Genomic DNA, 108,159 nt, shown 5'->3' with positions numbered 1-108,159 from the left:
AAAAATATTGATCATGGATGAACCCACTGCCGCGCTTGGGCCCCAAGAAACTGAACAGGTTGGTCAATTGATCCATCAATTGAAAAAAGATGGCATCGGCATATTTTTGATCAGCCACGACATTCATGACGTATTCGATCTGGCAGATCGTGTTGCGGTGATGAAAAACGGCAAAATGGTTGGTTATGCGAAAACAACGGATGTCACAAAAGATGAGGTTTTGGGCATGATCATTCTTGGCAAATGCCCAGATGGCGCGATCCCAGGGCCAGGTGCCATGCAAGAAGCATAAAAAAGATGGGCGGGAATTTCCCGCCCTAACCTGTTTTTCCCAATGCGTTGGCCGCACCAATCAATCCAAACCGCGTGTTTTGATACAGATAAACAGGTGTGTTTTTGCGCGCAGCACTGAATCGCCCGCCTGCATTGAACGCATCGATAAATGATTGATTCAACAACCACGGGTTTGCTGCAACAACGCCACCGGCGATGAAAACTCCCCCTGATGCTGACATAGCAAGTGATAAATCCCCTGCAACAAATCCCAAATGTTTTTGAAATATTTCCGCGGTTTTTATCGCGGCCTGTTCGGTATTTTGCTCTGCGGCAACCAAAATGTCTTTGGGTGTATTTAATGTGGGTTTGCAGTTTAATGCGAAACAAACCGCGCGATACAGCTGGGGTAAACCGGTTCCGCTTAAAAATGCCTCTGCTTCAAAATGTAGCCCATCTTTGGCCATTAGTGTTTCTGGCCAAATTGATTTGAATGCGTCAAAGACCTTGGTTTCAAACGCATCGGTGGGTGCGATACGGACATGCCCACCTTCGCCCGGAACTGCAAAATAACCCTGACCAGTTAAGATTAACATTCCAACACCAAGCCCCGTTCCAGGACCGATAATCAGCCGATTGCCCGTTGGAATTTCATCCATGCCTTGTATCGTTGAAACGTCGCTTTGCGTCACTGTTGCCAAAGACCAAGCAGCAGCAGCAAAATCATTGATGAATGCGACGTCTTTGGTTTTACAAAGCTCTTGAACCGACGTGATGTCGATCTGTTGATCTGCATTGGTTAGTTTTACATGCCCTTGCGAAACTGTGCCAGCAGCGGCAAGAATGACACGATCAGGTGTTGAATTGACGCCATCCAAATACATGCTGATCGCGTCTAATAACCCATGATCGCCTTTGGTAGGAAAGGTTTTTTCGCGGGTGATTTCACCATCCCTCACCATCGCAAAACGCGCGTTCGTTCCACCAATATCCGCGATTAAATCCCAGCTCATGTTCTTTACCTGTTATTTTGGCTGTGAAAAAGCCAGCGTTGTTTTCTGACTATAAGGCAAATCTGGTGAGTGGATACAAGTTTGAAAATTCGGCTGGTTCAGACAATCGGGAAAATATTGTGGCTCCAAGCATATCCCATCGTTTGGTGAAAAAGGTTCGCTTAGTCCATGGCCTGTATAAACCTGCAAGCCAGGTTGATCGGTATGCAGTTCCATCGTTGCATGTTTTCCATACAATATCGCACTGGGTTGATCGTTTTGTTTTAGAACAAAATTATGATCAATGTTGGTCTGCCCCAAATTCGTAAACATGTTTTTTGATATTGGTGAAATTTCACCGGTTGGGATCAATGTATCTGTAACCTCACACAAACCAGTGGCTTGTAGTTGTAAGTGATGATCAGACAAGTTTCCGCCAAGATTATAATAATTGTGTTGCGCCAAATTTATCGGCGTTTCACCGCTTGGCTTTGCAAAAAAATCATACGTGAGAGTTGAATTGTTTAGCGAAAGTTTCAGCGTCACATTAACGCTTTCTGGGTATCCAGCATCCATATTTGGTGAATGATGATGTAACAATATTGCGTTGTTTTCGCTATCTTTTTCCAAGTTCCATACGCTTCGACCAAAGCCGTTTGAACCACCATGCAAATGATTTTCTCCGTCATTGCATTCCAATTGATAGGTTTCACCGTTTAACGAAAACTTGCCATTTGCCGTGCGATTTGCAACGCGTCCGGCAATCACTCCTAAATGATTTTTGTCCGCGATATATCCTTGCAAATCATCGTAGCTTAAAATGAAGTTTTGTTGTCCAAACCGAATTGATTTCGTTATCGCGCCAAAGTTAATAACCTCGACCGTCATTTCATTAGAACACAAGGCGGCGCACCAAATTGGCGCGCCGTCAAATTCTCCAAATTTTTTTATTTCAATTGTCATACAAAGCGATTGACGATGTTTTCCAAATATTCTTGGCGTCCTGAACGTGGGGTTGGGTTGATATCTTTGTCACGAACCAATGTTTCGATTTGTTCCAGTGAAAGCGCGCCAGATTTTAGATCTTTGCCCTGTTTCGTTTCCCAACCAGCATATCGATTTTGAAGTTCGGCGTCCAATGTGCCATCCTCGATCATTGCGACAGCAGCCTTTAATCCACGCGCACAAACATCCATGCCACCGATGTGGGAAACCAAAAGATCATCTGCATCAATGGATTGGCGGCGTAGTTTTGCATCAAAATTTGTACCACCTGATGTGAAGCCACCACCCTTGAGGATATGGTAATAGGCGAGCGCGACCTCTGGCACATTATTTGGGAACTGATCCGTATCCCAACCAGATTGGTAATCATTGCGGTTCATGTCAATTGATCCAAAGATTCCCAGTGATTGCGCCAATGCGATTTCATGTTCAAAACTATGCCCCGCCAAAATCGCATGGCCCTGTTCAAGATTCATTTGAACCTCGCCTTCCAGCCCATGTTTTTTGAGGAAACCGTAAACCGTGCCAACGTCATAATCATATTGGTGTTTGGTTGGCTCTTGTGGTTTTGGTTCCACCAGAATGGCACCTTTAAACCCGATTTTGTGTTTATATTCGACAACCAAATTTAACATGCGTCCCAATTGATCCAATTCGCGTGTTAAATCGGTATTGAGCAAGGTTTCATACCCCTCGCGCCCACCCCACAAAACGTAGTTTTCACCGTTTAGGCGTTGGGTTGCATCCATACATGTTTTGATCGTTGCAGCAGAAAATGCAAACACATCGGGATCAGGGTTTGTTGCCGCCCCACCCATGAAACGACGGTCTGAAAACAGGTTTGCGGTTCCCCACAATAATTTCATACCTGTTTCGTCCATCTTTTGTTCAAACACATCTACGATGGCGTTCAAATTATCCGTGTTCTCTGCAAAATTTCGACCCTCTGGGCGTACATCCGCATCGTGAAAACAAAAATATGGGGCACCAAGCGCGGTAAACATTTCAAATGCAATATCGGCCTTTATCTTGGCCGCATCCATCGCATTTGAAATGCGGTCTGGAAACCAAGGGCGATCAAAGGTTTGCCCGCCAAAAGGATCGCCACCTGGCCAGGCAAAGCTGTGCCAATAGGCAATCGCAAAGCGAAGATGGTCTTCCATGCGTTTGCCCATAACGATTTCGTTTGGGTCGTAATGGCTAAACGCGAGCGGATCTGTATTGTCTTTGCCCTTAAATGGGATTTTGTCGATGCTAAAAAATTTCGTCATGATGCTTCCTTTATCAGGGGGTATAATTTGCGGAACCGCTGATAGGCGGCTTCGTATTTTGATTGCAATTGTGTGTTTGGGGAAATGCGTTTGGCGATTGTTGGGGCAACAAGTGTTGTTTCAATATCTGCCCCATCCCCGATCATGGCCAAACGCGCGGCGCCGAGAGCTGCACCAAAATCACCTTTGTCTGGCAATGCCAAACGCAGACCCAATATTGTCGATAGCGTATCAAGCCAAAATTCAGATTTTGTACCACCGCCAATGGCCAAAACTTCGTTCAGTTCAGTACCAGTGGATTTCAGCGCTTCCAAACAATCACGCAGCGCAAATGAAACCCCTTCCATGACCGCTTGGCATAAATCGCTGGATGTTGTGTCGGATTTTAGACCAATAAACGCGCCACCGATATCGGCGTCATTATGGGGTGTTCGTTCGCCGCTGAGATAAGGTAAAAACATGACCTTGCTGGGGCCGGTTATCGGGCCTGCGCAAAGCTTGGATAATTCTTCTGGCGTTGTGTTCAAACTGTTCGCCAGCCAGTTCAAACTGTTGGTGGCAGATAACATAACCCCCATTTGATACCAGCGTTCGGGAATGGCGTGACAAAACGTATGAACAGCCGTTTCTGGCGCTGGATGGTATCCGTTTTTCGCCGCGAGCAATACGCCTGAGGTTCCCAAGGATACGAAACCTTGCCCCTCTTGTGCCGCGCCAACACCGCATGCGGCCACAGCATTATCAGCGCCCCCTGCGATTATTTTAATATCGTTTTGCAGGCCGAATTTTTGCGCGATTTTTGAATTTAGAATACCTGCGATTTGCGATCCTTCGATCAGATCGGGCATTTGATCAATGCGCATTCCACTGGCAGTAAGTAACGTTTCAGACCACGCCCGTTTCCCCACGTCTAACCAGCTTGACCCCGCAGCATCGGACATATCTGTAACATACCGATTTGTGAGCCAGTACAATAAATAATCTTTTGGTAACAATACTTTATGAACGTGATCAAATAAATCTGGTTCATGCTTTTTCATCCACATTAATTTTGGAGCGGTAAATCCTGGGAATACAATATTCCCAGATATTGCGCGAAAATCTGGGTCTTTGTCCAATTGCGCTGCTTCTGTTTCGCTACGCATGTCGTTCCACAAAATACAGGGACGAATTGGTTTGCCGTAGATATCAACCACAACTGCGCCATGCATATGGCCTGATAAGCTGATCGCACGGATATTGGTAAATTCTGTAGGATGGTTTTTACGTAATTGGTCAAAGACTGCCCCACACGCTTTTACCCATTCGTCTGGGTCTTGTTCTGACCAATTGGGATGTGGTTGGCTAACATCATATTGAGCATGCGCTGTTGCAACAGGTGCGCCATTTTGATCAACAATAAGCGCCTTAAGCCCCGACGTGCCTAAATCCAATCCAAGATACATTTTTATTCCTCCCCCACTTCAATCACAGAAAAAAACCATCGTTTCAAGATTTTTCTTTTGTCTCGAAATAAAAAACGTTAGATTTGCTGGGAGACTGTTGGGAGGATCATAAAATGTTTCGTTGGGGCGTGTTATCAACCGCAAAAATTGCACGGGAACATTTGATTCCAGCAATGCAAGAATCGACAAATGGAATCGTCGCGGGCATTGCCAGCAGATCAACAGAACGTGCAAAAGAATTGGCATCGCGCTTTGCCGTTCCTACGGTTTTTGAAACTTATGACGATCTGATTACCAGTGCAGATATTGATGGTGTGTATATTCCATTGCCTACATCACAACACAGCGAATGGGCAATCAAAGCTGCGCGTGCAGGTAAACATGTTTTATGTGAAAAACCGATCGCGCTAAATGCCAAAGAAATTGATGATATTATCCAAGCCCGTGATCAATCTGGTGTATTAGTATCCGAAGCATTCATGGTGACATATCACCCACAATGGTTGAAAGTGCGCGCATTGTTGAAAGATGGCGCTATCGGCAAGCTGCGCCATGTTCAAGGCGCATTTTCATATTTTAATATGGATCCGAATAATATGCGCAATGTCGCAAACTTGGGCGGCGGTGCCTTGCCGGATATTGGGGTTTATCCAACTGTGACCACGCGATTTGTAACGGAACAAGAACCTGTGCGATTGCGCGCAGAAATTGATTTTTCAAAAGAATTCGGTACGGATACTTTTGCAAATGTAACGGCGGAGTTCCCTGATTTTTCCATGTCATTTTATGTGTCAACGCAACTGGCCATGCGCCAAGAAATGACATTTCACGGTGACAAGGGGCGCATACATTTACAGGCACCGTTTAATGCGGGGCTATATGATTTGGCGCGGGTGAATGTGTTTGATAACGAAACAGATTCCGAAACCAGTTTCAAATTTTCTGCCGTTCGCCAATACGTCACCGAAGTAGAAGCATTTGTAAATGCCGTGCATGATCGCACACTGCCGCATTTCACATTGGAAAACAGCCGCAAAAACCAAGCCTTCATTGACGCAATTTATCGCGCAGCTAAATCAGGGGATTGGGAAACAGTTTAGGCGTGCAATTGAGTTGCCGCGGCTGATGCAATTTCTTGTACCTTGGCCCAATCTCTGGCTTTGATCGCATCGCCTGGTGCCACCCAAGAACCGCCAACACAACGCACATTTGGCAAATCCAAATAGGTTTGCGCATTCTTCAATGACACACCACCGGTTGGGCAAAATGAAATTTGGGGCAAAGGTGATGCCAGTGATTTCAACAATGGTGTGCCACCTGCGGCCTCTGCTGGGAAAAACTTTTGCATGGTGTATCCACGTTCCAACAAACGCATGGCTTCGCTTGCAGATGCGGCACCTGCCAACAGCGGAAGCCCTTCGGCCTCGCAGGCATCAATCAACGCATCTGTTGCACCGGGAGACACGCCAAATTTTGCACCCGCAGCAACGGCGTTTTTCACATCTTGGGGGGTGATCAACGTCCCTGCCCCGACAACGCCACCATCCAATTCAGACATTGCTTTGATTGCATCAAGCGCGCAGTCGCTACGCAATGTGACCTCTAACACAGGTAAACCACCCGCAATCAATGCTGTTCCCAAATCGGCCGCAGTGTTGATGTCCTCAACGATAAGAACGGGAACCACAGGGGCAAGTTCACAAATTTCGATTGTGCGTTTGCTTGCATCGGTTGCGGAAATACGTGCCATTTGTGGTGTCCTTTAGAAATTGAATATGGTTGCGCCTGATTGCGCAGGGCCAACATTATTACGGAATATATCAAATAATTCCCGGCCAAGCCCGAATTTATTATCTGTCATATCAGGATGGGTAATTTCGCGGCTAAAGATAGCGGAATCCTGCGCATCCAACGTGCCGTTGATCGCGTCAACCGTTACGATATCTCCATCTTTGAGATAGGCCAGCGGACCGTTATCCAATGCCTCTGGGCTGACATGAATAGCGGCGGGTACTTTGCCCGATGCGCCAGACATGCGCCCATCGGATACCAACGCAACCTTAATCCCACGATCCTGCAATACGGTTAAACATGGTGTCAGCCCGTGCAGTTCCGGCATGCCGTTGGCCTTTGGCCCTTGATAGCGCACAACAACAATGAGGTCATCGGTGAATTCGTTATTTCGAAAAGCGTTCAGAACGGAATGCTGATCATGAAACACGCGCACAGGTGCGGTGATCTGGCGGCGATCTTCGGAAACGGCGGATACTTTCATCACACCACTGCCAAGGTTGCCCTTGAGATCGGATAAACCACCCGTTGCTTGAAATGGTTTCGCAGCCGAGGCGATAATTTTATCATTGAGCGAGGTTTTGATTCCATCGGTCCAAATCAATTCATCATCAATCAATTTTGGGTCTTTGGTGTATTCTTCTAAACCTTTGCCCATAATGGTTGTTGTATCATCATGCAACAACCCATCGTTTAGCAATTCAGACATGACCAAGCCCAAACCACCCGCAGCGTGGAAATGGTTCACATCCGCCAACCCGTTTGGATAAACACGGGTCAATAATGGAATTGTGTGCGAAATTTCTGCGAAATCTGACCAGTCAAGAATGATGCCAGACGCACGCGCCATCGCCAGCAAATGGATCAACAGATTGGTTGAACCACCCGTGGCCATCAATCCTATAATCCCGTTTACATATGCGCGTTCGTCCAAAACCTGCGAAACCGGGGTATATTGATTACCAAGTGCGCTGATGGACATGGCTTGGCGGGTGCCTGCCTTGGTCAATGCATCGCGAAGCGGCGTATTTGGGTTCACAAAGCTGGAACCTGGCAAATGTAGCCCCATGAATTCCATCAACATTTGGTTTGTGTTGGCGGTGCCATAAAACGTACATGTTCCCGGCCCGTGATAGCTGGCCATTTCGGCCTTCATCAATGCGGCGCGGTCAACTTTGCCCTCGGCGAAATCTTTGCGCACTTTGGTTTTATCGTCATTCGACATGCCCGTGGTCATTGGACCTGCGGGCAAAAACACCGCTGGCAAATGTCCAAACGTGGCCGCCGCAATGACCAATCCGGGTACGATTTTATCGCAAACACCCAGATAAACCGTTGAATCGAATACATTATGGGATAGACCAATGCCCGTGGACATGGCAATTGCATCGCGCGAAAACAGCGACAATTCCATGCCTGTTTGACCCTGTGTAATTCCATCACACATCGCAGGAACACCCGCCGCCACCTGAGCAGTACCTCCCGCCGCTCGTGCGGTTTCTTTGATAATATCGGGGTAAAATTGGAATGGCTGGTGCGCCGAAAGCATATCATTATATGCCGTGATAATCCCAAGGTTTCCATTTGTTCCTTCGGCCAATGCGGCTTTATCATCGCCCATTGGTGCGTATGCATGGGCTTGGTTGCCACAAGATAAATGCGCACGCTGTGGGCCGTCTGAACGCATGTTGTCCATACGTTCAAGATATGCGGTGCGGGTTTTTTCAGATCGCTTGGTAATGCGATCGGTAACGTTTGCGAGTACAGAATTCAGTGCCATGTTTGGGTCCTTATTCCTTTGGTTCTCGGGTTAAACTGCGTCCAGCCGCTGCCAACGACGATTATCACGCGCCATCAATGCGATTGCATCTTCTGGGCCGGTGCTGCCTTGGTCATATGTGACGGGCTTGCTGGAACTTGCATTCCATTGTTCAATGATATGGTCGGTCCAACCCCAAGCGGCCTCGACTTCGTCACCGCGCATAAACAGGGTTTGGTTGCCGCGAATGGCATCCATGATCAGGCGCTCATATGCATCAATTGCCACATTATCAGGGATAATTTCGGCAAAGCTCATATCAAGAGGTACTTCTGTTAAGCGCATCCCACCAGGGCCTGGTTCCTTGACCGTCATATGCAGGGTAATTCCCTCTTCTGGTTGCAGGCGGATAACCAATTTGTTTTGGTAATCATCTGCCAGATCAGGGAAAATTGAATGGGGAACCTGTTTGAAAATCAGCGTAATTTCCGACACGCGTTTTTTCAACGCCTTGCCAGTTCGCAAATAAAACGGCACACCCGCCCAACGCCAGTTTGACACTTCGGTTTTGATCGCGACATAGCTTTCTGTGCGCGAATGCGGATCGTTGACATGATCAAGATATGACCCTGTTTTATCTGATGCGCGATATTGCGCACGCACGGTGTCGCGAATATCGACAGGTGAAAGTGCGTGAATAACCTTTAGCTTTTCATTGCGAACAGAATCCGCTTCGAAATGTGCGGGGGGTTCCATCGCCACAAGGCACAGCAATTGCATCAAATGGTTTTGGATCATATCGCGCATTGCACCTGATGTATCGTAATATTCGCCGCGGCCTTCAACCGTTACCGATTCAGCAACTGTGATTTGCACGTGGTCCACATATTTTGCGTTCCAGAGCGGCTCTAAGAATATATTGGCAAAGCGCAGCGCCATCAGGTTTTGCACGGTTTCTTTGCCCAGATAATGGTCGATACGATAAATTTGGCTTTCGTCAAACGCGTCGCGAAGCGTTTCATTCAATGCCTTCGCACTTGCCAGATCAGTACCCAACGGTTTTTCAACAACCACACGTGTTTCAGGCGTGATCAGATCAAACGCTTTCATATGTTGGGTGGTTGATGTGATCAAAGACGGGCTTACCGACAGGTAAAACGCGCGTACCGGATTGGCACCCTTTTGTAATGCGCTTGCCAATTCACCCCAACCAGCATCGGAAAACGCATCAATCGTTTGATAGGATAGCATTGCCAAAAACCCATCAAGATCAGCGGATTTATAATCCGATTTTGGCACAAATTCGTGAATGGCTTCTTTGGTGAGTTTTTGAAACGCAGCATTATCCAGATCGCTACGCGATGCGCCGATGATCCGCGAACCATTCGGCGCCTGTCCCGCCATAACGCGGCGGAACAGAGCGGGGAGGATTTTGCGGCGCGCCAGATCACCTGTCGCACCAAAAATCACCAGATCAAAAGGATCAACAGGGATGATGGAGGAAACCATTCCCGTTGTCCCCTACAGCAGTTTCGACATCGCGCGAGCAGTGTCGATCATGCGGTTGGAAAATCCCCATTCGTTGTCATACCAAGACACCACACGCACCAAACCATCAGCAGTCACAGATGTTTGCGGCGCGGCATAATTGGATGAAGTCGTTGTTGTGTTGTAGTCGATCGAAACTTTGGGCTGCGTTTCGTATGAAAGAATGCCTTTCATCGAACCCTCTGACGCTGCTTTCATTGCCGCATCGATTTGTTCGACGGTGACGTCATTATTTGGAACGAAGGCCAAATCAACCAGCGATACATTTGGTGTTGGCACGCGAATAGCGCTTCCTTCTAATTTACCTGCAAGTTCTGGCAACACCAATGAAATTGCCTTGGCGGCACCCGTTGATGTTGGGATCATGGAAACGCTGGCGGCACGCGCACGATAAAGATCCTTGTGATCTGTGTCATGGGTTGGCTGATCGCCAGTGAATGCGTGAACTGTTGTCATATAACCAGTTTTGATGCCGCAAAGATCGTTCAATACTTTCGCGATGGGCGCCAAGCAGTTGGTTGTACAAGACGCGTTAGAAACAATCACATCATCCGCTGTAAGGGTATCTTCGTTCACACCAAAAACGATGGTTTTATCGGCGTCTTTACCTGGGGCTGAAATCAATACACGTTTAGCGCCTGTTTTTAAAATCTCAGCGGCTTTGTCACGTGCGGTGAAAATGCCCGTACATTCCATGGCGATATCAATATCACCCCACGGCAATTCAGCAGGGTTGCGAATTTCGGTTACGCGAATGAACTGGCCATCAACCTTGATGCCACCATCAACAACTTCGACATCAAAACCAAAACGGCCATGTACAGAATCAAAGCGTAACAAATGTGCCATAGTTTCATTTGGAGACAGATCGTTAATTGCAACGATTTGCATGTCTTTCATACCAGATTCAAAGGCTGAACGTAGAACTGATCGTCCAATACGACCAAAACCATTAATTGCAATTTTCACTGTCATTTTTCCATCCACCGTGTTTTAAAAGGCTTATAGCCGTTAGCGCTAACGGCTTTGGAAATAAAACGAAACCAATTCAAAATCAACCTTTATCTTCGCGGGTGACAAAGATGACAAAACTGATAGTGTTTGCGCGATGACACAGAAACTAACACTAAAAGACATTGCCGCCGCTGCGGGTGTCAGCGAAATGACCGCATCACGCGCGTTGAGAAATGCCGCGGATGTGTCCCAGAAAACACGTGAGCGCGTGGAAGCAGCCGCCGCAGAACTGGGTTATGTGCGCAATAAAATTGCCGGTGCATTGGCATCAAACAAAGTGGATTTGGTGGGCGTGGTCATTCCATCTGTCAAAAGCTACGTTTTTTCCGAAGTGCTGGATGGTATTTCATCCGCCCTCGCCCCGACAAAATTACGTCCTGTGTTTGGATTATCCAATTATGATTTGAAATCCGAACAAGAAGTGATCAGCGAAATGTTATCGTGGCGCCCCAGTGGTTTGATCGTGGCAGGATTGGAACATAACGAAACTGCACGCAAAATTTTGCAAAACACAGATACACCCGTTGTTGAAATCATGGATGTGGATGGTGATGCCATCGATATGTGCGTTGGTATTTCGCATTATAAAGCGGGATATCAAATGGCACAAACCATCGTTGAGCGTGGCCATAAAAACATTGGGTTCATCGGCACCAAAATGGAATCAGATTTTCGCGCCGAAAAACGATTGAACGGGTTTGTCACCTGTTTGGCTGAAAACAATATCACGTTGATGGATCAAGAACTGTACCGTTCGGGATCATCCGTTCAAAAAGGCAAAGAATTCACCAAGGCATTGCTGGAACGCAGCCCGGCATTGGATTGCATCTATTGTTCCACCGATGTCACCGCCGTGGGGGCATTTATGCATTGTTGGGAGAATAACATTTCAATCCCTGATCAATTGTCTCTGGCTGGTTTCAATGATCTGACCCTTGCGCATGGCCTACCCCAACGACTTGCCACGACCAATTCAATGCGTTTTGAAATTGGACAAAAAGCTGCGGAAATGATTTTGGAATGTAACGCGCCGGATGGTTACGATGGCCCCAAAGTGGTTGAATTATCGCCGCAAGTTCAATTGGGTGACAGTCTTTAGTCAGCAAACTGTAGTATTTTTTGGATGACGTATTCGGGTTTTTCGATCATGGCATCATGTAAGCAATCGAATACGTCAGTTTCCCAACCCATTTGATCGCGATAAGTTTCGTAAAACCCGTGAAATGCAGATGGTGCGTTTTGTTTGAACAACAGATACATTTTGCGCGCGTTAATCGGTTTTTCTGACAACGAAATCCCATCGGCGAAACAGCGGATCGGATGTGGTGTTGTCATTTTCTTCAACCATGCAATATCACTTGCATCATTCGACCATTTCGCAAATGCGGTTGGTGGAATGGTGAAATTTTCGCGCGTTGTTGCGGCAACATCCTCTGGGCGGACCTTTGATCCCAATTCAATCGGGGATTGCCCGTTTTTAGTTGGAACAAAAGCATCCAGATAGATCATAGCGCTTACGTTTTCACCCAATTGGTCTGCAACCCCAGTGATTACAAATCCACCATAGGAATGACCAACAAGCATGATGTTGTCCATTTCTGCAAAGCGTATTTCTTGAACAATATCAGCGACATGTGAATCAACGTTGATGTCAGGATGGGTCAAATGCTGTCGCGCACCCAATCCAGTGAGGGTGGGCGCAATAACACGATGCCCTGCCGCACGTAGTTGAGGCTCCACACGTTGCCAGCACCAGCCACCATGCCAAGCGCCATGAACCAAAACGATATCCATGTTGAAATCCTTAGGTTGCGTTTCGCGCAACAATCGCAATCCGCACCACGGTAATCAATGCAAAAGAACTGGCAAGGCTGATTTCTTCGCCAAGATATGGAACGCTGAACAGGTAAAGTGCAGCCCCGATAAGCGATAAAGTCGCATAAAAATCTGATTTCAAAATCGTTGGCGTGACACCGCATAATACGTCGCGGAGCATTCCGCCACCAACACCTGTAATCCCACCCAAAATAGCGGCCATAACGGGGCTGATCCCGGCGTTAATCGCAACTTTGACACCGACAAGTGTGAACAGCGCCAAACCAACTGCATCGAAATAGGATAGTAATCGAAATCGTTGCCCCTGCCCGCCTTGCATGCGTGCCACAATAAAATAGGTGATGATACCTACGGGCACAGCCGTGATTAAAAACGTAATATCACGGAGCCAAAAAACAGGGGTCGCCCCGATCAAAATGTCACGAATTGTGCCCCCGCCAACCGCGGTGATCACGGCCAAAAACGTGGCGCCAAACAGATCGAAATCAAAACGCACCGCTTGGATCGCGGCGGATGCGGCCATGACGGCCGTGGCGGGAATTGTCAAAATGACAATGATTGAATTGAGATCAAACATAGTTTCGCGCCACGGCCTGTCAGTTAGTTATTGATCACCTCGGGCCCCATAACGGCGTTTGGCAATACAGTTGATATCCACGGGATATATGTGATCATGATCAAGAACAAGAACATGATGGCCAAGAAAGGCAAAGCGGCACGAACCACACCCATCATTGACATCCCCGCAACACCTGCGGTCACAAACAGGTTCAAACCAACGGGGGGTGTAATCATCCCGATTTCCATATTTACCACCATAATGATGCCCAGATGGATCGGATCAATGCCCAGTTCAATTGCAATTGGAAACACCAAGGGTGCAACAATCACCAACAAACCAGATGGCTCCATAAACTGACCACCGATCAACAAAATCACATTAACGACGATCAGGAACATCACTGGTCCAAATCCATAATCCAACATGGTGCTGGTGATTTGTTGTGGGATTTGTTCATCCGTAATTACGTGTTTAAGGATCAACGCATTTGCAATCACGAACATCAATGTCACCACAAGACGACCCGCATCAAACAGTGTTCTGCGTGTGTCTTCGTGCCAGAACGCGGTGATCAAACTTTGTGGTTTTTGCAAAATGTTACGGCGGTCTTGTCCATCACGCGCGGCCAACGGCCCCATATCGCGATAGATAAAACAAGCAACAATAAACGCATAAACGGATGCAACGGCTGCGGCCTCTGTTGGGGTGAAAATCGCAGATGTCACACCAGGGATACCGTAAATCCCGATCATAATAATCGCGATCAACATCAGGCCCCAGAATGCTTCGCGCAAGGATTGAAAAACCTCGCCCCAGCCAGCCCAATTACCCGCGGGCATGTTTTTTACACGCGCCATGACATAAATGCCGACCATTAACATCACACCCGCTAATAACCCCGGGATCACACCGGCCAAGAACATGCGGCCAACTGAAACCTCTACGGCGGCGGCGTAAACCACCATCACGATGGACGGTGGGATCAAAATGCCAAGTGTGCCCGCATTACAAATAACGCCAGCGGCAAATTCTTTGGTGTAACCCACTTGGCGCATGGCCGCGATCACGATCGAGCCAATGGCAACCACGGTTGCAGGGGAAGAACCCGAAAGAGCAGCAAAGATCATACAAGCAAGTACAGATGCAATCGCCAGCCCGCCGCGAAAATGGCCAACCAGAGCGATTGAAAAACGAATGATCCGCTTTGCCACCCCACCTGTGGACATAAAGGACGATGCCAGAATGAAAAACGGAATGGCGAGCAAGGTCGAATGGCCTTCGAATGCCTCGAACAACGTTTGCGCTATGGATGCGGTGGAACTATCTGAAAAGCTTAGCAAAAATAGGATAGATGACAGGCCAAGAGACACCGCAATCGGCACCCCGATCAGCATCAAGCCAATCACCATCACAAAAAGAATTAGAATTTCCATGATTACATTGCCTCTTCTTGTTCTTTAAGACGTTTCGCCGCCTCTTCTACGTCGTCTTCTGCCTCGTGGCTTACAATCAGCATGTCAATTTTGCCTGTCCACACGGCCCATCCCGCTTGCAAAAAGCGAAACAATAACAATGCCATGGACACTGGCAGTACCAAATACGGCACGACCTTTGGTAACTTTTCATAGGCGTCACCGTCATTGAAAGCGGCGGACAACCAATTTAGGAAAAATGGTACGGGGATATCTTGGGTTTCATACCAACCGCGACCACGCGTTGATTCATCAAACCCAGTTGGGAACCAGCGTCCTTCTGTTGGGTAAAGATTTGCAAAAGGTGCCCAATAATCCCATGCGCCTTTCAAAAGGAAAAAGGCATATGCGATACATGCGAGCGCAGAAATCATCGCCAAAATACGTCTTGTGCGCGAGCCAGCCATATTGATGATGGCATCCACACCCAGATGTGCTGATTTTTTAACTGCGTAAGATGCGCCCAGCAAAACCAACCATGCGAACATGAATACCGTTAATTCGAGCGCGTAAAAAATATTGGAATTGAAAACATAACGTGCAACGACATTTGCAAATGTCATCAACGTCATCATGCCCAGCAAAAACGCAATCAGGTTTTCTTCCAGACGATCAGTCCAGCGATTGGCAAATGTCATTGCCGCCTCCCCAATTTTGGATAAAGAAATGCCGCCGTCCCAATTGGAACGGCGGCGAGTTGATGTTTAGTTAGACATCATATTGATTTTTTGTGCGGCTTCGATGTTTGCTGTGCCAACATCTGCCTCGAATTTCGCCCAAACAGGTTTCATCGCATCAACCCATGCTTGGCGTTGTTCAGGTGTCAATTCACGCACAACACCACCCGCAGCAATCACAGATTCCTTTGCCGCTTGGTTTACAGCGGTGGATTCTTTGTTACGCGCTTCGGTCACTTCGTGCACGATTGTCAGGAATTGATCACGCACATCAGCGTCCAAACCATTCAACCAATCAATGTTTGTCACCAGCAGGTAATCCAAAATTCCGTGATCCGTTTCGGTTGTACCGTCCTGAACCTCGAAGAATTTTTTACCATAGATGTTTGACCATGTATTTTCTTGGCCATCTACAACACCCTGTTGCAAACCGCCGTATACCTCAGAAAATGCCATTTTCTGTGGGCTTGCACCCATGGCTTCCATTTGGGCAACCAAAACATCAGATGATTGAACGCGGAATTTCAAACCGTTTGCATCTGTTGGAACCAACAAAGGTTTGTTTGCTGACATTTGCTTCATGCCATTGTGCCAGTAACCCAATCCTTGCAAACCACGTTTTTGCATGCTGTCGAGCATCGCTTGACCCGCATCAGATGCTTGGAATGCTTCAACCGCGTGGATGTCTTTGAACATGAACGGCAGGTCGAAAATTCGGAACTGTTTGGTGAATTTTTCAAATTTTGACAATGAAGGCGCGGCCAGTTGCACATCACCTTGCAGCATTGCTTCCAAAACTTTGTCATCGTTATACAATGTTGAATTTGGGAAAACCTCCATACAGGCTTTGCCGTTCATTTCATCATTCACGCGCTGTTCCAACAAAGACGCAGCAATCCCTTTTGGGTGTTTGTCAGTGTTTGTAACGTGGCTGAATTTAATTACCACTTCGCCTTCGTCACATGCGGCAAATGCCACACCTGGAACCAAAGCAACCGCTGCAACGCATGCAGCTTTCAAAAAAGTTTTCATTGTAGCCTCCCAAAGCTTTTACGGATGATCCGTGTAGGGTTAAAACTAAATGCTTGTTTAAATCTATAGGCAAACAAAAAAATGATATTTAATATTATTGTTTTATTTCAATGTATTACTGTTGCCATGTTCGCCGAAGATTAAAAATGTGCGAACAACCGCACATTTTAATATCCGATTGATAGAGATTACCATATGGTCGAAATGTACCAATATAGCGAGATTCGCACCCGTAATGTTCCATATTTTTCGCCGTAAATATTTGATAATCTACGCGGCGCTTGCCGTGGCGATTGTGTTGGGAACATATTGGTTTGAAACACGCAATGGGCTGAACCAACTGGCGAAAACGGGTGCGGTCCGGTTGGAACAATCACGTGATCGCTTGCTGGGGCAATTGTCCAGCTTTCGCCAACTTCCCAATGTTTTGGCAAAACATCCACAATTGATCGCAGCGGTGAAAACCCGTGAAAACCTAACAGAGGCGCGCTCGTTTTTGTTAAACACCAGCCTGTCAACAGGGGTGGAGGATATCTATCTGTTGGATGACCAAGGTCAGATCATTATCACATCCAACATAACCGAGGCGGATCATTATGATACTGCGATGTTTCATAATCGCGCCGATGTGCGTGCGGCATTCAATGGGCGTCTTGGGTTTTTCCATGCGATTGATCCTGTTGATCAATCGCGCGATTTCTTTTTTGCGCGGCGGATAGATTTTGATGGTGCTTATGGGCGTGGGGTTATTGTGGTTCAGGTCGATATTGCGAGCTTGGAATTTGACTGGCAAATCGATGAAGACGTGATTGCATTCTTTGATGAAAACGAGGTCGCATTTGTAACCAATCGGCAAAATGTGGCGATGCGACGATTGTCACCTGTGACATCTCCGTTGTTACGTGGGGAATACTATCCGCAATCGGCAGTCCGACCGTTTTTTGAATATTCGGTACGGCAAAAATTTGGCCATGACTTGTGGTGGTTTGATGATGACAGCGGATCTGCATCTGAAAAATTAACGGTTTCGCGCTTTGTACCTCAAATTGATCTTACGCTTCGTGTTTTTATGAAAACACAAAATGCCAAAGCTGCGGCGCTGTTGCAAACGCAATTGGTAGCGGCAATGTTGGCGATGATTGGTTTGGGGTTTTGGGCATTATCCCAACGCCGCAAACGATTGGCCGATCGTTTGGCGATCGAAGAAGCCGCAAATGCAAGATTAGAAGCGCGCGTTGAGGATCGCACAAAACAGCTTCGTGAAACGCAAGCACAGTTGATACAGGCGGGCAAGCTCACCGCATTGGGTCAGATGTCGGCAAGTATTAGCCACGAGTTGAACCAACCAATGGCGGCCATTCAAAATTTTGCGCAAAACGGAACCAAGCTTTTGAAAATGGATCGCGCCACGGATGCTGCACAAAACTTTGATCATATCAAAGGACAGGTTGATCGGATGAGCCGCATCATCAAAAGCCTGCGCGCATTTGCGCGAAAAGAAAAAGAAACGATTGCACCTGTTGATGTTCAATTGGTGATCCAAGAAACCATTGAATTGTTATCGCAACGCTGTGACGATGAAAACATCACGTTGCATTTCACCCCCTCTTCAACGCCTGTCATGGTGATGGGGGGGCATGTGCGTTTGCAACAGGTTTTTATCAACCTATTGAATAACGCATATGACGCGGTGATTGATCAGCCAAACAAACAGGTGTGGATCAAGATAAATATGACGCCAGAAAATGTTCAAATAATTGTCGCGGATTCTGGCAAAGGTTTCGTGGATGAAACCCGTGTGTTTGAACCGTTTTATTCCACCAAAGACATTGGCGCGAGCAAGGGTATGGGGCTGGGCCTGTCCATATCATATGGCATTATCGGGAGCTTTGGCGGTGAACTCACCTGCAAAAATGGCGCGGATGGTGGCGCGGAATTTTGCGTGAAATTGAACCGCTCTTTGCAAGGGTCAACAACATGAAACCACAGGTGATATTGATCGAAGACGATGATGCGTTGCGCCTGTCACTTGCACAGACACTGGATATCGAAGGGATAAGCGTGATCCAAGCAGACGGTCTCGTCCAAGCGAAACGTGCCATTCGTGCAAATTTTGCAGGTGTCATTTTGTCTGATATTCGCATGCCACATCACGATGGGTTTGACGTATTGGCGCATGTGAAAGACACCGATCCAGATTTGCCAGTGGTGTTATTAACGGGCGAGGCAGACGTACCCATGGCATTGCGCGCAATGAAAGAAGGTGCATATGATTTTTTGGAAAAACCATGTGCAACTGAAACCTTATTAAAGGTTTTGCATCGTGCGCTTTCACATCGCAGCTTGATCACGCAAACGCGCCAGCTTGAACAAAAAATTCGTCATAGCGACGCGGCATCTGTAAATTTTCCAGGTAAAACACCTGCGTCCAAAAATTTGCGATCAAACCTGCGCCGCGTTGCCCCCCTGCCCGTTCATGTGCATTTGTTTGGGCCGCGTGGGGTTGGAAAAAAACTGGCGGCCTACACCATTCATAATCTGTCCCAAGACAGGGATGTAAATCTGGCGATCAATTTGCAAGATGCAGGATCAGATGAAATTGCCACATTGAAAGTACCCGATGTACCTTGTGATTTGTCACTGAAAAATGTCGAATTGGCGGGTGCAGCGCAACAGGCGGATTTGCTCGCGTTGATCAAAGCACATCCAAATTTACGCGTGATTTTATCCAGCATTCATTCAATGGATTATTTATTGAAACGCGGATTTAGCGAAGAATTGTTTTCCATCCTTAATCTGGTGGAAATAAACGTGCCAACCTTGAAACGTCGTCGCGATGATTTGCCGGTGTTGTTTGAAGGGTTTGCCCGCCACACCGCCCGTGCATTAAACACAGACATGCCCCAAGTGCCCCAAAGTGTTTATGCAAACGTAATGGCAAAGGATTGGAACGGGAATTTGCCAGAATTGCGCAACTATGCCCGCACGATTGTTTTGGGTTTAAGTGTACGCAAACACACACCACAGGAATTGACGCTTGCACAACAAATGGATGCGTTTGAAAAAATGGTTTTGTCCGAGACGCTAAAGCGTAACAAAGGCAAGGCGGTTGATACGGCCAAATCATTGGGTTTGCCGCGCAAAACATTTTATGATCGTCTGGCACGATACGATCTTCGACCCAAAGATTTCAAACCAAAGGATCCACAATAGGCTTGCGTCAATGGTGGCGGATTCTTAAACTGTTTTAAACCGTCCAAGCAAAGCAGAGTCCATGTATCAATACGTTTTTTCTGGCTTACGGGTGTCGTCCGAATTCAAATTTACCATCGCGGATTGCGAAGCATTTGACGGGTTGCCAGATGTCACAATTCGATTTGTTCAGGATTTGGAAAAACCATCAAATCCCATTTATAGTGATGACATTGTAACCGCCGCCGCAGGTGATGTTTGGTTTTGTGCATCAGATGAATTGGCATATCGGGTCATCGGCGGTTCCGAAATTCTAATCGCGCGGGGGAAACATGTATCCAACGCGGATGTGAATCTTTATCTGGTTGGGACAGGTTTTGGCGTATTGTGTTTACAACGTGATTTGATCCCGTTTCATTGTTCCGCTGTTGAACATAATGGCCACGCGGTTGCCTTTAGCGGTGAATCTGGAGTTGGAAAATCAACACTTGCAGCGGCGCTGTCACAGCTTGGCTATGGGCATGTGTGCGATGATGTGTGTATTGCAAACCCCACGCTCACTCCCATGCAGGTTCAACCGATGCCAAAGGGGCTAAAGCTTTGGGATGATGCGGCTGCACAGCTTAATATTGCACAAGGAACGCGAGTGTCGGCCGACCCAGATTTTCATAAATCCTATGTCAGTGTGGATCGCGCCGATCATGCAGGAGGATTATTGTTCAATCGCATCTATATTTTGGACAATGATATTGCATCAGAATTTTCAGTTCACGAATTGAAAGGGGCGGAAAAACACGCCGAATTGCGCCGCGCAATTTATCGCGAAGAATGGCTTCATTTTTTGCAAGAACCGCGCAAAACATTTGATCTGGTTTCAACCCTTGCCAGCAAGTTACAGGTATTCGCGTTTAAGCGCCCAGATGATTTGGCGCGCATCAAAGAAAGCGCAGGGATTTTGGCGCGCCATTTTGATGATGGGGCGCCTGAATGAACCGATTACAGGTTCAAAAACGCTGGCGACAATTGCGCAAAAAACTGCTGCAAAACCACCCCGATGGATTAATTGATTTTTCAAGAATTTTGCACTGTTCAGCGCAGAAAAATTTCCATCTCCATGTTGAAATCGCACGGATGTTTCGCGCAAGATTTTCACCAACAGTTAGTTGTGCATTGTGGGTGCTTCAGATTTGGTATGGTTTGCGGTGGGTATTGTGCGATGCGTGGTTCAGTATTTATCGCGCGTTGAATGATTATGCCAATCATTGTGAAATGACACGCTCGGCACAGTTTTGGCGTTTATTCAAATATACATTGGGCCATGCGATCCCTGCATCGGAATTGTATGAAAACGGGCTGATGAAACCAAATGCACCCGTGTTGGCTTATGTGTTTAGTACAGAAACCCAAGGATACCATTGGTTGCAAAATCGCGATTACCGTGACGCAAAATCTGCCCGAGACTTGCTTGCAGATAAGGCGCGTTTTGGCGATGAAATGCGCAAGATGAATATCCCTGTGCCCAAAACAATCGCCGTTGAACAAGGGGTGCAAAAAAACTTGCTGGATGTGTTTCCTGAACAAACAGATCGCATTTTTGTAAAGCTGCGCCGTGCAAATGCTGGATTTGCTGCGTTCAGCGCTACAAAAACAAAAAACCAGTTAACGGGGCAGGATTATCAAGGTTCTTATTTACAAAGTGATGAGGATGTAAAACGCGCTTGGAAACATATTTTATCGATTGGCGATGTCATTGTTCAGCCGTTCATCACAAATCACTCGGCACTTGCAGCGTTGAGTAATACCAAAACGACGATCACGTTGCGACTTGTGACGAAATTTGGTGAACACGGTCCCGTGCCCAATGCTGCGCGATTAGAAATCCCCGTTTGGGATTTGGAAATGGATGGCCAGATTAGCTATGTTTTATTCCCGATAAATTTAGATACCGGTGCATTGGAACAATCACCAAAACGCGGAATATATGGCGAAGCATTTGACACATTGATCGACGATATCTTTGCGAAATGCCCGCCTGTTGTGCCCTTTTGGGATGAAATTACGTCCCATTCCATGCGCGGCCATCAGCAAAAATTCGATCTCTATGCAGTTGCTTGGGATTGGGTGATAACCGACAGCGGCCCGTTGTTGTTAGAGGGCAACTCTGGGTTTGGCTTGGATACACAACAAATGCAAAATGGTGGGTTATTGGCCGATTAATCCTGATGGCACCAAAGATTAAGACTATAGAGGTTATGCACCCGTTCCCAATAAAACGTATCCTCTTCGTCAACTTCACCATTCATGCGTTTGCTTGCGGAATCCATTTGATGGCACAGGCGTTTAACATTTACCAGCGCCACCAGATCTGGGTGTAAATCATCCATTAATGCGCGCGCCATTTCATTGTAATACTGTGTTTTTGCATTGCGAATATCACGGGTCATGATGGGTTGCCCCATATGCTTGGAATTTTGCCAAACAATACTGGCGGGCACAATATCATCGACTGCGCGGCGATGTAAGTATCGCCAAACCCGTTTGGGCCCCACTTTTTCAATGCTCGGTGTGCGCAAATAGTTTTCAACGATCCTTACATCCCAAAGCGGCCAGCGATATTCAATCCCATAGGCATTTCCAAAAAGTGTATGGTCATGCATCCGTGCATCAATAAAAGGTTGGGTTAATGTGCCATTCACAATCTCGCCGTTGATTGAATGATGGTTCAACACATCAAACCATTCGGCTCGTTGCGTGGTTTTCAGATCGTATTGATCAACGATATCTTGATCGAGCAGATGGGTATCATTTTCATATTGCGCATCCGCCTCGATATTTGTTTGCTGATTTTTGTCGCGCCCATGTCGCAATATCAGCGCGACAAATCGAAACGGCTTTTTTAGAAAATGCCCCGGAATGAACTGCCATAACCCGCGATAATCGCGGCGACGAATGTATTCAACGCTGATTAATTCGCCATAGTTGGTGGCAACCTCGTCCCCGCCAAACCCCGTGAACATGGTTTTAACATCGAATTTTTGCGTGGCGGTTGCGAGCAAGGACAATGAAATTTCGCAGCCATAACATGCGGGAAACCCAAGCACGGCCAAATCCTGTGTGATGATATCAATCGGATCATCGTTTGTGGGCGATTTCATATGGGCGTTTTGAATGCCCACCAATGCGTTCATGTCTTGAATGCATTGTTCTTCGCGACTGGCGGATATTCTGCTGAAACTGACTATCCCATCGCCAACGGGTTTGGTCATCTGTTTTGCCAACAGCGCGATAATACTTGTTGAATCCAACCCGCCGCTGTTTTCAACGCCCATCGGATGGGTGTTGTCGATGCGGCTGGCGATTGCGGCCTCTAATGCATTGCGATGTGCCGTGACATATTTTGGATCGCGTTTTGTGGCCACCGTGGTCGCATCATCCCAATCACGCAGGTCGATTTTTTCGATTGTTTGATCGGCGTTGACGACAACCACATGCCCAGGTGCAACTTTGACAACTTTTTCATAGGCGGTTTTTTCGTGATGCATTGCGGCGAACGGGCTTAGGATAAATTTGGCCATCCATTCGTGGCTGCGTTGCAATCGATATGGCACCAGTTTGCGCAGGGTTGGAATACTGTTGGCAAAAAATATGTTATCATCATAGCGCGCGTAATAAATTGGTTTTGTACCAAATATATCCCTTGCAAAGATCAGATGATTTTCGCGCGGATCATAAATGGCGATGGCAAAATCGCCTTGAATATTTTGCGCAAATTTAGCACCCCATTTATGATAGGCCTCTAAAACAATCGCACCATCATGCGGGTTCGTGTTGATGGCAAGTTTTTGTAACAACGCATCGCGATTATCAATGCGTCCCCAAAAACAAACAACGATGCCGGTGGTGGAACACACAAATGGCAAGGTTTCGCGCCCATCGGGCAGATGGGTTTGTTCAACCACGAAACCATTTGTAAATTGGGCCACCCCAGAATTGGCAGGGTCCGCGAATGGCGACAAGGTTGCGATGATCGCATCATGGTTTGATGAATCTTGCGTCACTGGCGTGTGAAATGAAATGTGACCAGCGAACATTGTTATTCCTTTGATGGATGCCGCAATCCGACCCTACAAACAAAAACAGAGCCATGATGGCTCTGTCAATTCAATCACAGTGGAATGTGATATTAGCTGGCAATCCCTACGTTGCGCATGCCTTTCATTTCCTTTGCTGCCATGCCTTTGTCTTGCGCTGTTTTTTGTGCTGACAGGTTGGTCAAAACTGGTTTTGTATATGGTGTTTTCATAAATATTCTCCAAGGCATGCGAATTGTTATCGCGCAATAATTTATTAAAATTTGATTAAACATATATGTGTTGCCAGGCTGTATTGTCAACACGACAGGCAACCACACCGGTGATAACCCGCCGTTTCAACCAGAGGCGGAGTTCTTGTTTTATTGGGCTTTGATAATTGACTGATTGATCACAGTTTAATAGTCCGAGCCAATAGTATAGCGTATGATCAAGATATTTAATGTGAATAACGGATTACCGATAATGACGATTGAAAATAAACGATTTTTTCGCAACCAAGACATTCTGGCAACCACTATGGATGGTGAAGTTGTCATGATGAGCGTTGATGATGGCACCTATTTTAGCCTTTCAAGCGGCGTTGGCGCATTGGTTTGGGAATTGTTGGAAACCCCCAAATCAATTGGCGAATTGGTTGCAGCAATACAACAGGATTTTGAAGTCACCACAAAAGAATGCGAATCGGATGTGCGCGACCTGTTGAAATCGCTGCAAAAACAAAAACTCGTGGAACAAGAGGCATAGCCGTGAAACCCCTTCGAAATGCAGCGCGAAAATTGCGGTCTGTGTTTCGGCTGACACCATTCGTGCTGGTGTGGTTTCCATTTGCATGGGTTTTGATGGGGCTGTCTCGCGTGGCAATTATAACGGTGACATTTCGCAGCCTATCGCGGTTTTTTGGCACATTGCATGGCGTTGATCCTGTGGTTCCTATGTTAAGCAAAAATCAAGAACGTCGCGCATTTCAAATTGCCAAACTTGTATCAACAACAGCGCGCAATACCCCATGGGAATCTAATTGCTTTCCACAAGCATTGGTCGCGCGAATGATGCTTGGAATTTATCGCATTCCATACGCGCTCTATTTTGGGGTGAAACGGGAAGGAACATCGCGTGAATTGCTGGCGCATGCTTGGGTTTGTTCGGGGATTTGCGCGGTATCTGGGGGCGATGATTCATTTGATGAATACACGGTTGTTGGATGCTACGGCGCTCAATCGTGGCGGGCGGTAACGCCATGAAACAGATGCTCGGCTTTATCCAACTTATCTGGCGCCATTCACGCGCAAAAACAATAACCCTCTTTGCACTTAATTTGATTTCAAGTGTGACCGAAGGTATCGGGTTATTCTTGTTGGTTCCTCTTTTGGCGCATCTCCAAAAGGATCAGCCAACATCGGGTGGCATTTCAGGCTGGCTTGAAACCCTTGGTTTGCCACAATCTCTTTCTGGATTATTGGCATTGTTTTTTGCATTGGTCGTGGTGCGCAGCATGATCAGTTATGTGCGCACATTGGTTTGGCAGGATTTTCAGCTGAACCTGATTGATACCATTCGTGTGAACAGTTTTAATGCCCTGCTCCACGCCAATTGGAATTGGATTTCCAATTTAAAAAAATCAGATCATTCCAACTTTTTAATAAACGAGGTCGATCGGATTGACGAAGGCGTTACCTATACAATGGATTTTTGCACGGGGTTGGCGGCGGTGTTGGCCTATGTTGTTGTGGCGGCAAGCCTGTCATTTCAAATGGCGGTGATTGCCCTGCTGGTTGGGGCGGCTGTGATGTTTTCCATGCGTGCACAACATCGCCATGCGCGTGATTTGGGCGAAAATTTGGGTGATGCTTACGAAGACATGCAACAGGTGGTCGAAGAAGGATTATCCAGCATCAAATTAACCAAAATATTGGGGAACGAAGATCGGCATCGCAATTTGATGGCCAAGATTTTGGCGCGGCTACGTTCACAACAGTTCGCATTTGCAAAAACCAATGCTGCCGCAGGCGCAATTTTTCAAATTGTTATTGCATTGGTTTTGGTTGGCTTTTTGTGGGTGGGGGTGAAAATTTTGGAACTACCATTGCCCAGTTTGATGATCTTGGTGTTGATCCTGGCGCGGCTTGCGCCAATGTTGCGCAACATGCAAAATCAATTGAACCAGATTTTACATGCATGGCCAGCGTTACGCAATTTGGACGAAATTACAAAGCTTGCAAAGGATCATAATGATATCGCACCAAATATTTTGCAAAAATTCGATCTCAAAGATGGCATTACCCTTGATAATATCGGGTTCAAATATCAGTCGCGAAAATCAGCGGCGCTTCGCGATATATCGCTGCGCTTTCCTGCACGTAAAACCACCGCGATTATTGGGGCCTCGGGGGCAGGAAAATCAACGCTTGCAGATATTGTTATGGGGTTATTGGCCCCTGATCAGGGTGAAATGCTTGTCGATGGCCAATTGATCGGCGATGAACAGCGGGTGAATTGGCGCCATTCACTCGCCTATGTTCCACAAGATGTATTTTTGTTCCATGATACCATTCGCAACAATTTGCTTTGGGCCAATAGGGGCGCGGATGATGCCGCCTTGGAACAGGCATTGCAACGTTCTGCGGCACAATTCGTGTTCGACCTTGATGATGGATTGGATACGGTGGTGGGTGATGCTGGGTTGCGCCTTTCTGGTGGAGAACGCCAGCGTATCGCGCTTGCTCGTGCAATGTTGCAAAACCCATCGGTGTTAATTTTGGACGAAGCGACCAGCGCCTTGGACACCAAAAACGAAATGCTTATTCGTCAATCGCTGGATCAAATTCATGGCGACATGACAATTATCGTGATCGGGCATCGTTTGCCCACCTTGGAAAACGCAGACCAAGTGGTTGTTTTGCACGATGGGCGCGTGAATGCGGTTGGAACATGGGCAGAGTTGTCAAAAAATCCAGATGCCGCAATCCCACAAGAATTCAAAATAGACGAGACGCAAGAATGACCGAAAATTCCCATGGCTATTTTACCAGTGATATCTACGTACCCACGTTTAGTGCCAGCGTTGATCCACGGCTGATTTCATCCAAAGCGCGGTTTTTTGGATATGACTCTGCGTCAACATTGGCACCATTTACCTATGGTGATTTTGGATGTGGTTTGGGTACGGATATAATCATGTTGGCCTATGCTCTGCCGCATGGGCAATTTTTCGGGTTTGATATGAATGACGAACACATTGATGTCGCCCGCCAATTGGCTACTGAGTTGGGTTTAACCAATGTTACCTTTGTCAATAAACCATTCGATCAAATAAGTAGTGATGATGTTCCACCGCTTGATTTTGCCATTTCGCGTGGCGTGATCAGCTGGGTGTCCGATGTTGTGCGCAATCAATTGATCGCAGCGATTTCGCGGTGCCTGTGTGACACAGGCATCGTTTCAATTGAATATCAAACCAAGCCAGGCGCATTAAGCGAAACCGGATTTCGCAAAATTTTAGGTGAAATGTTGGCGCGCGGCGATAGCCCAAAAACCGCGTTTCATCTAATATCTGAAAACTTTAAAGATGCGCCAAAATACGACCCCAAGGAAGATAACAAAAACCAAGACCGCTTACGCTATCTTTGCCATGAATTTGTATCGGCACACTGGACCCCAGTTTATCCTTCAGAAATGACAAATGATTTTGGCAAGGTGGGGATGGGGCTTTGTGGTCCGTTTGAAGGGCAGCAAGTTTTAATCAATAAACTGCAGTCCTCAAATGCTCATACTGATCATTTATTTATCGAAGATTTTGTCACGTGTCGTGATGGATCAGGTGGGCGCACGGATCTGTTTGCTAAAATGGCGGCCAATGTGAATGCTCCGCGACCTTCTGTTGACCAAGAAACAGGAGTATTCCGCCTCCCCTTTCCGATATCAATTGGTGAAAAAGATAAATCGCGCATTGTGCAAAATGCGTTTTCGCCAAGCTTGGCGACAAAACCGCTCAACAGACTTTTACCTGCGGGACTGGATGGTGATGCAAAGGGGCTGTTCTTTATGGCCTTTAACAAGTCTGGAAACTTGTTAACCAATACGGATGTTGCACCGATCCCTTGTGCCACAGAATTTCGCGTGATCCATCCAAGCGTAAAGCGCCAATTTACGCTTGATGAAAATATCGCTTGGCACAAATGTGCAATTGTGGTTCCTGAAACCGCATTATTGTTGATTGCGCCCCGCTCTATTTACGCAATTTTGTCAAATTTCGAAGGCGTGCCGCAAACCGAATGGCCAGATCGTTTAAAAAAACTGATCCCGAATTTAAAGAAAAAGAAGGCAAAGCGTATCGTCAAAATATGGACTGAGCATTGGGCGCCAGTGCTGGCCGCGCATGGGGTTATCGCACCGCTTGATTAATACTTGGCACTGAAAAACTGTGCCTGATCGTTGCGGATGGAAACGGCGGTTAAATGTCCTGTGGCATAGGCCCCAGTATCAATTCCAATCCGTCCATTTTCAATTTTTGGCTCATTCAGGATTGTATGGCCATAAACGAACCATTGCCCATCACGGCGGGTTTTCTGATGAAATTTATCCATGCCCCACAACAAAACCCGTGAGCTTTGATCATCCGGATCGCGATTAGGATCAGCCGCGGCATGAACAACATGAACATTGCCAGAATGATGAATGTTGGGCAGATCACGTATCCAGCTTTCTTGTCCCGCTGGCATAGCTGAAATCAATTTGTCGCGCACGGTCAACAGCACGTGTTCAGTGGCACGTTCGCTAATGCCACGAATGCCATAACTTTCCAGAGTTTGCAGCCCGCCAAACGTCAACCAACGCGGCCCGCGTTCTGTTGGGCGATCCAAAAAATCGAGCATCATTTTTTCATGATTGCCCATCAAACAAATGGCCCCGTTTTGACATTCGCTTTGCACCATGTCCAAAACCGTGGCGCTATTGGGGCCGCGATCAACCAGATCGCCAACAAATATTATCCGTGCATCATCGGGGCGCTTGTCCAATAGTTGAGACAGCAAAACATCACACCCGTGCACATCGCCGATTACGAACAAGGGTTCATCAGGATCCAATATAGCATCAAACGGCGGCTGTACGTTGGGTGCCGATTTTTGCCCGAAACGTTTTTTTAGGAATGACATCGTATTCGCAGGTTCTGGTTAGTTAGAATGATATGAATCACCATATCCATATGCGTAACCATATCCGCCAGCATAGCCATATTGACGGATCTTTTTCAAATCCAGCATGGTCATCACCAATCCGTCGACTTCCAAACCAACGCTGCTAAACATCGACAGGCCGGTTTTTACCTCGGTCTTGGATGTTTTATCCCAACGAACAGAATACAGAATGGAATCTGCGTGCTGGCCAATCACACGGGCATCAGGCACGGCTAAAACAGGTGGTGTATCGATGATGATATAGTCATATTCGTTGCGCAGCTGTGCCAACAGATCAATGAATTTTTGTGATGAAAAAATATCGGCGGCATTGGCGGTGGAACGTTCACCCAACAAAATATCAACGCCCATGCCCTCGGGGTGAATGACGGCGTCTTGCAACGTTGCCTCGCCCATCATCACAGCGATAAATCCAACGGATTTTTCGATGTCAAAATACTCTGCGAAAACGCGTTTGCGAATATCGCCTTCCAACACCAACACCCGTTTGCCAAGCCCGGCCATATTTTGCGCAAGGGTCAATGAAACGGTCGTCTTTCCCTCTGCGGGGGTTGAGGACGTGGCCATAATCACCTGTGGCGGGTTATCGACATCAGACAGCAAAATTGACGTTCGCAAATTTCGCACCGCTTCAGCAAAATTTGATGTCGGATTTGTGGCGGCATAGTTCAACACCTTGCGCCGTGTTTTTGCTTTGATCTGTGGCAGGGTTCCCAAAACGTTGTGCGCGGTAAAGTTTTCCAAAACCTCTGGCGAGCGAAAGGTGTTGTTCAACAATTCGCGCAGCAACATCGCGCCGATTCCTGCCAATCCGCCAAGGATCAGCGCCATCATCATGATTGATGCCTTGCGCGGAGCAGAAGCACGCTGTGGCGTGGCAGGTGACAATAACCGTGCCGTGGGCGACAACAAGCCTTGCTGAACAGTAATCTCTTTGAGGCGGGATAAAAAGCTTTCGTAAAGAAGGCTGTTTGCCTCTGCTTCGCGGCGCAATTGTTGTAATTGCACCAAATCATCGGATTGTTCTTCGACTTGCAGTTTGAACGTATTTTCAGATTCCGACAGCGCATTCATTTGTTGCGTCAGACGAGCCATATCAGTTTTTGCCTGTGCGACAACCTGATCAAGGCGAATTTGAAACGCATCGGGTGCTACTTGGTTGCTGGCAATCATATCTGCCAATCGGGTCAGGCGTGAATCGCCCGCCACATTTGCGATTGTGGTAAAATCATCCGATCCAGACAGCAACTCGATGCTTTGCACTCTGGCACGTGTTGCATCATGGGTTTCTTGTAAATCGGAAATACGCTGGCGCATGTCCTTTAACTGGCGGGTTAAAACGGCAAGGTTTTCAGGGCTTACCAATTGTGTACCATCGTTGAATTCCTTGATGCGCACCTCTGATGATTCAAGCTCTACTTTTAATTCAGCGGCTTTTTGGCTTAGCCATTTGCTGGCTTTTTCGGTGACTTCGAATTTTTCATCAACCGCATCTTGGATATAAATATCTGCCAAAGCATTGGCCATGCGCACAGATTCAGCAGGATCACTTGTGTCCGCGCCGATTTCAAAAATATAAGTTTCTGAAATGTTTGATACGCGAAATACATCCAGTGCATTGTCGATCACTTTGTTCATGATTTCAACATCACTCACGGGTTCTTCATCCCCTTCGTCATCTTCATTCGAAACAAAGATGGATCGGATCATGGATCGGATGTTTATTTGTGGCAACCAAGATTCATCTGGTTCCATTTCCGCCAATTCTTCTGCCAGATAGGAATTGTAATTTGGGTCTTCTAACAGGTTTAGTTTATCAACCAATTTGGCAATCATATTGCGCGATTGAATGACTTCCATCTCTGTGTTGATCTGGCTTTCATCGCCCCAACCACCAGACAGAATACTGTCTGCAACCACGCTTTGAATATCAACGATGTTTTCTTGGGATGTTTCCATCTTGAGCGTAGCGGTTGCAGGGTAAATCGGTTCAGCCACGCGAAACGCATACCAACCACCCAAGAAAAATCCGATTGTCGCCGCCAAACCGATCCAGAATTTCCCGCGCCATAACACGGAAAAAATGGCAAAAAGATCTATTTCATCGTCTTGCGATGCATTCGAAATATTAACTGCTTTTTGCATATTTGATCGTCACTCTTCAATTTGCCGCTTGCTTGGCGAATAATACTTGGGGTCGTTAATAAATAGCTATAGAACCTATCCAACGGCTTACTATACATATTCAAACGATTTTAAAAGGTTTATGACACGCGCAGGCATTGAATTGGCGCAGCTCGGTTGGAAAAATTAGACGGCGCAAAATGAATAAATTTAATTTACTTCTCCAGCTGGCTCAGGTGCTAATCGAAGGGTATCGCACCGAACCAAACCACGCCAAACAACGCGCGGCTCTTGATGTGATTGTTGAACATTGGGAAAATCTATCTGATCTTGCCATTCAAAATCGCGTTTGGACCAATTTAATTTCGGTTTTGGTCGAAAATCCAACCTTGTTTGCCACGCTTCCTGATGCTCAAAAACAAGAAATCAAACTGGCCTATTTTGATAACTGGGCACAGAATAAACGCATTGTCTCTCAAATAAATCAGATCGCGGATCAATTTGATGCGCCCGCCAAACCGACCTTGTACATGATCAAGGGTGGTGTGCGGCTATTTGATAACCTGTATCCGACATTGGCACATCGCTTTATGGCGGATATTGATTTGTATTTTGAGGATAACGCCGCATTACCAGAATTTGCAGCACTTGATTACAAGTCCCCACTGGAACCACGGTTTGAACTTTCGGCAAATGATCACGAATATTTGGCGGCGCAAAAAACCCGCAATCACCATTTACCCCCGGTCATGTCACCGTCACAGCCGGTGCATGTCGAATTGCATCAATCATGGTTGCATCTGCGTGCGGTACAATATTGCCGTAAAGAAACGGCATTGGACGCAGAAAATATCGAAGGACTAAAGGCCATCCGAACCCCTGCCCCGATTGATCAGGTGATCCTAAATATTTTGCATAGCCAATACGGTGATCTTTACACCGATTACAGCAGCTTTCGTTTGCGCAATGTCTTAGAAGGCTATTTGTTGTTTCAACGTCTTTGCAACGAAGATCGCCGTGCATTGGTTGCGCATTTTGAAAATATCGGCCGCAAACGCGATTGGATTTTTTGGACTTATTTGTGCCAAGTGTATTTTCAAGCACCTGAATTCCAAGAAAAACCACCCAGAGCACAGCGCGTTAAATACTGGTTTCATCGGCATTTTAACCAAAGCTCAAGCTATAACGCATTGGTTTATTGCGGGCATTTTATCTGGCGTTTCTTTCGCTATGGTATTTGGCGCAAAGACGAACGCGCGCGTTTGGCGCGCAACTTGCTTGATGGTGAAAAACGCACACGCCTTTTTACAAAATTCAAACGCTCAATTGGTTGGAAATGACTAATTATTACTCGCGATTGGCGCTTGATAACCATCAACCCAGCGCGTCACCAATTCGCGCGCTGCGATGCTATCTTCGGTCTCAAACGCGCTGTTAAGGTCTTTGATCATATTGGCAACTTCGATTTCAGAAAGTTGACCCTCTTGTGCCCGCAAAATTTTGGGATGCGGTGTGGTCAACATATCATTGCCGATCAACAACTCTTCGTACAGTTTTTCACCAGGGCGCAATCCAACCACGGCGATTTCGATATCGCCATTGGGCGTGTCTTCGTCACGCACGCTACGGCCAGATAATTCAATCATCATGCGGGCCATATCGATGATTTTCATAGGCTTGCCCATGTCCAAGACAAATACATCGCCCCCGCGCGCAAAACACCCACAAAGCAACACCAAACGCGCCGCTTCGCTAATGGTCATGAAAAATCTGGTCACATCGCTATGTGTTACTGTGACGGGTCCGCCGGCCTCGATTTGTTTGCGAAACAGCGGGATCACAGAACCAGACGATCCCAGAACATTGCCAAACCGCACCATCGAAAACAGCGTTGTTTTGGAACGTTCTGCAATGTCTTGCACAACCAATTCAGCCATGCGTTTTGATGCACCCATAATATTGGTTGGGCGCACGGCCTTGTCTGTGGAAATCAAAACAAACCGATCAATTTTGGCACGCAGCGCGGCGGTCGCCATGACGCGCGTACCCATGACATTGTTCATCAAACCAGAGATTTCATTCGCCTCGACCATAGGCACATGTTTGTAAGCTGCTGCATGCATCACGATATCCACGTTATGCTTTTGCAATGTGCTGATGGCTTGGTTTTCATCCAGCACCGAACCCAAGACTGGGATCAAAGGAATACCTTTTTCATGTGCAATTGCATGAAGCTCTGCCTCGATCGCATATAGATTAAATTCTGCATGATCCATCAAGATCAAGGATTTGATATCACAGGCGATCAACTGGCGGCATAGCTCGGATCCAATAGAACCCCCTGCCCCTGTGATCAGAACGTTTTTGCCAGCATATGTGTCGGCCACAACTGGCAGATTCAAATCAACCTTTTCGCGACCCAATAAATCATTAGGTGACACAGGGCGCAGTTTTTCCAACAACCCGTCACCATCAATCATTTCATCAAATGAAGGTAAAACACGCACCTCACAATCCAACGTATTGAGCGATTTTAAAAGCTCACTACGTGGTTTGCCCTGTACCGATGGCAGGGCGACAACAATGCGATCGACACTCATTTTCTTGATCAATCCAGGCATATCATTTGCTGGATAGACATATTGCCCTGCAATAATGATGCCATGGATTGCAACATTGTCATCTGCAAAACCAACAATGCGATGTTTGTTTTGTTGGCGCATCGCAAATGCAAGTTGCGTCCCCGCGCTGCCAGCACCATAAATCAACACGCGTTTGGTGTCAGAGTCGCGATCATTGGCAAAAGAAAGATAGTTTTGCGCAAAGATGCGGGTGCCAATACTGCCAACAAAAAACAAAATTCCAAACAAAATTGGGATCGTGCGCGGCATCGTATAATCGGTCATCATATTTAGCGCAGTACACACAGCGGCCAAATATAATGTGCATTTAGCGGTGCGGATAATCGCACTACTTTCAAAAGTGCCCAGTTTAAATCGATGCAATCGGTTGGCAATAATCACCATCGGTGCAACGCAAATAAATGCAAGCAACGTTGGGCCTGCCTCCATCAGTTTTTCAAACGGGGTAAAATCGCTCAGCCGTAGCGCATAGGCCATGTAAAGCGCGATTGGAACAATTGCGGTATCAACCAACAGCAAGATCAGCGTTTTTTGAAATCGCGGTAAACTGGTCAGTGTTTTATACATACGGTTCCAAACCTACTTCACAATATTAAACCTTCGTCACCAAAAGGGTCTAAGGATATAGAGTAACAAATTTATTCAATATTTAGTTAAAATTGAGCCATTAAGAAAATTTGGGCGATTCAGCGCTAATTGCTGTTTGCGCCCAATGTTGCGGTGATAAGCGATGGCGTGATCTGTGTAATCACACGGTTCCACACGGTAACTGGTTGTTCAGATACGAAAATCATATCGTTCGGGCGCAGTTCAAAAACCGTGGCTGTTAACATGTCAGCGGCGTTTTTCGCATTTAAATGATAGGCGGTACGCGCACCAAATTCGCGCGGATCATTCGAACGACGCAAAACGTAAATCTGGCTCAGATCGGCTTCTTTCGTTACCAAGCCGTCTTTGTGATACAATGCATCGGCAAGGGTGGCGGTTTGTTCAAACGGCAGGGCAAAACGCACCTGTGTTTTTACTTCGCCGATCAAATAGGCGTATTGACGTTTCACCGCACCCAGTTCCAAACGATCCTTGAAATTGTCTTGTTGCGCGTCAATTTGGCGTTGGCGGATGTTAAACTGTGTGTTCAATTCATCCAATGCCTGTGCTCGATCCGCGCGTCGTTGGCTAGTCAATTGGATTTGTTCTTCGAAATATGTGCGCGCTTGTGTCAGCTCATATTCTGTATCAACAAAAACGGAATCTTTGTCATCCAGACGTACCCGCCCTGCGTTGGTGTAAACATCACGTGCGGGGATTTGGTATAACCGTCCATTGCGATAAATGCGGATGGTGGTGTAATCCAAATCTGGTGCGCTGATCCCACCGGCCATTTGCAAGGCTTCTTCCAAATACAATGGTTTTGGTGTGATCGGTGCGATGGTTGGGTTACGAACGGCGCCACCGATTGATGCGCGTTGGGAATTGAATTCTGCCACTTCCAGCGAAAATGCAGGTTCGATATTTTTGGTAACAAGAATATCAAAAACGGCGGCTTCTGCTTCTTCTAAGGTGAGACCCGCCAATTGAATGCGCCCAACATCGGGGATGGCGATCGAACCATCACCTTGAACGGTGTAACCTTGGCGACGGTTTGTGGCCGCCAATAGGCCGGACAATTCTTCCACGGTGGAACCACCTGCGCGTGTTGCCAATAAAATAACATCGGCAACACCGATGCGATATGGGCCGCTATCTTGGTTTGGTGGCAGGAATGTTTGTGATTGTGCAGGGCGTACATTGCTATCTGCGCTTGGAATTGGCAGGCGGCTATTCACATTCGGGCGCGATGCACCGGCAACACTGTTGAATGCGGCTGGTAAACGTGACGGGGTGTATGGGCTTAAATTCGCTTCATAAGCTGTTTGTTCAGTCATGCGAATAACGCGAACATTGTCGTCATTTGCAACCTGAGGTGAAGTGTAAATTGAACCACATGCCGTTAGAACCAATGTTCCAACCAAAGCGAGATATTTCATAACTGCAGTTCCCAATAAATTACGTATCACTTAATTTGGCTTCTTCTACTGATTATCAAATATTTTACAAGAAAATAACCTAACCGAGCAAGTTTGCGCAATGAATGCGTTGTCAGTTTTCCATTGGAGTGATGTTTTTAAATCGACGTTGTTTTGAAAGTGACAAGTGCCAGCTAAATTTTGCGCATTGTTGCTGTAAGATTGACTCTGAAACGTCTTTGCGCCTAAACAGTGGTAAATTGATTATAACGACTAATTTAATTCGGAGTTTCGATATGTTTACTCGCATGGTTTCATTGACATGTGCCGCTGCTCTTGTCAGCGCAACTTCTGCATTCGCGCAAGGTAAACCACTTTGTGATGACGTGGCCAATGCCGATCCAGGTGAAAATTGTGTGCTTATCAACAATGCAAGTAGCGGCGATCTCACAACGGCTGGCGGACCAATTCTGGGCATTCTGCTTCTGTTGGGTTTGACTGGCGGCGGTGGTGGCGGCACCACGGGAACGACGGGTACAACAGGAACAACCGGTACATCTGGCACGGGTGGCACCTAATCCAGACCATGTGATTTTCACAAAGCTGGCAAAAATTTTTACATACTAATTAGCCTCTTCCTCACGGTGGGGGCCTTTTTGTTTTAAGGACACAGCTTGATAAACGCTGCCCAATTGGCTGTGGGCAGCGTATGATCTATTTCGAACTCTCAACTGGATTGATTGAATTAAGCAGCTGCCGTCGCTTCGATTTCAAATAGCAATCCGGGAATGGCAAGACGTGTTACACCCAAAAGAGTCATCGGCGGAGCAACCTGATGAGGTCCAAAACGCATTCCCATCAGATCGAAATTTTTCAAGGCTTCGTCCACATCGGTGGCAAAGATTCCGAGCTTTACGACATTACTCAAGTTCATGTCCGCACTGCTTAAAACAGCTTCCAAATTATCAAGGGCAAGACTGATCTGAGCGCGCATATCGCTGAGATGCTGTGGATTGCCTTGGTCATCTACGGCAGTCTGCCCTGCACAGATCACCTGTCGTGTTGCACCATCTATTACTTCGGCCTGATTGTATCCCAGTTTGATTGACCAATCCCAGGGGTTCACTGCTGTGCGTTTCATGTCGCAATCTCCTTTTTCTGTTGCTGTAAATGGTGTAAATCAAAATAGTGCCAAATTATGTCACCATTTGTGTTAGTGTGGTACTTATGAACGTGAGACTTAGACATGACGCCATTGTGCGGACATTGCGCCGCAATGGAACTTCTACCGTTGACGCCCTTGCAGATGAAGTTGGTGCATCGCGGCGAACCGTGCTACGCGATATCAGTGCGCTGCGCGATGAAGGATATGTGATCCATTCCGATGTCGGTCGCGGTGGCGGTCTTCAGCTTGACCCTCGGTCGATCCAAACGAATGCGAGATTATCGGTACCCGAAGTCTTTGCCCTTTTAATCAGCGTTGCTGCTATGCGGGCCACTGGAAGCTTGCCTTTCTCCGAACTTGCCGATGCAGGGCTTGCAAAAATTGAAAAAGCTCTACCTTCAGACAAGGTGAAAGACCTCCGAAGATTTTTGGAATGTCTACACATCGGTCAGCTTTCCCCAGAACAGGATCTGTCTGATATGCGTAAAATGGATCATGGTCTGCTGTCCGCCTTTGAAACGGCTTTTCTGGGTCTCCACCTCATTAGCTTTGACTATTGCGACGCAAAAGGGCACGAGACCCAGCGTCGGGTGGAGCCACAGGCAATGCTGATCTTACCACCCCTTTGGTACCTTGTCGGCTGGGACCCTGACCGAAACGATTTTCGCCATTTTCGAATGGACAGGATAAGCAACCCCCAAGCGGTTCCAGATACAAATTTTCGCCGTCGACATGTACCGTTTGAAGATGATGTTTGTCCCTACAGCCAATTGTAATTGTTGCGCAAAGCCAGCATTCGAATATTTTGCGGTATCAAGTTTTTGCACGCCGACATTTCGCCACGAAATAAGCTAACGCATGCTTCACCAAATCTCATTATCCGATCCCCCGATGCATCAACACGCACCTTCGGGCCAGATATCGATTAAATCGTCATAATCGAAATGTGCTGTTGTCACCCAGTTGTAATAATGAAAGCTGGATCGAAATTTATCCTGTAATGGTTTTGGTAATTGACGGGTTAACCATTCGGTTGCGCCGTATTGGGGTACAATCCCCAATGTGCTGGCCGCGTGGGGTGAAAACACCGCGTTTTCAGTGTAACACGCATTTGGCATGCTGAACGCGGCAAAGGCATCCGCTGATATCATATGCCCATCAATGATGATGCGCTTTCCTTCGGCGCGCCATTGGTTATAGCGCAGGAATGTTTGGTTCACCGAACCCCCATCGCCACCTTTTAACAACACCACATCGCGCCCGACATCGGCGCGGGTTGTGGCGCATCCTGAAATCAAAGCTGTCAAATAGACAGCCGCCATTATACGAAGACCTGTGCGCAGGCCCCGAAATTCATAGGTTTGCATAAATTTACCCTCACTTTTCACCCGTGCTCAGGATCGCAACGGGTGGTTAGCGAGCGGTAAACAAGACGCAAAAAGCCAACCGAAATGGCTGGCTTAATGATTAAGATTTAGTTTTCTTTTGTGTGAAATCGCGTGGGATTACGTGGTGGGTGCCACCTGCCCCGCACGGCGATGAGACAGGTAAACCGCCGCAACAACCAATGTTGCGCCCAGTATGTTAAACAACAGATGCAGCGGCCAAAACGCCCCAATCGCCCCAATCACAAACATCGCAATCAACAATATGTTCAACGGCCCCTCGGCATAGTTTTGCACCAATGCGTTAAACGCATAAATCCCAAATAATGCGAAAATCCCGATCTGCATCACCTGCATGAAATCACCCGATATCAAAGGTGTATAGGCGAACATCAAGGGGACGATATACAAACCCTTGGCGATTTTCCAAGATTGGAAACCTGTCGCCATTGGTTTTGATCCTGCAATGCCCGCGGCAGTGAATGCCGCCAAACACACAGGCGGGGTGACGTTGCTGTCTTGGCTGAGCCAAAAAATGATCAGATGCGCGGTTAACAGGAATACTGTCTGTACCTCTGGTGCGATCATCAAGGGGCGCAATGTGATGGCGACCTCAAACGGGATGGCATCCATTAACTCATTTGCGGCCTCTGGCGTTAACCCTGTTGCCAGATCGGCGACATGGGGGCTATCGACCAGCGCGAACATCGCCAATTTCATCGGATCGCTCACGCCTGCAACCAACTGTTCGGTGATTAAACTGTCGGCCATGATCCCCGCCAATGCGGGCGCGGTCAGGATGGCCAAGATGATATAGGCCGCCGTCACAGGCAAACCCATGCCCAACACCAATGACGCCAATGCGATCAACAGAATGGCAATCACCAATGATCCTTGCGACCACTGTGCGATCATCAACGAAAATCCGTTGCCCACACCGCTGGTGACAATCGCATTATTCATGATGCCAATGGCAACCAGCAAAATACCGGTCATGATTGATGACTTAATGCCGATCAAAAAAGCATCGGTAATGCGGCGGTGATCCATCAGGATGGGTTGAAAATTTGCGCGGTTCAAAACCTTTGCAACAATCCATGTCCCCCATGAAACAATCACCAATGCGGCAATCGCCCATGATGCGGCGTAACTGGGTGTGACGCCCGACATCAACAACCAAATCATAACTGTCAGAGGCAGGATAAAGGTCAACCCGCCAGATACCAATTTGCCGTAATCAATCGCCAAATCTTGGCCATCACCCACGTTGTATTTCACCGCTTCGATACGCACAATAAATGCAACCGACAGGAAATATAAAACCGCAGGCATGATCGAAACGGTGACAATGGTGGAATAGGGAATGGATGTATAACTGGCCATCACAAACGCCCCTGCCCCCATGATCGGTGGCATCAATTGCCCACCGGTGGATGATGCGGCCTCAACCCCGGCAGCGAAACGTGCACGAAACCCGTTTGATTTCATCAAGGGAATGGTGATCACACCTGTCGATGCTGTATTGGCAATGGCCGATCCGCTGATCGTACCTGTGAGCGCGGAAGATAAAACGGCGACAAATGCGGCCCCGCCACGAATGCGCCCTGCCACCATTTTGGACAGTTCGATCACAAAATCAGACGCACCTGATGCGACCAAAAAACCACCAAAAATCATGAACAATGTAATGTTGGTGGATGAAATGCTGGCCAAAATACCAAACATGCCTTCGTCGTTAAACATGGTGCGAAACATCACATCGTTTAACGGCAGGCTGGCGGCGCGAAACACACCGGGTAAATACCCCCCAAGGAACAGGATATAAGACAGTGATAAAATCACCAAAATTGGAATGACCCAGCCCGATACGCGGCGCGATAAATCAAGGGCTGCAAAAATCAGGATAAACCCTGCGATCCAGTCTATTGCTTGGAATTGCCATGCTTGGCCTGTCACCGCCAAGGTGCGTTCATAAAGCGCATCCTCGATCCCCGCAATCCAAAGTGCCGCGGCCGCAACAATCAGGCCATATATAATATCAATCACCAATGTGGTGGTGGTGTTTTTATACCCGGCAAAAGGGCTGTGAATAACAGACGCTAAAAACGCGAACCCGGCAAAATGGATGGCGTTTTGCCAAAGGCCTGGTTCGATCAACCAGATATTTGTCAGGATATGCCAGACACCAAACAGAACAGCGAAACCAGCAATGATAATGCTTGTTTTGCTCTCGGATGCGCCATCAAGCGATAACCAGTGACCCCGCCCGATAATTTCGTGTTCGTTTTCTTCCATCATGTCCACCTGCAGGATTGCCAAAAAAGGGCAGCAAAGCTGTGCCTTGCTACCCTTATCATTTGATTAATTTAGATTAGTTTGCTGGCATCAAATGCGCAGGGATTTCCAAACCGATTTCTTGGTAATATTTTGCAGCACCAGCATGTAATGGCACGGGCAAACCAGCCATTGCTTTTTCCACGGCCATTGCCTTGGTTGCAGGGTGGATCGCTTGCAAAAAGCCAAGGTTTTCATACATGGTTTTTGTCAAAAGATAGACATGGTTTTCATCCACAGATGCGTTTACCGCCAAAAAGTTTGGCTGTGCAATTGTGTTTACGTCCTCTGCTTGGCCCGGATATGTGCCCGCAGGGATGTTATAGGAAACCCACAATTTGCGATCACCATCCATGGCGGCGGCTTGTTCTTCTGTGACGTTCAGGATTTTGAATTTACCCTCATTTGATGCCATCAATTTTGTGATTGCACCTGTTGGTACACCTGATGGAATGCCTGCGGCAACTGCTTGGCCATTGGACATTGCATCCGCGGTTGGGCCGTAACCTTGATAAATCAGCTCGTAATCATTTTCGATATCAATGCCCAAACCCGCCATCAAAACGCCGTTTGAACCGATTGTGCCAGAGTTTTTGCTGCCCATACCAACGGTCATGCCTTTGATCGACATCATATCGTCCATTGTACCTGTTGCGGCCTTGTCGGCAGCAATCACAAACTGTTCCACGTTTTGCCACAGCATTGTGACCGAACGCACATTGGCCTGTGGCTCTGTGATGGGGCCTGTGCCCGTTGCCGCGTATGATCCATACAGCCCTTGCAAAATTGCAAAATCAGCAGTGCCAGAACCCATCGCCTGTACGTTGGCCGCAGAACCGGCAGAGTTCACGGCTGTGAGGCTAAACCCTTCGCCGGGCAATAGTTTGATTTTTGACAGTGTTGAAATCGCAGTCCCAACAGGGTGATATGTGCCACCAGTTGATGCAGTGTTAAGCACATAGTCTTTGCTCTGTGCAAAAACGCTTGTGGCGCTGATTGCCAGTGTCACCACTGCGCCCGCAGCAAGTTTTGAAAACTTCGCCATAATTTCCTCCAGAAATTTTATTCTCCCAATACCTGCGCGTGCAGGTTCGGATACATTGGAACAATTGAGCACAGATTCCAAACTATTATTTAAAATCAATTGGCATTGCCTATAATTTAACCACTATCGCCGCGCGGTATAGCCAAACATCCAGCCGATAAACCCACCCAAGATCGCGCTAATGGCGACAATGCCAGAGCGACGAAATTCAAATGCATTGGACAGGAATTTTAATTCCACCACAGCGGCATTTTGCACGCCAAATGTGATCGCCCCAAGGATCACAATTGCCAAAGATATCCATCTGATTTGTCTGATCAAACTACGCATTTTTATCCCCCATTTCGGTTGGCATTTTCACACCACGCCCTGCAATCATGCCAAGCTTGGTACACAGGCGCAGCACATTCCAATAACTATCCTGAACGGCCGATTGCATCGGTTCATAGGCATGAATATGGGGCAAAAACAAAATTTCGTCCAACGGTTGTTGGGGCGCATAATTCATCATGCCCACCCCGTTGTTTTCATCCAAACGGTCAAGCAAGATTAAATATAACGTTCCCCACATCCACGGTAGCGTGTTTAACTGCATCAACTGATCATACACAGGTGTGCCAAGCGGACTGTGTGCAGCAACCAAAACACTTGGCCCCACCTTGGCCCCGCCAAGTTTATAACCACAGATCTGGCCTGTGGTTGGCGATATTATATCCTGAACAAAACGCGGTGCAGCTTTGATTGGGCGCTGTATCATGTTTTTCTCCTTTGCAATTTGATGCTTTTGCATTGGAAAAATACCGCAGATACATCTATATCTATAACTTTAAATAATTATGTTTGATGTGAGTATTGCTTATGTAATCGGACAGGCGCATGAAACGGGTTTACCAAAGATTTGGTTGCGCTAAGCTATCCAAAACCTTGGGGGCATATGGCACCGTTTCAGATTAATAACCGCGATGCGCGTTGGCTGTGGCTGACGGCCCAAGGGTTGGCCACGCCACCCACGGGTGCGCTTGATGTGATGGCGATTATTCGCCAGCTTGGGTTTGTTCAGCTTGATACAATTCGCGTGGTTGCGCGTGCGCATGATCATATCATCTGGTCGCGCAATCATAATTATCGCGAAGTGATGCTCAATAATTACCTTCAAAAACACCGCACGATTTTTGAACATTTCACCCATGATGCATCCGTTATTCCGATGGAATACCTGCCCTATTGGCAACGCCAGTTTCGCCGGCACAAAGAACGCATTGAATCGCGCAACTACTTTGTAAATATGCTGGATGCCGATGACCGTAATGCGATCAAAACACGGATTAAAAACGAAGGCCCCCTATCCACCCACGCCTTTGACACTAAGGTCAAAGATCGATCGGTGATGTGGTCGCGCCCACCTCATAAACAGGCGTTGGATTACATGTGGTATTGCGGCGAATTGGCCACGTCGCATCGCGAAAACTTCTCCAAATTTTATGACTTGGCAGAAAATATTTTCCCAACTGAACTACATGAGACAAACCACCCTGATGACCATCAACTTGATTGGTTGCTGCGCAATGCGTTGGATCGCTTGGGTTTTGCTTCCTTGGGGGAAATTCAACGGTTTTGGGATGCCAGTAGCGCGGTTGAAACCCGCGCTTGGGCGGCGGGGTCCGATTGTCATACTTCGGTGAAAATTCAAACATCGGATGGGCAATGGGTTGATGCCATTGCACCCGTCGATATTGAACAGCGGGTGAATGCCCTGTCCAAGCCCACATCGCGGTTGCGTATCCTCAATCCATTTGATCCCGTCGTGCGTGATCGTGATCGCCTGAAACGATTGTTCGGGTTGGATTATCGCATTGAAATTTTTGTACCCGCGGCGAAACGCAAATGGGGCTATTACGTTTATCCCATCCTTGAATCCGATCGTTTCATTGGTCGCATCGAAATGAAAGCCGACCGCAAGGAGGGGTGCATAAATGTGATTAATTTCTGGCCTGATTCAGCGGTGAAATGGACCGATGCGCGTTGGCAAAAGCTCCACAGCGAATTGGCACGCATGGCGCGGTTTATCGGGGTGGATCACGTGCATTGGCACGTGGATCACAAATAACGCCAATTTCACCCACATTTCCACTTATGCCTATCATTTTTATCTTTTGATAGGTATAAGCGTGCCAAGCAAAACATGAAAGTGATAGGCATGACACCGCTCAGCAGCATCGCAATCAGCGCATATACCGATCTTGTACGCCTGTTAAAAGACGATGCAATGTCGGGTATCAAAGGCAAGCCAACCTTGAAAAAACGCGGGGACAAGGCATATTGGTATGCCGCGCGCCGCGTTGGCGTGGACATGCGGTTTTTCTATATCGGCGAAGATAATGACGAAACCCGCGCCCGTATTGATACCATCGAATTACTGCGCAAAACCGCAAAGGAACGACAGGGCGAACGATCACGTCTGGTGCGCCTGTTACGTGCCGAAGGCATGACGCCAACAGATCGCGCAACGGGGTCTATCCTGTCTGCGATGGCCGATGCGGGAACGTTTCGTCTTGGGGGAACCATCGTTGGCACAAATGCATTTCGCCTGTACGAGGGCGAACTTGGTATTCGTCTGCCCTTGGGGGGGATGGCGAACACGGGCGATATCGACATCGCTCAATTTGAAAAGCTTAGCGTTGCATTGCAAGACAAGGTTGATCCAGGTCTTGCCACCACATTTAGGGAACTAAAATTTGCGCCTGCACCTGGGATTGATCCCGCTCACACTTGGCGCTGGGTTCAAGGCGGAAGCGGTCAGTTGGTTGAATTCCTGACCCCCGCATTTGGCGATGAAACTTTGCGTGAATTGCCCGCATTGGGTGTTAGCGCACAATCGCTCAATTACCTGAATTTCTTGATCGCGGAACCCATCCATGCAGCGGCGATTTATCGGTCTGGCATTTTGGTCCAAGTGCCCCGCCCTGAACGCTATGCCATTCACAAATTGATCATCGCGGATCGCCGCCGCGATGGGGTTGATCGTTTGAAATCGTCCAAGGATCGCGAACAGGCGGCATTCCTGATTGATGTCATGGCACAGGATCGCCCCGATGATTTGGCCGATGCATTTACGCAGGCCAAAAACGTTGGCCCACGCTGGCGCGACCATATCGCAAATTCGCTGAACCGTATGCCAAAAACAAAAGAAACCTTGGACAATCTATAATCAGACGGATCAGCGCCCAATCCGCAGATATTCAATTTCTGGCGATACCCATTGTTTGGATCGCGCCACGGTATTGGTGCCGGGGATTATGAAATACAGGTTGTCATAGCTGTAATTTTCATTGCGGCAATTTTCATCAATTGCCAACAATCGTTGTTTTTGCGCCCCTGCCCCATATTCGTCAATGCCGCGTTGCGTACGTGTGCAGCGAAATACCAAACTTGTAATTTCGTTATTCCCGTTCAGAAATTTATGCACGCGGGTATGGGCGGCAAGATTGCTTTGTAAATGAAACGCGCTTTGCGTGAGCGCTGCCAAATCTTGGCCAAAACCTTGGGTTTGAACAATCACCCCAGCGCGCAACGTGACGGTTTGGCGTGTGGTGGTGGTATAGCTGCGATAACCATCGTTATCGGCAATCGCGACCATATTCGTTTGCCCGTTGGTATTGGGGCGATGCACGCGGATTACATCGCGGTATGATCCTGCCAACTGATCAATGGATTGCATGGTTTCAGGTGTTAAAATAACCGGCGGTGGTCGCAGCGCACCATAACCGGAAATCTCTGCGATTTTTTCGCCCGTTGGGCCTGAACATGCGGTGATGAAGATAATACCCAATATGGCCAACAATGGTTTCATCGCATCAACCTCCCCCAGCTATTGCGAAGCTCTGTGCGATCAACGCCGCTGACAACTGGATACAATCGATTTGGCACGTTCACCCGCGCCCCACCATCGCGCACGATGGGCTGAATCAACAGGTTATATTTGTTGCGATGGGGTTGTCCTGTGAACCAAGACAACGGAATGGTTGCCCGCAACCCTTTGTCAAAACTGCCTTCGCCAAAGTCATCAAAGCTCACATCTGTCAGGGTCATATACCCCCCGACACGCCAGCCGTTTTTGAACACCCGATCAACCGAAAGCGTACCGCCCCAATCACGCGCCAAATATCGCCCGACATCCACCTGCCCTAAAAACCCATTGCCCATGTTCCAATAAACAGAGGCATGCCCCGTAACGGTTTCATAATCGCGAAACGAAAGCAGTTGATCGAAATCGCGCTGTTTCACCCAGTTCAGCTCGGCACCGATGGCGAAATCACTGGCCACGGGTTTATACAAAATCTCCGCTGACAGGCCGCCATACATCGGTTCTAAAATACCTGCGGTGACGCGCCCGTAAATATCAGGCGACAGTTTAAACATGTAATCTGCGGTCAAACGATCAATGGTGGGATCACCCTGTGCTTGGTATTTATTCAAATCGGTACGCACACGCGGCAATACGGAATCTGAATCACGTGTTGCATGATGAATATTGCCATAGATACGTTTGGACACCGACCCATTCAGGCTTAGCCCGGGCGCAATATCCAAATGCGCAAACCCACGCAGACGCAGATCGACCCGCACAGGATTGTCAGGGTCAAACAGGCTGGTTGCGATATATGGTGCGATCCCAGCGGATAGTTTTGGATAATACCCATCGGCAAAGGTCAGATCCCCCTGCCCCAGATCACTGGGTTCAATCTGTGCCCGCACATATGTTTTCCATGCGCCATCGGAATCAAATTGCAACTGTTCCAAATCGCGCCGTTGCAATCGCGTTGTGGAAACAGGCAACCCTTGTTCCAAAACAGTAATATCAAACGCATACACGCTATCGGGCATAACATGGGTCATCGCACGTGCCGCGCGCCCAATGGCCTGTGCGGGTGCGTCGAAACGATCGTTGCGAATGCGCAAATGCGCACGCCCTGCGGTGACATCCAAAGCTTCCACCACAATCCCGTCGGTTTTCATCAACGCGTTCAGCCGCGCAATCGCCGCTTGGTTCGCATCGTCACCATAATTTGCCCCATCCGCATTGGCAGGTTTGCTCAGCGCTTGCACATATGTGGCACCCGCGTCACGTAACACTACACTGCACCGCGCAGCGCCGGCGTTATTTTCAAAAATGACCAGATCAACAACACCAGCCTGTGCATCCAATTCACGCGCCATTGCTGGGCTGCATTGATCCTGAATACGTGCAATGCGGACACCGCTGGGGGATTGGGTGATATCGGCGGCGGGGATGGAACCGACATATCCCGAAGGCACAGAATGCCCGTCAATCACATCACCAAATATGGCGCGGCGTTGATCGCTCTGTCCTTGGCGCACGCGTATGGGCAGTGGTGCTTCTTCGCGTCCTATGACGCGGGGCTTGCGTGGGTCGATGCTGGTGGAAAATCGCAATCCAACTTCTGTGCCGCCAATCACATTCATTGCCAATGTACTACCAGATTTGAAATGATATTCTGCGGCGAAATTCAACGGGGTTTTGTGATCAAAATACCCAACATTCGCCGCATTTTCATTTGCGTAATCATCGGAACTATATTCCGCTTTTAACACCAAACCGCGTACCGATTGTGGCGCCCATTCAACCCCTGCAAATGGGGCGGCGGGGCCACGAAACCAAACATCGGCCTGTGGGCGCCCGTTAATTTCTGCGGTGCCAAGCGTGCTTGGGCGGGTATCCGCGCCAAAAGGATTTGAAAAACTGTTGTAACTGCCAAGCCGCCCCCAGCCCAATCCAGCGGTTACACGCAAATTGGGGCGCAACGTTTTTGTCGCTGCAATATATTCACCAGAATAAATCCCCGTCCCTGCGAAATCTTGCAATCCAATCGCAACTGCCGGGCGGTATCGCCCTTCGAACATCAGTTGATAACGCACATCAAAACTACGATCATAATATTCGGGGCGTACATAACTTCCTGCACCTGGAATAAAATCGGGCACGAATGAATATCGAAACGATCCCGCCAATCGCGGTGTGATTTGAAAGGTTGCGGTATTGCGCAGTGATTTATTGAATAATGAACTGGTCGCAGAAAGCGTACCCTCTGGCATGGATTGCCCCGATGGCATGTCGATCAAACCAGCATTGCCGTAATTATTTAATGTCACCGGTGCCGTGGATTGCGCCTGTGCAATTGTGGCGATTGTCAGCGCAGAAATCAAAATCGCAACATGTGACATCACGGCAAAAGGTTTTGAAATAAAACAACGCAAAAGACGATCCTGTATCTAACAATCTGAATTCATAAAACATTAACTCACTTCCCCATGCCTTAGATTTTGCGAAAATGCCAGTGTCTTGCGTCGATTCGCACAGATTTGGTGCGGCAGGGCTGCAAATGGGTGCAGTTTTTGCGCTAAATCCCGCAAATTTTGGGAAAATAGTGCCAGATTCAGGCCAAACCACATGATATGGTGAAAAAACCCTTGCTCGAATCCCTTTTCCGCTGCATTTAATTACGCTAATAAAAGAATAAAACGATTGTTACCGTAACAACGGCAATGACAAAACGGCAGTAATTCATTCCCATAAGGCGCAAAGCTACGGAATAACAGGCAGGGACAGTGCAATGGCAAAAGGCCAAACGCGCATCGATGTATTGGTCGGTGAACACGCAGAAAAACTATCTGAACGCTTACAGGCGCATCGCGAACAATTGTTCCCACCAAATGCCACCAAAGAATTGCGTAAATTCACCAGCGGCGAGGCCGCCGAATTAATCGGTGTCAAAGATGCCTATCTGCGCAAACTTGATCTGGACGGCAAAGGGCCAAGCCCAGAGGTCCGCACAGGCGGGCGGCGATACTATTCCCCCCAAGACATCCAAGAATTGCGCGAATTTCTGGAAAAGGGTGCAAAGGTGCCTGGCACATATCTGCCAGGGCGGCGCGATGGCGATCATCTTCAGGTGATCACCGTCATCAATTTCAAGGGCGGTTCGGGTAAAACAACCACTTCCGCGCATCTGGCACAAAAGGCCGCGCTTGATGGTTATCGCGTGTTGGCTGTTGATCTTGATCCACAGGCCAGTTTTTCCGCACTTCACGGGTTTCAGCCCGAATTTGATCTGTTGGATGGGGGCACGTTATACGATGCCATTCGCTACGATGATCCGGTGCCGCTGAAATCAATCATTCGCAAAACCTATTTCCCGAATTTGGATATCATTCCGGGCAATTTAGATTTGATGGAATTTGAACATGAAACCCCCGCGGCACTTGCCCGCAAGGATGGCACGCTATTTTTCACCCGCGTGGACGAGGTTTTGGCATCCGTCCAAGACGATTACGATCTGGTGGTGATTGATTGCCCACCACAGCTTGGCTTTTTGACGATGTCTGCGCTGTCGGCAGCCACCGCCGTGTTGGTCACGGTGCATCCACAAATGTTGGATGTGATGTCCATGTGCCAGTTCTTGTTGATGACATCAAACTTGCTTGGCGTTGTGGCCGATGCAGGGGGCGATATGTCCTATGATTGGTTGCGCTATGTGGTGACACGCTATGAACCGGGTGATGGGCCGCAAAATCAGATGGTATCATTCATGCGTTCGATGTTTGGCGATCATGTTTTGAACCATACTGTGTTGAAATCAACGGCAATTTCCGATGCGGGGATTACCAAACAAACGCTTTATGAGGTTGAAAAAAACCAATTCACTCGCGCCACATATGAACGCGCAATGGAAAGTTTGAACGCCGTAAATGGCGAAATCGAGGATTTGATCCAGCAAGCATGGGGACGATAAAATGGCACGTAAAAATCTGTTACAAGGATTGATGGACGACCAGCCCGCAAAAGCGGCGCCAAAGGACACCGCGCCAGATGAAACCATCGCGGTTGATGCGCCAGAGCCTGAAAAGTCGGCATCACCCTCCCCTGCCCGTTCGCGATACACCAAAGGTGCGATTGGCGCGGTCAGCCAATCAATTGCTGATCTCAAGTCCAGATCGGTCAGCGATATTGACCCATTTTTGATTGATGCGGGCGGCGTTCAGGATCGCCTTGATTATGTCGAAGATGAACATCATGCCTTGATGGAATCTATTCGCGATTATGGCCAACAGGTCCCCGTGCTTGTGCGCCCTCACCCAGATGATCCTGACCGCTATCAAATCGTTTATGGTCGCCGCCGTGTGCTCGCCCTTCGTGATCTTGGCTTGAATGTTAAGGCGATGATACGCGATCTGGATGATGATGCGTTGATCATGGCCCAGGGTCAGGAAAACACGGCGCGCAAGGATCTCAGCTTTATCGAAAAAGCAAACTTTGCCCGCCAAATGCAAGACGGTGGTTATGCGCGCAAAACCATGTGCGATGCGCTCCATATTGATAAAACCGTGATTTCACGGATGTTATCCATCGTTGAACGCTTGCCGGTCGAGGTGATCGAACGCATTGGTGCCGCGCCAAATGTTGGCCGCGATCGCTGGCTTTCGCTCGCCAATGCTTTTGAGGCACGCGAATATGATGCAAACGAGGCGATTTCTGTAATTAATTTTTCAGGTGCGGAAACGTCAGACAAACGATTTGATGCGTTGTTTCAAATGCTTACCCGCGATCAGGGCGCAAAACAGCCGCGCAAACAGCCAAGCACCCGCACCCCCTTGAAAACCACCGAAGGTTTGCAAATTGGCGAGGCATCTTGGGGCAATGGCAAAATGACCATGACGATGAACAACAAATTAACCGACGGTTTTGATGAATGGTTGGTTGAACATATTTCCGAAATTCACGCACGCTGGAAAGCGGACGCTGAATAAACCGAGCATTAACAATAACAAAAAACAGGAGCACGAATTCGACGAAACCAAAGAAAAAGCCCATCAGAATGTAACATCCTAACAGGCCTATTCGGTGTTGTAGCATCTCCGACTTAGCGCAAATTGTTGACAGCTGTCAACTACTGTCGATTCCGACGGGCGAAAAAGTTTTGTCTCGTGAAAAAATATGCAGATTATTTCAACGACGCCCTTTGGGCAGCGGCCGGTATCGGCTGATCTGATCGAAAATCAAATGCTGGCAACGCGCGAATCCGATGTCGCCCATTTTGACAAATGGGAATTGTTTCGTGAACTTTGCGTGGCACGGTTATCTTATGGCCTGTCTGATCGGGATATGGCGGTTCTGAACGCCCTGCTCAGCTTTCATCAGGGGCGCAATTTATCCGATAATGACAATCTGGTGGTGTTTCCATCCAACAAAGCGCTGTCCGAACGCGCCCACGGTATGGCAGAAAGCACGCTACGGCGCCATTTAGCGGCGCTGACAGGCGCTGGGGTCATACTGCGCCATGACAGCCCCAACGGCAAGCGATACGCCGCCAAGGACGCCTCTGGCGAGGTTATCCGTGCTTTTGGCTTTAATCTGCGCCCCCTGCTCGTACGTGCGTCTGAAATTACAGATCGCGCCCGCGAAACCCGCGCGGCCGCCGAAACATACCGTCGTTTGCGCGATGAATGTAGCGTGATGTTGCGCGATGCGATTAAGTTAGCCGAATATGGCGCGTCTGAACGCCCAAAACACGACTGGGAAAGCATCCAAGCCACGGCGCAGGAATATGCCAAAGCTTTGCGACGCAAGCTGCCGTTTGAATTACTGAGCGATCTGCGCAAAAAACTGAGGTTGTTGTGCGATACCGTGGGTCAGCTTTTGGGTATGGATGCACAGATAAAAACAAAAGAAATGAGCGGCAGCGACGCTGACAATGAGCGTCACTATCAGAATTCAAATAAAGACTCTTATGATTTTGAACCTTCCTTAGAAAAGGAAAAGGGCGCTGGTGTTGATGATGGGATTGAAACCCTTGAAGAATACCGAGAGCTGGGCGCAGAACAAATTGATCAATCACCTAAAATGCCGCTACCGTTGGTTTTAAAAACATGTGGGGAAATTCAGAACTACGCCAAAGATGGGGTAAACAATTGGTATGACTTTGTCGCCACGGCGCATTTTGTTCGATCAATGATGGGGATCAGTTCTGATGCTTGGGGCAAAGCACAAATTGCAATGGGTGTGGAAAATGCGGCGATTGTTTTGGCCTGTATGTTAGAAAAAATCACCGAAATTCACAGCCCAGGTGGATATCTGCGTGCTCTTACCCAAAAAGCCGAAGATGGCGCATTTTCACCGGGACCCATGGTTATGGCCTTGTTGAATGGTGGTGATAAAAATGTTGCCTGATGAACAAGTTGACAGCTGTCAACTTTGCAATCCGTGCCAATTCTCACTGTTTAGAAGTTCTGTGATTTTTGGTTTAGGAAAATGTCGGGTTTTGAACTAACAATGGGATATGGGATTCTTATGCGCAATTTTTCTGCGCGCGAACGAGCGATGAATTTAAATATTTTAAGGAATTGAATAATGAAAATAGCAATGATTGGCACGGGATATGTGGGGTTGGTATCCGGTGTTTGCTTTTCCGATTTTGGTCATGATGTCGTTTGTGTGGACAAGGATCCAAATAAAATTGAACGTTTGAATGCGGGTGATATCGTAATTTATGAACCTGGGCTGCGCGATATTATGGAACGCTCGGTTAAATCTGGGCGATTGAAATTCACCACAGAACTGAAAGATGCGGTTTTGGATGCTGATGCGGTTTTCATCGCTGTGGGTACACCAACGCGTCGTGGTGATGGGCATGCGGATGTAAGTTACGTGATGGCGGCGGCAAAAGAGATTGCTGAAATTGCCAAGGATTATCTGGTGGTAGTCACCAAATCCACAGTTCCCGTTGGCACCAATCGCAAGGTGAAAGAGGTGATAAAGGAAACGCGGCCAGATTTGGAATTTGATGTGGTGTCAAACCCCGAATTTATGCGCGAGGGTGCCGCGATCGAGGATTTCATGAAACCTGATCGTGTGGTTGTTGGCGTTGAATCTGATCGTGCGGCAGGTGTGATGTCTGATATTTATCGCCCGCTATATTTGCGCGATTTTCCGATTTTACGCACAGATTTAGAAAGTGCGGAAATGATCAAATATGCCGCAAACGCGTTTTTGGCCACGAAAATCACATTTATCAACGAAATCGCGGCATTATGCGAAAAAACCGGCGCTGATGTGAAAAAAGTGGCGCATGGCATGGGGCTTGATGGGCGTATCGGGAACAAGTTTTTACATGCGGGTCCAGGTTACGGTGGGTCGTGTTTTCCCAAAGATACCAAGGCCTTAGCCAGAATCGGCCAAGAATATGCGGTGCCAATGCAGATCACTGAAACGGTGATCAAAGTGAACGAAGAAATCAAACGCCGCATGATCGAAAAAATTCGTGATTTGTGTGATGGGAGCTTTCGTAACAAGAAAATCGCGGTGATGGGCGTGACCTTTAAACCAAATACCGATGATATGCGCGATGCGCCGTCACTCACAATTGTTCCCGCCTTGGTTGGCGGTGGTGCGAATGTGCATGTGGTTGATCCCCAAGGGCGCAATGAAGGCGAAGAGCTTTTGCCCCATGTGGAATGGCACTTGGATGCCTATGAATGCGTCAAAGATTCAGATTTGATCGTGATCCTGACCCAATGGAACGAATTTCGCGCACTTGACCTGAGCCGATTAGCCACAAGCATGAAAACCGCCAAGATGGCCGATCTGCGCAACATTTATAATCGCGATGACGTATTTTCTGCGGGATTTGTTGAATATGAATCAATAGGTCGCTAAAGGTACGCCCAATAGCGGGTTATTTCCGCAAATTTGAATTTATTTGGGTGTTTTTTTATGGCGAATAACGCAATCGAGTCGGTTCTGATTACGGGGGGCACTGGCTCTTTCGGGAAGACCATGTTGAAACAGCTGTTGGCGGCTGATGTTCCTGAAATTCGCATTTTAAGCCGAGATGAAGAAAAACAAGACGCGCTGCGCAACGAATTGCGCGACGCTCGGGTGAAATATTACATCGGTGATGTGCGTGATCGTGAATCTGTGGAACGTGCCAGTAAGGGTGTGCAGAATATTTTCCACGCAGCGGCATTAAAACAGGTGCCATCATGTGAATTTTTCCCGATGCAGGCGGTGCAAACCAATATTATCGGTTCTGAAAACGTGGTACGCGCGGCGATCAATGAGCGTGTGAAATCATTGGTGTGCCTGTCCACAGACAAAGCCGTGTTTCCCGTCAATGCCATGGGCATGTCCAAGGCGATGATGGAAAAGGTGGCACAGGCGGGTGCACGTGAAATCGGGCAGGGCGCGGAGACCACCATTTCATGTGTGCGATATGGCAATGTGATGTATTCACGTGGTTCCGCGATTCCGCTGTTTATTAAACAGATCAAATCAGGCAACCCGATCACGGTGACAGAACCCACCATGACACGGTTTTTGATGCCACTGCGTGACAGTGTGGCATTGGTGAAATACGCGTTTGAGCATGCCAATCAGGGTGATTTGTTTATCAAGAAAGCGCCCGCATCCACCATCATTGATTTGGTACAAGCGATCAAAGAATTGTTTGATGCCCCCGATCACCCGGTTGAAATCATCGGTTGGCGTCATGCGGAAAAGCTGTATGAAACATTGGCAAGTGCGCAGGAACTGGCGACATCTGATGATATGGGCGATTATTATCGTATCCACATGGATAACCGCGATTTGAATTACAAACCCTATTTCGAAGAGGGTGATAAAACGACAGTTTCATTAGAAGATTATCATTCACACAACACACAACAATTAAGCGTGGCAGAGGTGAAGGATTTGTTGATGACACTGCCAGAGGTGCAAGCCGAAGTCGCCGCCCATAAAGAGGGTGTAAAATGAAGATTGTTGTCACCGGTGCTGGCGGATTAATAGGCTGGCATGCGGGTGCGCGATTGCATGCACAAAATTGTGCAGCGGCGTTTGGGGGTAACGATCAACCCTTTGATCTGGTGTTGTTGAAACATGCGGATTTTGACGATGATGTTACGTTGCATGCGGCCCTGACAGGTGCCGATGCGGTGTTGCATTTCGCAGGTGTGAACCGCGCCGATAGCGATGATATTGTGCGCACAGCAAACCCAGCGATTGCCACGCGTTTGATTGCCGGTTGTCAATCGGTTGGTGCCGATCCCCATATCGTTTATGCCAATTCAACCCATGCCACCGGCGATACGTCATATGGCAATTCCAAACGCGAGGCGGGTGAAATTATCGGGGCAGGGGTGTCGCGGTATTCCAACCTGATCCTGCCCCATATTTTTGGCGAATGTGCGCGCCCATTTTATAACAATGTCACCGCAACCTTGATCCATCAAATATTGGCTGGTGAAACCCCAAGCGTGAACCCAGATGGGCGCGTGCAATTGTTATATGCAGGTGTGGCCGCACAGGTGGCGATTGATGCGATCATGGATGGTGTTACGGGTGATATCACACCAGAACCCCGCCCGATCAGTGTGCCCGATTTGTTGGAAAAGCTGCAAGGGTTTCATGATCTTTATCGTGCCAATATCTATCCCGATGTGTCAGATGATTTTGATCTGGCATTGTTTAATAGTTACCGCGCAGCGAGCTATCCCGATCAATGGCCGCGCCCGTTAACATTGCATTCTGATGCGCGTGGCACATTGTTTGAGGCCGTCAAAGGTGGCGGTGGTGGACAAACATTCTTGTCCACAACTGAACCCGGTGTAACCCGTGGTGATCATTTTCATTTGCACAAGGTGGAACGGTTTTTGGTGGTGCAGGGCGAGGCCATCATTCGCATACGCAAGGTGATGTCGGATGATGTTTGGGAATATCGTGTGAGCGGCGATAACCCAGCACCCGTGGACATGCCAACGCTTCATACGCATTCGATTGAAAACGTCGGGCAGGGGCCGTTGCTTACGCTATTTTGGACCCACGATTTGTTCGATCCTGCCAACCCTGATACATTTGCCGATAAGGTGCTGACATGACCAAATTAAAAGTAATGACCGTATTGGGCACGCGCCCTGAAATTATCCGTCTTGCGCGGGTGATGGCGCGCCTTGATGACTATGTGGACCATATCATTGTGCACACCGGTCAGAATTATGATTACGAGCTGAACGAAGTGTTCTTTGAGGATCTGGGCGTGCGCAAGCCTGATTATTTTCTGGGCGTTGGGGGCGGGAGCCTTGGTGAAACGCTGGGTGGGATTTTGACCCAAACGGAAAAAGTTTTGGCGGATGAAAAACCCGATGCGGTTTTGATCCTTGGCGATACAAATTCCGCGATAAGCGCGATCATGGCGCGGCGTATGAAGGTGCCAGTTTATCATATGGAGGCAGGCAACCGTTCGTTTGATATGAACGTGCCAGAGGAAACCAACCGCCGTTTGGTGGATCACATTGCCGATTTCAACTTGGTTTACACCGAACATGCGCGGCGTCATTTGCTGGCCGAAGGATTGCCCCATCGTCGGATCAACCTGACAGGCAGCCCGATGCGCGAAGTGTTGGAACATTACCGCGATCGGATCGAAGCATCCGATGTGCTGCAACGCATTGGGTTGACAGCGGGTAAATATTTTATCGTCTCGCTTCACCGCGAGGAAAACGTGGATAATCGTGCGCGTCTTGGTTCCTTGATCGAGGCGTTGAATACCATCGCGCAGAAATACAAATTCCCCGTGATCGTGTCGACGCATCCGCGCACGCGCAAACGGTTAGAAACGATGAAAATCAAGATCGATCCATTGGTGGAATATATGAAACCATTTGGATTTCACGATTACAACAATCTGCAAATGAACGCGTTTTGCGCGATTTCAGATAGCGGTACAATCGCCGAAGAAAGCTCAATGCTCGGCTTTCCCGCCATCACGCCGCGCGATGCGATCGAGCGCCCAGAAGGTGTTGATGTGGGGTGCATCATGATGACGGGTTTGGATGTGGACACAATGGTCAATGGCATTGCTGCCGTGACACAAATGTTTGCAGAGCGCGTGGCGAGCGGTACGGCGCATCCCGTGCCCGCAGATTATTGCATTACCAACACATCAGAGCGTGTGGTGAACCTGATCATGGGGACGGCGAAATTATCCAATTCATGGGATGGAATTCGCAAGAATGACTGATGCGGACAGCCCCATTATTTTAATAGGCGCGGCGCGTTCTGGTACCAAGTTTCTGCGCGATGTTCTGCGTGTGGCGGATGGGCATGGGGCGGTGCCCTATGATGTGAATTACGTTTGGCGTTATGGGTTTGAACAGCATCCAAATGATTTGCTTCCTGTTGATGGGCTTACCAACAAACAAATCGCGTTTATTCGAAAAACACTGCGCAGTTTGGCGTCGTTAGGCATAGATGAAGTGTTAATAGAAAAAACGGTTTCAAACACGTTGCGCGTGCCATTTGTTGACGCGGTTTATCCAAATGCGCGTTATGTGCATCTGATCCGTGATGGGCGTGATGTAACAGAAAGTGCGATGCGCCAATGGTTGGCCCCGCCCAATTGGGCTGCGTTGTTTACGAAACTACGCGGGATGCCGTTTTCCAATTTGGGCTATGTGTTTTGGTTCGCCAAAAATTTTATTTCTGGCATGTTAAAGGGCCAAAAGGGTGGCAATGTCTGGGGGCCGCGATTTGATGGTATTGATGCGCTTGTCGGGCAAAAATCGCTGGCGCATATCTGTGCGATGCAATGGCGCAAATCGGTTGAACAAGCGACCCAAGATTTGGCCAATATTCCAGCGGAACGTGTATTTGAAATTCGCTACGAAGATTTGGTGAAAGATGACACAGCCATTACCAATTTATTGACGCAATTAGAAATTAAAGACATTGACAAAGTCGTGAATTATTGGCGCGACAAAGTACATATTGAAAATACCGCACGTTGGAAAAATCTGCCAACAAAAGATCAGGCAGACATGATGAACGTGATTGGTGATACATTGAAATTGAAAGATTACGATTATGTCTAATTTACATGTGCCATTTTTCCGACCGTCCATTACGGATGACGAAATTACCGAAGTCGTAAAGTGTATGAAATCAGGCTGGCTCACCACTGGCCCGAATGCGATTGAATTCGAGAAAGAATTTGAAGCACTGTATGACGACGGTATCCATGCGATTGCGGTGAATTCTGCGACGGCTGCGCTCCACCTTGGGTTGGAGGCCATGGGGATCAGTGAGGGCGACGAAGTTATCGTTCCAACACTAACATTTACCGCCACGGCAGAGGTGGTGCGATATCTGGGTGCGAACCCCATTTTTGTTGATATTGATCGCAAGACATTTGGCATTGATCTGGAATCAATCCGCGCTGCGATCACGCCAAAGACCAAGGCGATTATGCCCGTGCACTTCGCGGGCCGTGCCTGTGATATGACAGCGCTGCGTGTATTGGCGGATGAATATGGATTGAAAATTCTTGATGATGCAGCCCATGCGTTACCAACGCGCCATGCTGGCAAGTTAATCGGGGATATTGGCGCGGATGCAACGGCGTTTAGTTTTTATGCCAATAAGACCATGACAACGGGCGAGGGGGGTATGTTGGTGACACGTAACGCCGATATCGCAGCGCGCGCACGAGTGATGCGCATGCATGGGATTGATCGCGATGTGTTTAACCGATTTACCGATACGAAAGCGTCGTGGATGTATGATGTTGTCGCGCCTGGTTTCAAATATAATCTAACTGATATTGCTGCCGCGATGGGGCGGGTTCAGTTGCGCAAAATTGATGTGTTTCAAAATGCGCGTGAACGTTTGGTGAAACGATATAAATCGGCCTTTGCTGATTTGCCTGTCACATTGCCCGCTGATGCGGCGGATGGGGATACGCATTCGTGGCATTTGTTTATCATTCAAGTGAACGAAGATGCCGCAATGGACCGCAATGAATTGGTGGCACATCTAAAGAAAAACAATATCGGTTGTTCTGTGCATTATCGCCCGTTGCACCAAATGACGTTTTGGTCGACTGGCAATGGTGGAAATAAATTCCCCAATGCCGATGCCTATTTCGAAGGTTGCATCAGTTTGCCATTGTTTATGGATATGTCTGATGCAGAACAAGATCGTGTGATTGATGTTGTCTCAAAGGCGTTGTTGGGATGAAACGTGCGTTTGATATCATCATCTCGATCTTTGTGTTGATTGGGACATCCCCACTTTTCCTGTTGGCAATTGTTGGAATTAAATTGTCGTCAAAAGGTGCGGTATTTTATCGTGCCATGCGTGTTGGGCAGGGTGGCACACCATTTGCCATGTATAAATTTCGTTCCATGCATGTGAGTACTGGCGGTTCTGTAATTACGGCGGCCAATGATACGCGGGTATTTGGATTTGGCGCGTTCCTGCGCAAAAGCAAGATTGACGAGCTGCCGCAATTTTTAAACGTGTTGCGCGGTGACATGTCAATCATTGGCCCACGCCCAGAGGACCCAAAAATCGTCACCGATCATTATACCGATTGGATGATCAAAACGCTGGATGTGCGCCCTGGAATTTCCAGCCCCGGTGCCATTTATTATTATGGATACGGCGAACATCTGATTGATGATGCCGATCCCGAAGGTAGCTATGTGCAAAACCTATTGCCTCCAAAATTGGCGGTCGAACTTGCGTATTTACAGCGCGCGAATTTTTGGTCGGATTTGGGCGTAGCCATTCAAACCGCATTGGCAATATTCAAGGTTATCGCTGGACGCCCGATACGGTTGCCACAACGTGATTTGGATGGTGCGTTGAATTGGGTGAGTGCGGCGCAGTTACAGGCGTCGCGATGAAACTATTATTCACACATCGGTATTTTTGGCCCGACACGGCACCCTATGGCGTGATCTTGAAGTCCATTGTTGGGCATTTTGCACAAACTGATAATGCAGTGCATGTGTTTGCATCCAAGCTGTCATATCGCGAACTGGGCGCGGATGCACCCGCCGAAATGGATGGCGTTGATATCCGCCGTTGTTGGGTGTTTCAGGAAAACAAGAAAAACCCGATAACACGTGCAATCAATGTATTGCTGTATTGCATCGGTTTGTTCTTCCACGTTTTACGATTGCGCCCCGATGTTGTGACGGCATCGACTTTCCCACCTGTATTGGCGGCTTGGTCAGGGAGCTTGGCTGCGCGGATTGTAGGGGCGAAATTTGTTTATCACATGATGGATATTCATCCCGATGTGTCACAGATCAGCGGCGGTTTGTTGGGACGTGCGCCCATCGCCAATGTGTTGCGTTGGTTGGATAATCATACCCTGCGCCGTGCATCTGCGATTGTGGTTTTATCGCAGGATATGGCGAACACGCTGGCGGGCAGGGGGCTCGGTGCATTGCCAATCCATGTGATTAACAATTTCATGTTAGATAGCGACGAGGCCCAAGACCCACCGCGTGAATGGGTGAAAGATGCGAACAAAAAACGTGTGATCTTTGCGGGTAATCTGGGGCGGTTTCAGAACCTTCCATTATTGGCCGAGGGGGTTGCGACGTGTTTTGACACGCATTCCGATCTGGAGCTGATGTTTCTGGGTGATGGCGCGGCGCTGTCCGAATTGCGCACGCGTTGGGGTGATCATCCACAGGTCACGTTTGCGCCGTTTTTGCCATTCGCACAGGCCAAGGCGTTGATTGCGGATGCGGATGTTGGGCTGGTGTCGTTAAACCGCGATATTTACCGCGTGGCGTACCCGTCCAAGATGCTGACATACCTTGGCCTTGGCGTGCCTGTGCTCGCACTGGTGGAGCCTGAAAGCGCGCTGGCAGAGGAAGTGAGCGCAAATGGGTTAGGCGCCGTGCCAGAGGCCGCAACGGCCGAGGCGATTGGGGTGGCGTTACGCAAGGTGTTGGGGGCAGGGGGTTCCCCCGCATTGGTGAAAAGCTGGTACACTAGCAAAGCAACCAAAGACGTAGCGATGAACCACTGGGAGGCAGTGTTGGATGCGTTGCGCGAGGATAGAGGTTAGCCAATGCGCCTGAAGGTGGCGGTTAACGCTGACTTCGGAAAAATCTTCGCAGTTTTTTGTGACGTTCTTCGCCATCACTTTCGTATCCCAAAACGCTATAAAAGACGTAATTTTGGTAAGGGACGTACATGTAACTTAGGCTTTTTGTCATTGATACTGCGAGATAAACGCCGCCAAAGGAGAATAGCACTAAGCGCATGTATCTTGCGTATTTGAGGTTTGGAATAAAGGTGATCAAACTTACTAAAATAATAAGTTCATACAACATGCGGTTTCTAACCGTGTTTACGAAAAACATAGCCAACGAAACAAGCGTCAAGAATAAAACAATTTTAAGGGCGATATCGGTTGAAGAAAACTTTTGTTGGATAGCTTCTGTTTTGGTTAATTTTGTTTGCGCGAGATTTGCAAACAGCACCACGATTATGAAAAACACAGCAAAGAATACTTGCTCCAAAGTATTGTAACTGTAGTCCCGATCATTGAAATAATATTCTAGTTTAACTGATGCAAAACTAGGTAGAAAGTTTAAGATATATGGAAGAAAGCTGACTGAATTCAAGGCAAGTGCACCTGCGCCAGCCACGATTGTTGTTAGCCAGATTTTTTTAGGCGCACCGATAGCAAACAAAAAAGCGATGACATAAACGGCAGCAGATACTTGAACGAGCACGCTGGCGGTAAAAAGGATGAGTGGAATTCTTTGTTTGTTGAAATATGAAGCTAATGCAAAGTTGAATAAAGAGGTTGCCAGCAATTGTCGTACTGTAGAAAATTCTAGCGTGAATAGTACAAATAAGTGAACCACAATCATTGCCGCAACGATATTTCTGGTTCCCAAGGCACGTCCTAGTGAAATAAAGCTCGCTATGAAAACTGCAAATAAAAACGCTTGCATAAGTTCATAGCTGAAGAACACTTTACTGGATAAAAATGCGAATATTAGGAAACCGAATTCATGGGGATACTTTACTTGGATTGCCGGCATCGACGAAAAAAACTCTATGAAGCCAAGTGTTTTTAAGAATTCAAATTCCTGTTTATAAAGGGGCCAGTCAAATCCAAGTTCGTATCGAAAACCCACGAAGTACATGTTTAAGATTACAAAGCAAAAAATGGTTGCTTGGCTTTGTCGTTTCATCAACGCGACAAGTCCGTGCAGGCTAAAGAATGTAATGTATGGTAGCATGAATCAATTGCCTATCGTTGTACCTGTGACCGCCATTTCAACGCCATTGCCAAAATAACAGCCATCAATAGCTCTGTTATCGCAAGGCTTATTGCGATGCCGCCAAGGCCATAGCCGCTTTTGATCAACACATATAATACACCCGCTTTGATCGCGAGTTTGATCCCAGAGATAACGAAGGTTAAACGCTGACCGCCCGAAATCAACAACACTTGGGTTAAGATCAGCGCCAAAACGATGGGGCCAAGTGACAGCGCGTGCAGGCGAAAAACGCTTGCGGTGCGAAGGGCATCCGATGCTTGGAAGGTTCCGTTTTCATAAACGATGCTTACAATCGGTGTGGCCAGCAAAGACAGGGAAATCCCCGCCAGCGTGGCAAAGCCCGTGACCAAAATAATCGTGCGTTTATGTTGTGCTGTGACCCGCCCCGTATCACGCAAGCTGCGCGCCAGTCGCGGGGCAAGTATCAGATTGGTTGATGTTCCCAATACCGCCGCCGCCGCCATCACCAACGCGTAGCTATATTCAATCACTGCAAGTGTGCCGATTTCCATATTACTGGCCACTGCGCGATCCATAAGGCGCCCGCCTGATAATAAAATCTGTGTCAAAAACACCAAGCCAAGTGGCAATAACAGCGGGCGCAGATGATCCCAATTTGGCCCTGCGGATAAGGCCAGCATCACCCGCCGCCGTCCCGTTTTGCCAATGGCAAAAATATGCACCAGCAATACGGATAACCCCGCCGCCAACGCCGACATCGCCGTGGCCGTGACATCGCGTTGCCCGATCGCAAACACGAATAGCGCCAATACGATCACAAACCCGCCTGATCGCATCAATTGTGCGCTTGCCCCTGGCCAGATTTTTCCACGCACGCTCATTGCGGCGCGCAACGGCAAGGACAAGATCACCATCAAAAACATACCCCAACACAGATAACCTGCATTGATTAATGCCGTGCGTTGCCCGCCCGTAATCCCAGGTGCCAACAATCGCGCCTGTAATGGCATGGTGATCAAACCGATGAAAAAGACACCGACCGCAATCGCCCCAGTTGCCCATAAAATTTGACGCAACGCATGGGCAGGGTGGGATTTTTCACCCATGACCAGCACGGGGATTAGGATTGAAACAAAGGATACGGCCAAGCTATCGCTTAGTATACTGGGCAGGCCAAATGCGACGCGGAATATTTCCAATTCACGCGATGTGCCGAAAATATACGCCAATAATATTTCGCGTAGCAGCCCAGAAAACAAACCCAAGGCAACAAGGGCAGGGATGACGTAAACGGAAAAACGGCGTAACATTGAAATTCCAATAGGTGCAATTTCACTGGGTCATACTGTGATGTTGACCATGCTTGCAAGGAATAAGCGATTTCGCCGAAGTAAGAAAAACAAATGTTATTTTTGACAATAATATAACATAATGTAACATTGGCGCGAGTCGGTGTTTTACCGGCGTAGTTTATTGGGAGAATTCTATGAAATTTCTAAGCTCTTTCGCAGGGACACTTGCGGCGGCTACGATGGTGGCTGGTGTGGCTTCTGCTGCTGACGATACGTTTATCACAATTGGTACAGGTGGTGTGACAGGTGTTTATTATCCAACAGGCGGTGCGATCTGTCGTTTGGTGAATAAAGGCCGCAAAGATCACGGTGTACGTTGTTCCGTGGAATCCACGGGTGGTTCTGTTTACAACATCAACACAATCAAAGCGGGCGAATTGGAATTTGGCGTGGCCCAATCTGATTGGCAGCATCACGCATATCATGGCACATCCAAATTCGAAGAAGCGGGTGCGTTCGAAGGTTTGCGCGCGGTATTTTCCGTACACCCAGAGCCGTTCACAGTTGTGGCACGCGCAGACGCGGGCATCACAAACTTTGACGATCTTAAAGGTAAGCGCGTAAATATCGGCAACCCTGGTTCAGGTCAGCGCGGCACAATGGAAGTGTTGATGAATGCCAAAGGTTGGACAAATGATGATTTGGGTCTGGCATCAGAGCTTAAGGCATCTGAACAGTCTGCAGCGCTTTGTGACAACCAGATTGACGCGATGGTTTACACCGTTGGCCACCCATCTGGTTCGATCCAAGAGGCAACAACCGCATGTGATTCCGTATTGGTAAACGTTGCGGGTGCCGAAGTGGACAAGTTGATCGCAGACAACCCATATTACCGTTCTGCAACCATCCCAGGTGGCATGTATCGCGGCAATGACGGCGACACAGCAACATTTGGTGTGGGTGCAACATTCGTATCATCATCTGCGGTTCCTGCCGATGTTGTATATGTTTTGGTGAAATCAGTTTTTGAAAACTTTGACGATTTTAAAAAGCTGCACCCTGCATTTGCCAATTTGACACAAAAAGAAATGGCAACGGCTGGTTTGTCGGCACCGCTTCATGATGGCGCTGCGAAATATTACAAAGAACAAGGTTGGATTGAATAATCCGACATGATTACCGGGGAGGGGCGATTGCTCCTCCCTTTTTTCGCTGTGGGGACACATGGCGATAAAGGAGAAAATTAAGTTCAGAAAACTGAACAAATTTGGGAGATGAAACATAATGGCCGAGAAGAAACAAAACGCGCCCCTATCTGATGCAGAGCTTCAGGATATGGTGGCATCTGCGGATGCCGGTGCGCGAAGCCCTGCGGGGTCTGTTGGAACATTCCTTGCGGTTTTGGCAATTATTTGGTCTGTGTTTCAGATCGTATTGGCATCGCCAATTTCAAATATGATTTTACCGGGATCGGTGATTAACAGTTCACGTCAAATCCATTTGGGATTTGCGATATTCTTGGCCTATATGGCCTATCCTGCATTTAAAACCAGCCCAAGGCATTACATTCCCTATCTGGATTGGGGGCTTGGGATATTGGGCACGTTTTGTGCGCTTTATGGTTGGATATATTATGCCGAATTGGTGAACCGTCCGGGTTTGCCGACATCGCTTGATATTTTTGCAGCCGCCGCTGGTTTGGTGTTGTTGTTTGAGGCCGCGCGTCGCGCGCTTGGCCCTGCAATGGCGATCGTGGCGATTGTGTTTTTATGTTACGTATTCTTTGGCGCGGCATCTTGGGTGCCAGAGGTCATCCGCTGGAAAGGCGCATCACTGAACAAAGCGATGAGCCATATGTGGATCACATCAGAGGGCGTGTTTGGTATCGCGCTTGGCGTATCAACGAAATTCGTGTTCTTGTTCGTCCTGTTTGGCGCATTGCTGGATAAGGCGGGCGCGGGCAATTATTTCATTAAAATGGCATTTGCCGCCCTTGGTCACCTGCGTGGTGGCCCCGCCAAGGCGGCGGTGGTTGGTTCGGCCGCCACGGGTTTGATTTCAGGTTCATCCATTGCCAATGTTGTGACAACAGGTACATTTACAATCCCGTTGATGAAACGCGTTGGGTTTAGTTCCGAACAGGCTGGCGCGGTTGAGGTTGCATCATCCGTGAACGGGCAAATCATGCCCCCTGTGATGGGTGCGGCGGCGTTTTTGATGGTGGAATATGTCGGCATTTCATATGTCGAGGTGATCACCCACGCATTCCTGCCTGCAACGATTTCATATATCGCATTGGTATATATCGTGCATTTGGAAGCGGTGAAACGCAATATGCCAACCTTGCAAAAGGCAAGCGGTAAGGCCGCTGGCGTTTTGGCAACCGCATTATCAATGCTTGGGTTTTTCCTTGGCTTTGCGGCATTGTGTTATGCCACACAATATCCGGTACGTTGGATTACATCGGCACTTCCTGCCGGATCTGGTATGATCTTGGCTATTCTTTTGGCGGCGATTTATATTGGCCTGTTGTACATGGCCGCACAGGTTCCCGATTTGGAACCCGATGATCCAAACGATCCAAATATCGTTTTGCCAGAGGTATCCGAAATTTATAAATCGGGTCTCTATTATCTGTTGCCGATTATCGTCTTGGTTTATTTCCTGATGATCGAGCAAAAATCACCCGGTCTGTCCGCGTTTTGGGCGACATCGCTGTTGATTTTCATCCTGATTACACAGCGACCACTCAAGGCGATATTCCGCGGTGAAAGCGAAATGGCCGAACGGTTTAAAGACGGCGTTGTTGATTTGTTGCAAGGGCTGATTGACGGTGCGCGCAATATGATCGGTATCGGTCTGGCCACGGCGGCGGCAGGTGTGATCGTGGGTACGGTGACATTGACAGGTATCGGTCAGGTGATGGCCGATCTGGTTGAATTCGTATCTGGTGGCAATCTGATTTTGATGCTGGTCTTTGTTGGTATCTTGTCATTGATCCTTGGGATGGGGTTGCCCACGACTGCGAACTATATCGTGGTGTCATCTTTGATGGCCGGTGTTGTTGTGGAATTGGGTGCGGCCAATGGTTTGATCGTTCCCTTGATCGCGGTGCACTTGTTTGTGTTTTACTTTGGGATCATGGCCGATGTAACGCCCCCTGTGGGGCTGGCCAGTTTTGCCGCCGCTGCCGTATCTGGCGGTGATGCGATCAAGACAGGGTTCATCGGATTTTTCTATAGCTTGCGCACGGTGGCCTTGCCGTTTGTGTTCATCTTTAACACCGATCTGTTGTTGATTGATGTGACCATGATGCAGGGCATTGTTGTGTTCCTTGTATCCACGGCTGCGATTTTGGTGTTCACGGCGGGAACCATGGGGTTCTGGATGACGAAATCAAAAATCTACGAAAGTATTGCGTTGATTTTGATTGCGTTCATGCTGTTCCGTCCTGATTTCTTTCTCAATTATCTGGCGCCTGAATTTGAAACAAAACCAGCGAGCGAAGTGTTCACAATGGCGGAAAATTCCGATGCAGGTGACAGTTTGCGCGTGCGTTTGATCGGCGAAAGCATTGATGGCAATGCGGTTGATTCACAGTTCTTGTTGCCTCTTGGTGATAAATCTGGTGATGGGGCTGCGCGGTTGTTTGACAGCGCGGGAATTGAATTTCGCGAAGAGGACGGCAAAATTTTGGTGGATAACCTGAACTTTGGCGGCCCTGCGGAACAGCTTGGAATTGATTTCGATTGGGAACTGGCCGAATTGCAAGTGAAGGCAGATCGAATGGCAAAAGAAGTCTTCTTTATCCCTGCGTTCATTTTGCTGGGGTTGATTTATATGCTGCAAATGGCGCGCAAACGTCGCGAAGATGGCTTGGTAGGAGAGCAAGCATGAAGAAGATTTTATGTGCCGTTGATCTGGGCCAATCAGACAAAAGCGCGGATGTGTTGAAACAGGCAAATGCGCTCGCGCAATTGCAAGGATCCAAGTTGAGCGTGATCACCGTTGTGCCCGATTTTGGCATGAGCATCGTTGGATCATTCTTTGACAAAGGGTCGTTGGACAAAGCATTGGCAAAGGCGAACGCGGATTTGCACAGCTTTGTTTCAGAAACACTCCCAGAGGCCAAGGTGCAACATATTGTTGCCCTTGGTACGGTTTACGAAGAAGTGTTAGAAGCCGCCAAAAAGCTAAAGGTCGACCTTGTTGTGATCGGGGCGAATAAACCCGATCTGAAAGACAAGATGTTAGGCCCGAATGCGGCGCGCGTTGCACGCCACGCCAAAGCATCGGTTTACATCGTACGTTAATTATCTGGGCAGAACCGCATCAAAGGTTTTGCCCAGTTTTTCGACCAGCTCATCCATGTGATTGTTATCCAAAATAAATGGAGGGGCGAGCAACATGTGATCGCCCAATTTGCCATCACGCGTGCCCGACATCGGGTAACAAATCAGACCGTTTTCAAATGCGGTCTTTTTCATTTTCGCACCAAGGGCGAGCGATGGATCAAACGGTGTTTTGGCATCGCGATCAGATACAAATTCCATCCCAAGGAACAATCCACGCCCGCGAATATCACCGATATAGGGATGTTGCCCAAATATGTTTTCCAACATCTGTTTTAACTTAGCACCTTGTTCCTGAACACGTGTGATCAGATCACGATCCAGCAATGCATTCACCACCGCAAGCCCCGCCGCCGTGGCAACGGGATGGCCGATATAGGTATGGCCATGTTGAAAAAAACCGGATCCGTTTTCAATTGCAGCGAAAATTTTATCGCTACACAACATTGCCCCGATGGGTTGATATCCCGCACCCAATCCTTTGGCGATGCATAGGATATCGGGGGCAACGCCGTCAATATCAGCCGCGAAAAGAGAACCCGTGCGCCCCATGCCGCACATGACCTCGTCCAGGATCAACAAGACACCGTATTTGTCGCAAATTTCGCGGATGCGTTTGAAATACCCATCAACAGCGGGAACCGCACCCATTGTGGCCCCAACGACAGGTTCTGCCATGAATGCCAAAACGGTGCCTGGGCCAAGTCGGATGATTTCATCCTCTAATTCTTGGGCCATGCGCTGGCCGTATTGGTGTGCAGTTTCACCATCATTGCGCCCGATGTATTCGTAACAGGGGGCGATGTGGGATACGTTGATTAACAAGGGATCAAATTGTGCCCGCCGCCACGCATTGCCACCTGCCGCCAATGCGCCAAGCGTATTCCCGTGATAGCTTTGACGCCGCGCGATCAAATGTTTGCGATCAGGTTCGCCGTTTTCCAAATGATATTGGCGCGCGAGTTTGATCGCGGATTCAACCGCCTCTGATCCGCCAGAAACGAAATACACTTTGTCGAGCGGTTTGGGGGCGTGTTCAATTAACAGGCTCGCCAGTTTTTCTGCGGGTTCGGAGGATAGAAACCCCGTATGGGCAAAGGCAACCTTGTCCAGTTGATCCTTGATCGCGATGGTTACATCGATATCACCATGCCCCAGACAAGACACCGCCGCACCACCCGATGCATCCAAATATTGTTTGCCGTTTGTGTCAATTAAATAACACCCTTCGCCGCCAACCGCGATGGGGGGGATGTTTTTGGTATGGCGTGGAAAAACATGTGACATGTCAAATCTCGTTTATCAGGGCGCGTGCAAGGGCAACTGTTTGCGCGTTATTTTGTGCCAGTGTTCCATCTGGCAGGTGAAGATTATTTTCGAAACCGATGCGGATATTTCCGCCCAGTTGTAATGCGTGTTGTGCACATGCCAATTCGTTTTGGCCAAAGGCACAAACAGCCCATTCCAGCGACAGGTTTTTTGTGGCATCCAAAAATGGAAGTAGATCATCGGGCCGCGCGTTAATGGGGGGCGTGTATTGCCCCAACACAAAAATCATGCTGTTCATGGTTTCTGGAATGATCGCGGTTTCAACCCAATGTTTATATTGGGCAATATCGGGCAGACCATAGATGATATGTTGCACATCAATACAGGCCTCTTTGGCAAAACCATAGACATGGGATGCCAAATCGGGGCTGCGTGCGATTTCACGGATGGATACGCTTGCGCGGTGGGGGCGGGTATCTTGCAGGCAGCGCAATTGCGTGTGGACATCGAAAATGCCTCCGCTTTCTGTGGTGATTTGAATGGGCATGTTGGGAACACCTTCAGCCACGCCCGCCATTGTTTCGCGATAACGTCCTGCATCCAAGCTATGCGAACCATCGTCGTTGCGGACATGCAGATGCAATATATCGGCCCCGGCATCAGAACATTCGGCGGCACATTGCACGATTTCATCCAATGTAACAGGTAGGGCAGGGTGATCGGATTTTTGTTTGCGTGCGCCATTTGGCGCCACCATCAATGTTGGGTGTGACATTTCATATTCCAATTCTGCGCCACGATTGCGCATATGTCCAAGATATAACAAATGTTATACTTGGACAAATAAAAAACACTGTGATTTACTTATTTTAGTTTCACCGCATTGTTTCAGAAACATTCAGAAGGATCACATGATGCCACGCAACAAAGAACCGTCTTTTCGCAAATCCGTAGATATGATGTTTGACAAGGCGGTTGGCCTGTTGAACCTCTCGCCTGGGTTGGAAGAAAAAATTCGCGTTTGTAATTCGACCTATACCGTGCGTTTCGGGGTCAAGCTGCGCGGTGATATTCACACATTCACAGGATATCGTTCGGTGCATTCCGAACACAAAGAACCGGTGAAGGGCGGTATTCGTTTTGCAACATCTGTGAACCAAGACGAGGTCGAAGCCTTGGCCGCGCTGATGACATATAAATGTGCCTTAGTCGAAGCACCGTTTGGCGGATCAAAGGGTGGTTTGCACATTGATCCAAACGCATGGGAAGCAGATGAATTGGAACGCATCACGCGCCGATTTGCGTTTGAGCTAATCAAGCGTGATTTGATCCACCCGTCACAAAACGTGCCCGCACCCGATATGGGCACGGGAGAGCGTGAAATGGCGTGGATTGCCGATCAGTTCCGCCGCATGAACACAACCGAAATCGATTCAGAGGCTTGTGTCACAGGCAAACCGTTGAACAAGGGCGGCATCGCGGGGCGGGTCGAGGCGACAGGGCGCGGTGTGCAATATGCATTGCAAGAATTTTTCCGCCATCCAGATGATGTGAAAATCGCGAATATGACCGGCACGCTTGATGGCAAACGCATTATTGTGCAAGGGCTTGGCAATGTGGGTTATCACGCCGCCAAGTTTTTGGCCGAAGAAGATGGCGCATTGATCACTGCCGTGATTGAACGCGATGGTGCGGTTATTAATGACAAGGGTCTGGATATCGAAGAATTGTCCGGCCACATTCGCGCCAACGCGGGGGTAAAGGGATTTAAAGGCGGCGAATACGTTAAAAATGGTTCTGCTGTTTTGGAAAAAGAATGCGATATTTTGATCCCCGCCGCGATGGAAGGTGTGATCAACATGGATAACGCAGATCGGATTAAAACCAAGCTCATTATCGAGGCTGCGAATGGTCCCGTAACCGCAGGTGCGGATGAAATTTTGCACAAGGCGGGTGTTGTGATTATCCCCGATATGTATGCTAATGCGGGTGGTGTGACGGTGTCCTATTTCGAATGGGTGAAAAACCTAAGCCACATTCGGTTTGGTCGTATGCAGCGGCGCCAAGAAGAGGCGAGCAATATTTTATTGATCCAAGAAATGGAACGACTTGTCGGGAAACCCGTATCCGAAGAATTCAAAACCAAATTTTTCCAAGGTGCGGGTGAATTGGAATTGGTGCGTTCGGGGCTGGAAGATACGATGCGTACATCATACCAATCAATGCAATATGTATGGCATAGCCGCGATGATGTGGACAGCCTGCGTACTGCGGCCTATCTGGTGTCATTGGGGCGTGTTGCAGATAGCTATAAGGCGCTTGGTCTATAAAACGAGTGCCACACAAATTGCCAAGTTATCTTGGTTTGGATTTTTTTGTGCATCAATTGAAGCGGCAATTGATGCACAAATTTTATCTGCATCACGCGGTGCATTTTGCACAATCGTCAACAGTTGTTGTATTTTCAAACTATGAAGCCCATCGGTTGCAGGGATAAACACATCGCCCGTTCTCATTTTAAATGGTGTGTTGCGCAGATCTATCCGCGCAATTTCCCCACCCATAATAACAGAAGTAAGTGCAGCGCGGTGTGGGTGTTCTGCTGCCGCTTTTTGTGAAATTTGTCCTGCCATGGCCATTTGATCAATTTGAATGGCCATCGAATGGTCTTCGTTTAAGCGTAAAATTTTTCCATCGCGGATCAAATAAAACGGGCTATCACCAACAGAGGCCCAATATATTTCACCGTTGGCAATGACCACGGCAATAAGTGTTGTACCCATCCCCGCCGTTTGCGGATTTCGAGCGATATAATTGGCCAGCGTTTTATTTGCACGATCCACCGCCGTTTTTAGTTGAACGGGTGGATTTTGTTCTGGTGTGCGCAGGGTGGTATCAACGGCCTCTACCGTAAGGGTTGCCGCAATATCACCAGAGGTATGCCCACCCATACCATCGGCGATAATGATATATCCGTTTTCACCAGATTCATCGAACCAGTAATGCAATACGTCTTCTTGGACTTGGCGTGTGCCTTTGGACATGGCCCATGATGTTTGGGTTTTTAATGTCATGGCTGTTGCACTATCATTGAAAGATTGGCCAGCACAACCGCATCGCCACGACGTACAGAAAACACAGCCTTTGGCAGGTTTTGCTGTTCCAGTTTTTGCAATACATTTTCCAAATCACCGATTTGTGCAACAGACACACCCAACACGCGTTCGGCCAATAAAATATCCCCGATTTGGATGTCGTTGCTTCCTGTAATTGGAGGGGTGGAAATTTGTAGGATCACGGTATTTCCATTTGGAATTTCCACAACTTCCATCCCATTTGAAAATCTAAATGTTCCGTTTTGTTGATCGGTTAAAACGGGCGCTTTGAAAATGTTGTTATGTGTTGGTGGCGTTATGAGCGCCGCAGTTTGAACTGATTGATTTGAATTGTTTGTAATCCAAATACCAAGCCCTGCAATTGCGATGACAATAGATGCAAATGCCATTTTGCTGCCTTGCGTGGGTTTGGGATTTGTTGTTGTGGTGGCAATATGATTAAGCCATTCATGCCCGTTTTGCAGACGTTCCTTTGGCGAAACATTCATCGCACGATCAATTGCGATCAATAAACCTGTTGCGTGTTCTGGGTGTTTCCCCGACAGGGGAATATATGGGTCTTCTTTTTCTTGTGCCAATGCCAAAAGCCGTGCTTGGCTTTCGGCTGGGGCGGTGCCGCTGATCGTGTGATATAGTGTTGCCGCCAACGCATACAGATCACTGGATGGGAATTGTTGTGCGCCTGATACATAGAATTCTTGTGGTGAATATCCTTCTTTGGTGACACGGATGGATGTCATTTTGGGGCCGTGCTGGCTTGCCTCTTGTTTGGCGGCGCCAAAGTCGATCAGAACAGGGTTGTCGTTTTGATCAATCAAAATATTGTCGGGTGAAATATCGCGGTGCAACATGCCACTGGCATGAATTGTATCAAGCGCATCCAAAAGTTTGAGCGCGATGGAATGAATTGTGCTGGGGGACAGGTTTCCCTGTTCAATCCGATCTGTAAGTTCCTGACCGTTGATAAAATCCATCGCCATATAGGCAGTTTGATTTTCGTCAAAAACCTGATGCACCTTGACGATATTTGGGTGTTCAAATTGTGAAAGATTTCGCGCCTCTTCGACGAATGCTTTGACAATGGAACGAAATTCTTCGCGATGGCTGATGGCACGTGTGCCAACATCCAATCCAGAACGGCGGCAAATGGCGCGTGGGAAGCATTCCTTAATGACCATCGGGCGATCAAGGCTATCCACCGCCAAATAGGTAATGCCAAACCCGCCATCATTTAGGAATTTTTCAATCCTGTATTGCCCCTGTAACAAGGTCGTGCCGATTGGCAATGGGTCTGAAAATTGATCCAATTGCATTTATTGCACCGTTTCGGGTTGTGCCAACAATCGCGCCATTGGCAAAAAGCGACGCCAGCCTGGAACGGTGGCACGGGGCGAAAATTCTTGCCATTTTGTGTGGCGTGCAGGGTTTTTAAATGCGTCTTGATTTTTTAACAATGCTTCGCAAAATGCAGCCAAGGCATGATACCGCGGCGTGTTTTCGTCCAAATCGTCAAACACCGCCAATATCGCGCCCACAGAAATTGTTTGAACAAACCCGTTTTCGATCAAGGCAGGATAATCGCTGGATTTAAAAATAGAGGGTTGATAGGTGCTGGCGAGCAATGCGGAAAACGGCAGTGGGATCAGGCGTAAATTGTCAGCCTCGGTCACACCATTTAAAAATGCAGTTGGTTTTCCCGCAACAAACATCATGGCGTCGATGTTACCAGATTTTAATCCTTCGAGCGCATCGGTATGGCGCAAATGGTGTTCTGTCACCGCAATATCCAGAAATTTAAGAACCAAACGGGATGTGGATTCTGATCCGCTCCCTGTGCCACCAGTGCTGACGTTTTTGCCAGACAGATCATAAATCGAATGAATGTCGGAATCGCGCCGCGCAAGCACGTGTAATTCTTCGTTATAGATTTTGGCGATATAAGATATTTTATCCAACGCTGGCGCATTTGGATCGGTTAGGCGAATTTGGGTGAGCACATCGGATTGCACCAAGCCCATATCAACGTAATCCAAGTTGAGGATATCGTTAATATTACTTTGTGATCCACGCCCAAGCATCGGGATAATGCGCAACCCTTCGTCACCATCCAATACGGCAGATAGATCAGCGCCAATTTTCACATATGTCCCTGTGGCGTTTCCTGTGATCATGCCGATATTATTATCGTTCGCATATCCACACACAGATGCAGAAATCAGGAATAGTGAACACAATAAATATCGTAACATTTCACCCCCCCCTTAGAATGGCGAAGACCCATCCATTCGCGCCTTGAGCTCTTGGTAAGATTTGATGTTGTCTTGGGCCTGTTGACCGCCTTCTTTGACCAACAGATGAATCAGGCTTTCCAGAATTGACATCACGCCAAGATAGCAGGCAAACCCATGTGGGCTATCCATTTCGGCGGTCAGAACTTCATCCGGTTTCAAATCGGCAAGGGGTAGTTGTGAATCGGTGATGATTAACAATCCCAAGCCCTTTTCACGTGCAAATTTACAGGCGTTCACCGTGATCTGAGAATAGGGTTTTACGGTGATCGCAAGCAACACATCCTGATCAGAGGCAAAATTTAGATCATCAATCGGATTGGCCATATCACGCGGGATCAATTGCACATTGGGTAAAACCAAGCGCACCACATGTTGAAAATAATATGCCAGCGAATAACTGGCGCGTGTGGCGGTGACATAAACTGTGCGTGCCTTTGTCAGACGGGAGACGAATGCATCTGCCTTTTCTGGTGTCATCTGGCGCAGGCTGTGTTTTAAAATCGACATCGCATTTTCGGCGGAATTGGCAAGTGCCGTGCCTGTTTCCCCCTCAAACGATAATTCATCAAGCCAGTTGGAATTGATGATCGGTTTGGATGACGCACGCAAGGCGCGGCGAAACGGATCGCGGAATTCTTCAAACCCCGGATAGCCAAGCTCGCGCGCAAGGCGCACCAGAGAATAGGTGCTAACCCCAATTTTTTCCGCGGTGGATCGAATGGGATCAATGCCAAAATCGGCGGGATGATCAATCACATATTTCGCGGCCAGCTGTAATGTGGGGGGCAGATCCGAATATTGATCGCGGATCATTCCCAATACTTTATTTTGCTGTGCCGTGCCCATGCAATAAATTCCTCGTTATACGTGTTGTACGTTTATACGACATTGCAGCGCATCTGCGCCAGTGGCGAGTTGTTGAAATATCCTAAAACTCTGATCGTAAATTGTTTGCACCAGCCGAAAGCAAACCGATATCGGAACCCACCGCAACAAATTTCGCACCCGCATCAATGTATCCTTGAGCAAGTTTTTTGTCAGGAGTTAAAATACCTGCGGCCTTGTCTGATGCAACGATTTTGGCGATGGCTGCATTGATGGCATCTTGGACGGCGGGTGTTTCTGGTTTACCCGGATATCCCATATCCGCGGCCAAGTCGGCAGGGCCGATGAAAATTCCATCAACATTTTCGACCTTTAAAATCGCATCAAGATTATCCAACCCTGCGCGGCTTTCAACTTGTAACAGCAAACAAATTTCATCGTCCGCTGTGGTGATGTAATCGGGAATTGTATTGTAATGGGATGCACGTGCCAATGTTGCCCCAACCCCGCGGGTGCCTTTGGGTGGATATTGCACGGCCTTTGCCATTTCGCTGGCATGGGTTGCGGTTTCGATCATCGGGATCAAAATGGTTTGCGCGCCCACATCCAATACCTGTTTCACCATCCAAGTTTCGCCAATAGGGATACGCACAACAGGCGATGCATCGGTTTGAGCAATGGCATTTAATTGGGCATGTATGGATTGCAAATCATTCGGTGCATGTTCACCATCAAGAACCAACCAATCAAAACCACGCCGTGCGCAAATTTCGGCGGATACTGGGCTGATCATTCCAAGCCATAGGCCGATCTGCACATCGGTTGAAAGCCGTTTTTTGAATTTATTTATCGGTGCGGGCATGAATTTTCCTTTATGCGAAAGTGCAAGAAACATGGCCGTATGGGCCGTAATCAGCATTGATAACAGAACCAGAAGGGGCCTCGATCGGGCGGATGAAGGACCCTGATAAAACGATGTCACCCGCCTTGATCGTGTCACCATATTCAGCAAGCCGATTGGCAAGCCAAATAATACCTTGGGCGGGGTGATTTAAAACACCAGCGCCAAGGCCGGTTTCCTCTACCTCGTTGTTGCGGCTGACAATGGCGCCCATCCAGCGCATGTCGATGTCATCTGGGCGGAGCTTTTGATCACCCATCACAATTCCCGCGTTGGCGGCATTATCTGCAATGGTATCGAATACTTTGCGTGCAACACCGGTTTTTGGATCGGCGCGCAAAATGCGTGTGTCCAAGATTTCAAGGGCAGAGGATATGTAATCCGTTGCATGTATCACTTGTTCCATGGTGATATTGGCGCCAGATAAATCTGATTTCATTACAAATGCAATTTCCGCCTCGACCCGCGGTTGGATAAAGCGATTTTTGGGAATGGTCGCACCGTTTTCAAACGCCATATCATCCAGCAAAATACCGCTGTCTGGAATATCAATGTTTAACGCATATTGCATTGCCTTGGATGTAAGGCCGATTTTCCAACCAATCCCCGTTGCGCCAGCAGCAATTTTTTGCGCGATCAATGCTGACTGTATTTTATAGGCATCTTGCATATCCAAATCGGGATATTGTACCGACAACAATCCAATTTGTTCGCGCGTTTTTTCAGCAACAAACAAACGCTCAGCGGCGTCATTGATTTGATCTGGGGTCATTAATTGTGGCCTTTATTCAAGAAAAACAAACTGCTTTTGGGCACGATAGGGTGGGATGTTCGCCCTTGCAAGTGGTGCAGATTGGGGCGGATATAAATTGCAAGCCTTTGGGAAAACATCCAAAGTGTGAATCAAGATGAACGAGGGGGTGTTATGCAACAAGCCAAAGATTTTCGAGATGAATGTTTCGCGTTGGCAGAGCTGATTGAACCGTTCACAGATCAAGATTTTGAACACAAAACACAGTTCAAAGGTTGGACCATTAACGACATCCTTGGGCATTTACATATGTTTAATTATGCCGCCGAAATAACATTGCGCGATGGTGCGTTGTTCGACAAGTTTTGGGCGGATGTCACGCAACAGCTCGCATCAGGTAGATCGTTATTAGAAACGCAATATCCGTGGCTTGATGGATTTAAGGGACAAGATTTATTTCATGCGTGGAAAGAAGGGTGCGAAACACTTGCGGATATATATACAAAAGCTGATCCAAAACATCGGGTGAATTGGGCCGGGCCGCAAATGAGCGCAAGGTCTTCGATCACTGCGCGACAAATGGAAACTTGGGCGCATGGGCAAGCGGTGTTCGATTTGATGGGTCAGGTGCGCAAGGATAGGGATCGCATCAAAAACATCGTGTTTTTAGGGGCAAATACATTTGGCTGGAGCTTTATTAACCGCAAATTAGATGTGCCAGCGGATATGCCATATCTCAAACTGATCGCACCCTCTGGTGCGGTTTGGGAATGGAACGCACCAAATACACATAACGTGATAACCGGGAATGCAGTGGAATTTGCGCAGGTGGTTACCCAAACGCGAAATGTGGGTGATACTGCATTGCAGGTCTTCGGTAAAACTGCGCGTTCATGGATGGATATTGCACAATGCTTTGCGGGAGGAGTTGAAAACCCTCCTCCTGTGGGGACACGTTTCATGCTGAGAAAAAATTAAAAAAATTTGTTCAATTAAAACTGAACAGACTGTACATTGACGATCTAAGCGCCTATATGCCGTATCAACAAGTTGCAATTGATCGGAGCAGTTCAGTGCAAAAAGAAATCGAAGTTGATACAGTTCGCGCCGAATTCATCGAAAAAATTGGCGTTAGCGCCCAAAACGAAGGATTGCCACGGATCGCAGGGCGCGTTTTGGGCACGCTGATTTTCGACGGCAAACCCGCATCATTTAGCGATTTGGCAGAGTCACTTTTGGTCAGTCGCGGTAGCATTAGCAATAGCGTGCGCCTGTTAGAGGAACGTTTGTTGATAAAGCGCGTTGCCAAAGCAGGGGATCGCCAAGATTATTTTCAACTGGCGGAAAACCCATATACATCAATGTTAGACGGTGTGGTGAATCGCATTGCACGGGTTAAATCGGAAATTGATGAAAGCTTGGCACAAATTCCCGATGATGTGGATGGCCCACGTGCACGATTGGCACAATATGCAGGGTTTTACGGGGCGATGGTGTCAGGGTTGGAAGCGGCCTTGAATGACCTTCGACAGGAAAAACCTTAATCACTTTAATTTTGAGTTATGAATACAGCTAATTTGGCGCTGCCAAAGGATAGAACGATGTCTGATACAGAAAACCAAACACCACAAACACTTGCATTTAACGATGATGCAGGATCGTCGCGGCCAAAATGGTTGGCGGGTGGAATTATTCTATTGCTGGTATTGTGGATGGGAAGTGGTTTCATTTTCCCAACCGAAGCAACCGAAGATGCCAACGATAAAAATCAGGAACAAAAACTGGTTACAGTGGCTGTAAGTAAATCGACGGCGCAACCTGTTGTGCAGTATTTCGTGGCAGAAGGCCAAGCGCAGCCAGATCGTGATACATCATTGCGAAGCGAGACATCGGGCAACATTGCCGAAATTTTGGTGCAAAAAGGTACGATGGTGAAAGGTGGCGATATCATCGCACGGTTTGATCCTGCACAACGCGCATCAGATTTGCTGCGCGCCCAAGAAGAATTGGCACGTGCACAGCGCGAATTTGACAATTCCGAGTCTTTGTTGAAACGCGGTGTTGCCACTGCCGATCGCGTTGCGCAAGCACGCGCGACATTGGCATCCGCAACCGCAGGTGTGGCTGCGGCGCAAAGCGCGATGAACAACACCGAAATTTCCGCACCATTTGATGGACGTCTTGAAACATTAGACATCAATATCGGTGAATATGTCAGCGCGGGTACGGATATCGCGCGCGTTGTTGACAATACTCCGCTTACGGTTTCTGTGCGCGTTCCCCAACAAACATTGCGCAAATTGAAAGTGGGCCAAGAGGCGGACGTTCAATTCATCACTGGTGAAACTCGCCAAGGTAAAGTCAGCTTTGTTGGAACAAGTGCAGATGCCGCAACACGGACGTTTTTGGCAGAAATCAGCGTTGAAAATGACGACGGTGCAATTCCCGCAGGGGTCAGTGCGGAAATCCGTGTACCCGTAAGTGAAAGCGTTGCCCATTTCATGTCACCCGCCATTTTATCGTTGGATACAGATGGCACGTTGGGTGTGAAAACGGTGGATGATGCAAACAAGGTTGTGTTTAACAAAATTGAAATTGTTCGCGCACAAACCGATGGTGTTTGGGTTACTGGTTTGCCTGATCAGGCGGATATTATCACTATCGGTCAGGGCTATGTCGCCAACGGGGATGAAATCAACCCACAGATCGATGAGAAAATGCAAAAATCTGCGATTTCCGTTGATCCAACACGTTATGCGGGATTGAACAAATGAACGGTTTAATCGACGCTGCATTTTCTCGTTCGCGCGTTGTTGCGCTTACGTTGATAATGATCCTGACCATCGGGGCAATTTCATATGTTTCGATTCCCAAAGAATCCAATCCTGAAATTCCAATTCCATTGATCTATGTTTCAACGGGTTTGGACGGTATTTCGCCAGAAGACAGTGAACGTTTGTTGGTTACACCGCTTGAAACCGAGCTCAGCTCGTTAACAGGGTTAAAGCAAATTGATGGTAACGCAGGCGAAGGGTATGCCAGCGTACAGCTTGAATTTGAACCAGGATTTGACGCCGATGCAGCAATGGACAAGGTGCGCGAAGCAGTTGATCGCGCAAAATCCGATTTGCCATCTGATGCGAATGACCCCGTGGTAACGGAAATCAACACCGCGCTTTTTCCGATTTTAACCACCATCCTGTCTGGGTCCGTACCCGAACGTACGTTGAATATCCTTGCCGAAGATTTGAAAGATCGTTTGGAAGGTGTGGAAGGTGTATTAGAGGTGGATGTCGGTGGTTCGCGCGACGAATTGTTAGAGGTCTTGATCGATCCAACGGTTTTTGAAACCTACAACATTTCATTTGATGAATTGATCGGACAAATTACGCGCAACAATATGTTGATTGCCGCTGGTGCGATTGAAACAGGGGCAGGGCGTTTGGTTCTCAAGGTTCCTGGTTTAATCGAAGACATTCAAGACGTGATGGAATTACCCGTCAAAGTACGCGGAGATACCGTTGTGACATTTGCCGATGTTGCCACCATTCGAAGGACATTCGAAGACCCATCCAGTTTTGCACGTATCAATGGACAGCCCGCGCTGGCATTGGAAATTAAAAAACGTTCAGGTGCAAATATCATTGAAACCGTCGCAGCCGCCAAAGAAGTGATTTTAGAAGCACAAGCCGAATGGCCCGAAAGTGTGAAAATCAACTATCTCCAAGACGAAAGCAAACAGGTCAAAGACATGCTCAGCGATCTGGAGGCAAACGTGATTGCCGCGGTCATTTTGGTGATGATCGTGATTGTTTACGCATTGGGTATTCGTTCGGCAATCTTGGTTGGTTTGGCCATTCCTGGTGCGTTTTTGGCGGGTGTAACCGCATTGTTGGCGATGGGTTATACGATGAATATCGTGGTGTTATTTTCCCTGATTTTGGTAGTGGGAATGTTGGTGGACGGTGCAATCGTCACCACCGAATTAGCCGATCGTAAACTGCAAGAAGACATGGCGCCAAAACAGGCTTATGCATTCGCCGCCAAACGTATGGCGTGGCCCATCATTGCATCAACCGCCACAACATTAAGTGTGTTTTTCCCGCTGTTGTTTTGGTCGGGCACGGTGGGTGAATTTATGAAATTCCTGCCAATCACGGTTATTATGACACTTGGCGCATCATTATTTATGGCACTGATTTTTATCCCTGTTGTTGGGGGCATTATTGGTAAACGTCCGCCACAATCCGCAAGAGATAAGGCAACGTTGCATAACGCCGAAACGGGTGATCCGCGTAATATGACAGGATTCACAGGTGGATATGTTCGCCTGTTGCAATGGGCGATTTTACGCCCTGGTGCGACCGTTTTGTTTGCGATTGCAATGTTGCTTGGTTCGTTTGGTCTATATGGCCAATTGGGAAATGGGGTAACATTTTTCCCATCCGTTGAACCTGACTTTATGCAGGTACAAGTGCGCGCGCGGGATAATTTTTCAATTTACGAGCGTGACGGATTGGTGCGTGAAGTCGAAGATCGATTGCTGAATTATGATGAAATCAAAAGCGTTTATGCAAAAACTGCGGCCGATCAGCAATCGGATGAAGAGGTGATCGGTTCGATTCAGCTTGAACTATTGGACTGGGACAAACGGCGCACCGCTGCGAAAATTGGCGAGGATATTCGTGCCGAAATGACCCAAATCGCGGGTATTGATGTACAGGTTCAAACCGAAAGCGGGGGGCCGACGGCCGGAAAACCCGTGAATTTGAAAGTGATTTCGAATGATCGCGTTGCACAAGAAACCGCAGTTGGCGAAATTGTGGAACGCATGGAAAAAATCGGGGGTTTTACGGATGTTACTGATACGCGCCCATTGCCAGGTGTTGAATGGAGCATCAAGGTAGATCGATCAGAGGCCGCCCGTTTTGGTGCAGATATTAGCCTGCTTGGCCAAGCAATCCGTCTGTTAACACAGGGGATCACGGTTGCCGATTATCGTCCAGATGATGCAGATGGTTCTGTGGATATTCGTGTGCGTTTCCCATCCCAAGATCGCACGTTCGAAGAATTGCAAAGCCTGCGTGTGCCTACGAATGCCGGGCTGATTCCTATTTCCAACTTTGTCACATTTGAACCTGCACCACGCACAGGTACGATCCGTCGGATCGACCAGCGACGCGTGATTTCGATCGAGGCGAATGTGGCGTCAGGTGTGTTGGTCAATGATCAAATCAACGTTTTGCGCACAGCATTGGAAAAAACGGAATTCCCGTCGAATGTGACATGGTCATTTGCTGGTGAAGCAGAAGAACAACAAGATGCGATGATATTCTTGATGGGTGCATTTGCCACCGCCATCGGTTTGATGTTCATCATTCTGGTCACGCAATTTAATAACTTTTATCAAGCATTTGTCGTGATGTCGGCGATCATCTTTTCGGTGGCTGGGGTGTTGTTAGGATTATTGGTAACAGGCCGCCCGTTTGGCGTTGTTATGGGGGGGATCGGTGTGATTGCCCTTGCGGGGATCGTTGTGAATAACAACATCGTTCTAATTGATACATATAACGATTTGAAACGCGAAGGCATGTCACCGTTAGAGGCGGCATTGCGCACAGGGGCACAACGTTTACGCCCGGTTGTTTTAACCTCTGTCACCACTGCACTTGGATTGATGCCGATGGTGATCGGGTTGAACATAAACTTTTTCACGCGTGAAATTGTTTATGGGGCACCGTCAACACAGTGGTGGACAGAACTATCCAGCGCAATTGCGGGTGGTTTGGTTATTGCCACGATCCTTACGTTGGTTGTCACACCTGCGATGTTGATCTTGGGCGAAAAACGCCCCAAGCGAAGCAAGACACCTCCGGTGGAACCGCTGGCTGCGAATGTTTGATTAAAAGCGTCCCAATGGGGGCGCTTTTCTTTTTTCCATCCTTGTTCATTCTTGTTTTTTAGCGTTTATTTGGCGACAAGCGGTGCTGTGCACCAGCATATGTTTTTATCCATCTTCAAAATATTGGTCCAACAATGAACACAACCCCAAGCCATTCCACACATGACGCCCAAGAAGACATTCGAAATCAGGACATTCTGATCTATGTGAACGGTGAAATTGTGCCGCGTGATCAAGCATGCGTTTCGGTTTACGACAGTGGTTTCATGCTGGGGGACGGTATGTGGGAAGGAATGCGTTTGTATGATGGCAAATGGGCATTTTTTGACGAACATATGGATCGCCTATTCAATAGCTGCAAGGCGGTGTCGCTTGATATTGGGATGGATCGCGCAGGGATATTGGATGCGCTCACCAAAACGGCGGCGGCAAACAATATGACCACTGATGTGCATTGTCGTTTGATGATTACGCGTGGTGTGAAGGTAAAACCATTTCAACACCCCGCCTTGTCCCAATCGGGACCAACGATTGTTATAATCATGGAACATTCCAAACCCGCAGAGAGTTTGCATAAGGCAGGTATCCGTCTGGCAACCGTGCCACAGGTGCGTGGATTGCCAATGTCACAGGATGCAAAATTCAATTCACATTCAAAATTGAATTGTGTGATTGCCTGCCTACAAGCAGAACAGGCGGGTGCAGACGAAGGTTTGATGCTGGATCCACATGGGTTTGTGAACACCACAAATGCTTGTAATTTTTTCATCGTGCGAAGCGGTGCAGTTTGGACATCAACGGGGGATTACTGCATGAACGGCGTCACCCGTCAAAAGGTGATCGATCTGTGCCGCGCCAATGATATTCCCGTTTTTGAGAAAAACTATTCCCTGTACGAGGCTTATGGTGCGGATGAGGCGTTTTTAACCGGAACCTTTGGCGCGCAAACTCCAGTGGCCGAGATTGATGGCAAAAAAATTGGCGATCATGAAGGCGCTGGCCTCATGACGCAACGCCTGCAAAAGCTTTATAAACAATTGATTAGCGATCATATTTCATCCTGATCGGACAATCATGTGCTTTGCCGTTACGCAACACTTGAATTGTAAATCCTTGGGGTGCTGGATTTGATTGATAAATCATTTATACAATCGTGCAAGGATCACCAGATAGTAGCCAAGGAAACGTAGATGGCGCATAAGATTTACATATTGAATGGGCCGAACCTCAATCTTTTGGGGAAACGTCAGCCCGAAATTTATGGCCACGCGACGCTTGCAGATATTCAGGCCGATTGCGAAGCCTTGGCGAATGAGCTGAACTGTGAAATCAGCATGCACCAATCCAATCATGAAGGTGCAATTATTGATACGATTCATCAGGCACGCGTTGATGGGGCAGGGATTATCATCAATCCAGCCGCATATTCCCATACATCGGTTGCAATTTTGGATGCGCTCAATACATTCGATGGCCCCGTGATCGAAGTCCATATTTCCAACATCCACAAACGAGAAGCGTTTCGCCACCATTCATATGTTTCTGCACGAGCGGATGGTGTGATCGCTGGATGTGGTGTGAATGGGTATACATTGGCATTGCGCCACTTGGGGCAATTATTAAATCAATAACGATTTATTCAATGTGATGGTTCAGGCGCGCAACGCTTCCACTTCGCGTGCCATGTCTTCTGCCAGTTCACACAATTCTGCTTGGTTTGTTTTTTGGTGAAGTTCAAGACGAAGAGCCGTTACATTTGCCTGATATCGCCGCGCGAGCCGTTCAGGCGACATGTCAGAATTTATTTCGCCAAGCGTTTTTGCCGCGTTGAAAGCCGACGCAATTTCCATGCGCATGGCTTCCATATATTGACGCGAGCGATCCGCAATTGCGGCGTCGGTTGAACCTGTGTCCACCATTGTTTTGGTTAACATGCAAGCTTTGCGGGTGGTATCATTGGGTGATAGCAACGCATAGCTGCGCAAATGATCGGCCAACCCTTGCAAGGGTGATTTCGCCTCTGCGACTTTTGTTTTGAACAGCGCCCGAAAGGTTTCTGAATATTTTTCCAAGGCAAGAAGATAAAGGTTTTCTTTGCTTTTGAAGGCGGCATAAATGCTGCCAGGTTTCATGTTTAGCGCAGCTTCTAAATCCTTTAGCGATGTTGCATGATACCCCTTGTCCCAAAACAGGGTCATGGCGGTATCGAGTGTTTCATCACGATCATAAGTGGCGGGGCGGGGCATGAAATTAAGAATCTTCCTTTGCCAGATGGTGCAAGATATTGGTGTAATTTTCTATACCCTGTGCCCCAGTGACAAGATGTTTTTGATTAAAAACAACCGCAGGCACGCCCTGAATGCCTTGGCGTTGCCAAAAGCTTTCCGCTTCGCGCACGATGTTTGCAAAACGCTGATCGTTTAATACGGCGAGTGCTTCATCACGATCCAAGCCAATTTCGCCAGCGACATCGGCCAAAACGTTAATGTCAGACAAATCACGACGATGGGTGAAATGAGCCGTGAAAAACGCCTGTTTTAAATCATCCTTGCGCCCTTGTTCGCCTGCCCAGTGCAACAATTGGTGGGTGTTGAATGTGTTGTGCATTCGAAAATCATCAGCCCAATTAAATTCAAATCCAAGATCAGCACCAAGTGCAGTCATGCGTTTACGGCTCTCTTCGGATTCTGCGCGTGTTGATCCGTATTTTTCTTCAATATGTTCAAACCCATCTTGACCTTCTGCTGGCATATTTGGGTTGAGCTCAAACGGATGCCAATGGATTTCATGTGCCGTCCCAGTGTTTTCCAGTGCGCGTGAAAGTTGGCTATAACCGATGATGCACCACGGGCACATCACATCAGATATGATATCAATGCGAAGGGGAGAGTTTGCAGAAGCCATGATAGATCCTTGGTGAATTAGTTGTGCTCGTCCGCTAATCATATGCGGAAAATCTTGAGGTCGAAAGGCCGCAATTCAATGCAGCCTATCGCGTGATTTATGACGGCCCGATCAAGATGACCGAGCCGCCAAAAGCATTAAGCCGCCTTTTCGTTACGCGACCATGCGAATTTTTCGAATACTTTATCCACGGGTGTTTGCGCCAAGTGATTGGTGTAGTTGGACATGATTTTTTGGCTATAGCCCAAGATCACTTCCAAGATGTTTTGCTGTGTGAAGCCAGCATCTAAAAATGCTTGTACATTTTCTTGAGCGACATATCCGCGATCACGAACAAGTTGTAATGTGAATGTGCGCAATGCTTCGAGGCGCGCATTTGGTAAGGGTGTTTCATTGCGCAATGCTTGCGTAATTTCATCATCAACCTTCATCATTTTGGCGATGCCAGTATGTGCTGGCACACAATAATGACAATCATTTTCAACATTGATGGTTTGCCAAACAACAGTAAGCTCGTCTTTGTCAAAGCTGGAATTCATGAATAATTCATGCAGTTTTTGATACCCTTCCAACAGGCTTGGTGCTTCGGCCATGACGGCGTGCAACCCTGGCAAACGACCGTTTGCTGCGATGGATTTTGCGACAAGGGGTTTTGATGCCTCTGGTGCGGTTTCTTCTGTGTGGATCGTAAAGCTTGTCATTTGTCTTTCCTTGAAATTGATTGCGCTGCGTTTTGCATTGCTTGGCGTTTTCTAAACTTTATTTGAGTGATTGCTCAAGTATATTATTGAGCAATCACTCAAATGTGAAAACCGGCTGTTTCTATAAGAATCCAATTTTCGGTGAAATAGCGGTTGTCAGTTCAATTTTTGTTATGTTATATAATAACAATATTGGGCAAGAAATTGTTCCTTACCCATTTTATAACTTTCTGAAAAACAACCAGGATCATGACATGAAATTACTGCCCTTTGTTGCATTTGCCGTTGCTACCGCCCCCGCATACGCAGAAGAAAAGCGCCAAATGGACGCTCACGAGCATGGTGTAGGCCAGTTGAATATCGCGATTGAAGCGTCGCAGATTGCAATGGAATTGCATGCGCCTGGTGCGGATATTGTCGGATTTGAATATGTAGCAGAGAGCGAAAAAGATCGTGCCATGGTTGAAACTGCCCTCGCCACATTGTCAAATCCGCTTGATCTGTTCCAATTCCCTGCCGGAGCAGGGTGCAGTGTTGTAGAAGCATCAAGCGAACTTGAAAGCGAAGAACACGCACATGATGATGAGCATGGCGAACACGATGATCACGATGAGGATCACGCGCATGATGACCATGACGAAGAACATGCGCATGAGGATGAGCATGACCACGAGGAACACGCTGCAGGGCATACTGAATTTCATGCAGAATATGTGTTGAACTGTACGGATCTTGGTGCAGCAAGTGAAATCACGTTTGAATATTTCAACCAGTTTACCAACGCCAAAGAAGTTGACGTGCAAATTATTTCAGACCAAGGGGCAACCGCGGTTGAAGTTAAGCGCGATGCGCCTAAACTGTCTTTGAAAGATCTGTTCTAAATTGGAAGTATCGTGCCAACGGATGCATCAATCTTAACGCTCAAAAATGTTCGCTACCGCTGGTCGGGGCGGGCATCTTTTGAATTGGCGGTGCCTAATTTTTCCGTCAAAAGCGGTGAAACGGTTTTGCTATTGGGTGAAAGCGGTTCGGGTAAATCGACGTTATTGTCGCTGATTTGCGGAACCATTACCGCACATCATGGCGTTGTTGATGTGGCGGGTACAAATATTTCGGCGCTGTCGCCACGGCGGCGGGATCAATTTCGCGCAGAACATATCGGATTGATTTTCCAACAGTTTAACTTGTTACCCTATGCCACTGTTTTGGATAACATTTTGCTGCCACTACGGTTTGCAAAAGCACGTCGTGAACGCGTTCCTGCGCCAAATGATACAGCACGCCAGCTTTGTGAGGATTTGGGCTTACCCAATGATGCGATGAACGCCAGTGCGGGAACGTTGAGTGTTGGACAACAGCAACGTGTGGCGGCGGCGCGTGCGTTGATTGGTGATCCGCCCTTGATTATTGCAGACGAACCCACTTCGGCACTTGATGCAGCGACGCAAACGACATTTCTCGAGCTGTTGTTTGAACAATCTCGCAAACACAACACAACATTATTGATGGTGAGCCATGATGCGCGACTGGCCGATCAATTTGATCGGGTGGTGAAAATGGCCGATATTGCCCAACAGCAAAGAGAAGCGCTATGATGTTGCGTCTGGCATATGGATCGCTGCTTGCGCGGGCATTGACGGTTGGGATGACGATTGTCGCCATTGCTTTGTCGGTCGCGTTATTCTTGGGTGTTGAAAAAGTGCGCACCGGTGCCAAGGCCAGTTTTGCTGATACGATTTCGGGGACAGACTTAATCGTTGGTGCACGTTCTGGTTCCGTGCAGTTGTTGTTATATTCCGTTTTTCGCATCGGAAATGCCACAAACAACCTGACTTGGCAAAGTTACCAAGACATCGCAGCGCGTCCCGATGTGGATTGGATTGTCCCAATATCATTGGGCGACAGCCACAGGCAATTTCGCGTGATGGGTACAACGCCAGCATTTTTTGATCGCTACAAATACAGATCAGGTCAATCATTGGTGGTGGGCGAGGGTGCCAGAATGAACGATCTGTTTGACACAGTGATCGGTGCGGATGTTGCCAGCACGCTCGGATACAAAGTGGGTGATCCGATTGTTGTCGCGCACGGTTTGGCATCGTTTAGCAATCATGACGATCAACCGTTTCGCGTTTCAGGTATTTTGGAAAAAACAGGTACACCTGTTGATCGTACGGTGATTGTCAGCCTGCAAGCCATCGAAGCAATTCATGTTGATTGGCAAACGGGTGCAAAAATCCAAGGTCAAACAACACCCGTTGATGTGATCAGGCAAATGGAATTAACACCATCAGCTATCACCGCCGCACTTGTTGGAACAAAGGGACGGTTCCAAGTATTTGGATTGCAAAGAGCCATAAACGAATATCCACAAGAGCCACTGCTGGCGATTTTACCAGGTGTCGCGCTACAAGAACTTTGGCAGATCGTGGGTATTGCAGAGACTGCGTTGATTGCGGTTTCCGCGATGGTGGTTGTGACGGCGTTGATTGGGATGATGGCAACAATTTTTTCAAGTTTGAATGAACGGCGCCGTGAAATGGCAATTTATCGCGCGATGGGTGCGCGCCCGCGTGTGATTGTTGGCTTGCTGGTGATCGAGGCATCTTTGATGGCTGCACTTGGTGCGGCGCTGGGGTTGGCATTGTTATATCTTGGTTTGTGGGTTGCACAGCCAATGATTGATAGCGCTTTTGGGCTTTGGATTGCAATTGATGCGCCAACAATGCGGGAATTATGGGTACTGATTGGTGTGGTCATAGCTGGCGCAATTGTGAGCGTGATTCCAGCAATTAGGGCTTATCGTATGTCGCTTGCTGATGGTATGATGGTTCGGATTTGATGAAAGGGATCAGATAATGAATTGGTCACGACGCCAGTTGATTGCCAGTGCAGGTGCCACTTTGGCGCTGCCACGTGTTGCTTGGGCAGTGGAAGCTCAGGAAATTATGTGGGATGATTTGATCCCGCCCGGCGTGCCCTATTCCGAAATCATTGGCGAAGGTGAAATGGATGAAGAAAACGATTCATGGAACCCGATATTTGATGAAAATGCCACCAAGTTAAATCCTGCATTTAATGGTGCTTTCATCAAGATGCCCGGCTTCATCATCCCCATTGAAATGTCTGTGGGGGGTGTCAGTAGCTTTGTTTTGGTTCCGTATGTGGGTGCATGTATTCACACACCACCACCACCGCCAAACCAACTTGTTTTTGTCACCACAAAAACTGCATGGCCAAGCAAAGACATGTGGGAAGCCGCCTGGGTTACAGGTGAAATCAAGCATGAATTGCAAACAACCGAAGTGGCGCAAACTGGATACACTTTGGTTGCGGAAAAAATGGAAATATACGTATGGGAATGAACCATATTCATCGCCGCTGCGTTTTGGTAGGGTTATGCGGGATGAGCATTACCCCACATTTTTTGTATGCCGACGAGGATTATATTGATCTTGATTGGACGGATCTGGTTCCAGAGGGTCAAGTTATCATTCCCCAAGAAATTCAAGGTTTGATCGAGCACAAACAATCCACCCCGCGCGGGCAACAGCCGCCATCAACGGGTGTGCGAAGCGAATGGAATGGACAGACTGTGCGTCTGCCAGGTTTTATTGTGCCCATTGATTATTCGGGCACAGGCGTCACCGCGTTTATATTAGTGCCATTTGTGGGGGCGTGTGTGCATGTTCCCCCACCACCTGCAAATCAACTGGTATTTGTCACCACAGAAACACCGTATGAAACCGCTGGGCTTTATGAACCGGTGAATGTGACGGGTATGTTTGGGACGGCGTCCACCACGACACAGCTTGCGCAAATAGCCTATGCGATATCCGCGGATCGTATTGAGCCATTTGAGGCTTAAAATTGCACCAAAGTTAAATCTGATCTGTTCTTGTGATTGGAAACGCAGTGCGAATGACGGATTTCATTGCGTGGATGACTTCATCTTCCTTGCCAGACCCGCTTGCCATTACCAATTGCGATGAGGGTGTATTTTGAAACCCAAGGCTTTCATTGACCACACACAGCCCCGCATGAAGGGATGATCGGCCCAATAAACCAACGGCGATTCCTGCTTCGACAGCGGCAATTACGCCCGATACGCTTTGGCTGGAATAAACGGTGCGATATGGTTTTGCGCGTTGCTCAAGCGATGCAATCGCAACATCGCGCCACCAACATGCCTGATCGAACAATGCCACGGGAAGGTTTGCGTGATTGCTAAAATCTACGTGACGCGTGCAAACCCAACAGGTGGGATCTTGGAATAACAATTCCTCATTGGGGCCTGGGTTTTCAACCTCGTAAATTGCGATATCCAGCAAGCCTTTTGCCAAGGCATCGGGGAAGCCCGTACTCAATGCACATGTTACATCCAGTTGGACTTGTGGGTGTTGGCGGGCAAAGTTTGCGATAATTTGTGCAAGTTTTGCACGGCCATGATCGTCTGGTACACCTATGCGCAGTTTTCCTGTGATGGTTCCTTTGGATAAATCACGAAAAATCGCATCCAAACGCCCCGTGACCTCTTGCGCAACGGGCAACAATCGTCGCCCAGTTTCACTGAGTGTGACACCGCGCCCGTGGCGTTCAAATACAGGTTGACCCAAAATTGTTTCAAGGCGTTTGATTTGAAGACTGACCGCAGATTGAGATCGGTGAATTTGTGCGGCACCTTCGGTCACGCTTCCCGCTTTGGCGACAATGACAAAGCTACGTAACAAATCACTATCCAAGTTTTCCATTCGATTTACCAATATCAGAAATATAAACTATTCGTTTTATATATGGCTTGTCGCGCGATATTTTACAAGCAGGAGGGTACCACCATGGCAGATCAATCAATTGTTCAGCACAGATCCAACCAAAGGTTTGCACGGTTAATCGTGTGTCTGGCGATAGTATTAATAGTCGGCGTGATTTGGTCCGGTCATGGCACAAATATGGTTACATTTGTTGTATCGGGATTGCTGGGCGTTGCACCAATTGTCATCCCTGGGATTATATTGGCCGCTTGGATTATTGCCAGCGGCGCAGATTCATATGTTGCGCATGTATTCGAAGGGCACACAATGCGCACAGTATTTGCCGCATCTTTCATTGGTGCAATTACACCCGTTTGCGGTGTAACCGTGTTACCCTTGATGGCGGGTTTATTGGCCGCGGGCGTTCCCTTGGCACCGATCATGGCGTTTTGGTTATCCTCCCCGATAACAGACCCTGCGATGCTCGCCACAACTGCGGCGACGCTTGGCATTGGTTTTGCAGTTGGGAAAACACTGGCCGCGTTTTGTTTGGGGATGTTCGGTGGATTGGTTACATCCGTGTTTGCCAATACAGAATGGTCACGAAATGCGCTTCGAAATAACGGCATTGCAGGCGGCCTCGCCAAGGAAAGCTGCGCAGCGATGGTATCGTTTGATCCGTGGGTATGGAAAACAGATACGCGGCGGCGTGCCTTTGCCAGACAGTTTTGGGCAACAGCACGTTTGATCATGTTGTGTTTGGTTCCTGCGTTTGCGGCGGAATATGCGCTCAATGCTACGCTCACACCAGATGCGCTTGCGCGTTATGTTGGCGAAGATCAATGGTGGGCAATCCCTGCCGCTGTGTTCGTCGGGGCGCCGGCTTATATCGATGGTTACGCTGCACTTCCGTTGACGCGCGCTCTGATTGAAAATGGCATGTCCAATGGCGCAGCAATGGCGTTTCTTGTTTCAGGCGGGGTGGTGAGCATCTGGGGCGCAATGGCCATTGCACCTGTTTTGAAGTTGAAACCGTTCCTATTATATCTGGCGCTGGCGATTATTGGTTCGCTTGGTGCGGGATATGTGTTTGAATGGGTGGTGTGAAAACCACCATTTGCAAAAATCCATTCCCTGTGATTTTAGGCCAAAATTAACGGTTTGTTGTGTTAAATTGTTCAGCATTACTTGCAATATGTTCCAAAAGACAGTTTGTTGAATTCCAAGGCTCAGCAAAAGTTGGCAATCACCAACGCCAGCTGTCAGGCTTTGACTGATGTAGGAATAATTTTAATGTGAATGATGACAGCCGTAATTTAACAAGCAAAGTTGATTTTGCAAAACATCAGATTTCGGTCCCAAGGATCGTGATATGTGTATTGATTTCAATGGCTGTGTTACAGTGTGCTGTTTTTTTGCAGCATGGTAAATTTGGATCACCTGCTGAATTTCCCGTTCCAATTGTTGTGGGGATCGTTATTGGTCTGGTCATCGCATTCGTTGAACATAATGTCAGAGCATCACATAATCGCTTGCATATGGAGCTTGCAGAAAAAGAGAAGCTCTATGACACTCTTAAATTAAGCGAAGAACGATTTTTACTGGCCACAACCCGATCATTTGTTTGGGATTGGGATATCGACAAAGACACGCTTTATTTGTCGCCCGGATTTGCAGAAAGTTTGGGCTATTCTGATGCGGAATTAAAACTTGCGATGAATGGGACGACCGCAAATTTGGTTCACCCTGATGATATCGAGCGGTATCGACAAAAACTACAAGCGCATTTGTCTAATCCTTCGGTTGGTTACATCAATGAACATCGTTTCAGAACCAAATCGGGGCAATATAAATGGTTCCTTGCTATTGGACAGTCGGTGGTTGACGAAACAGGACGGGCAATTCGTTTTAACGGCACCACGTCCGATGTATCTGATCGCATAGACTTAGAAGCAAAGTTAAACCAAATCCAAAAAATGGAAGCAATCGGAACCTTAACAGGCGGCATCGCCCATGATTTCAACAATTTGTTGGCGATTATTATGGGTAATCTTGAATTGTTAAATGACGAAATTAAAGACCCAGACCATAAACAATTGATCAAAAATGGGATGGATGCCACACAACGTGGTGCAGAGCTGACGCGCAATATGCTGAGCTTTGCGCGAAAATCACGTTTAGAGCCATCTGTTATCGACCTTAATCAGTTGATATTAAATTTAAAAAGCTGGACAGAGCGTACATTACCAGCAACCATAAAAATCGAAACCTCGTTATTGGCTGGTTTGTGGCCAGTGGATGTCGATAGAAGCTCCACTGAAAGTGGATTGCTAAATCTTATCCTCAATGCACGCGATGCCATGCCCAAAGGTGGAAATCTAACCATCGAAACATCGAATGTGCGTGTAGATGAAGATTATATAGAACAGCGCGGTGAAGAAATCGCACCTGGGCGATATGTTTTGTTAGCCGTAAGCGATACAGGGCAGGGGATCGCCGCAGAAAATTTGGAAAACATTTTTGAACCGTTTTTCACGACGAAACCGGTTGGTTCGGGTTCGGGGCTTGGCCTTTCGATGTTGGTTGGCTTTATGCGCCAATCGGGGGGAACTGTGCGGGTTTATTCAGAACTGGATGTTGGCACGACGTTCAAACTTTATTTTCCTGCGTGCGAGCACACTGAAATTGTCAAAACACCAAGCGCCTCGATTTCGCCAAAACGTAAATCGGATGATCGATCAACAATTTTGTTGGTGGATGATAATATCCAAGCACTGACTGCCTATCGTAGTATGTTGATGAAAGCGGGGTTTGATGTTGTTGATGCGATCTCTGGTGACGATGCATATGCCAAATTCATGGAAAACCCATCCGTGGATTTGTTGCTTACGGATATCGTCATGCCCGGTGATTTGCAGGGTACAACCTTGTCCAATGCATTGCGAAAAATAAAGCCTGATTTGCGAGTGATTTATATTTCTGGCTATGCCGCAGAGGCGACCGTTCATGGCAACGGGCTTCGTGCGAAAGACATTCGTTTGATGAAACCATTTGGTCAAACGGACCTGTTGCGTGCAATCAACAAGGCGCTTTCAAGTGACTAATATTTCCGATGAATGATTGCTGTCTCTTGTCGTGAAAATAACCACAATCGTCAGGCGATTATTCGATACTATCATTGAATGGAAAAAATGCGATGCTGGAGGATGAAACATGAGAATAATTTTAGTTGGCGCAACGGGTGATATTGGCAAATCGGCCTACAAGGCACTTGAAAAAGGGCATGAGATTATCACCGTTGGCCGTACTGGTGGGGATTATCAAGTTGATGTGTCTGACCTAAATGCGGTCAAAATTTTGTATGAACGGGTTGGAAATTTCGACGCTGTGATTTCATGCGCAGGTGATGCAAGTTTTGCACCCTTGGCAGAGTTGAATCAAAAAACATTCATGGTTGGGCTTCAGCAAAAGGTGATGGGACAGGTGAATCTGGTTCTTGCTGGTCTGGACGTCATTTCCGATGGCGGGTCGTTTACCCTGACAAGTGGCGTTCTTGATCGTGACCCCATCCGAATGGGTGCAAATGCGGCTACGGCTAATGGTGCACTGGCGGGTTTTGTCAAAAGCGCTGCAATAGAGATGCCCCGCGGTGTTCGGGTAAATGTGGTCAGTCCTGGAATGCTGGATGTGTCGGCGGCGCGTTACGGTGCATGGTTTCAGGGCCATAAGCCCGTATCGTCGCATGATGTTGGTTTGGCTTATGTAAAATGCGTCGAAGGAGCATTGACTGGACAGGTTGTAATTGTGGAATAAACAATGGGGCAATGAATAGATGCTTGAAGGTTTTACCCACGGTACTAATTCCAATAATGATAGTTATGTTAATAAATAAAGGGTGAGTATAACACATCACCCAAGTGTTCACGCGAATTTCAAAATCCTGTGTTTTGACCTGATTGAAACTATTCCCTTGAGAAAATCGTGTATTTAGGAACGCAAGCATGAAAGGGAAAGAACAATGAATCGCCGTAAATTTATAATGACATCAGCTATTTTACCATTTTCAGCAAATCTGGGATTTGCATCCGAAGGTACATTTGAAATCACGCGCACAGATGCCGAATGGCGCGCAATGTTGACGGATCTGCAATATGCCGTAATGCGCAAAGAAAAAACAGAGCGTGCGGGATCAAGCCCATTGGACAAAAACTATGCCGATGGACAATACATTTGTCGTGGTTGTGATTTGCCGTTGTATTCGTCCAAAACAAAATTTGATAGCGGAACAGGTTGGCCAAGCTTTTACCAAAGCCTGCCAAATGCCATCGGTACGAAAGAAGACAATACATTGTTCGCGACACGCACAGAGGCGCATTGTCGTCGCTGCGGGAGCCATCTTGGCCATATATTCGACGATGGGCCAAAACCAACGGGTAAGCGTCATTGCCTGAACGGTGTAAGTTTGAAGTTTGTAAAAGCTTAGTAATCTTTTTCAAAGAATACGCCGACACTGCTTGCGCCGGTTTCTTTTACGGAACCGCGCAAGGTGACGTTTTTATTAACATCAAGATTGATTGAAACCGTGGATTTATCACGTTCGGCGATGGTGACTGTTGTGTAAACGTTTTCGGATAAATATTTCCCAGCACGCACACCAATGTCACCGTCATCATCCACCACGACATTAAAGTCATCTAAATCCAATTTGCTACGCAGTTTGCTTGCGAATGCGATGCCACCTTTGCCTGAAAGTTCGCGCAAACCAGAGGCCAATTGGATTGCTTGGAATGGTGAAATTTCATTAAGGTTTTTACCAAAGATCATATGCGATAAGATTTCATCTTCGGGTAGTTCTGGTGTGGATTCCAAGCTGATCTGAGGATCAGAAACCAATCCAGAGACAATCACAGAGGTGGTGAATTCACTGGACGTGGTGATCGCCAAAATGCGGATACGTGGATCAAGTGAACCAATCATGGTCATGGATGCTTCGCTAAGATTAAAGCGCTTGCCAAGAATGTCCATGCGTCCGCGGATCAGGTTAAATGCGCCAGTCGGTATGACGTTTTGAGTTGTTCCCATAAATCGAATACGCCCACCCAGTTCCGCATCCAATCCACGGCCACGTACAAAAACACGCGATGGCGCGTTTAAAACAATGTCCAACTTGATTGGCGTTAGCGGTTGTGCATCACCTGATTGAGTTGAAACAAGCCCCGCGCGAACACGCGTGTTATACGATGGCGCAGATTCATTTTTATGTGAAATATCGGGTAAAAAGCTGAGCGTTGGTGTTAGCTGTGCCTTTAAATTCACCTCGGTATCAGACAGGTTTATCTGCCCCGATAAAAGTGGCCCAGCCAATGCAGGGCCTGTTAGCTTTAACTGACCATTCAATACTGTGCTGTAAAAATTGCGATCCTTGTGGCGCACATTATTGACATCAATCACCAAATTTGACGGAAAGCCTTGCGATTGATTAAGTGTGATTTGGCCATTCGTGGCAACACTACCACCCTGCCCCAAATTCGCATTCAATTGTGTTTGAGCAACGCCATTGGAAATATTCGTTGTGGATTGAATATCGTTCAAGGTGATTTGTTGAGATGGGAAAACAAAGCTCGCACCCGTGGTTGTGACCTGTCCAGATAATGCATCCAAACTTGGTTGGCCATTGATGTTTAAATCGAAATTTGCATTCCCACGCACCTTGGCCGAATTTGCAGCCAAGTTGCGATCAAGCAATGCCAACGGTGCGTTCCCAACAGCGCGAATATCCCATGGGCCCGAACCTTTGGGCACACGCCCGCTGATGGCCGCTGACAGACCACCAATTCCCGAAGTTTGCAGATCAATGACGATGTCATCCCCGTTTTGGTTTGCGGTTCCAGAAAGTGTTAACGGCCCCGTCAAAGTTTCGGAAATAATGCCTGCATTGTTTAATCTTGCGGATAGCACCGCGGATAAATCGCTGCTGCTAAGCTGGCCAGATGCTTCGCCAGAAAGTTGAGGGTTCAAGATATTCAGGTTTTCAAAAACGATACCACTTTCGGTGCGTTTAGCAGACATTGAAAACGCGTTACGCCCATTGATGAATTGATCAATCGACGGATTATTTAGTGATAGATTGTTGCCTGTGATATCCAAATCCAAGTCAAATTCACCCGTCAGTAACGCGGTTTGCCCAGTGGCAGTTATTTCAGTGTTACCGTATACAGTTTGACCGATGAGCCCAGAAAACGCTGACAGATCCTGAACAGAGGCGACGATATCACCCTGTGTTAACAACGCCGTTTCTAACCCTGCGATATCGCCATCAACGCTGGCACGAATATTACCGTTTGAAATCGAAAGATTGCTGAATGTGATTGGTTGATCTTTGTTCCAAATGATGTTTGCCGAACCTGAAACGCGTTCACCAAGTGCACGCGCCAAATTTGGATCGGTGTGACTAACACCATCAAGCGATGCTTCTATATCGGCGGACAAAAGCAAATCCGAAGGCGCTTTTTGTAAAAAAGCTGGTGCAATTTTGCCCCCTCCTTGGAATTTGCCCAGATCAATTGTTAGCCCATCACGTGATAATCCGTTTACGGTGATTTCACCGCTCCAGGGTTGTTCGTTTGAATATGTGATTGATACAGTTCCCGATTGAACAATCGTTTGCGCCCCAGATATGGGCAGCACGATTGGTTCGCTTTGAGCATCTGCAAGGCGCGCTCGTAATTCAATATTGGACGGGGTGTAATCGGGTGCAAGTTCAAGCTGTCCTTCTGCGGCAAGAGTTGCTGTCACCAAATTGAATTCAGGCAGTGACATCGACCCGTCAGCGCGCCGCTCGATCAAGCCTTTCAGCGTTGCTCGCTCACCAAAAAATGGGCGATAATCTTCTTGGAACAATGGTGCTAAATTCCCTACGGTGTCAAAGCTGAGCGAAAGTCCATCTTCTTGTCCGTTGATGCGCAATGGAGATGCAACAAATTGCCCGTTTAATCGCTCGACCCCATCTGTTGATAATGAAAGCCCCGTTGTGAAATTATCTTGTGGACCTTCGCCGTTGAGTGTCAATGCAAGTGCAGGCGCATTTGGAATATTCAGTAGTTTTGCAACCAATCCATTTGCATTTTCTTGGGCATCCAAATCCAAACTGATTGTTTCGGAACGACCATTATAAATGGTATTCAGTTCAAATTTACCAGAGTTATCAAGATGTTGAGCCAAGAAAGACACATCCGCATCGCCATCGATAAGTGAAATTTTTCCATCTGCTCGCAAACTGGCCGGTTGTCCCAATACGGGTTCCAGCAAATGTAATTCCGTGGCGGATAGGTTTTCAATTTCGATTGAAACGGGTAATTCTGGGATGCGAAAACTGCCAGATTCAATGGTGGTTTCTTCACTGGCGGGTGTGCGAAGCACGGTGATTTTATCGGCGGCTAATGTTTGGACTTCTACACGACCACGTAACAATGCGGATCGTGTCCAACTGAGTGTAGCACCTTCGATATCAAGCCATTTGCCATCCGCATCAGAAATTTCAATTCGCTCGACTTTGGCATCCGAACTGAAAGTGCCCTGCATTCCCGTAATCGAAACGTTAAAATTGGGTGACGCGAGCGTGTCTTCGATCAATTGTTCAAGATAGGGTTTTTTATCATCTTGCGCGTGGGTGGGAAGCGTGAGCAACGCACAGATTAATATCAGAAATGCGTGAAAGATTTTCAAAATGCTTGCCCAATGCCGATATAAAAATTGATGTTGCTTGTTGATACATCATCCGCTGGAAACCCGACGTCTACGCGAATGGGACCAAGCCCTGTTTCAAACCGCACACCAACGCCAACACCTGCATGGCTGTCACCACTGGTTAAAAACGATGATGTGCTACCAATGTAACCATAATCGGCGAAAATTACACCGCCCAAGTTATCACGAAGGGGTGCGCGTAATTCAGCACTGACACCGGTAAACGATTTGCCACCAGTTTGTTCATCCGTGCCAAAGGGTACACCCAACACTTGGTAATCTTGACCGCGAACGGTTCCACCACCACCAGAATAATACAAATAGTCGGATGGAAGGTCTTCTAAATCTGCGCCATAAACAGCACCCAATTGAGTGCGCCCTGCCAATACAAATTTATCATCAGGACCAAAGCCATGATAAACGCGCCCATCGAATGCCATGCGCATTCCTGATTGTGATCTGTTGCGTTCATAAAATGGTTGTGCTTCTAATGATGCATAGATCCCTTTGCTTGCTGAAATTTCGTTGTCACGGCTGTCATAGGTGATCCCAATTGGTGCGCTTAACAGACGAAAATTTCGCAAACCAAACACATCGTTCGTATCGATGTTGCGATATCGAACGCCAGCATATGTGGACAATGTATCATTGATATCATGGTCGAAATTTAACCCAACTGTATAGGCACGAATGCTATAGTCTGGCTCGTCGTCGCGTTCAAAGTTTAGCGAAAAAGTTGCATCCGTATCTGGGCTGAGCGTGGCAGGGCGAGTTAAGCTAACCCCGACATTGTAATCAATACCATCGGTTGTGCCACCTATGCCAGATGCCACGGCATCAAACCGCAAGGATTCCCCGCCCCCCAACAAATTGCGGTGCAGCCAAAATCCTTCCAGTGTTAAACCTTCGTCGGTGGATATTGTTGCACCAGCACCAATACGACGCGGTTTTGCCTCTGCAACAGTCGCAGTAATTGGAATGGTTCCATCGGGGGAAATTTCATTGGCCTCTGTGATGGCGACAGTGGTAAATGCACCTGTATTTCGTAAACGACGCCCCGCTGCTTCCAATTCAAGTGGATCGAAATTTTCACCTGTTGGTAATCCCGCGATTTTGCGCACCCGATTTTCGCGCATGCGTTGATTGCCGCGAATGATCAAACTGCCAAATTTTGCAGTGCGCCCTGGTTCAATTGTAAAAGATGCATCCAACGAATTGCGAGTGTGATCGGCAGTAATATTTTGTTCGGTCACTTTTGCCGTTGGGCGGCTCGCGCTTCGCCATGCATCAATTGAATCATCAACGGCCAATTGAATGACTGATGATTTTGCAATCTCGCCCTTGGCGAATTCTGGTGACAATTGTGTATCAGAAGGTAGCGGGCGAATTTGAGCAGTGCCGAATTTAAATTGGTCGCCCTGTTGAATTGTCACCACGGCGGATGTGATTTCACCAAGCGTTTCAAATGGTGAAAGTGTTGCCGCCTCTTTGCCATTTAATGTGATGCTGATCTGGGCGCCGTAGTAACCATTTTCGTACAGCACGCTTAAAAACCGCTGATAGTCGGATTGCGCTGCTGCCAAAATTTCAGTGCTGGATTTATCCTGTTCTTGTAAGGCTTGGCGCAGAAGGGATGTGAAACGGATACTTTTTGAAATTTCTTCGCTGACAACAAATTCCAAGCGATCGCTTTGGGCGACGCTAAATTGCGAATAACCAAATGAAAATAAGGCGATGCCAGTGGCTATTAACGTCAATGACGCGCGCATTTTTTGTCCCTTCTATCGTATCGTACCGCGGCTTGTCCTTCGCAGACAACGATCTTTGGGATAGCTTGCCAAAATGGGCGGCAATGGGCAAATCACAATACAATACTGCTTATTTAATTGGTCGCAGAACCACTGCAAGTATATTTATTGTGATCGGCGAAAAGAAGTATGTTTTATCGTGCAGGATACCAATATTTGGCATCTGGATCATCACGATCAAGCACCACAAAATTATTGGCGAAAACACGATATGGTTGGCTCCAATCCCCGTCTGGCCATTTTATCCGCACCTGCGCACGTTCGGCGACACCAAGTCCGAAATGGATAAACCCCAATCGCCCTGATGCATGACCCCCGCCAATTTGTACCGTATGTGTTTGCGTCAAATTTCCGGTTTTAACAGAAATCTTAGCACCCACTGCATTTCGATTTACATCGTTGTTGCGAAGCTCAACCGCAAGGAAATTTCCAAACGGCGTATATCCCCAATCGGTTTTACGTCCCAGATTTCGAAACAGGCTGACGGGTTCTTCGCGGTTTACAACCAGCAGATCCAACATGCCGTCAGCGTTAAAATCTTCAACAATTGCACCGCGCCCTCGACGTGGCAGAGCAATACCCGCCGCTCCGCCTTGCTCGCTAAACTTACCGTTGGGCAATCCCATCAACAAATTATCGGGGTCTATTTCGGCGAAATCGGGCATGCGTTCAACATTCCCCTTTGCGATGTATAAATCGGGGCGCGTATCATTGTTGAAATCGGCGAATTCTGTATGCCAACCCGTTGATGGCTTTAAATCATCACCTTGATACGGACGATGCGCGGTGGCCGCTCGTTCATATGCCATATCGCGATAAATCGGTCTGTCATCTTCTGCGTCTTCATCCAACGTTTGAAGCATCGTGTCGCCCATTGAGGACAATGCATATTCAGGGCGGCCATCGGCGTTTAAATCGGTTTGGGCAATTCCCATGCCCCAGATAATTAGTTTTTGCCAACCATCGCGCGCATCAAATTGTTCGGGGCGACCACCACTGTTTAGGTTCCAAAGCTGCTCATAACCACCCCGGTGATATTGACGATCATTGGTGACGCGCAGGTCAAAGTTCCCGCGATTATTCCAATCCGTAAACATAATCGACAAGGAACAAAAGCTGGGTGAAAGCGGTTGATTTTGGTCATAGTTCCCGTCCGCATTTGGGCGCGCTAAAACATTGTCTTCACAGGTACCCCAAGGTGAGCCAGGTGCATCGCGATCAATATAATTGGCAAAAGCCAATGTCGGGTTTGTTGCGTCACGTTCCCAGATTGCGGAAAAACCTGTTGTCCACGCATCACCCCCATAAAAGAGAAAATGATCATTTGCCTTGGCAAAAGTGCAATTGCCAAGTCCACGTAGAATTTGGTTTTGTCCAACCCGTAGAACCATCAAATCCATGTGCTCGTCATTGTCAAAATTGATGGGGTATGCCCCGGTCACTTTTGAAATTTCGCCTGTTACGGAAATAGGTTGCTCGGAAAACGTTATGTCTTGGCCAGCCTTGGATGTGTTGCGAAACAGCTTTGCGGGCATTTCGCCACCGGCGATAAACAGATCATTCATACGATCATTGTTGCAATCAAAACTGGCAGCGCCACCGCCAACAAAATATTCAAACGGGCCGCGGTATTGATGATTTATGCCAGCAATTTCTGACTGCTCAACGAAGTGTGGAACGTCGCCCAAAAATTCGGATTGTGCAAATGTTGGACTGGCTATTATCAATGAAACGAGTGCAAAGATGGGTTTCATTCTGCCACCTCAATGCGCAGTGTTTTTAAAAATGCCACAATCGCGCTTCGCTGTTCTTCTTGGGCATTGGTGTATGCATCTTTGGCGGGTTTCGCACTGCCACCATGCGCACGTATTATTGTATCGAGCGTGGTGAAATCGTTGCGATGCCCATATGGCGCAGTTGAACCAACGCCCCATAACTCTGCCGTCATAAAAATATCGCGCCCGACAAAGCGTTGCGAGAATAGCTCGTTGCCCAATAAATCATTTTCAGGGTCGGTGATTTTGTGACGCTTTAAATCCCCAAAAAGTGGCACCATAAATTGTCCCTGCTCATTTTGTTCCAGTGAGTTTACCCAATCCAGTTGCGATAAATCATAGATTGCTGGGTTGGCGACATCATGTTTGTTTAATGTCCCTGCCGCATCGACGGGACCAGGATCATAAAAGTGAAGTGAATCCAATGGCAGCGCTGTGCGGTGACAAGACGTACAGCCAAAATCATCAAAATACTCTGCCCCCTTTCGTGCGGCATCTTGCCAAGCATTATCACTTGGTTGCCAAACGGTTGGCGCAGGCAGGCTTGCTTGCCACGCGACAAGTGCAGATACATCTGCAGGAGAAAATTCATCTGCATATCCATCTTCATCAAAATCGGTTTCACCTGTCCAGCGTGCCCCAAATCTCTCACTGGCCTGCATCCCATGATGATGATTTGATGCGTTGACGGTAAATTGTCGAAGCGAGGTCATTACCCCCTTTTGGCTAAACGGGCGAATGACAAGATCGGTGTCGACACCGTCCAATTCTGTGAGATCAACCATCCCATCTGGCATCGCTGTGATGTATCCAAATGAAACATCTTTGGTGACAAGAGCAACGCGGGTGGCTTGTCCATTTTCACGCGCTTTCGACAAAGCGTTGGTGCGTTGTGCGACCAGCTCCGCTGTCATTTCTCGTGCTAAAAGCTCGATCAGACCCGCGCCAAAAAGGTGATTTGTACCGCGTTCATTCGAAAACTCTGGATCGGTGGTGTCAAATTCGTGATTGTTAAACCCTTCGGACAAAAAGACATTGGCAACAAAGCCACCTGCGCCACCGTCAAATGGTTGATTGTGACAAGATGAACAAGCGTTTGCATCCATGCCCGATGTGCGTGCAAAGGCTTGGCGCAGTTCACGTCGTGGCTTGGTTGGAATGATGGCCTGTGTCGCCATCGGGCGGCCCGCGCCGTCTTGGTCTGTAAATTGTGCCGTGAACAGCGCCTCTCCAATTTCCCGAAGCTGTTCCAATTGCGTTTTGCTTTGCAACCCGTTTGGAATGGTTTCAATCGCACCGATTGATGGGGTTTTTTCTGCCCAAACAGGGGTCGATTGTGCAACAGATTGTTGCCCTACAAACATGAATATGAGTGAACAAATAACTGTTTTCATTACTTTTTGCTGCGTTTGAATTTTCGAGTTGCAACTTCTGTTTTGTCATATTCGCGCAATGTGACAAACGAATTACTATCGAATGCTAAGCGATCTTCGTTTGGTTCGAAACTTACATTTGGTGCTTGTCCCATGCGGACCAGAAAACTGTCTTGCAATTGTTTTTCTAACCCATGTTTTAACAGGTCGTAAAACTGTAACCCTGCACCAACAATTGTCAGTGGCATTGGGCCCAATACGTTAAATAGGCGCGATAGCGATAATCCAAGCGCCGTTCCGGCTTGGCGGAATGCAAATTCTGTCATGCGATCGCCTGAACGAGCAGATTGCGCCAGTTTATGCATTTGATCCAAGGGAATGAAATTTGCTGGAATAACATCAGTTGGTGCTTCGAATGCCGTGCGCAATATACCATAAAACCCGGCATAAGTTTCCAAACATCCATTTGCACCACATCTGCAGAGTGGCCCTTGCGCAATATGGGGCATATGCCCAAATGAAGGCGCGGAAAGTTCGATTTCCTTGTGTTGGTTCACACGCGCAACGCCAAGGCCGATATTGTCTGATAGCCAGACAACGGCATGTCGATCACCTGCGGAAACAGAACCGTTTTGCACTGCGCGTTTCATGACGTTATGCGCAACAAAGCAAATTTCATTATGAAGTTTGACTTCTGCCGTCCAATCGTCACTCAATAATTTGCGAAAATTGATTTTTTGGTTGCCAAAAACAGGTGACCAAAGCAGCGATTGTTCTTGTGTATCCACCTCGCCTTTGGTCGTGACTGAAATGACCTTTATTTGGTTTTTCTTGATTGCAGAACGAGCCACAAAATCAGCAAGTTGTTTTTTTATCATGTGACCAAACAGGATCGCATCCGTTTGCGTGTTGTCCCGCCCAAAAACCTGTCGGTCCTTTAATGTGTTGCGGTAATCCAATAGCGAATATTCAATGCGCTCTGCGGAAATGCGCAACATTACAAAATAGGCGAATTCGGCACATGGTATGAATGAAATTCGTGGTCGTCCGCGCCCACTTGCCGGGGCTTGTTCGACCTTTTCTAACACGCCTTCTTCCAAAAATTCGCCAGTTATCACGGATACAGTTCCCGACGCCAATCCAGTTTTTTCGGCGATTACCGTATGTGATAACGGCCCGAATTCACGCAATGAATTCAATACCATGGCACGATTGTTGTGACGCAAACCCTCGGTTGTTATCGCGGTTTGAATAAATGACATTTGCTTGCGCCCTTGCGGTTTTTTGCTGTGCATGTTCGATATCTTATTGCCGTAGATTGACAAAGTTGCAATCTTTTTCTCGACTCACGAGTTGACCTGCTCACGCTTTCGTGTTTATTTTTCTCGACTATTGTGAAAAATAGAATCGCAATAGAAAATCGGCGAGTACGTCTCGCAAATTTTAAGTTCTTGGGAGGAACATATGAAAAAGTTTATCACAGCGGCGCTTGCCGCGTCCGTTGCTGTATCTGCACTTGCGACAAGCGCAAATGCAGCGGGTAAAAAAATTGGCGTGTCTTGGTCTAACTTCCAAGAAGAGCGCTGGAAAACCGACGAAGCCGCAATGAAAGCAGCGATTGAAGCAAACGGCGATGAATACATTTCTGCGGATGCGCAATTGTCTGCTGCAAAGCAGTTAACTGATGTTGAAAGCCTGATCGCACAAGGCGCTGATGCGTTGATCATCCTGTCTGTTGATTCAGGTTCTGTTGGCGCTGCGGTGGACAAAGCTGCTGCCGAAGGCATCCCTGTTTTGGGTTATGACCGCCTGATCGAAGATCAACGTGCGTTTTACCTAACATTTGACAACAAAGAAGTTGGCCGTGTGATTGCACGTTCCATCGTCGCTGCTGTGCCAGAAGGTAATTATGCGATCATCAAAGGTGACAAAGGTGATCCAAACGCGCTGTTCCTATTGGAAGGCATGATGGATGTGATTGGCGCCGATGTTGAAGCTGGCAAAATCAAAATTGTTGGTGAAGCATTCACCGATGGTTGGAAACCAGACAATGCACAGAAAAACATGGAACAAATCCTGACTGCAAACAATAATAATGTTGATGCAGTTCTATCAGAAAATGACGGTATGGCGGGTGGTGCGATTGCCGCACTTGCAGCACAAGGTATGAATATTCCTGTTTCTGGCCAAGACGGTGACCATGCTGCGTTGAACCGCGTTGCGCGCGGTACGCAAAACACATCTGTGTGGAAAGATGCACGCGAATTGGGCAAGGCGGCGGGTTCAATTGCTGCAATGCTTGCCGATGGCAAAGCGGGATCTGAAATTCCAGGTGCTGTAAAATGGTCAGGTGGTTCAAAAGGCGTTGAGATGGACGCGATTTTCTTGGCCCCTACTCCGATCGACAAAACTAATATTTCTGTCGTTATTGATGCAGGTCATATCGCCAAGGACAAAGTCTGTGAAGGTGCGATGGACGGCGTTGACGGCTGCTAATCACAGGTCACGAAAAACAAACCGCGCCATCATATTGGCGCGGTTTATTTACAACATCTGAAAAATTTGAAAGCGGAGCAGGTTTTGAACTCTCTAAATAATTCTGTCGGCGCAGACAAAGTCGAAAACGAAGGTATGTTCACCCGTTTCCTTCGCGCCACCGAAATCGACGCGCGTTTGTTGGGGATGATTGCGGCCCTGATTATGATCTGGGTTGGATTTCATCTCTATGGTCTTTTGGTCAATGGTTTTGGTGCGTTTTTAACACCGCGCAACCTTTGGAACTTGTCTGTGCAAACAGCATCTGTTGCTGTCATGGCGACAGGGATGGTTTTGGTGATCGTAACGCGTCACATTGATTTGTCCGTGGGTTCGATCCTTGGGTTTTCTGCTACCTCTATGGCAATTATGCAGGTTTGGATATTGCCCGAAATCTTGGGTCTTGGTCATCCGATGATCTGGGTTATTACGGTGATTTTCGGGTTGATGGTTGGTTGCGCGATTGGCGCTATACATGGTTATTTGATCGCCTATTTGGGTATTCCTGCGTTTATCGTGACGCTTGGTGGTTTGCTGGTTTGGCGTGGTGCAACATTTTTGTTGGCCCGCGGTGAAACCATTGCACCAGTGGATGCTACATTTACCAAATTGGGTGGTGGCCCATACGGCGCAATCGGTGCCACAGGCAGTTGGATTGTCGGATTGATCGCATGTGTTGCGTTGCTTGGCCTGCTTTGGCAAGGGCGACGCAAACGGGTTCAATTCAATTTCCCACAACGCCCGATGTGGGCAGAAACATTTTTGGCGGTTGCTGGCTGTGGGATCATCGTTGGCATCGTCATGTTGGTGAATGCATATTATTGGCCCAAAGGTATCGTGCGCCAATACGCAGAGGCGAACAATATCGAAACCCCCGTTTCAGAAATTTTCATTAGCCATGGTTTTGCAATCCCAGTGTTGATCATGTTGGCAGTGGGTGTCTTGATGACGTTTTTAACCACACGTACACGATTTGGCCGATACGTGTTTGCCATTGGTGGCAACCCAGAAGCGGCGGAATTGGCAGGGATCAAAACGCGCTGGGTCACGGTGAAAATCTTTGCTTTGATGGGCACATTATGTGGTCTGTCGGCAGTGATCGCATCGGCAAGACTTGGTTCAGCATCGATTAGCCTTGGCACCTTGGACGAGCTTTACGTTATTGCGGCGGCCGTGATTGGTGGCACATCTTTTGCAGGTGGTGTTGGTACCATTTACGGGGCAATTTTGGGCGCCCTGCTGATGCAATCATTGCAAGCGGGCATGGTGTTAATTGGGTTTGATGCAGCAATGCAGCAAATGGTCGTGGGTTCAGTGTTGGTTTTCGCCGTCTGGATCGACACAATGTATCGCCGTCGTGCGAAGTAAGGATTGAATGATGTCAAACTCAGAAAACCAAAAACCGCTCGTTGAAATCAAAGATTTGTCAATTGCATTTGGGGGGATCAAGGCGGTTGATCATGCATCACTTGATCTGTTTCCTGGCGAAGTTGTCGCGATTTTGGGCCACAATGGCGCGGGGAAATCGACACTCATCAAGATCCTATCGGGTGCCTACAAACGTGATGGTGGCGAAATTTATGTGAATGGTGAAAAGGCGGATATCAACAATCCGCGTGACGCCAAAAAATATGGAATTGAAACCATATATCAAACGCTGGCGGTTGCCGATAATGTGGACGCCGCCGCCAACCTTTATCTGGGGCGTGAAATCCTGACCAGTTACGGCACGTTGGATGACACGGCAATGGAAGCAGAAGCACGCAAAGTTATGGGGCGATTAAACCCAAACTTTCAACGGTTCAAAGAACCGGTATCTAAACTGTCTGGTGGGCAACGCCAATCGGTTGCGATTGCGCGCGCGATTTTGTTTAACGC

At 47.8% G+C, this 108,159-nt stretch carries 93 protein-coding genes and 1 pseudogene; 49 read left to right on the top strand and 45 right to left on the bottom strand.

What is annotated here, in order from left to right:
• Positions 1-292: pseudogene (locus BFP76_RS00470) on the top strand (sugar ABC transporter ATP-binding protein); the annotation flags it as partial.
• A gap of 25 nt (positions 293-317) precedes the next feature.
• Here BFP76_RS00470 and BFP76_RS00465 read toward each other — a convergent pair.
• The 4 genes from BFP76_RS00465 to xylB are packed head-to-tail and all read right to left on the bottom strand — an operon-like array spanning position 318 to position 4,986.
• Positions 318-1,286 carry a glucokinase gene (locus BFP76_RS00465; protein ID WP_099591212.1) on the bottom strand — a complete coding sequence of 323 codons (969 nt, stop codon included), beginning with the start codon at positions 1,284-1,286 and terminating at the stop codon, positions 318-320.
• 12 nt (positions 1,287-1,298) lie between these two features.
• On the bottom strand, positions 1,299-2,168 hold the full coding sequence (locus BFP76_RS00460; RefSeq protein WP_165775614.1) for an aldose epimerase family protein: 870 nt from the start codon (positions 2,166-2,168) through the stop codon (positions 1,299-1,301).
• Positions 2,169-2,224: 56 nt separating this feature from the next.
• Positions 2,225-3,541 (bottom strand): xylose isomerase, encoded by a 1,317-nt coding sequence (gene xylA / locus BFP76_RS00455; RefSeq protein WP_205661325.1) that lies wholly within the window; start codon positions 3,539-3,541, stop codon positions 2,225-2,227.
• Positions 3,538-4,986 carry a xylulokinase gene (gene xylB, locus BFP76_RS00450; protein WP_099591209.1) on the bottom strand — a complete coding sequence of 483 codons (1,449 nt, stop codon included), beginning with the start codon at positions 4,984-4,986 and terminating at the stop codon, positions 3,538-3,540. The genes xylA and xylB overlap by 4 nt, the downstream gene beginning before the upstream one ends.
• Before the next feature lie 113 nt (positions 4,987-5,099).
• On the opposite strand from xylB, the gene BFP76_RS00445 reads away from it, so the two are divergent.
• Positions 5,100-6,086: a Gfo/Idh/MocA family protein gene (locus tag BFP76_RS00445; RefSeq protein WP_099591208.1), complete on the top strand. Its 987-nt coding sequence runs from the start codon at positions 5,100-5,102 to the stop codon at positions 6,084-6,086.
• Here BFP76_RS00445 and eda read toward each other — a convergent pair.
• The 4 genes from eda to gap are packed head-to-tail and all read right to left on the bottom strand — an operon-like array spanning position 6,083 to position 11,059.
• Positions 6,083-6,736: a bifunctional 4-hydroxy-2-oxoglutarate aldolase/2-dehydro-3-deoxy-phosphogluconate aldolase gene (gene eda / locus BFP76_RS00440; protein WP_099591207.1), complete on the bottom strand. Its 654-nt coding sequence runs from the start codon at positions 6,734-6,736 to the stop codon at positions 6,083-6,085. The genes BFP76_RS00445 and eda overlap by 4 nt on opposite strands.
• A gap of 12 nt (positions 6,737-6,748) precedes the next feature.
• Positions 6,749-8,557: a phosphogluconate dehydratase gene (gene edd, locus BFP76_RS00435; RefSeq protein WP_099591206.1), complete on the bottom strand. Its 1,809-nt coding sequence runs from the start codon at positions 8,555-8,557 to the stop codon at positions 6,749-6,751.
• Between the two features lie 30 nt (positions 8,558-8,587).
• Positions 8,588-10,045, bottom strand: a complete 1,458-nt coding sequence (gene zwf, locus BFP76_RS00430) for a glucose-6-phosphate dehydrogenase (protein WP_099591205.1) — start codon at positions 10,043-10,045, stop codon at positions 8,588-8,590.
• 12 nt (positions 10,046-10,057) lie between these two features.
• Complete coding sequence (gap, locus tag BFP76_RS00425) at positions 10,058-11,059, bottom strand: type I glyceraldehyde-3-phosphate dehydrogenase (RefSeq protein ID WP_099591204.1); 1,002 nt, start codon at positions 11,057-11,059, stop codon at positions 10,058-10,060.
• Between the two features lie 133 nt (positions 11,060-11,192).
• Between gap and BFP76_RS00420 the strand changes: the two genes are divergently transcribed.
• Positions 11,193-12,197: a LacI family DNA-binding transcriptional regulator gene (locus BFP76_RS00420; protein ID WP_099591203.1), complete on the top strand. Its 1,005-nt coding sequence runs from the start codon at positions 11,193-11,195 to the stop codon at positions 12,195-12,197.
• Here BFP76_RS00420 and BFP76_RS00415 read toward each other — a convergent pair.
• From BFP76_RS00415 to BFP76_RS00395, 5 genes are all read right to left on the bottom strand, one after another.
• On the bottom strand, positions 12,194-12,892 hold the full coding sequence (locus BFP76_RS00415) for an alpha/beta hydrolase (RefSeq protein WP_099591202.1): 699 nt from the start codon (positions 12,890-12,892) through the stop codon (positions 12,194-12,196). The two genes, BFP76_RS00420 and BFP76_RS00415, sit on opposite strands and share 4 nt — an antisense overlap.
• Positions 12,893-12,902: 10 nt before the next feature.
• On the bottom strand, positions 12,903-13,511 hold the full coding sequence (locus BFP76_RS00410) for a trimeric intracellular cation channel family protein (protein ID WP_099591201.1): 609 nt from the start codon (positions 13,509-13,511) through the stop codon (positions 12,903-12,905).
• A gap of 23 nt (positions 13,512-13,534) precedes the next feature.
• A complete protein-coding gene (locus BFP76_RS00405) occupies positions 13,535-14,929 on the bottom strand; it encodes a TRAP transporter large permease (protein WP_099591200.1) in 1,395 nt (464 codons plus the stop codon).
• 2 nt (positions 14,930-14,931) lie between these two features.
• Positions 14,932-15,606 (bottom strand): TRAP transporter small permease, encoded by a 675-nt coding sequence (locus BFP76_RS00400; RefSeq protein ID WP_099591199.1) that lies wholly within the window; start codon positions 15,604-15,606, stop codon positions 14,932-14,934.
• A gap of 66 nt (positions 15,607-15,672) precedes the next feature.
• Positions 15,673-16,677, bottom strand: coding sequence for a DctP family TRAP transporter solute-binding subunit (locus BFP76_RS00395; RefSeq protein ID WP_099591198.1), 1,005 nt, complete (start codon positions 16,675-16,677; stop codon positions 15,673-15,675).
• Positions 16,678-16,912: 235 nt separating this feature from the next.
• Between BFP76_RS00395 and BFP76_RS00390 the strand changes: the two genes are divergently transcribed.
• The 4 genes from BFP76_RS00390 (at position 16,913) to BFP76_RS00375 (ending at position 22,086) form a co-directional block, all read left to right on the top strand.
• Positions 16,913-18,658, top strand: coding sequence for a sensor histidine kinase (locus BFP76_RS00390; RefSeq protein ID WP_099591197.1), 1,746 nt, complete (start codon positions 16,913-16,915; stop codon positions 18,656-18,658).
• Complete coding sequence (locus BFP76_RS00385; protein ID WP_099591196.1) at positions 18,655-19,890, top strand: sigma-54-dependent transcriptional regulator; 1,236 nt, start codon at positions 18,655-18,657, stop codon at positions 19,888-19,890. The genes BFP76_RS00390 and BFP76_RS00385 overlap by 4 nt, the downstream gene beginning before the upstream one ends.
• Before the next feature lie 61 nt (positions 19,891-19,951).
• Positions 19,952-20,860 (top strand): hypothetical protein, encoded by a 909-nt coding sequence (locus BFP76_RS00380; protein ID WP_099591195.1) that lies wholly within the window; start codon positions 19,952-19,954, stop codon positions 20,858-20,860.
• Entirely contained in the window at positions 20,857-22,086 is a 1,230-nt protein-coding gene (locus BFP76_RS00375) for a sugar-transfer associated ATP-grasp domain-containing protein (RefSeq protein ID WP_099591194.1), read from the top strand. Before BFP76_RS00380 ends, BFP76_RS00375 begins: the two co-directional genes overlap by 4 nt.
• On the opposite strand, the gene BFP76_RS00370 is transcribed toward BFP76_RS00375, so the two are convergent.
• Positions 22,083-23,960 carry an asparagine synthase-related protein gene (locus BFP76_RS00370; protein ID WP_099591193.1) on the bottom strand — a complete coding sequence of 626 codons (1,878 nt, stop codon included), beginning with the start codon at positions 23,958-23,960 and terminating at the stop codon, positions 22,083-22,085. The two genes, BFP76_RS00375 and BFP76_RS00370, sit on opposite strands and share 4 nt — an antisense overlap.
• A 465-nt stretch (positions 23,961-24,425) precedes the next feature.
• Here BFP76_RS00370 and BFP76_RS00365 point away from each other — a divergent pair, with 465 nt between their 5' ends.
• Genes BFP76_RS00365 through BFP76_RS00350 form a run of 4 tightly spaced genes read left to right on the top strand, consistent with a single transcriptional unit; the run spans position 24,426 to position 28,364 of the window.
• Positions 24,426-24,707, top strand: coding sequence for a PqqD family peptide modification chaperone (locus BFP76_RS00365; protein ID WP_165775613.1), 282 nt, complete (start codon positions 24,426-24,428; stop codon positions 24,705-24,707).
• 2 nt (positions 24,708-24,709) lie between these two features.
• A complete protein-coding gene (locus BFP76_RS00360) occupies positions 24,710-25,204 on the top strand; it encodes a lasso peptide biosynthesis B2 protein (RefSeq protein WP_165775612.1) in 495 nt (164 codons plus the stop codon).
• On the top strand, positions 25,165-26,964 hold the full coding sequence (locus BFP76_RS00355) for an ABC transporter ATP-binding protein (RefSeq protein ID WP_099591190.1): 1,800 nt from the start codon (positions 25,165-25,167) through the stop codon (positions 26,962-26,964). The genes BFP76_RS00360 and BFP76_RS00355 overlap by 40 nt, the downstream gene beginning before the upstream one ends.
• Complete coding sequence (locus BFP76_RS00350) at positions 26,961-28,364, top strand: class I SAM-dependent methyltransferase (protein WP_165775611.1); 1,404 nt, start codon at positions 26,961-26,963, stop codon at positions 28,362-28,364. The genes BFP76_RS00355 and BFP76_RS00350 overlap by 4 nt, the downstream gene beginning before the upstream one ends.
• Here BFP76_RS00350 and BFP76_RS00345 read toward each other — a convergent pair.
• Together BFP76_RS00345 and BFP76_RS00340 are read right to left on the bottom strand one after the other, a co-directional pair.
• Positions 28,361-29,116, bottom strand: a complete 756-nt coding sequence (locus tag BFP76_RS00345) for a metallophosphoesterase (RefSeq protein ID WP_099591188.1) — start codon at positions 29,114-29,116, stop codon at positions 28,361-28,363. The genes BFP76_RS00350 and BFP76_RS00345 overlap by 4 nt on opposite strands.
• 18 nt (positions 29,117-29,134) lie before the next feature.
• Positions 29,135-31,303, bottom strand: a complete 2,169-nt coding sequence (locus BFP76_RS00340) for a GumC family protein (protein WP_099591187.1) — start codon at positions 31,301-31,303, stop codon at positions 29,135-29,137.
• 179 nt (positions 31,304-31,482) lie between these two features.
• Between BFP76_RS00340 and BFP76_RS00335 the strand changes: the two genes are divergently transcribed.
• A complete protein-coding gene (locus BFP76_RS00335; protein ID WP_099591186.1) occupies positions 31,483-32,622 on the top strand; it encodes a nucleotidyltransferase family protein in 1,140 nt (379 codons plus the stop codon).
• On the opposite strand, the gene BFP76_RS00330 is transcribed toward BFP76_RS00335, so the two are convergent.
• Complete coding sequence (locus BFP76_RS00330; protein ID WP_099591185.1) at positions 32,623-34,491, bottom strand: polysaccharide biosynthesis protein; 1,869 nt, start codon at positions 34,489-34,491, stop codon at positions 32,623-32,625.
• 125 nt (positions 34,492-34,616) lie between these two features.
• Complete coding sequence (locus BFP76_RS00325) at positions 34,617-35,951, bottom strand: polysaccharide biosynthesis/export family protein (RefSeq protein ID WP_205661323.1); 1,335 nt, start codon at positions 35,949-35,951, stop codon at positions 34,617-34,619.
• A gap of 275 nt (positions 35,952-36,226) precedes the next feature.
• On the opposite strand from BFP76_RS00325, the gene BFP76_RS00320 reads away from it, so the two are divergent.
• Positions 36,227-36,508, top strand: a complete 282-nt coding sequence (locus tag BFP76_RS00320) for a hypothetical protein (RefSeq protein ID WP_099591184.1) — start codon at positions 36,227-36,229, stop codon at positions 36,506-36,508.
• 167 nt (positions 36,509-36,675) lie between these two features.
• Here BFP76_RS00320 and BFP76_RS00315 read toward each other — a convergent pair whose 3' ends face one another.
• Positions 36,676-37,071 (bottom strand): RidA family protein, encoded by a 396-nt coding sequence (locus BFP76_RS00315; protein WP_099591183.1) that lies wholly within the window; start codon positions 37,069-37,071, stop codon positions 36,676-36,678.
• Between the two features lie 86 nt (positions 37,072-37,157).
• On the opposite strand from BFP76_RS00315, the gene BFP76_RS00310 reads away from it, so the two are divergent.
• Entirely contained in the window at positions 37,158-37,871 is a 714-nt protein-coding gene (locus BFP76_RS00310) for a helix-turn-helix transcriptional regulator (RefSeq protein WP_099591182.1), read from the top strand.
• Between the two features lie 120 nt (positions 37,872-37,991).
• Here the strand turns inward: BFP76_RS00310 and BFP76_RS00305 are convergent, their stop codons facing one another.
• The 5 genes from BFP76_RS00305 to BFP76_RS00285 all read right to left on the bottom strand — a co-directional run bounded on the left by BFP76_RS00305 (position 37,992) and on the right by BFP76_RS00285 (position 42,616).
• Positions 37,992-38,462 carry a lipocalin-like domain-containing protein gene (locus tag BFP76_RS00305; RefSeq protein ID WP_099591181.1) on the bottom strand — a complete coding sequence of 157 codons (471 nt, stop codon included), beginning with the start codon at positions 38,460-38,462 and terminating at the stop codon, positions 37,992-37,994.
• 138 nt (positions 38,463-38,600) lie between these two features.
• A complete protein-coding gene (locus BFP76_RS00300) occupies positions 38,601-40,778 on the bottom strand; it encodes a TRAP transporter permease (RefSeq protein ID WP_240513943.1) in 2,178 nt (725 codons plus the stop codon).
• A gap of 73 nt (positions 40,779-40,851) precedes the next feature.
• Positions 40,852-41,859: a TAXI family TRAP transporter solute-binding subunit gene (locus tag BFP76_RS00295; RefSeq protein ID WP_099591216.1), complete on the bottom strand. Its 1,008-nt coding sequence runs from the start codon at positions 41,857-41,859 to the stop codon at positions 40,852-40,854.
• Between the two features lie 123 nt (positions 41,860-41,982).
• Entirely contained in the window at positions 41,983-42,189 is a 207-nt protein-coding gene (locus tag BFP76_RS00290) for a LapA family protein (protein WP_099591179.1), read from the bottom strand.
• On the bottom strand, positions 42,182-42,616 hold the full coding sequence (locus BFP76_RS00285; RefSeq protein ID WP_133117356.1) for a hypothetical protein: 435 nt from the start codon (positions 42,614-42,616) through the stop codon (positions 42,182-42,184). The genes BFP76_RS00290 and BFP76_RS00285 overlap by 8 nt, the downstream gene beginning before the upstream one ends.
• A 177-nt stretch (positions 42,617-42,793) precedes the next feature.
• On the opposite strand from BFP76_RS00285, the gene BFP76_RS00280 reads away from it, so the two are divergent.
• The gene (locus BFP76_RS00280) at positions 42,794-43,966 is read left to right on the top strand and encodes a winged helix-turn-helix domain-containing protein (RefSeq protein ID WP_099591177.1); all 1,173 of its coding nucleotides are present in this window, start codon (positions 42,794-42,796) and stop codon (positions 43,964-43,966) included.
• Between the two features lie 90 nt (positions 43,967-44,056).
• The gene (locus tag BFP76_RS00275) at positions 44,057-45,067 is read left to right on the top strand and encodes a nucleotidyltransferase family protein (protein ID WP_240513942.1); all 1,011 of its coding nucleotides are present in this window, start codon (positions 44,057-44,059) and stop codon (positions 45,065-45,067) included.
• A gap of 9 nt (positions 45,068-45,076) precedes the next feature.
• Here the strand turns inward: BFP76_RS00275 and BFP76_RS00270 are convergent, their stop codons facing one another.
• Both BFP76_RS00270 and BFP76_RS00265 read right to left on the bottom strand, forming a co-directional pair.
• On the bottom strand, positions 45,077-45,709 hold the full coding sequence (locus BFP76_RS00270) for a YjbF family lipoprotein (RefSeq protein WP_099591176.1): 633 nt from the start codon (positions 45,707-45,709) through the stop codon (positions 45,077-45,079).
• Complete coding sequence (locus tag BFP76_RS00265; RefSeq protein WP_133117355.1) at positions 45,706-48,135, bottom strand: YjbH domain-containing protein; 2,430 nt, start codon at positions 48,133-48,135, stop codon at positions 45,706-45,708. The genes BFP76_RS00270 and BFP76_RS00265 overlap by 4 nt, the downstream gene beginning before the upstream one ends.
• 356 nt (positions 48,136-48,491) lie before the next feature.
• Between BFP76_RS00265 and repA the strand changes: the two genes are divergently transcribed.
• From repA to BFP76_RS00210, 11 genes are all read left to right on the top strand, one after another.
• Positions 48,492-49,670 (top strand): plasmid partitioning protein RepA, encoded by a 1,179-nt coding sequence (gene repA / locus BFP76_RS00260; RefSeq protein ID WP_099591174.1) that lies wholly within the window; start codon positions 48,492-48,494, stop codon positions 49,668-49,670.
• Position 49,671: 1 nt separating this feature from the next.
• Positions 49,672-50,685: a plasmid partitioning protein RepB gene (repB, locus tag BFP76_RS00255; protein WP_099591173.1), complete on the top strand. Its 1,014-nt coding sequence runs from the start codon at positions 49,672-49,674 to the stop codon at positions 50,683-50,685.
• Positions 50,686-50,872: 187 nt separating this feature from the next.
• On the top strand, positions 50,873-52,105 hold the full coding sequence (repC, locus tag BFP76_RS00250) for a plasmid replication protein RepC (protein WP_099591172.1): 1,233 nt from the start codon (positions 50,873-50,875) through the stop codon (positions 52,103-52,105).
• Between the two features lie 180 nt (positions 52,106-52,285).
• Positions 52,286-53,590 carry a UDP-glucose dehydrogenase family protein gene (locus BFP76_RS00245; protein WP_099591171.1) on the top strand — a complete coding sequence of 435 codons (1,305 nt, stop codon included), beginning with the start codon at positions 52,286-52,288 and terminating at the stop codon, positions 53,588-53,590.
• A gap of 57 nt (positions 53,591-53,647) precedes the next feature.
• A complete protein-coding gene (locus BFP76_RS00240; RefSeq protein WP_099591170.1) occupies positions 53,648-54,688 on the top strand; it encodes an SDR family NAD(P)-dependent oxidoreductase in 1,041 nt (346 codons plus the stop codon).
• Positions 54,685-55,809: a polysaccharide biosynthesis C-terminal domain-containing protein gene (locus tag BFP76_RS00235; protein WP_099591169.1), complete on the top strand. Its 1,125-nt coding sequence runs from the start codon at positions 54,685-54,687 to the stop codon at positions 55,807-55,809. Before BFP76_RS00240 ends, BFP76_RS00235 begins: the two co-directional genes overlap by 4 nt.
• The gene (gene wecB / locus BFP76_RS00230) at positions 55,806-56,951 is read left to right on the top strand and encodes a non-hydrolyzing UDP-N-acetylglucosamine 2-epimerase (RefSeq protein ID WP_099591168.1); all 1,146 of its coding nucleotides are present in this window, start codon (positions 55,806-55,808) and stop codon (positions 56,949-56,951) included. The genes BFP76_RS00235 and wecB overlap by 4 nt, the downstream gene beginning before the upstream one ends.
• On the top strand, positions 56,944-57,801 hold the full coding sequence (locus BFP76_RS00225; RefSeq protein WP_165775610.1) for a sulfotransferase family protein: 858 nt from the start codon (positions 56,944-56,946) through the stop codon (positions 57,799-57,801). Before wecB ends, BFP76_RS00225 begins: the two co-directional genes overlap by 8 nt.
• Positions 57,794-58,945, top strand: a complete 1,152-nt coding sequence (locus tag BFP76_RS00220; protein WP_099591166.1) for a DegT/DnrJ/EryC1/StrS family aminotransferase — start codon at positions 57,794-57,796, stop codon at positions 58,943-58,945. The genes BFP76_RS00225 and BFP76_RS00220 overlap by 8 nt, the downstream gene beginning before the upstream one ends.
• On the top strand, positions 58,942-59,616 hold the full coding sequence (locus tag BFP76_RS00215; RefSeq protein WP_099591165.1) for a sugar transferase: 675 nt from the start codon (positions 58,942-58,944) through the stop codon (positions 59,614-59,616). The genes BFP76_RS00220 and BFP76_RS00215 overlap by 4 nt, the downstream gene beginning before the upstream one ends.
• Entirely contained in the window at positions 59,613-60,797 is a 1,185-nt protein-coding gene (locus tag BFP76_RS00210) for a glycosyltransferase family 4 protein (RefSeq protein WP_099591164.1), read from the top strand. Before BFP76_RS00215 ends, BFP76_RS00210 begins: the two co-directional genes overlap by 4 nt.
• Before the next feature lie 22 nt (positions 60,798-60,819).
• Here BFP76_RS00210 and BFP76_RS00205 read toward each other — a convergent pair whose 3' ends face one another.
• Both BFP76_RS00205 and BFP76_RS00200 read right to left on the bottom strand, forming a co-directional pair.
• A complete protein-coding gene (locus BFP76_RS00205; RefSeq protein ID WP_099591163.1) occupies positions 60,820-61,986 on the bottom strand; it encodes an EpsG family protein in 1,167 nt (388 codons plus the stop codon).
• Between the two features lie 11 nt (positions 61,987-61,997).
• Positions 61,998-63,299: a lipid II flippase MurJ gene (locus BFP76_RS00200; RefSeq protein WP_099591162.1), complete on the bottom strand. Its 1,302-nt coding sequence runs from the start codon at positions 63,297-63,299 to the stop codon at positions 61,998-62,000.
• A 176-nt stretch (positions 63,300-63,475) separates the two neighbouring features.
• Here BFP76_RS00200 and BFP76_RS00195 point away from each other — a divergent pair, with 176 nt between their 5' ends.
• From BFP76_RS00195 to BFP76_RS00185, 3 genes are all read left to right on the top strand, one after another.
• Complete coding sequence (locus tag BFP76_RS00195) at positions 63,476-64,447, top strand: TAXI family TRAP transporter solute-binding subunit (protein WP_205661318.1); 972 nt, start codon at positions 63,476-63,478, stop codon at positions 64,445-64,447.
• A 118-nt stretch (positions 64,448-64,565) separates the two neighbouring features.
• Positions 64,566-67,178 carry a TRAP transporter permease gene (locus BFP76_RS00190; RefSeq protein ID WP_420818644.1) on the top strand — a complete coding sequence of 871 codons (2,613 nt, stop codon included), beginning with the start codon at positions 64,566-64,568 and terminating at the stop codon, positions 67,176-67,178.
• Positions 67,175-67,594 carry a universal stress protein gene (locus tag BFP76_RS00185; RefSeq protein ID WP_099591159.1) on the top strand — a complete coding sequence of 140 codons (420 nt, stop codon included), beginning with the start codon at positions 67,175-67,177 and terminating at the stop codon, positions 67,592-67,594. Before BFP76_RS00190 ends, BFP76_RS00185 begins: the two co-directional genes overlap by 4 nt.
• On the opposite strand, the gene BFP76_RS00180 is transcribed toward BFP76_RS00185, so the two are convergent.
• Both BFP76_RS00180 and BFP76_RS00175 read right to left on the bottom strand, forming a co-directional pair.
• Entirely contained in the window at positions 67,595-68,920 is a 1,326-nt protein-coding gene (locus BFP76_RS00180) for an aspartate aminotransferase family protein (protein WP_099591158.1), read from the bottom strand. It lies immediately after the preceding gene.
• Between the two features lies 1 nt (position 68,921).
• Complete coding sequence (locus BFP76_RS00175) at positions 68,922-69,677, bottom strand: beta-keto acid cleavage family enzyme (RefSeq protein ID WP_165775609.1); 756 nt, start codon at positions 69,675-69,677, stop codon at positions 68,922-68,924.
• Between the two features lie 139 nt (positions 69,678-69,816).
• Here BFP76_RS00175 and BFP76_RS00170 point away from each other — a divergent pair, with 139 nt between their 5' ends.
• Positions 69,817-71,232: a Glu/Leu/Phe/Val family dehydrogenase gene (locus tag BFP76_RS00170; protein WP_099591157.1), complete on the top strand. Its 1,416-nt coding sequence runs from the start codon at positions 69,817-69,819 to the stop codon at positions 71,230-71,232.
• Here BFP76_RS00170 and BFP76_RS00165 read toward each other — a convergent pair.
• From BFP76_RS00165 to hpaH, 6 genes are all read right to left on the bottom strand, one after another.
• Complete coding sequence (locus BFP76_RS00165) at positions 71,227-71,976, bottom strand: PP2C family protein-serine/threonine phosphatase (RefSeq protein WP_099591156.1); 750 nt, start codon at positions 71,974-71,976, stop codon at positions 71,227-71,229. The two genes, BFP76_RS00170 and BFP76_RS00165, sit on opposite strands and share 6 nt — an antisense overlap.
• Complete coding sequence (locus BFP76_RS00160) at positions 71,973-73,331, bottom strand: serine/threonine protein kinase (protein WP_099591155.1); 1,359 nt, start codon at positions 73,329-73,331, stop codon at positions 71,973-71,975. The genes BFP76_RS00165 and BFP76_RS00160 overlap by 4 nt, the downstream gene beginning before the upstream one ends.
• The gene (locus tag BFP76_RS00155) at positions 73,332-74,267 is read right to left on the bottom strand and encodes a TAXI family TRAP transporter solute-binding subunit (protein ID WP_099591154.1); all 936 of its coding nucleotides are present in this window, start codon (positions 74,265-74,267) and stop codon (positions 73,332-73,334) included.
• 12 nt (positions 74,268-74,279) lie between these two features.
• Positions 74,280-75,155, bottom strand: a complete 876-nt coding sequence (locus BFP76_RS00150; protein ID WP_099591153.1) for a MurR/RpiR family transcriptional regulator — start codon at positions 75,153-75,155, stop codon at positions 74,280-74,282.
• A gap of 82 nt (positions 75,156-75,237) precedes the next feature.
• On the bottom strand, positions 75,238-75,996 hold the full coding sequence (locus tag BFP76_RS00145) for an aldolase/citrate lyase family protein (RefSeq protein WP_099591152.1): 759 nt from the start codon (positions 75,994-75,996) through the stop codon (positions 75,238-75,240).
• Positions 75,997-76,006: 10 nt separating this feature from the next.
• On the bottom strand, positions 76,007-76,807 hold the full coding sequence (gene hpaH, locus BFP76_RS00140; RefSeq protein ID WP_099591151.1) for a 2-oxo-hept-4-ene-1,7-dioate hydratase: 801 nt from the start codon (positions 76,805-76,807) through the stop codon (positions 76,007-76,009).
• Between the two features lie 153 nt (positions 76,808-76,960).
• On the opposite strand from hpaH, the gene BFP76_RS00135 reads away from it, so the two are divergent.
• The 6 genes from BFP76_RS00135 to aroQ all read left to right on the top strand — a co-directional run bounded on the left by BFP76_RS00135 (position 76,961) and on the right by aroQ (position 84,319).
• On the top strand, positions 76,961-77,764 hold the full coding sequence (locus BFP76_RS00135; RefSeq protein WP_099591150.1) for a TIGR03084 family metal-binding protein: 804 nt from the start codon (positions 76,961-76,963) through the stop codon (positions 77,762-77,764).
• A gap of 95 nt (positions 77,765-77,859) precedes the next feature.
• The gene (locus tag BFP76_RS00130) at positions 77,860-78,330 is read left to right on the top strand and encodes a GbsR/MarR family transcriptional regulator (RefSeq protein ID WP_099591149.1); all 471 of its coding nucleotides are present in this window, start codon (positions 77,860-77,862) and stop codon (positions 78,328-78,330) included.
• 57 nt (positions 78,331-78,387) lie between these two features.
• The gene (locus BFP76_RS00125; protein WP_099591148.1) at positions 78,388-79,560 is read left to right on the top strand and encodes an efflux RND transporter periplasmic adaptor subunit; all 1,173 of its coding nucleotides are present in this window, start codon (positions 78,388-78,390) and stop codon (positions 79,558-79,560) included.
• A complete protein-coding gene (locus BFP76_RS00120) occupies positions 79,557-82,688 on the top strand; it encodes an efflux RND transporter permease subunit (protein WP_099591147.1) in 3,132 nt (1,043 codons plus the stop codon). The genes BFP76_RS00125 and BFP76_RS00120 overlap by 4 nt, the downstream gene beginning before the upstream one ends.
• Before the next feature lie 134 nt (positions 82,689-82,822).
• Complete coding sequence (locus tag BFP76_RS00115; RefSeq protein ID WP_099591146.1) at positions 82,823-83,752, top strand: aminotransferase class IV; 930 nt, start codon at positions 82,823-82,825, stop codon at positions 83,750-83,752.
• Positions 83,753-83,878: 126 nt separating this feature from the next.
• Complete coding sequence (gene aroQ, locus BFP76_RS00110; RefSeq protein WP_099591145.1) at positions 83,879-84,319, top strand: type II 3-dehydroquinate dehydratase; 441 nt, start codon at positions 83,879-83,881, stop codon at positions 84,317-84,319.
• Positions 84,320-84,340: 21 nt separating this feature from the next.
• Here aroQ and BFP76_RS00105 read toward each other — a convergent pair whose 3' ends face one another.
• From BFP76_RS00105 to BFP76_RS00095, 3 genes are all read right to left on the bottom strand, one after another.
• Positions 84,341-84,934, bottom strand: a complete 594-nt coding sequence (locus BFP76_RS00105) for a TetR/AcrR family transcriptional regulator (RefSeq protein WP_099591144.1) — start codon at positions 84,932-84,934, stop codon at positions 84,341-84,343.
• Between the two features lie 4 nt (positions 84,935-84,938).
• Positions 84,939-85,592: a DsbA family oxidoreductase gene (locus BFP76_RS00100; RefSeq protein WP_099591143.1), complete on the bottom strand. Its 654-nt coding sequence runs from the start codon at positions 85,590-85,592 to the stop codon at positions 84,939-84,941.
• 137 nt (positions 85,593-85,729) lie between these two features.
• Entirely contained in the window at positions 85,730-86,293 is a 564-nt protein-coding gene (locus tag BFP76_RS00095) for a carboxymuconolactone decarboxylase family protein (protein WP_099591142.1), read from the bottom strand.
• 104 nt (positions 86,294-86,397) lie between these two features.
• On the opposite strand from BFP76_RS00095, the gene zrgA reads away from it, so the two are divergent.
• From zrgA to BFP76_RS00070, 5 genes are read left to right on the top strand one after another with little or no spacing between them, the layout of a single operon-like run.
• Positions 86,398-87,174 (top strand): zinc uptake protein ZrgA, encoded by a 777-nt coding sequence (gene zrgA, locus BFP76_RS00090; RefSeq protein WP_338064479.1) that lies wholly within the window; start codon positions 86,398-86,400, stop codon positions 87,172-87,174.
• 12 nt (positions 87,175-87,186) lie between these two features.
• Positions 87,187-87,888 carry an ABC transporter ATP-binding protein gene (locus tag BFP76_RS00085; protein ID WP_420818643.1) on the top strand — a complete coding sequence of 234 codons (702 nt, stop codon included), beginning with the start codon at positions 87,187-87,189 and terminating at the stop codon, positions 87,886-87,888.
• Positions 87,885-89,135, top strand: coding sequence for an ABC transporter permease (locus tag BFP76_RS00080; RefSeq protein WP_099591140.1), 1,251 nt, complete (start codon positions 87,885-87,887; stop codon positions 89,133-89,135). Before BFP76_RS00085 ends, BFP76_RS00080 begins: the two co-directional genes overlap by 4 nt.
• A gap of 16 nt (positions 89,136-89,151) precedes the next feature.
• Complete coding sequence (locus BFP76_RS00075; protein WP_099591139.1) at positions 89,152-89,658, top strand: DUF3299 domain-containing protein; 507 nt, start codon at positions 89,152-89,154, stop codon at positions 89,656-89,658.
• A 41-nt stretch (positions 89,659-89,699) separates the two neighbouring features.
• A complete protein-coding gene (locus tag BFP76_RS00070) occupies positions 89,700-90,161 on the top strand; it encodes a DUF3299 domain-containing protein (protein ID WP_240513941.1) in 462 nt (153 codons plus the stop codon).
• 13 nt (positions 90,162-90,174) lie between these two features.
• Here the strand turns inward: BFP76_RS00070 and BFP76_RS00065 are convergent, their stop codons facing one another.
• Entirely contained in the window at positions 90,175-91,044 is an 870-nt protein-coding gene (locus tag BFP76_RS00065) for a LysR family transcriptional regulator (RefSeq protein ID WP_099591137.1), read from the bottom strand.
• Between the two features lie 198 nt (positions 91,045-91,242).
• Here BFP76_RS00065 and BFP76_RS00060 point away from each other — a divergent pair, with 198 nt between their 5' ends.
• The 4 genes from BFP76_RS00060 to msrB all read left to right on the top strand — a co-directional run bounded on the left by BFP76_RS00060 (position 91,243) and on the right by msrB (position 95,527).
• Positions 91,243-92,151 carry a permease gene (locus BFP76_RS00060; protein ID WP_240513940.1) on the top strand — a complete coding sequence of 303 codons (909 nt, stop codon included), beginning with the start codon at positions 91,243-91,245 and terminating at the stop codon, positions 92,149-92,151.
• 281 nt (positions 92,152-92,432) lie between these two features.
• Positions 92,433-94,148, top strand: a complete 1,716-nt coding sequence (locus BFP76_RS00055; protein WP_133117354.1) for a PAS domain-containing hybrid sensor histidine kinase/response regulator — start codon at positions 92,433-92,435, stop codon at positions 94,146-94,148.
• Between the two features lie 109 nt (positions 94,149-94,257).
• Positions 94,258-94,857, top strand: coding sequence for a short chain dehydrogenase (locus BFP76_RS00050; RefSeq protein WP_099591134.1), 600 nt, complete (start codon positions 94,258-94,260; stop codon positions 94,855-94,857).
• 205 nt (positions 94,858-95,062) lie between these two features.
• The gene (msrB, locus tag BFP76_RS00045) at positions 95,063-95,527 is read left to right on the top strand and encodes a peptide-methionine (R)-S-oxide reductase MsrB (protein WP_099591133.1); all 465 of its coding nucleotides are present in this window, start codon (positions 95,063-95,065) and stop codon (positions 95,525-95,527) included.
• Here msrB and BFP76_RS00040 read toward each other — a convergent pair.
• The 5 genes from BFP76_RS00040 to BFP76_RS00020 form a co-directional block, all read right to left on the bottom strand.
• Positions 95,524-98,769 carry a translocation/assembly module TamB domain-containing protein gene (locus tag BFP76_RS00040; RefSeq protein ID WP_099591132.1) on the bottom strand — a complete coding sequence of 1,082 codons (3,246 nt, stop codon included), beginning with the start codon at positions 98,767-98,769 and terminating at the stop codon, positions 95,524-95,526. The two genes, msrB and BFP76_RS00040, sit on opposite strands and share 4 nt — an antisense overlap.
• Complete coding sequence (locus BFP76_RS00035) at positions 98,766-100,559, bottom strand: autotransporter assembly complex protein TamA (RefSeq protein WP_099591131.1); 1,794 nt, start codon at positions 100,557-100,559, stop codon at positions 98,766-98,768. Before BFP76_RS00035 ends, BFP76_RS00040 begins: the two co-directional genes overlap by 4 nt.
• A 173-nt stretch (positions 100,560-100,732) precedes the next feature.
• Positions 100,733-102,352 carry a CRTAC1 family protein gene (locus BFP76_RS00030; protein ID WP_099591130.1) on the bottom strand — a complete coding sequence of 540 codons (1,620 nt, stop codon included), beginning with the start codon at positions 102,350-102,352 and terminating at the stop codon, positions 100,733-100,735.
• Positions 102,349-103,767 carry a cytochrome c family protein gene (locus BFP76_RS00025; protein ID WP_099591129.1) on the bottom strand — a complete coding sequence of 473 codons (1,419 nt, stop codon included), beginning with the start codon at positions 103,765-103,767 and terminating at the stop codon, positions 102,349-102,351. The genes BFP76_RS00030 and BFP76_RS00025 overlap by 4 nt, the downstream gene beginning before the upstream one ends.
• The gene (locus BFP76_RS00020; RefSeq protein WP_165775608.1) at positions 103,767-105,008 is read right to left on the bottom strand and encodes an ROK family transcriptional regulator; all 1,242 of its coding nucleotides are present in this window, start codon (positions 105,006-105,008) and stop codon (positions 103,767-103,769) included. The genes BFP76_RS00025 and BFP76_RS00020 overlap by 1 nt, the downstream gene beginning before the upstream one ends.
• A 202-nt stretch (positions 105,009-105,210) precedes the next feature.
• Between BFP76_RS00020 and BFP76_RS00015 the strand changes: the two genes are divergently transcribed.
• The 3 genes from BFP76_RS00015 to BFP76_RS00005 all read left to right on the top strand — a co-directional run.
• Positions 105,211-106,242: a substrate-binding domain-containing protein gene (locus BFP76_RS00015; protein WP_099591127.1), complete on the top strand. Its 1,032-nt coding sequence runs from the start codon at positions 105,211-105,213 to the stop codon at positions 106,240-106,242.
• 84 nt (positions 106,243-106,326) lie between these two features.
• Positions 106,327-107,649, top strand: coding sequence for a sugar ABC transporter permease (locus tag BFP76_RS00010; RefSeq protein WP_420818642.1), 1,323 nt, complete (start codon positions 106,327-106,329; stop codon positions 107,647-107,649).
• A 10-nt stretch (positions 107,650-107,659) separates the two neighbouring features.
• Positions 107,660-108,159, top strand: a 500-nt coding sequence (locus BFP76_RS00005; protein ID WP_133117353.1) for an ATP-binding cassette domain-containing protein, incomplete at its 3' end; no start/stop codon positions are given.

Source organism: Paramylibacter kogurei, assembly GCF_002742285.1.
Taxonomy (GTDB): Bacteria; Pseudomonadota; Alphaproteobacteria; order Rhodobacterales; family Rhodobacteraceae; genus Amylibacter; species Amylibacter kogurei.
The sequence above is the reverse complement of the archived record's forward strand: the minus strand, read 5'-3'. Positions and strand labels throughout refer to the sequence as shown.

What these genes read in the sequence shown, in the direction of transcription:
- BFP76_RS00390 (WP_099591197.1), top strand. Translation starts at nt 16,913, where the DNA reads ATGTTCCATATTTTTCGCCGTAAATATTTGATAATCTACGCGGCGCTT.
- repB (WP_099591173.1), top strand. Translation starts at nt 49,672, where the DNA reads ATGGCACGTAAAAATCTGTTACAAGGATTGATGGACGACCAGCCCGCA.
- BFP76_RS00340 (WP_099591187.1), bottom strand. Translation starts at nt 31,303, where the DNA reads ATGCAAAAAGCAGTTAATATTTCGAATGCATCGCAAGACGATGAAATA.
- BFP76_RS00015 (WP_099591127.1), top strand. Translation starts at nt 105,211, where the DNA reads ATGAAAAAGTTTATCACAGCGGCGCTTGCCGCGTCCGTTGCTGTATCT.
- gap (WP_099591204.1), bottom strand. Translation starts at nt 11,059, where the DNA reads ATGACAGTGAAAATTGCAATTAATGGTTTTGGTCGTATTGGACGATCA.
- xylA (WP_205661325.1), bottom strand. Translation starts at nt 3,541, where the DNA reads ATGACGAAATTTTTTAGCATCGACAAAATCCCATTTAAGGGCAAAGAC.
- wecB (WP_099591168.1), top strand. Translation starts at nt 55,806, where the DNA reads ATGACCAAATTAAAAGTAATGACCGTATTGGGCACGCGCCCTGAAATT.
- BFP76_RS00300 (WP_240513943.1), bottom strand. Translation starts at nt 40,778, where the DNA reads ATGATGGAAGAAAACGAACACGAAATTATCGGGCGGGGTCACTGGTTA.
- repC (WP_099591172.1), top strand. Translation starts at nt 50,873, where the DNA reads ATGCAGATTATTTCAACGACGCCCTTTGGGCAGCGGCCGGTATCGGCT.
- msrB (WP_099591133.1), top strand. Translation starts at nt 95,063, where the DNA reads ATGAATCGCCGTAAATTTATAATGACATCAGCTATTTTACCATTTTCA.
- xylB (WP_099591209.1), bottom strand. Translation starts at nt 4,986, where the DNA reads ATGTATCTTGGATTGGATTTAGGCACGTCGGGGCTTAAGGCGCTTATT.
- BFP76_RS00465 (WP_099591212.1), bottom strand. Translation starts at nt 1,286, where the DNA reads ATGAGCTGGGATTTAATCGCGGATATTGGTGGAACGAACGCGCGTTTT.
- eda (WP_099591207.1), bottom strand. Translation starts at nt 6,736, where the DNA reads ATGGCACGTATTTCCGCAACCGATGCAAGCAAACGCACAATCGAAATT.
- BFP76_RS00240 (WP_099591170.1), top strand. Translation starts at nt 53,648, where the DNA reads ATGGCGAATAACGCAATCGAGTCGGTTCTGATTACGGGGGGCACTGGC.
- BFP76_RS00410 (WP_099591201.1), bottom strand. Translation starts at nt 13,511, where the DNA reads ATGTTTGATCTCAATTCAATCATTGTCATTTTGACAATTCCCGCCACG.
- BFP76_RS00415 (WP_099591202.1), bottom strand. Translation starts at nt 12,892, where the DNA reads ATGGATATCGTTTTGGTTCATGGCGCTTGGCATGGTGGCTGGTGCTGG.
- BFP76_RS00100 (WP_099591143.1), bottom strand. Translation starts at nt 85,592, where the DNA reads ATGGCTTCTGCAAACTCTCCCCTTCGCATTGATATCATATCTGATGTG.
- BFP76_RS00405 (WP_099591200.1), bottom strand. Translation starts at nt 14,929, where the DNA reads ATGGAAATTCTAATTCTTTTTGTGATGGTGATTGGCTTGATGCTGATC.
- BFP76_RS00235 (WP_099591169.1), top strand. Translation starts at nt 54,685, where the DNA reads ATGAAGATTGTTGTCACCGGTGCTGGCGGATTAATAGGCTGGCATGCG.
- BFP76_RS00295 (WP_099591216.1), bottom strand. Translation starts at nt 41,859, where the DNA reads ATGGCGAAGTTTTCAAAACTTGCTGCGGGCGCAGTGGTGACACTGGCA.
- BFP76_RS00210 (WP_099591164.1), top strand. Translation starts at nt 59,613, where the DNA reads ATGAAACTATTATTCACACATCGGTATTTTTGGCCCGACACGGCACCC.
- BFP76_RS00120 (WP_099591147.1), top strand. Translation starts at nt 79,557, where the DNA reads ATGAACGGTTTAATCGACGCTGCATTTTCTCGTTCGCGCGTTGTTGCG.
- BFP76_RS00200 (WP_099591162.1), bottom strand. Translation starts at nt 63,299, where the DNA reads ATGTTACGCCGTTTTTCCGTTTACGTCATCCCTGCCCTTGTTGCCTTG.
- BFP76_RS00225 (WP_165775610.1), top strand. Translation starts at nt 56,944, where the DNA reads ATGACTGATGCGGACAGCCCCATTATTTTAATAGGCGCGGCGCGTTCT.
- BFP76_RS00355 (WP_099591190.1), top strand. Translation starts at nt 25,165, where the DNA reads ATGCTACGGCGCTCAATCGTGGCGGGCGGTAACGCCATGAAACAGATG.
- BFP76_RS00215 (WP_099591165.1), top strand. Translation starts at nt 58,942, where the DNA reads ATGAAACGTGCGTTTGATATCATCATCTCGATCTTTGTGTTGATTGGG.
- BFP76_RS00070 (WP_240513941.1), top strand. Translation starts at nt 89,700, where the DNA reads ATGAGCATTACCCCACATTTTTTGTATGCCGACGAGGATTATATTGAT.
- BFP76_RS00205 (WP_099591163.1), bottom strand. Translation starts at nt 61,986, where the DNA reads ATGCTACCATACATTACATTCTTTAGCCTGCACGGACTTGTCGCGTTG.
- BFP76_RS00395 (WP_099591198.1), bottom strand. Translation starts at nt 16,677, where the DNA reads ATGAAAACTTTTTTGAAAGCTGCATGCGTTGCAGCGGTTGCTTTGGTT.
- aroQ (WP_099591145.1), top strand. Translation starts at nt 83,879, where the DNA reads ATGGCGCATAAGATTTACATATTGAATGGGCCGAACCTCAATCTTTTG.
- BFP76_RS00135 (WP_099591150.1), top strand. Translation starts at nt 76,961, where the DNA reads ATGCAACAAGCCAAAGATTTTCGAGATGAATGTTTCGCGTTGGCAGAG.
- BFP76_RS00035 (WP_099591131.1), bottom strand. Translation starts at nt 100,559, where the DNA reads ATGCGCGCGTCATTGACGTTAATAGCCACTGGCATCGCCTTATTTTCA.
- BFP76_RS00365 (WP_165775613.1), top strand. Translation starts at nt 24,426, where the DNA reads ATGACGATTGAAAATAAACGATTTTTTCGCAACCAAGACATTCTGGCA.
- hpaH (WP_099591151.1), bottom strand. Translation starts at nt 76,807, where the DNA reads ATGACCCCAGATCAAATCAATGACGCCGCTGAGCGTTTGTTTGTTGCT.
- BFP76_RS00310 (WP_099591182.1), top strand. Translation starts at nt 37,158, where the DNA reads ATGAACGTGAGACTTAGACATGACGCCATTGTGCGGACATTGCGCCGC.
- BFP76_RS00325 (WP_205661323.1), bottom strand. Translation starts at nt 35,951, where the DNA reads ATGAAATATCTCGCTTTGGTTGGAACATTGGTTCTAACGGCATGTGGT.
- BFP76_RS00195 (WP_205661318.1), top strand. Translation starts at nt 63,476, where the DNA reads ATGAAATTTCTAAGCTCTTTCGCAGGGACACTTGCGGCGGCTACGATG.
- BFP76_RS00185 (WP_099591159.1), top strand. Translation starts at nt 67,175, where the DNA reads ATGAAGAAGATTTTATGTGCCGTTGATCTGGGCCAATCAGACAAAAGC.
- edd (WP_099591206.1), bottom strand. Translation starts at nt 8,557, where the DNA reads ATGGCACTGAATTCTGTACTCGCAAACGTTACCGATCGCATTACCAAG.
- BFP76_RS00320 (WP_099591184.1), top strand. Translation starts at nt 36,227, where the DNA reads ATGTTTACTCGCATGGTTTCATTGACATGTGCCGCTGCTCTTGTCAGC.
- BFP76_RS00370 (WP_099591193.1), bottom strand. Translation starts at nt 23,960, where the DNA reads ATGTTCGCTGGTCACATTTCATTTCACACGCCAGTGACGCAAGATTCA.
- BFP76_RS00380 (WP_099591195.1), top strand. Translation starts at nt 19,952, where the DNA reads ATGTATCAATACGTTTTTTCTGGCTTACGGGTGTCGTCCGAATTCAAA.
- BFP76_RS00315 (WP_099591183.1), bottom strand. Translation starts at nt 37,071, where the DNA reads ATGAAACGCACAGCAGTGAACCCCTGGGATTGGTCAATCAAACTGGGA.
- BFP76_RS00420 (WP_099591203.1), top strand. Translation starts at nt 11,193, where the DNA reads ATGACACAGAAACTAACACTAAAAGACATTGCCGCCGCTGCGGGTGTC.
- BFP76_RS00275 (WP_240513942.1), top strand. Translation starts at nt 44,057, where the DNA reads ATGACACCGCTCAGCAGCATCGCAATCAGCGCATATACCGATCTTGTA.
- BFP76_RS00105 (WP_099591144.1), bottom strand. Translation starts at nt 84,934, where the DNA reads ATGCCCCGCCCCGCCACTTATGATCGTGATGAAACACTCGATACCGCC.
- BFP76_RS00280 (WP_099591177.1), top strand. Translation starts at nt 42,794, where the DNA reads ATGGCACCGTTTCAGATTAATAACCGCGATGCGCGTTGGCTGTGGCTG.
- BFP76_RS00245 (WP_099591171.1), top strand. Translation starts at nt 52,286, where the DNA reads ATGAAAATAGCAATGATTGGCACGGGATATGTGGGGTTGGTATCCGGT.
- BFP76_RS00290 (WP_099591179.1), bottom strand. Translation starts at nt 42,189, where the DNA reads ATGCGTAGTTTGATCAGACAAATCAGATGGATATCTTTGGCAATTGTG.
- BFP76_RS00175 (WP_165775609.1), bottom strand. Translation starts at nt 69,677, where the DNA reads ATGTCACACCCAACATTGATGGTGGCGCCAAATGGCGCACGCAAACAA.
- repA (WP_099591174.1), top strand. Translation starts at nt 48,492, where the DNA reads ATGGCAAAAGGCCAAACGCGCATCGATGTATTGGTCGGTGAACACGCA.
- BFP76_RS00055 (WP_133117354.1), top strand. Translation starts at nt 92,433, where the DNA reads ATGGCTGTGTTACAGTGTGCTGTTTTTTTGCAGCATGGTAAATTTGGA.
- BFP76_RS00170 (WP_099591157.1), top strand. Translation starts at nt 69,817, where the DNA reads ATGCCACGCAACAAAGAACCGTCTTTTCGCAAATCCGTAGATATGATG.
- BFP76_RS00285 (WP_133117356.1), bottom strand. Translation starts at nt 42,616, where the DNA reads ATGATACAGCGCCCAATCAAAGCTGCACCGCGTTTTGTTCAGGATATA.
- BFP76_RS00385 (WP_099591196.1), top strand. Translation starts at nt 18,655, where the DNA reads ATGAAACCACAGGTGATATTGATCGAAGACGATGATGCGTTGCGCCTG.
- BFP76_RS00065 (WP_099591137.1), bottom strand. Translation starts at nt 91,044, where the DNA reads ATGGAAAACTTGGATAGTGATTTGTTACGTAGCTTTGTCATTGTCGCC.
- BFP76_RS00165 (WP_099591156.1), bottom strand. Translation starts at nt 71,976, where the DNA reads ATGACATTAAAAACCCAAACATCATGGGCCATGTCCAAAGGCACACGC.
- BFP76_RS00150 (WP_099591153.1), bottom strand. Translation starts at nt 75,155, where the DNA reads ATGGGCACGGCACAGCAAAATAAAGTATTGGGAATGATCCGCGATCAA.
- BFP76_RS00020 (WP_165775608.1), bottom strand. Translation starts at nt 105,008, where the DNA reads ATGTCATTTATTCAAACCGCGATAACAACCGAGGGTTTGCGTCACAAC.
- BFP76_RS00375 (WP_099591194.1), top strand. Translation starts at nt 20,857, where the DNA reads ATGAACCGATTACAGGTTCAAAAACGCTGGCGACAATTGCGCAAAAAA.
- BFP76_RS00155 (WP_099591154.1), bottom strand. Translation starts at nt 74,267, where the DNA reads ATGTTACGATATTTATTGTGTTCACTATTCCTGATTTCTGCATCTGTG.
- BFP76_RS00030 (WP_099591130.1), bottom strand. Translation starts at nt 102,352, where the DNA reads ATGAAACCCATCTTTGCACTCGTTTCATTGATAATAGCCAGTCCAACA.
- BFP76_RS00160 (WP_099591155.1), bottom strand. Translation starts at nt 73,331, where the DNA reads ATGCAATTGGATCAATTTTCAGACCCATTGCCAATCGGCACGACCTTG.
- BFP76_RS00220 (WP_099591166.1), top strand. Translation starts at nt 57,794, where the DNA reads ATGTCTAATTTACATGTGCCATTTTTCCGACCGTCCATTACGGATGAC.
- BFP76_RS00095 (WP_099591142.1), bottom strand. Translation starts at nt 86,293, where the DNA reads ATGACAAGCTTTACGATCCACACAGAAGAAACCGCACCAGAGGCATCA.
- BFP76_RS00345 (WP_099591188.1), bottom strand. Translation starts at nt 29,116, where the DNA reads ATGTCATTCCTAAAAAAACGTTTCGGGCAAAAATCGGCACCCAACGTA.
- BFP76_RS00075 (WP_099591139.1), top strand. Translation starts at nt 89,152, where the DNA reads ATGAATTGGTCACGACGCCAGTTGATTGCCAGTGCAGGTGCCACTTTG.
- BFP76_RS00190 (WP_420818644.1), top strand. Translation starts at nt 64,566, where the DNA reads ATGGCCGAGAAGAAACAAAACGCGCCCCTATCTGATGCAGAGCTTCAG.
- BFP76_RS00335 (WP_099591186.1), top strand. Translation starts at nt 31,483, where the DNA reads ATGAATAAATTTAATTTACTTCTCCAGCTGGCTCAGGTGCTAATCGAA.
- BFP76_RS00270 (WP_099591176.1), bottom strand. Translation starts at nt 45,709, where the DNA reads ATGAAACCATTGTTGGCCATATTGGGTATTATCTTCATCACCGCATGT.
- BFP76_RS00445 (WP_099591208.1), top strand. Translation starts at nt 5,100, where the DNA reads ATGTTTCGTTGGGGCGTGTTATCAACCGCAAAAATTGCACGGGAACAT.
- BFP76_RS00125 (WP_099591148.1), top strand. Translation starts at nt 78,388, where the DNA reads ATGTCTGATACAGAAAACCAAACACCACAAACACTTGCATTTAACGAT.
- BFP76_RS00400 (WP_099591199.1), bottom strand. Translation starts at nt 15,606, where the DNA reads ATGACATTTGCCAATCGCTGGACTGATCGTCTGGAAGAAAACCTGATT.
- zwf (WP_099591205.1), bottom strand. Translation starts at nt 10,045, where the DNA reads ATGGTTTCCTCCATCATCCCTGTTGATCCTTTTGATCTGGTGATTTTT.
- BFP76_RS00145 (WP_099591152.1), bottom strand. Translation starts at nt 75,996, where the DNA reads ATGCCCGCACCGATAAATAAATTCAAAAAACGGCTTTCAACCGATGTG.
- BFP76_RS00060 (WP_240513940.1), top strand. Translation starts at nt 91,243, where the DNA reads ATGGTTACATTTGTTGTATCGGGATTGCTGGGCGTTGCACCAATTGTC.
- BFP76_RS00025 (WP_099591129.1), bottom strand. Translation starts at nt 103,767, where the DNA reads ATGAAAACAGTTATTTGTTCACTCATATTCATGTTTGTAGGGCAACAA.
- BFP76_RS00330 (WP_099591185.1), bottom strand. Translation starts at nt 34,491, where the DNA reads ATGTATAAAACACTGACCAGTTTACCGCGATTTCAAAAAACGCTGATC.
- BFP76_RS00350 (WP_165775611.1), top strand. Translation starts at nt 26,961, where the DNA reads ATGACCGAAAATTCCCATGGCTATTTTACCAGTGATATCTACGTACCC.
- BFP76_RS00305 (WP_099591181.1), bottom strand. Translation starts at nt 38,462, where the DNA reads ATGCAAACCTATGAATTTCGGGGCCTGCGCACAGGTCTTCGTATAATG.
- BFP76_RS00115 (WP_099591146.1), top strand. Translation starts at nt 82,823, where the DNA reads ATGAACACAACCCCAAGCCATTCCACACATGACGCCCAAGAAGACATT.
- BFP76_RS00180 (WP_099591158.1), bottom strand. Translation starts at nt 68,920, where the DNA reads ATGTCACATGTTTTTCCACGCCATACCAAAAACATCCCCCCCATCGCG.
- BFP76_RS00050 (WP_099591134.1), top strand. Translation starts at nt 94,258, where the DNA reads ATGAGAATAATTTTAGTTGGCGCAACGGGTGATATTGGCAAATCGGCC.
- BFP76_RS00080 (WP_099591140.1), top strand. Translation starts at nt 87,885, where the DNA reads ATGATGTTGCGTCTGGCATATGGATCGCTGCTTGCGCGGGCATTGACG.